Source organism: Flavobacterium proteolyticum, assembly GCF_015223105.1.
Classification (GTDB): domain Bacteria; phylum Bacteroidota; class Bacteroidia; order Flavobacteriales; family Flavobacteriaceae; genus Flavobacterium; species Flavobacterium proteolyticum.
Genome location: NZ_JADFTZ010000005.1, coordinates 1 through 115,343 on the forward strand (window position 1 = coordinate 1; position 115,343 = coordinate 115,343).

Sequence of the window (115,343 nt, forward strand, 5' to 3'; positions counted from 1 at the left end):
AAGGTGGTTATTGCGTCGGGGCTCACCTCTTCCCATTCCGAACAGAGAAGTTAAGCCCGACTGCGCAGATGGTACTGCAGTTATGTGGGAGAGTATGTCGCCGCCTTTCTTTTGAAAACCCTTCATCATCCGATGAGGGGTTTTTTGTTACCAATATATCGTCCCGATGGGACTCTAAATATATAAAACTACCTCTTTTGAGGTGGTTTTGTTGTTTTTAAACTTCATTAAGGGCTAACGCGAGCGTCTCGCTATGAATTTACTTTAATTTTGTGTGCACGAGCGGGACGCTCGCGCTAGCGAAAGGTTTTATGTGTTCCAAAAGACAACGTTAGCTAGCAGGTATATAATTATTATTCTATTGCTAAACCAAATTTTTTATCTACTACCCATTTATTTCTATTTTTTTTAATTAAGTATTGATTTTGAGTTCCATTTTCTTGAATAATAATATAAAAACAGTCTTCATTTTTATTAAATAAAGGCTTTGAAATCATTACATAACAATTATCAATCGTTCTTTTTTCTTCAAAGTTTTGAAATTTAAATTTCAATTTTTTTAAAGAATTTATTTTTAAATTTTTGTTCTCAATTATTTGTTGATTTATAGAGCTTGTATCTTTTACGTTTAAAATTTCGGATACATATTCATTATATGATTCATAATCTTTACCATTATAATACATAGAATGAGGTTTTGTTATTTGAATATTTATGAAATTACACTTTTTAAAAAATAAATTTGGTTTTGTTTTGTCAGAAAAAATTTCTGCTAAAATTTTGATTTTATCTTCATTAGAAAGTTTTTTATCAGTATCACAACTTAATAAAATATAGCTTATAAAAATTATAAGACTAATGTTCTTTATGTTTATTATATTTTTCATAATCTTAACTCCCTTGTATCCTTTCGTTTGTTTTGTCAATGTTAAGCAATTTAAAAATAAATTTTTCAATATAATTCAACTGAAAACAAATTCCGCGTTAGGGATAGGAGCATTTGTTTGAGCTCTTAATTGGTTGCCATCGAGAACCTCAGGCAACCAATTAAAGCGAGTGCGGATAGCCCGACCCCTTGGGAAACGCCCATAAAAAAATCCGACTCTTGTGAAGTCGGATTTGGAATTTTTATTTGTTTAGTACAATAACTATCTTATTAAAGTCGGCAGCCGCGTTGATGACTGCTTTGTACGAATCGAAGTGTTCTAACGGATAATTAATCACATTATAGTATTCTGTATTCTCAATTAGAATTTCGTCGCCCTCTGTCTTGTAATTGCTTACAAAGGTAGCTTCTGTTTTACCATTGATATCGGTTTTATGACTCATGTTGAATTTCTCTAAGTTTTTAACCGTCGCTCCTTTAGGTAAAATAATTTTTATTTTACGGAAGTACGAGTGTGGATAATCGATTTCAACTGGCATCATGCGTTTGTTTTCTTGGTATAATTCCATTTGAGAACCAATTGTTTTTCCTACAGAGAATAAATAATTATCTCCCGCTTTCTGAACTAAATCTTTTCCTTCAAAAGTAACTTTTAAAACGAATGGTTTTTTACCAATGAATTCGGTTCCATCGTTTTCTGTTGTTAATGAAGTGTATTCTTCTTGAATTGTATAGTTTTCTGCAATACTTTTTAAAATTTCTTTGTATTGATCGGCTGGTGCAAAATCTTTAATAGGTTGGAAATTTAAAGCAGAATAACCACCAAAAGTAACTTCGTTTGTAATAGTTGGATTTTCAATATCTTTTGTGAAATCGATTGTGATATCCATAATATCGTGTGTGATTTCTACTCCTGGAATAGGAATGAAGTTGATTTCACCGATTCCCATTTTAACTCCTCCAAATTCTTTTTCTTTAATGAAAAGTCCGTTGTTGTTAGCCAAAGTGTTTGGAATTAAAGGAATTCTATATTCGATTTCTGTTGGTGTCATGAATTTTTTAATTGACGGGAAATAGAATAAAATATCATCTAAGTTTTCATAACTTTCAAATTCAGGATCAAAAGCAATGTCATAACGATTTGAAGCAAATACAATTTGATTTTCAATTTTAAAATGCTTGAAAATAGCCAAATAAAGCGCTAATATTTCGGTTTGATTCGCCTGTTTGGTTTTGATGATATCAGCTACATTTTCTTTGGTATCGAAATAACGATTGTAAGCAATTGTTTTTTTGACTTTGTTTTCAATGTTCCAAATTTGTTCTTGTAAATCGGCTGATTTGGTAATTGTTTTACAAAAATCATCAACTGCTTTTTGGTTTTTTTTATCTAATTCGATATTGAACCTTTCGTATACTTTAGAAGCAAATTCTTTGTAGTTGTAAAGATTTTTTGAACCATTGTATAAGTTAGCATCTAATTTGTAACGGAAATATTTAATATTGGCTTTCCAGTTTGAATATTTTTCGTCGTCTTCTAATTTTGGAACATTTGATTCTTTAACCGAGATTGCTACTTTATCTTTATACGTTTTATCGTCTAAAACTGCTGCCGATAAATTGTTGTATCCTTTGGTTTTGAATACCAAGTGATTTGGATAGATTAACTCGAAGTTGATGTCCATAATTGGTAAATCGTCTTGCATTTTAAATGTTTTACCATTTAATTCTGGCATTTCTTCTAAAACGAATATTTTTTCAATAATGGCTCCTTTTTCTAATCCATTAATGGCGAAATAGTTGTATTTAACCCCACGTTCTTCATCTACTTCTTCTTTAATGTCTTTTTTATCTAAAGTAATGATTTTACCACTTTTCAAAATAACGCGAGCTTCGTTTTTTACTACGTTTTCTTTTAAACTAAATGGTAAATAAATTTTATTGTTTTTCTCGATAGCATCATCCGAGTTGATGAAAATTTTATCGTGTAATAAGTAATATTGTTTAGGTCCGTTTTTATCTGAAATAATTTCAACTTTAATGGTACGGCTTACAACTATTTCGTTTTCATTTTTATATTGTTCTGGAACCGAAAATGCACTCGGTTTTTGTTCCCATTTGTAATTTTTGAAGGTATAATCTTGGGCAACAATAAAATTGACATTGCACAAGAATAAAACAAGAAGGCATTGAGCTATTAGTTTTCTCATTTGTGTTATTTTTCGGTTAGAATTAATGTTTCGCTGTAGTTGTTTTTCATTTTTTTAATGCTATCATCCCATAATTGAAAATCGCTTGGTTCAATTACCAATTTCTTAACTTCAAACGTATATTTTACTAAAATCTTATTGTTGTTCTCAGTAAAAACGGAGTTAACTTTTAGTAGTTCGTTATCTAAAGTAAAGTTTTTAGGTAAGTATTTTACTTTGTAATTGGCAGGAATTTCAAATTCGTATTCGGAATTAAAGAATGAAACAATTTCAAAATCATATCCTGTAACTCTATCTTTTTGAATTGGATTTTTTTCGAAGATTTTGTGTAAATAAGGATTTAGATACAGTTCTTTATCTACTTTGATGATATAATTATCCAATTCGAAATCGTAATTTACATTATAAGGTAAATCGCGATTACCAATATTTTCTTCGGTAAACGTATTTAGTTTAAACTTATTATTCCCTTTTAAGACTAAACTTTTAATCATTTCAAATCGGGTTTTACCTGAAGCGTCACCAATTTGCATTAAGGTCATACTTCGGTTAAAACCATTGAATTCCATTTTTCCTTTTCCAATAAGTTTTCCGTCTTTTATTTGAACTTTTACGATATCATCAACTTGATTATTTTTAGCATCAATAACTGGAACTTTTACAATTTTAAATTCTTTTCCATTATTAATTAAAGCTTCTTTTCCTTGAATAAATGATGTTGGTAATCCGTAACGTGTTTCTCTATCTGTGGCGTCTAAAAAGATATATTGGTCACCTTTTTTATAAGCTGCAATCATGTGATTGTCTACAGCAGGAGTAGCCAATTCTGTATAGGAGTAGGGGATTTCTCTAGTTCCAATCCAACATAAGTTTACATCTTTTATATGGGCATATTCTGCCATTGAAACAATGATATTTGCCATATCTTTACAATCACCAAATTTTCTTTCAAAAACCAAATCGGCTTCTCTTGGAATAAATCCTTCGTAACCGTTTTCAAAGGCTACATATTTAATATTGTCTTTTACCCAATAAAAAATACTTTTGATTTTTTCTTCGTCAGTAGTTTTGTCTTTAGTAATGTCTTCTGTAATCTTTTTTAAATCGATACACTCTTTTTTATTTAGATTGTTTACAAAACCTTGATAGTATTTGTGTAAAAGCGTAACATCATCTAAAACAACTGTTTTTTTATCGTTAATCGTATAATCTTTGATATAAATATCAATATGTGGTGCTGAATGCAATACGCCAGGACTGTTAGATTCAAATTTGAATGCTTTTACATCTTTTAATGTCCAAGTGTAAACGATTTTACCTTTCACTTCTGTTTTTTTGAATTGAATGGTGTTATTTGGGTCATTAAAAATTTTGAACCCAATGTTTACGTTTTTGTCGGTTTTAACTTCAAATGTGGCGTCTTTTATTGGATAACCACCAATAAACATGTATTTGTGAAGTAGAAATGGATCAACAAATTCGCGTTTGTAATTGTATACTTTTTTTGCTCCTTTTTCTAAATGTGGAAAAATTAATTGTCTTTCTTTAATGTCGTCAAAGAACACCGAGCTGCTACTTGAGTTTTTTTCAGCAGATTGAGTTACTTTAATTTTCTTATCTTTTCCATTGGAATTGATAACCGAAAAAGCATCGTATTCCAATAGTTTTACCAATTCTGAATAGGTAAATGATTCTTCGTTGTTGTGAATGCCATTTTCTGAAAGAATCATCGATTCAAAAGATGTATTTTGAATGATTTTTAATTTTTTGTTCTCGATTGAAATATCGTATCCTTGATAATCTAGAAGTACAACCTCGTTGAAATCGGGATATAATTTCTTGTAATCTTCAAAGGTTTGCTGTGCTTGTAAGCCTATCGAAGTAAATCCGATAAGCATACAAGTAACAACTGATTTATTTAATAATTTCGGCCAATTCATCTGAATCGTATTTTTTAGTTAATGATAAAACACCATTAGTGTAAATTAAAAAGTCGCCCTGAAGTTCATCATTTTTATAGTTTGCAGTTAACCATGGTTTTCCGTCTTCTTTAAAATAAGTGTGAACTCCTTCAAAATCTCCGTTTTTCAAATTCTCTTTTTTGTATACTTTTCCGTTAGAATAGTATTCTGTACGTTCACCTTCGAATAAACCATTTTTGTAATTAGCTTCATATTCTGGTTTTCCTTCAATACTGTTAATTACTAATTTACCATTTATGTTTCCTTTTACGAATGTTACTTTCATAGCAACTTTTCCATTTGGATATAAAGAAGTGATTTCGGCATTTTCTGATGGTGTTTTTACATTTTCTGAAAACCCTCCAGTTTTACTTAATGTTGCATAACTTACCAAAGCACTACTTTCAAAATTTACTTTTAAAACTGGTTCTCCTTTTTGGTTGTAATAAATGTATTCACCATCAGTTAAACCATCGATTTCGTTATACTCAAACATTTTTGATTTGTTATGATAGTAACGAATTGTTTTACCATATTCAGTCCCTAATTGGTATTCACTCGTAATTCTTAAATTACCAACTAAATCATATTGTGTATCGGTTCCTGTTATTAAACCACAATAGTAGTTTCTTTCAAACATTAATGTTCCGTATGGACTGTAATATTTGTAGTTGTTGTTAAGTTTTCCGTTTATGTATTGTGATTCAGTAATTTTGTTCCCTAATTTATCTTTTGAGCTATATTTTCCATTATAGTTTCCATTAATCATTTCGAAGTCTTGAGATGTAGCTCCGTTATTTAAACTTAGGTTGAATTTTCCTGATTTGTTTTTGTAATCAAATTCAAATTCTTTTTTACCAGTACTATCGTAACTTTCTGTAAAAACGATTTCGCCTTCTACAAATTTTGAAATTTGAGATAGTTTTCCTGATTGTCTGTAAGTTGATTTAAAGTGATTTACATCTCCGTCCTCTAGAAATCCTTCTGTTTTTAATGTTCCGTCTGCATAGTAGGACATGTATGGACCGTTTTGTTTTCCGTTTGAATAATAAGAAACTTCATTCAAAATACCACTATCATAAATTTCATACACTCCATTTAATTCATCATTTGTATAATGAGAAATGCTTGTTAATTGACCTCTATTATTGTAAGCATGGCATAAACCAGTTTGATTTCCGTTTATATAATTTTCTTTAATTTTTAAATTACCGTTTGTAAAATAATAATTCCATTCACCCGATTTTTTTCCTTTTTCAAAGAAACCACTAATTTGTTTGTTGTTATTTAAACTTGAAATACTGAATGCTTTCTTAGTAAGATTAATTTCAACAGGTTTTGGATTGGTATATGAATATTGTAATCCTGATTTTAATTCACCCCCTTTGTATTTTTCTTCGAAGTATTTTTCTCCTTTAGGATTGAAATAAATGTACGATTCTAGTTCTTCATTTGCATTAAAAATTAATTCAGAAGATTTAGCACCCGTAATGAAATAGTTAGTGGTTTTGGTAATTTTTCCATTGGTAAAAAAACTCTCATATTCTAAATTTTTATTCGAATAGTATTTTTTATAATTGCTTGTTGGCTTTCCATTAATATATTCTCCTTCAGCTTTTATTGTTTTACCATCAAAGTATTGAATGTATTTACCATCTACTTCATCGTTTTTGTAGTTAGTTGATAGCGTAACATCACCAAGTTCATTGTAAAGAGTATAGGCACCATTTAATTTACCTTTTGCATAGGTAATTGTACTACTTTTTGTTCCGTTAGGATAATAACAAGTTAATACACCATCTTGTTCTCCATTAGTAAAATTCAATTCACAGTTTTTACCTCCATTTACATGATATGAGCTGCTTATTCCATGTAGAACATCATCTTTATATATTTCAATAGTGTTTATGTTTCCATTAGGATAGTATTCTTTTTTTTCACCATTTAGTTTTCCAGCAGTATACATTTTTTCCATTTCAAGATTTCCTTTGGAATCAAAATATTTTTGTAAACCATCTAGTTCATCATTTTTTAGAAGTAACTCACCTTCAATATTGCCATGTTCTCCTAAAAGTTTGAATTTACCTTCTTTTTTCTTGTTAACAATTGGACCAATAATAAATGGACTTCCATCTTTTAAATAAATAACAACTTCTTGTTTTTGTCCAAAATGATCTATATTTCTTTTTGCAAATTGATCCCAAAAATCCACCAAGTAATACTTTTCATAAAAGGTAGTAATTGTTTTTTTGTGTTTTGTGATTTCTTTACCTAATTTTTCCTCTAATCCAAGTAACATATAATAACTAAAGCCTTCAAATTGTTTTTTAGCAACAACGTCTTTAATCCATGGTAAGTATGTAGTTTCAAAGAAACCATTGTCCATTTTATGTTCTAAGCTATATTCCATCACGGCTTGCATTTGACGCATGATTACATCATCAATTTCGGTTTTTAATTTATATGCTTTTCTTAATGGAAGTTGATTTCTTAAAATAGTTTCTAATTCTTCAAAGTTATCTCCGCTTGTAGAAAAAACCACTTTTCCTTTAGTTAGATAATTTTCTCCAAATTTATTATTCAATTTCAGAACTGCTTCTTGAGCAAATTTTCCTGTTGGAGCGATTGCTAAATAACTTAGTAAAGCTAAACTTCCTTCTACAATGTTACCGTTTTCAAGTGCAATTGCACCCAAAAAATAATGAGCAGAAGCTAGATTGGGATTAATAGTGACCGCTTTTTTTAATAAATCAGTACTTTTCTGTAGATCTTCTTTTCTTAAATATAAAATTGCTTGATTGTATAAGAAATTAGATGAATTACTTAAATACAAAGCACCTTCGTTAAATATTTTTTCAGCTTTATCATATTGTTTTTCATCACTACAAAAAGAGCCATAAAGAGTGTATAAAGAAGGTTGTTCTTTCATTTTACCTTCATTATAAAGTGTTTCATAATGTTTTAAAAGTTGCTCTTTTTTATCAGCACCATATAATGATAATGAAATTTCATGCTGAGCAACTAAATATTTAGGGTCGGTTTTTGCAATTTTCTGAAATTCGGCAACAGCTTCATTGTATTGCCCTTTTTCATAATGAGAAAAACCCGTTTTTAGAATTGAATCAGTTGAATAAACAAAAGAATAGTCTTTTTTTGTTTGCGCGAATGCATTGGTAAACCCAATGATTAATAGTGATAAGATTACTTTTTTCATGTAGAAATAAAATTTACCAAATATAAATTTTATTTCTATTTTTTGTGCAAAATTTCCTAAAAATGTTAGGTTTTTAACAGAATTAGAATTTAGAAATCTAAAATTATGTTGTAATGTTGATGATGCTTTTTAAATTCAATAACACCTTCTTTGAAAGTTAGATATTTTGCCCCGTTTTTATGGTTGTTTTTACTAATTAAATACATGTAATGAAAATGTCGTGTAAGCTCTTTCCAGCCAAACCATAAGCTGTGTTTTGGGTCATACATATGTGTGGGCTCGCTGATGGCACCGTTGATTTCAACGATTTGGAAATTTTTTCCTTTTGCTAAATCTTCGTAAGATTGATACATAATATCCATTCGACCAAAATGAAAATCTTTAATTTGACTACAAATAGCATTAAAGCTTTCTATCATTTCAGAAGTAATTTCGTGACTAGCATCTACGAATTTTGTTCCGCGGCAATGATTTCCGTAGGGTACAAGGTTAATCGTTTTCCCTTCTTTTAAAACCGTATTTAACAGGTTTTTGTATTCCAATTCAAGAGTTTCTAATTGCAATAAATAACGCTTGTCGCTATGTAATAATTCGCGAAGGGTATTTTTTCCGTTTCCAGTAAGAATCATGAATTCTTTTGATACAATTCCAGTAATTTTTCCTGGTTGGTTTGGTAATTTTACGTAGAAAAGTCCGATTTCATTTTCGTATGGAATCAAATCTTGCAATAAAATGTCAAATTTTGCTTTTTTGAAGTAATTTTCTAATTCTTCAACGTTGTGAATTTTTTTGACTGCTGTTCCTCTTAAACCGATATCGGGTTTTGCAATTAAAGGGAATTGAATATTTTCAGAGTTAATTCTCAGTAAAATAGTTTCTAAATCATCATTTGGTTGAATTAGAATAGTTTTCGGATAATATTGTGGAGGAATCAAATCGTAAATTTCCTTTTTTGATTCCATAAAAAAGCCACCATTTTTTATTGTTGGATTTGAAGCATTAAAATAAAAAAAGGAACGTGTTCTCACTACATAATACAAATACTGAAAGTACACGGGAAGATAAACCACTTGATACGGCCAATATTCCCAATGAATTAGTTTATGTAAAAAGAGATTAAGTTTTGTCATTTTTTATTCGAATAAATCCAAATAGATCATTTCAATTTTATTGTTGGTAACTTTACATTGAGTAATGCTAATAGTTTTTAAAGTGTCATTGCGATTGATTTGCAATCCAAATTCTTTATTTTCAGATTCTGTGAATTGATGAAAATATAAAATTTCTTCTGGTGTTGGATTGTTGTTTTCTTGTATAAAATTGGTAAACCATATTTTTCTTTGTTCGCGAATTTCCTTTGAATAAAGGGTAGAGGAAGACCAAATATGAAATTGGTTTACATCTTTTAGTTCTTCATTTTTTTCCACTTCATTCCATTGCAATTGGATTAGTTTGTTGTTCTCAAATAAGACAATAGTGAAAGGTTCGATATCAGTTAAATCTATTGATTGCCAGTATTTCAGTGAGTTTTCTGTACTTATTAATTCTAAAACCACTAAGCCTCTACTTTTTCGATAACTAGGTTTTTGAAAGTGTTTTTCTTCTGCACCGTTGAGCAGTACGATAATTTTAGTTTCGCTATGTGCTACCCAAGTTCCGCCTGCTTTTGGATCTTTTGGGAAGATGATTTTTTTACCTTCAATATAATATACGGTAGGAGGAAGCGCTCTCTCTCGCGTGATTTTTTCATCACGATTGGAAGTAATTATGCAACCTTCTATCGTTGGAATATAAGTTACTGTGCACATTGTTTGCGGTATTCAAGAGTTGATGGTGCAATTCCGAAAGAATCTGAAATTTTAATGTGCGGTAAGCGATACAATGCTACTTTTATCAAGGCTTGATGGTGAATACTGTGCTCCAAATTGTAAAGCAATTCACGGAAATAGTTGGTTTCAAGCATTTCTTTATCGCTGAAACAATTGTGTGTTAAAGAAAGTGACTTGTTCGGTATATCTAGTTCAGAACGATATTTTTCAAGGATTTTAATCGCTTCTTTGGTATCGGATTGAAGGATGATGTCGCGTTTTCTTTTATCGTAATTGATATAACCACTATCATAATTATCTAATAGCGAACCTAAAAGTTCAATGATATGACGCATGTGTTCGCCAATTGTAGCGTTGCCCAATTCAGGAAACGGCAAAATCATTTCTTCATTTGTTAATTGCTGAAGAATATTGATATTTTCAGTTAAGTTTAGCTTTACAATTTTGACTAGCATATTCTTACTTAGTTTCAGGAACAAATTTGATAGAAACAGAATTCATACAATAACGTTGACCAGTGGTTTCTTTTGGTCCATCATCAAAAATATGACCTAAATGGCCATCACATTTTGCACATAAGACTTCCGTTCTAACCATTCCATAGCTCAAATCTTGTTTGAAGACTACAGAACCTTTTATGGCTTTATCAAATGAAGGCCATCCACAGTGTGAATCAAATTTTGTATCAGAAGTAAATAAGTCATTACCACATGCAGCACAAACGTATTTTCCTTTTTCAAAATGATCCCAATATTCTCCAGTAAAAGCTCTTTCAGTGCCTTTATTTCTTAATACTTCATACTGTTCAGGTGTAAGCTCTGCTTTCCACTCAGCATCTGTTTTTTTTGAATTTGAATTCATGGTTTTTGGTTCTTTAGTTTGTGATTGACACGATTGTAAACTTACAATTGCAATTAATAAAAATAACTTTTTCATAGCTAACATTTTTTCAAATTTAATGGTTAGAATTCAAATAAAGTGTTAACAATGTTACAAAGTATTTGAATTACGTATTGATTTCTAAATCTTTAATATAATCTTCATTTTCATAGAAGAAACGCTCAAAAGCATCCATTTTTTCGGCAAAGAAGTCAAAAATTTCAGGCCAAGTATTTTTGTTATTGATACTTATTCCTGTTTTTTCTACCCAAACACGGCTGATTACTTTTCCCGTTTCTAAATAAAAATTACGTTCAAAAACAACATCGTCTAGATAATCTTCTAAAAGAATGGTTTTTAGCGATTCTACTTTCTCATAATATATCTTACGTTTTTCTTCGTCTTTTGGTTCTATATCGAGTAAAACTTGTGCTTTTTTATTGTCAACATAAAATTTGAAGGTTACATCTTTGATTTTGGTATTGTATAACAGCCACTTACGTGGGTATTCTTCTGCAAAGGCTATCCAAAAATCTTTTTTTATTTGTAGTGCTTCTTCTTTACTGAACATATTATTGAATTAGAAATTTATTTTGTTTGAAAAAAATAGCTACCTTTAAGGTTGCTAAATTGAAAATAGTATGCTTTTTAATGATTTTATAAAATACATTCCAAAGATAGAAAAAGAAACCCTTCTTTCTACAGATGCCCATGCAAAAATGGCACCGTTAGAGCGTATTTCTTATTTAAATGAGGAAAATTACAGGGATAAAAATCCTAGAAAGGCAGCGGTTTTAATGTTGTTTTATCCTAAAAATGAAGTAACGCATTTGGCTTTAATTGTTCGGAATTCGTATCCGGGAGTTCATTCTTCTCAAATAGGTTTTCCAGGAGGAAAAGTAGAAGAATACGACGCTGATTTAGAGGAAACAGCTCTAAGAGAAACTCATGAAGAAGTTGGTATTCATCCTGAAAAAATTCAAATCATAAAGCCTTTCAGCGAAATTTATATCCCACCAAGTAATTTTTTAGTAGCGCCATTTATGGGAATTTCGCATGAAGAATTAACCTTTATTCCTGATTTAGATGAAGTTAAACGGGTTTTAGAATTTTCAATTGCCGACTTTTTAGATGATAAAAGTATCACCAAAGTAAAAATGTCTACTTCTTATGCAACTGATATTGAAGTCCCTGCTTTTATGGTGGATAAATATGTGGTTTGGGGAGCTACTGCTATGATGATGAGCGAGTTAAAGGAAACTATAAAATGTGCTTTGAGTAAATGTAATTTTTAGCGATTTCAAATTATTACCTTATAATGTGATTTTAAGCTCTTTTTCTTTCTAAAATCACCTATTTTACTACTTTTGCGTTCTTGTTTTGTATAAAAATAAAAAATTATGGGATTATTTAAGAGAAATCCTTTCGGACATATATTGTTTTTAAAGACTTGGTTAATACGTATTGCGGGTTTTTTAACACACCGTCGTTATCGCCATTTTAATCAGTTACAAATTGAAGGTTCTGAGATTATTAGGAGTTTACCAGATAAAAATGTATTATTCATTTCTAATCACCAAACCTATTTTGCTGATGTGGTAGCCATGTTTCATGTTTTTAATGCAGCTTTAAAAGGAAGAGAAAATAATATTAAAAACGTAATGTATTTATGGAATCCGAAGTTAAATATGTATTATGTAGCAGCTAAGGAAACCATGCAAGAAGGATTATTACCTAGAATTCTAGCTTATGCTGGTGCTATTACTGTTGAAAGAACCTGGAGAGCAAAAGGAAAAGACGTTACAGAAAAGAAAGAAGTTAATCCAAATGACACTGAAAACATTAAAATTGCTTTAGAAGATGGTTGGGTAATTACGTTTCCACAAGGAACAACACGTTCATTTAAGCCAGTTCGTAAAGGAACAGCTCATATTATTTTACAACATAAACCAATTGTAGTTCCTATCGTAATTGATGGATTCCGTCGTTCTTTTGATAGAAAAGGGTTGATGATTAAGAAAAAAGGAATCTTACAATCGATGGTAATTAAAGAACCTTTAAAAATCGATTATGAAACAGCAACGGTTGACGAAGTAGTTGAAATGATCGAATTTGCAATAGAACAACATCCTTCGCTTTTAAAAGTTATACCTACTGAAGTTCTTGAAGAAAAAAGAAAAGAAGACGAACAACGCAGATGGAGTTACTAAGATAAAAAAAAGGTTCTGAACTTCAGAACCTTTTTTTTATTCGTTTTATTTTACAGCTTCAACTTTGTAACCTTGGTTCCTTAGAAGTTTAATAACCCCGTTTTCTCCTGCTAAATGTGCTGCTCCAACACCAAAGAAAGTAGGTTTTTCATTCATAGCTTTAATGATGACAGGAATCCAATTTATATTTCTATTGTTTAATAACTGGTCTTTATTATCAGCTGTGATTTTATTGTCAGATTCATTCATTAGTTTTAACATTCCTTCAATGTCTTTATTTTTATAAATAGTCATAATTTCATTGAATTCTTTTTTCTCTTTTTCTAAATCCCCTTTTGCCGTTTTTAGTAATTCATCGGCTTGAATTTGATAAGGTATTTCATCAAATACTTTCATTTGATCTTCTACTTTTTCCAAACCAAAAACTTCTTCATTTTGCTCTTTGGTAATTTTCATTAAATTCATTTCTACGGACTCGTATGGGCAATCTATCATTTTTGGTAATAACATAGAGCTCAACATGAAAGGCTTGAAACTATCAAACATTTTGGCTGACATTTTTAAGTTTTTCTTTAAAAAGTCGTCTACGATTTTAAAATCTTCTGAACTCAACAATGTAGATAATTTTACACCATCTTTCATAGGAAGATATTTTATCATTTCCATTTGCATGTTTTTATCGTCCATATCTAATTCCAAAAACAATTGTTGGGTGTTCTCTAATGCTTTCAGCGTATTTTCATCTAAAGAAGCATCACAAGTAGCATGAATGGTTCCAAATAAATAAGAAGGTTGTTCTAATCCATTTCCAGAAATTTTCCAAAGTAAGCTTTTTTCTAACTCTTGGGCATTTGAAAATAAAGAAACAAAAAAAGTAAAAAGTAAAATCAAGTATCGCATTAGTAATCTATTTTTTTAAGTTCATTGTAATTTTTTTCTAATCGTCTCATCAGAATTCCGTAAAGCAATCTGTAAAATAACCAAATTAGCCCAACAAAGATTGCAATGATGACTGCATAAACAACAAACATGATACAATAAAAAGTGTTCGGATCTACATTTTGAGACATTTTTTCTACCATTTTACGAATGTTTGGATCATACATAAATTGGAAAATAAACACTAAAACGAATGAAAAAGCCGTCATTGCTAAATTATACCAAACGTAATATTTAACTGTTTTACGAGTTTTTAAAATACTTTGCATTAATTGCTTTATTGTATCGGTTGTATTGATGGTTCTGTAATTTTTGAAGAACAAATAAATGAAGAATAGAATAACGCCATAATTTATAACAGAGATTGTAGGCATTACAGTATCTAAGTGATACATTTTTAAAGTTTTGAAATATTCTTCATCTGCAGTGAAAAACGAAATACTAGCCCACAAAACAAGCTCTAAAATGCTGATAATAACAATCCACTTCACAATAGAAGACGAACCTTTATGCAGCATTCCATAAATTTCTTTTTCACTTATTTGTTGGAAAGAACCTTCTTGTTTTTTCCAGTCTTTTTTTAATAATTCTAATTCATCCATGGTTACGGATTTAATATTTTTTTTAATTTCCCTTTTACACGATTCATTTTTACTCGTGCATTCACTTCACTAATCCCTAACGTTTCTGAAATTTCGGTATAATCTTTATCTTCTAAATACAAGAAAACTAAGGCTTTTTCAATGTCGTTTAATTCGCTAATTGCGCTGTACAAAAGCTTTAATTTTTCTTCTTCTTCAAAGTTATAATCGTCTTGTGTTACCTTATGAAAAGTACTATCAAACTCAATAGTATCAATCGTTCGCTTCTTTTTTCGGTATAAAGTAATGGCTGTGTTTAATCCTACACGATAAGCCCAAGTAGTAAATTTAGAATCACCTCTAAAGTTTGGGAAAGCTTTCCAAAGCTGAATCGTAATTTCCTGAAACAAATCGTTATGCGCATCCTCATCAGTAGTATATAATCGACAAATTTTGTGGATTATATTCTGATTCTCTTTGAGTTGCTTAACGAAAAGTGCTTCCGATTCTGATTTCATACACGATAAGTAGTCTTTTGAACGAATTTGTTACAAGTTTACAATTTCAAATTTAAAGAATCATTAACTATTTTAAGAAACATTCAATTCTTTTTCTTCTTATCTTTGAAGTGATTAATTTATAATGATAAATGAACATACCTCGTAGTAGTTTTCCAAGAATCGTCATCATTGGTGGTGGTTTTGCCGGAATTTCTTTAGCGAAAAGACTTCGCAATAAAAACGTACAAGTTGTTTTACTAGACAAACACAATTACCATAATTTTCAACCTTTAATGTATCAAGTGGCAACGGGCGGTTTAGAACCTGATTCGATTGCTTATCCAATAAGGAAAATCGTTCAAGAATATAAAGATTTTTATTTCCGATTGGCCGAAGTTCGCGATATTGATGCGGAAAATAATACAATTTACTCCGATATTGGCGAATTAAAGTTTGATTATTTAGTCATTGCTACCGGTTCGAAAACCAATTATTTTGGGAACAAAGAAATCGAACGCAATAGTATGGCGATGAAAACGATTCCACAATCGTTGAATATTCGCAGTTTGATTTTAGAGAATTTTGAACAAGCTTTACTTACCAATGATATCGACGAACGTCATAGTTTGATGAACTTCGTTTTGGTAGGAGGAGGACCAACAGGAGTAGAGCTAGCAGGCGCTTTAGCCGAAATGAAAAAAGCGATTCTCCCAAAAGATTATCCCGATTTAGATGTTCGAAAAATGGAAATCAATCTAATTCAAGGAAGTAATCGTGTTTTAGATTCCATGAGTGAAAATGCTTCCGAAAAAGCAGAAAAATTTCTGTTAGATTTAGGCGTAAGCGTTTGGAAAAACGTTCGTGTAACAGGTTACGATGGAAAAACCGTTACCACTAGTTCCGATTTATCTTTTGATTCTGCAACGGTGATTTGGACAGCTGGCGTACAAGGTGCTTTGCCTCATGGTTTAAAAGCTGATAGTTTTATCAAAAATGTAAATCGAATCAAGGTAAACCAATACAATCAAGTGGAAGGATATGAACATCTTTTTGCAATTGGTGATATTGCGGTTATGTCTTCAGAGAAATTCCCACAAGGACATCCAATGATGGCACAACCAGCAATGCAACAAGGAAGATTATTAGCTGATAATTTGATTAGAATCATTAATAAAAAAACGCCTATACCATTTGAATACAAAGATAAAGGTTCGATGGCAACCATAGGAAGAAATAAAGCGGTTGTTGATTTACCAAAATTCAAATTCAGTGGCGTTTTCGCTTGGTTTGTATGGATGTTTGTGCATTTGTTTTCGTTAATTGGATTCAAAAACAAAGCTGTGGTTTTCTTAAACTGGGTCTATAATTATGTCCGTTTTGATAGAGAAGCACGATTGATTATGCGTCCTTACAAGAAGAGAAATCAAGTGAGTTTTACGAGTGATGAAGTGTAAATATTAAAGCGAAGCTTTTGCAATTTTTATAGATAAAGAATTGGGTAATGGAGAGTTATAATCAAGATAGGCAATATACAACTCATCATTTAAAACAGTTAATCCTCTTAATGAAATAGCATTTAAATTAATAGTTGTTGAAAAATTGGTATAGCTTCCATTTGATGGATCATAAATGCCTATAAAAGCATTACTTTGATTGTTTTGTTTGTTTCCGCCTACAATAATTTTATTGTCATAAACATCAGTAAAAGTTTCGTAAACGTTAAAAGGTAAATTTTGTGATGACCAACTATTTAGGGCATAATTATAAATATTTATTTGATTTGAAATCACCCAATTTTGATTTACATAATTCAAACCTCCAAAAGTAAATAATTTATCATTGATTATTTCAACATCGGCCCTGAGGAAGTAATTGGAATTAGTTGGAAAACTAGGGTAAATGTAATTATCAGTTAAAATATCATAACTAAGGATGTTATTTATTCCTCTAAATATTTCAATTGTATTATTTCTAGAAGTAATTCTAGGAAGATAACTCTCATTATATCTATTATTTGTAGAGATTAAATTTAAATTTAAATCTAATTTAAAAATGTCATTACCAGATAATGAAAATATATTGTTATTTACAATTTCAATTTGTCTGCTTTCAGCAACATCAGGTAAAATAATTTCGTTTGTGTTTAATGTGTTAACGTTTAATTTTAATAAATTTTCATTATATCCATTATCTGCTGAGTAAGAAATATAAATCGAATTTTCTCCAATATTAGAAATCATATCCATTTCTAAAGTATCTGCTTGAATGGTGTAAATATCAGTGAAAGATAAGTTTTGGCGATTAGTTGTATTAGAATCGTCTGAGGAACATGAGAAAACTAAAAGAAGGCCGATAAATAAAATACAATATTTCATAATTTTTTTCTTATAAAACGAATAAGATTTTTCTTTAGTATTTTTAAAATGAAACATTAATAATTTTTTAACTTTTCATTAAAACCAATCGCCAATCCCACAAACTTACTGTAGCCTTCCATACCATCTTTTTGTTGGTTGGCTTTTAGGAAATTATCGTAGAAGTATTCAAAAAAGGTATTGATAGGCGTTTGGTATTTCTTCCAAAAGATTTCGTTTTCTTCAAAGTTTTTTAAAACACCTTTGTTTATTTTTTTCAAATAAGGCTCCGAGCTTCCTTCTTTTATTATCTCTAAATTATGCAATGCATAGCGCAACGCAAAACTGTAGGCTGAGTATTGGAAATACAAATCCTCGTTTTTAGCAGCAGTTACAAATCCGATAAAATTGCATTCGCTTTCGCTGCCAATTCCCGTTTGATGTGCCATTTCGTGGCAAGTGGTTAGAGGTGAAGTGTATTTAGGTTTCAAATAATTGACTTGCGCTTCATTGGTAAACGGATTCAAATACCCACCAAATCCCATATAACTCAGCGGATAACTAAATAAAGACGATTTAATACTTTTTACTTCGTAACGAAATTCTTTTAAATCATTTGGGATGTTTTCATAACCTTTCAAAGCTAAATCATAAATTTCATCATGGGAATACGGAATCACAACGGCAACCGAATCATTTTTAGTGATTTGGAGTTGCAATGCATTGGTTTTTACCATCATTTTTTCAATGAAAGCTACCAATTGTTCTTTCGAATATTCTTTTTCAATCTGCAATTTTTCATGTAATGGAATTCGGTAGTAGTTCATTCCCCAAAGCAAGTGAAAGAAAAAATAAAATACCGAAACCCAACTCAATATTGCTAATCCGTTATTCTTCCATTCTTTGAAAAAACCGATTCGGTATTTCCAAATCCAACGGAATAAAAGTAAAATTAGAATGAAATAGATGACATCGCCAAACGAAAATGGTAACCAACCGAATACTTTTCTCGATACAAAAGCCAATTTCGGATAAAAACCTTTGGTGTACCAATTTTCTACAAAATCAGGAAACAAACCAATCGTTTTTACCACGATGATTTGGATTATTAAAAATAAAGGAAGGACGAATTTTCTTTTCACAGTGTTTTTTAAAACGTAAATATAATCACAAATCAATTTGTAAAGCAATTAAACTTTGTAACTTTGTTATCTTAAACTTGAAACTTTAAACCTGAAACAAATCAATGAGCCAAGAAATAAGAAATTTAGAGCCAAAAGCCCTTTGGAACAAATTTGCCGATTTGAATGCCGTTCCGCGTCCGTCTAAGAAAGAAGAGCGTGTGATTGCGTTCATGATGGAATTCGGACAAAAATTAGGATTGCCAACTGTGAAAGATCATGTGGGGAATGTAATTATCAAAAAACCTGCGACTCCAGGAATGGAAAACCGCAAGACCATTGTAATGCAATCGCATTTGGATATGGTACACCAAAAAAACAACGACACGAATTTCGATTTCGATACACAAGGAATTGAAATGTATGTTGATGGTGATTGGGTTCGTGCTAAAGGAACTACGCTTGGTGCTGATAACGGTTTAGGAGTAGCAACTATCATGGCGATTTTAGAAAGCACTGATATTCCACATCCAGCAATTGAAGCTTTATTTACAATTGACGAAGAAACGGGAATGACAGGGGCAATGGGCTTACAAGGCGGCATGCTTGACGGAGAAATTTTACTGAATTTAGATACTGAAGAAGACGATGAAATCGATATCGGTTGTGCAGGTGGAGTAGATGTAACAGCTACTAGAACTTACAACGAAGAAGAAACGCCAGAAGGTTCTGTTGGTTATACTATTACCGTGAAAGGCTTAAAAGGCGGTCACTCGGGAATGGATATTCATAAAGGATTAGGAAATGCGAACAAAATCATGAACCGTTTATTATTTGACGGATTTGAGAATTTTGGTCTTCAAATTTCTGAAATTTCTGGAGGAAGTTTGCGTAATGCGATTCCGAGAGAAAGCGTTGCAAAAGTAATTATCGCGGCGATTTATGACGAAGCTTTTGTTTTTGATATGCAAGAAGTTATCAATGAAATCAAAGCCGAGTTCAAAACTATGGAGCCGAATTTAACGATTGAGATTGTTAAAAGCGAGTCAACTCCAGCAAAAGTAATGGATTTAGGCGTTCAAGAAGGTTTGTTACGAGCGATTTATGCAGCACACAACGGCGTTTACAGAATGTCAGCTGATATGGCTGATTTAGTAGAAACATCGAATAATATTGCAAGAGTAATCGTAAAAGATGGCGAAATTTCAATTCAGAATTTAACGCGTTCGTCTGTGGAGAGTTCTAAATTTGATTTGGCTAATGCTTTGCGTTCGGCTTACGAATTGTTTGGTTGCGAAGTTGAATTTGCAGGAAGTTACCCAGGTTGGACACCAAATGTAAAATCGGAAATTTTAGATGTATTGACCTCTATTTACGAAAAACAAAACGGTGCAAAACCAAATGTAGTAGCGTGTCACGCTGGATTAGAATGTGGAATTTTAGGAACGAATTATCCAAACATGGACATGATTTCTTTTGGACCAACCATCCACGGAGCACACAGCCCAGATGAAAGAGCGAGTATTTCTTCTGCTCAAAAATATTGGAAATTTGTATTGGAAATTTTAGAGAATATTCCAGTTAAGAAATAAGAAGATAGAAAATAGAATAAAGAGAAAATCCCGAGTGAATGCTTGGGATTTTTTTGTGTTGGCGCGAGCATCTTGCTCGTGACTATTTTTATGATTTGCTTTGTGTGCACGAGCGTGACGCTCGCGCTAGCGGGGAAAATCCAGAAGTAGCCATTGAAGCAAACCGTTGTTAGCAGATGTTATTATTCTCGTTTATAACAATTGCTTTGTATTGTTACAATTTCGATATTTTTTTCGCTATATAATTCTTGATTAATTGTATTTTCAGATGGAATAGATTTATCTTGCTTAATATGAAACTTAAAATTTTTATATCCTAATCCTAAATATTCTGAACAGCCTTCTTTAAACCAATACAAAGAATCTTTATGTTTAATATCTTTTGCTTTTAGAGTTGACAAATCTATGTATTTTCCATCTGTTAAATAACCTTTAAATTCTTTGTTCAGAATGATTTTATAAATTGTGCTATCTGCTAAATGAATTTGAAATATAACGTTTTTGTAAGATGAAAAAGTAAAACCGCTTTTATGTTGATAGCCAGGAATTTTTAAAGGTGTAATTCCATTTGGACATTTATCTAATTCTTTGACTAAAACTGTAGTTAAAGGTTGTCCAAAATCTGAAATTTTAGTTTCACACAATTTAATTTTTGATAAATCAGTTAAATCACTTTGTGATAGGATTGTATGATTTATAAGTATAATTAATAAAAAAGTAAATAGTGATTTCATAGAGTTTTTTATAATATCTGCTAACTCGTTTATATACGAAACTTTCGAACTAGTATCATACCATATTGGCAAGATTGGCGAAAGTTTGGCAAGTTTTTATTTCGCTTATTTTTTTAACGAAATCAAATATAATAAAATATTTACAATTTCTAAAACAAAAAAGGCCCACTTTCGTGAACCTTTTCGTTTATTAACTCAAAATAATTAAAACTAAGATGGGGAAAATAATTCCGGCTACGGCTAGTTTCCAGCCTCGCTTTTTAAAGGTGTTTTTGCCGTGGGTTACCATTAAAGTTCCCGTTATGGCAATTAATATTAAGGAGATTCCAAAAATGTCAGAGTAGTAAATCCACCAGTTAGAAGTGTTTTTGTGCAACTTCATCGTTTGACTGATAATCGGTGTTTTGTTGAAGGCAACAATTTCACCTTTACCTGTTTTCATATCGATTTCTACATCGTGCTTTTCAAACGAAATTTTAAACGTACCTTTCTTTACGTTATGGCGACGCATTTTATCATCGATGCCCAATTGTTTTCCTAAGTTTTCAGCAAATTCTTCTGTAATTTGGCTTTCTTCTGGTAATTGTACTTTGATGTTTTTGGTTTCAATCGTATATTTTTCAGGATGCCAATGCTCTCTGTGGTTCATTAAAATTCCTGAAAAAGCAAACGAAATAATTAATCCTACGTAGAAGTAACCAAAATCGCGGTGAATGTCTCTAACTAATTTTTGTTTCATGTTTTTATTTAATTGAATTCTTAAAATTTGTATCGTAAGGAAGTTAAAATTTGTCTTGGGGCAATAGGGTTTACACTGTAATTTTCATGTAAAGTATAATTCAACTCGTTGGTAATATTAGATAATTTGCAAAGTAATGAAAATTGTTTCCAATTGTAACCTAACGATACATCAATTGTTGTGTAGCCATTAACTGGAATTTCTCTATCCCAAATTCCGTTTGGATAAGCAGGATTTACTTGATTGTTCCAACCTCCAAGTCTGTCACCAATATAGTTTCCAATCGCTCCAACCGATACATTTTTAAGAACTCCAGTTTGTACCGTATAAAAGAAACTTAAGTTAGCTGTATGCTGAGGCGTTCTTACCAAACGATCGCCTTCTATAAAACTTCCTGTGGCACCAGTGGTTTTGGTATAACGCATGTCGTTATAACTATATCCTGATATAATGTTTAAACCATCAATTGGTTTGTAGTTTAAGTCTAATTCAATTCCTTTACTGGTTGTTTCTCCGCTTAATGCTTTTACGTTAGTATTGGTATTGATGTTTCCGTTTGCATCAAATTCAGCTGTTTGTGCTAAATTGCTGTTTACAATTTGATATAAAGTAACGTTTGTTGTTAATTTTCCTTTAAAGAATTCGTTTTTAACACCTACTTCAATTTGGTCAATAATAGAAGGTTTAATCGCTTCATTGTAAATGGTTACTCCCGTATTTGGTGTGAATGAGTTGGAGTAACTAGAAAATAAAGTAGTGTATTTGGTAGGTTGGTAAATCAATCCTACTTTAGGTGAAAAAGCTCTGTCGTTTCGGATGGTTTCTTCTGTAACTGTATTTGCAGCGATATTGTATGTCTCTGGTTTTGCTTCTTGGTATGAATAACGAACGCCTAATAACGCTTTGAATTTGTCAGAAAACGAAATTAAATCTTGTGCATAAACTCCAAAACGTGTAGTTTCTGTTTTTACGATTCTCGTTACTTCAGAAGGTAAAATTGGTCCTTCATTTGAAGCTGCATAAGACGACGGATCAAAAATATTTACGGTATCGTATGTAGTTACGGTTGCTCCTGTTGTTGGATCATAAAATCTGAAAGTGTAAGCATCAGCATAAGAAATTTCAGTATCGATACCCGTAAACAATTGGTGTTTGATTTTACCTGTTTTAAAGTTGCCTTGTAAACTAATCTGGTTAGCAAAAATTTGTTCTACGGCTTTATTTCTTCCGTAAGGACGATTCCAATCGCCATTTGCCGCAGGTTGAATACGTTCTGTACCAATCGATTCTCTATCGTAATCTTGGAAAGAAGAATTAAAATTCAGTTTCCATTTGGGATTGAATTCATGGTTTACTAATATCGAAGCGGTTGCTTGTTTGGTGTTTCCATTTGACCATTTTGCCCCTAAATAAGCGTTTCTTGGTACATCTGCAATTTCTTTTCCAATAGAACCAGTTCCGAAATCTGGTGTCCAATCGTCGCTTAAATAATCGGCTTGAAGCGTGATTTCTGTTTTGTCACTCACTTTAAAAAGTAGAGAAGGATTTACGTAGTAACGTTCTTTAGTAACATAATCTCTAAAACTTTCTGAATTTTCATACGAACCATTAAAGCGATAGGCAATCGAATTATTAAAAGCACCATATACATCAGCTGAAGGTTTGTAGAAATTGTAACTTCCGGCTTGCATTGTAAATTCGCCGCCTGTTTTGAAATTTGGAGATTTAGTTACCATATTCATAATTCCTCCAGGTGCTACATTTCCGTATAAAAGAGCAGCACTTCCTTTTAGAATTTCTACTTTTTCTAATGAAGCCACTTCGGGAATAGAACCACTATTAAAACGGAAACCATTTTTAAACATGTTATTTGCCGACATATCATAACCTCTTGACCAAAACGATTCTTGAGCACCGCCACGAGCCGAACCCACGTAAACACCGTTGGCATTTTTAACCACATCACTTAAACGAATCGATTGTTGTTGTTGGATAATTTCTGAACCAATAACCTGAATAGCTTGAGGTAAATCTTTTTCTTTGATTCCAGCTCGGTTAACTGAAGACTTAGAAGGATTATTTTTTCCGTTAATGACTACTTCGTTTAACGTTTTTACAGTATCGTTTTCTGTAAAATAGTTTTCGCTAACATCGTTTGGGGTTTGTTGGGCCACTGCCTGAAAAGAAGACAGTAGTACTATAGATTTGAAAATGTTTTTATACATCTTATTTAGATTTAATTAAAATAATAATGCAAATTTATAGCGCCAAAATGAATTCACAAAATTTATTTAGACTTAATTTAAATAAAATTTTTAAATAATTGATTTTCAATTGTAAAACTTTTAAAGACAGAAACTTTTATACTTTCAACTAAAATTGTAACTTTGCACTCCAAAATAAATAACAGCCATGTTAGAGAGATTACAATATGTAAAACAACGTTTTGACGAAGTATCCGATTTGATTATTCAACCGGATGTTATTGCGGATCAAAAGCGTTATGTACAATTAAATAAAGAATACAAAGACTTAAAAGAACTTGTTGAAAAACGTGATGAGTATATCAACTTAGTTGGAAATATCAATGAAGCCAAAGAAATCATTGCGGATGGTTCGGATGCCGAAATGGTAGAAATGGCTAAAATGCAATTGGATGAAGCAAATGAGCGTTTACCTCAATTAGAAGAGGAAATTAAGTTCATGTTGATTCCTAAAGATCCAGAAGATGCGAAAAACGTTATGGTGGAAATCCGTGCGGGTACTGGAGGAGATGAGGCTTCTATTTTTGCAGGTGATTTGTATCGTATGTACACGAAATATTGTGAATCAAAAGGCTGGAGAACTTCTTTAGTAGACATGAACGAAGGAACTTCAGGTGGATTTAAAGAGGTAATTTTTGAAGTTACAGGTGAAGATGTTTACGGAACATTGAAATACGAAGCAGGAGTGCACCGTGTACAGCGTGTCCCACAAACGGAAACGCAAGGTCGTGTTCACACTTCAGCAGCAACGGTAATGGTGTTACCAGAAGCGGAAGAATTTGACGTACAAATTGATATGAATGACGTTCGTATCGACTTTTTCTGTTCGTCTGGTCCTGGTGGACAATCGGTAAATACTACGAAATCTGCAGTTCGTATGACGCACATTCCTACAGGATTGGTAGCGCAATGTCAGGACGAGAAATCACAACATAAAAACAAGGATAAGGCGTTAACGGTTTTACGTTCTCGTTTGTATGAAATGGAATTGGCCAAAAAACAAGAAGAAGATGCGAAAAAACGTAATTCTCAGGTAAGTTCGGGTGACCGTTCGGCTAAGATTAGAACGTACAATTATCCGCAAGGACGTGTAACCGATCACCGAATTGGAATGGATATCTTTGATATGGATGGTGTAATGAGTGGAAAAATCCAAAAATTTATCGACGAATTACAATTGGTAGCTAACACCGAAAAATTAAAAGAAAGCGAAGTTTTCTAAATGAAAGAAAACAGAACATAGAAGATAGAGAAAAGATGCTGAACAATATTTTGTTTGGCATTTTTTTTAAAACTTTGCGTCCCGAAACTTCGGGATTGCGAAAAACTTTGCGAACTTTGCGTTTAAATAACAACAACACAATGACTACTGAACAACTCATTTCTCAAATCCGAACTAAAAAATCATTTCTATGTATTGGTTTGGATGTTGATTTAAATAAAATTCCAGAACATTTACTACAAACCGAAGATGCCATTTTCGAATTCAACAAAGCCATTATCGATGCTACACATGATTTATGTGTTTCCTACAAGCCGAATACTGCTTTTTATGAAGCTTACGGCATCAAAGGTTGGCAATCGTTAGAAAAAACGATTAATTATATAAACCAGAAATATCCAGAAATCTTCACCATTGCCGATGCAAAACGTGGTGATATTGGCAATACGTCTTCCATGTATGCCAGAGCCTTTTTCAACGATTTAGATTTCGATTCGGTAACGGTGGCGCCTTATATGGGAAAAGATTCAGTAGAACCTTTCTTATCATTTGAAGATAAACACACGATTATGTTAGCGTTAACTTCAAACGAAGGAGCTTTTGATTTCCAAACGCAAAATGTCGATGGTAAAGAATTGTACAAAGTGGTTTTGGAAACTTCAAAATCTTGGAAAAACGCTCATAATTTAATGTACGTAGTTGGCGCAACTAAAGCCGAATATTTCACTGAAATCCGAAAAATAGTTCCTGATAGTTTCTTGTTAGTTCCCGGTGTTGGCGCTCAAGGCGGAAGTTTAGCTGAGGTTTGCAAATATGGAATGAATGCTAATATTGGCTTGTTAATCAATTCTTCCAGAGGCATTATTTATGCTTCAAACGGAACAGATTTCGCTGAAAAGGCTAGGGAAGAAGCTTTGAAATTACAACAAGAAATGCAACATATTTTAGGGTAAATATTGAACAAAATGCAATTTACAGACCAATTAGGAACCCAACACACTTTCGAAAAAACACCTTTGCGAATCGTTTCGTTAGTGCCTTCGCAAACCGAATTGCTATACGATTTAGGTTTGGAAGATAACATTGTTGGAATCACTAAATTCTGTGTGCATCCTGTTCATTTTAAAGCAACTAAGACGATTGTTGGTGGAACGAAAACCATCAAATTTGATAAAATAAAAGCACTTCAACCCGATATTATCATTTGTAATAAAGAGGAAAATACGAAAGAAATCGTAGAAGAATTATCTCAAATTTGTCCGGTTTGGGTTACGGATATTCTCACAATTGAAGATAATTTACAAATGATTCACGATTTCGGTCAACTTTTCAATAAACGTACAGAAGCTCGAAAATGGATAGACAAAATCAATTTTGCGTATCAAGATTTTCAGCAATTTATCAAGGATAAACCCATAAAGAAAGCGGCTTATTTTATTTGGGCCAATCCTCACATGGTAGCGGGAAATCATACTTTTATCAACGAATTATTGAAATTGAATCATTTCGAGAATATTTACGAAGTAAAAGAAGGCCGTTATCCTGAAGTCGAGTTAAAGAAAATCCGCTTAGAAGGCGATCCTGATTATGTGTTTTTGTCATCCGAACCGTTTCCGTTTAAAGACGAACATGCGTTTGAAATTGGACGATTTACCCATCATGCAAAAACGGTTTTTGTGGATGGCGAAATGTTTTCTTGGTACGGCAGCCGTTTGTTGAAAGCCTTTGATTACTTCAAATTATTACATTCCAAAATTTAGAATTTGTTCAACAATGTAGTTGTTTTAAAAACAGTACATTTGACAAAAATTGAAACATTTGATTTCCTACACAATTTATAAAAACGAAACCAGTACCGAGTGGGTGACTTTTGTTCATGGAGCAGGAGGAAGTTCGTCTATTTGGTTCAAGCAAATTCGTGATTTTCAGAAGCATTTTAATGTTTTGTTATTGGATTTGCGAGGTCATGGGAATTCAAAAGTCCAATTAAAATCGGCACTCAAACAGAAATATACCTTTAAAGCCATTGCGGAAGATATTGTTGAGGTAATTGATTTTTTAAAGATTGAAAGCTCTCATTTTGTTGGGATTTCTTTAGGTTCCATAGTCATTCGTCAATTAGCAGAAATGCATCCCGAACGTGTGAAAAGCATGATTTTAGGTGGTGCAATTTTAAAAATGAATTTCCGTTCGCAAGTCTTAATGCGATTGGGAAATACGTTTAAATATGTGTTGCCGTATTTGGTTTTGTATAAGTTTTTTGCTTTTGTGATTATGCCAAAAAAGAACCACAAACAATCGCGTTTACTTTTTATCAACGAAGCAAAGAAATTGTATCAAAAAGAATTCATCAAATGGTTCAAACTTACCGCAGAAATTAACCCAGTTTTACGCTGGTTCCGTCAAAAAGAATTGAATATTCCCACATTGTACGTCATGGGTGAAGAAGATTATATGTTTTTACCTTCGGTAAAGCAAGTGGTTGCCAATCATGTAAAAACCGCCGAACTTTTCACCATACAAAACTGCGGTCACGTAGTAAATGTGGAACAACCTTTGATTTTTAATGAAGCGGTGATTGGGTATTTGAAGAAAAGGTTTTGATGTTTTTTATTTTAATTACAATTATAATTTTTATAAAAAAAGCATATTTTTTTCTTAAATACTATTTTACCATTGCTTTTTTCTCATATTTATTTTTTTTAATTCAAATTCACGAAAAGTCAAATTTCCAAGCGGGATTTTTACTTTGTTTTTTTTGATTATAATTTTTTCGTCAGTCAAATAAGGAGAATCAAAATCTCTAATAACTATCTCTATGTCATTAAATTTTGGATTGTCAATTATGATAGAATCTTTTATTCCTAAAAAACTATAAGTTACAAAGCGAGGCTGAGTTTTTTCAAAAATAACTATCCCATTTTCGTCTGTTTCTTTTCCATTATTTCCATTAATACTTACGTACATTCCTTCAAAAGGAAAATCTATGTCACGAATTTTAATATGTATTTTATCTGAATTTTCTTTTAAAATTTTGCCATTGTAATATGTTTTTGGATTTTTTGGTTGATCATAAGTGTTTAATTTAATTACACTATCATTTAATTTTTCCCAATTACCTTTTTTAATATGGCCCCCACCAACATCATAAAAAACAAAGTACTCAAAAGTTTGGTTTTTATTTAGTAAAAGTTGGGTACAAGCTAAATATCTTTTTTCACATTTACCATATAAACCAGAAAAATCTTTAACAGAAGTACAGGAATTGTTAAGTATGATTATTATAAATATTATTAGTTTTTTCATTTTTTTATATGTCAATTTGGAATATTTAGATTAAATCAATTAGATGTAAATTATTTGACTTCTTTTACCAAATATAAAAAAATATTTACAAAACGTACCTTACAAAAACAAAAAAACTCCGATTTGCATCGGAGTGATTTTTTCTAAACTAACCCTAACTAAATGAGAAACTTTCTCTTATTACGTTGCAAATATCTTACCTTTTTTTGAAATGTAATGTTAAGGTTATGTTATTCTTATGTTATTGATTACTAAATTTTTACGAAAACGTTTTTTCTGTAAAAAATGAATTACAAAACACTATTTTTTGTCTTGTAAAGCAAATACTCTTTTTAATAAATCGGAACTTCTTGCTGTTAAATTTGTACGAATTTCCTTCTCCTCAACGGCAATCATTTTGAAAACACCTTCCATCGCTTTGTTGGTTGTATAATCCGTTAAATCTGGATTCACTTTGGTTACTAATGGAATAGCATTGTATTTCGTAATAATGTTCGTCCAGACTTTATCAGCACCTACTTTCGCAAACGAATTTTTAATCACAGGATTAAATTTCGCATACAAAGCAGTAGAAGTTGTGTTTTGTAAATAAGTTGTTGCCGAACTTTCATTACCCATTAAAATGTTTTTGGCATCGTTAAAAGTCATTTGTTTTACTGCATCGACAAAAATAGGAGTCGCTTCTTTTACGGCATCTTCAGCAGCGCGATTCAATACTTTTAAACCTTCATCTGCTAATTTACTCATTCCAATTTGACGTAACTTTTTATCTACTACTTGTAATTCTTGTGGTAATAAAATTTTAACGGCTTCATTTTTAAAAAAGCCATCTGTTGCAGTTAATTTTGAAACTTGTTTGGTAATTCCATTATTTAAAGCTTCTTTTAGTCCGTTTCCTATTTCCGCCTGACTCAAAACTCCTGTGCCTTGTGGTAATTGATCTAAAACTTGTTGCATTTCGGCACATCCAACTAAACTAAAAACAAATAAACTTAATACGATTTTTTTCATGATAAATATTTTGTCAACTAATAGACAAAGATAGTGCCAATTTTTATCACAATTAATTCAAAATTTTGAATGAAATAAAATTATTAAATTCGTAAATTGCACCCTTTAAAACGAACAAAAATTACATATGGAACTACAAACTCCTTATATTCCTAAAAATAAAGTAAGAATTGTGACCGCAGCGTCACTTTTTGATGGACACGATGCAGCCATTAATATCATGCGTAGAATTATTCAAGCTACGGGTGTTGAGGTTATTCACCTTGGACATGATAGAAGTGTGGAAGAAGTAGTAAATACTGCAATTCAAGAAGATGCTAATGCTATTGCCATGACGTCTTACCAAGGAGGTCATAACGAATATTTCAAATACATGTACGATTTGCTAAAAGAAAAAGGAGCAGGTCATATCAAAATATTTGGTGGCGGTGGAGGTGTAATTCTTCCTTCTGAAATAGAGGAATTACATGCTTACGGAATAACTAAAATTTATTCTCCAGATGATGGTCGTGCCATGGGATTACAAGGTATGATTAACGACTTGGTTCAAAAAGCCGATTTCCCAGTGGGAGATGTGTTAAACGGAGAAGCCGATCATTTAGAAGAGAAAAACCCGAGAGCGATTGCTCGTGTGATTTCTGCTGCTGAAAATTTCCCTGAAATTGCTAAAGAAACGTTGGATAAAATTCACACAGCAAACGAAACTTCTAAAATCCCAGTTTTAGGAATCACCGGAACTGGTGGTGCTGGAAAATCATCTTTAGTAGACGAATTGGTTAGAAGATTTTTAATCGATTTCCCAGAAAAAACAATCGGATTAATTTCGGTTGACCCATCAAAACGTAAAACAGGCGGTGCTTTGTTGGGTGATAGAATTCGTATGAATGCGATTAACAATTCGCGCGTTTACATGCGTTCGTTGGCTACACGTCAATCTAATTTGGCTTTATCAAAATATGTGGCTGAAGCGATTGAAGTATTGAAAGCAGCTAAATATGATTTAATCATTTTAGAAACTTCAGGAATTGGACAATCAGATACTGAAATCCTTGACCATTCAGACGTTTCTTTATATGTAATGACGCCAGAATTCGGTGCAGCAACGCAATTAGAAAAAATCGACATGTTAGATTTTGCGGATTTAGTAGCATTAAATAAATTCGATAAACGTGGGGCGCTTGATGCGATTCGTGATGTGAAAAAACAATACCAACGCAATCACAATCTTTGGGATGTAGATACGGATAAAATGCCAATTTTCGGAACGATTGCATCACAATTCAACGATCCTGGAATGAATACACTTTACAAATCTATAATGGATAAGATTGTAGAGAAAACAGGAGCGGATTTAAAGTCGACTTTTGAAATTACGCGTGAAATGAGTGAGAAAATCTTCGTAATTCCTCCTCATAGAACTCGTTATTTATCTGAAATTGCGGAAAACAACAGAAAATACGACGAAACTGCTTTAACACAAGTAGAAGTAGCTCAAAAGTTATACGGAATTTTCAAAACCATTGAATCAGTTAACGGAAATTTACCTCAAATTGATAAAGCTGGAATTATTGAAAGTTCTTTAAAAATAAATGATAGCAACAAAGATTTCTTAGGTCTATTATTGAAAGAATTCGACCGAGTAAAAATGAATTTAGACCCATACAATTGGGAAATTTTATTGACTTGGGAAGAAAAAGTAAACAAATACAAAAATCCAGTCTATTCGTTTAAAGTTCGTGATAAAGAAATTAAGATTGAAACGCATACCGAATCTTTATCGCATTCACAAATTCCAAAAGTAGCGTTACCAAAATACCAAGCTTGGGGTGATATCTTAAAATGGAATTTACAAGAAAACGTGCCTGGAGAATTCCCATTTGCATCAGGATTATATCCATTCAAACGTGAAGGGGAAGACCCAACGCGTATGTTTGCAGGAGAAGGAGGTCCAGAAAGAACAAATCGTCGTTTCCATTATGTTTCTTTGGGAATGCCGGCAAAACGTTTATCTACAGCATTCGACTCGGTAACCTTATACGGAAATGACCCAGACCACAGACCCGATATTTATGGTAAAATTGGAAATGCGGGAGTTTCAATTTGTTGTTTAGACGATGCTAAAAAGTTATACTCAGGTTTCGATTTGAGTCACCCAGCGACTTCAGTTTCTATGACAATTAATGGTCCAGCACCAATGTTGTTAGGATTCTTTATGAACGCGGCTATTGATCAAAACTGTGAAAAATACATCAAAGAAAACGGTTTAGAAGCAGAGGTTGAGAAAAAGAAAAAAGAACTTTACGACGATAAAGGCTTAGAAAGATCAAGATACAACGGAGAATTACCAGAAGGAAACGATGGTTTAGGATTGTTGTTATTAGGTGTAACAGGAGACCAAGTGTTACCAGCGGATGTTTACCAAGATATCAAAGTGAAAACGTTAGCACAAGTTCGTGGTACGGTTCAAGCGGATATTTTAAAAGAAGATCAAGCGCAAAATACTTGTATTTTCTCTACGGAATTCGCTTTGCGTTTAATGGGAGACGTTCAAGAATATTTCATCAAACAAAATGTTCGTAATTTCTATTCGGTTTCGATTTCAGGTTATCACATAGCTGAAGCTGGAGCGAATCCAATCACGCAATTAGCTTTTACATTAGCTAATGGTTTCACTTACGTGGAATATTATTTAAGTAGAGGAATGAACATCAACGACTTCGGTCCAAATTTATCGTTCTTCTTCTCAAACGGAATTGACCCTGAATATGCAGTAATTGGTCGTGTGGCACGTAAGATTTGGGCGAAAGCCATGAAAAACAAATACGGAGCTAACGAAAGAGCGCAGATGTTGAAATATCACATTCAAACCTCTGGACGTTCGTTACACGCACAAGAGATTGATTTCAATGATATTCGTACGACTTTACAAGCGTTGTATGCGATTTACGACAACTGTAACTCGTTACACACGAATGCCTACGATGAAGCGATTACAACTCCAACAGAAGAATCAGTGCGTAGAGCAATGGCGATTCAGTTGATTATCAATAAAGAATTAGGATTAGCAAAAAACGAAAATCCAATTCAAGGTTCGTTCATCATCGAAGAATTAACCGATTTGGTGGAAGAAGCAGTTTTAGCTGAATTTGATAGAATCACTGAAAGAGGAGGCGTTCTTGGCGCTATGGAAACTATGTATCAAAGAAGTAAAATTCAAGAAGAATCGTTGTATTACGAAACTTTGAAACACACTGGAGAATTCCCAATCATTGGAGTAAATACCTTCTTGAGTTCAAAAGGTTCTCCGACAGTGATTCCAGCAGAAGTCATTCGTGCAACGGAAGAGGAGAAGCAATACCAAATCCAAACATTAGAGAATTTACATCAAGCAAAAGCGAAAGAAGTTGAAAATCAAATTTCAATTATTCAAGAAGCAGCAATTCAAAACCATAATATTTTTGAAAAATTGATGGATGCGGCTAAGGTGTGTTCGTTAGGTCAAATCACCAGCGCATTATTTGAGGTGGGTGGACAGTACCGAAGAAATATGTAAAATTTCAAAATATTTTAAATCTAAAACCTTCCTTTTTTGGAAGGTTTTTTTATTTTTGAAACATGAAACCAATAATTAAAACCTTTCCAACTACAAAATTCATCGGAATGAATAGTCAATTTTCGTATTCAGATTATCGAATAGGAGAATTGTGGGGAAAATTTATGCCTAGAAGAAATGAAATTCGAAATGCGATAGGCAAAGATTTATTTAACATTCAAATCAATCCTGAAAATTTTGATTTCAATCCACAAACCGAATTTGTTAAATGGGCAGTGGTTCCGGTAACAGATTTTAATTTTATTCCTGATGGAATGCAATCTTTATTAGTGGAAGAAGGATTGTATGCTGTTTTTAATCACGTTGGTGATGCTGTAAAAGCAAGAGAAACTTTTGGTTATATTTTTGGTGTTTGGTTGCCTAATTCGGAATATGAATTAGATAATCGACCTCATTTTGAAATTTTGGGTGAGAAGTATAAAAATAATAGTCCAGATTCTGAAGAGGAAATTTGGATTCCAATTAAGAAAAGAATTTAATATTCTCCATCCACATAAAACCATTTTCCATTTTCAAATTTAAAAGTCGAGTGTTCGTAATGCACTTGAGCCTTTAAATTTTCGTCTAAATAATACGCTTTAAAAGTTACCGTGGTTTCAGTTGAAGCTAAAACTTCTAATTTTAACCATTTATTAGCTTTGCTCCAGGCTAAAATATCTCTTTTGTTGTGGTATTTTCTTTTAGAAATGTGCGTGGTATTTACCAAATAATCAGCAGCTCCTATTGCAAAAGCACTATAACGAGAGCGCATTAATTTTTCTGCTGTTGGAGCATTCGTTATTCCTTTTATATAAGGTTCGCAGCAATCTTGAAAAGGAATGGAATTTCCGCAATAACAATTCGACATAAATTATTGTTTAGATTCGTTGAATTTTCTAGTAATCTCTTTCAATTTTTCAGCACGAGCATTCTTTTTTGCTTTTTCTTTTGCTTGCTCTTTATGTAATTTGTCGTTGTGTGCTTTAATATTTTTTGGATTATTTCTTCCCATTTTACAAGCTTTTTTGAAGTTTCAAAGATACAAAAATAAAGTGTGATAAATTTTTGGCACAACAATTGGTTATAATAAAATAGGAAATAATTTAAAACTTAAAGATTATGAAGAAAATTACTTTATTGATAGCTTTTATCGGGATGATAACACTTCAAAGTTGTACAGTTAATGAAGTTCAAGATAACGTGGATAACGATACTATAAGCGAGGTTTTTGAATACACAAATGTTGATTTAACATCTGGAAACGGATATTCAGCATTATTAACTTTTCCTCATGCTACTTATACATCTGATATGGTTTTGGTTTATCGTTTGGTAGGTTATGGTGCTGATGGAGATGTTTGGAAATTATTACCAGAAACCTATTATTTTAACGATGGAACTCTAGATTTTGGATATAGAAATGATTTTACTCGATATGATGCACAAGTAAGTTTATTTGGATATGATTTACTTGGATTACCCAATGGGAATAGATTAGATCAAGTGTTCAGAGTAGTAGTCATTCCAGCCTATGAGAATAACAAATCATCTTCTGGTAAATTTGACTTTGAAGATTATAATTCAGTAAAAGAACATTTTAATTTAGATTCTGCTAAAGTGACTAAAATTAAAATGTAAATAAACTAAAAAGAGCTATCCATTCCGATAGCTCTTTTTTTATACCGATATTTTATCCAACTTTAAATAACCAATATATTTTTCATCTTCTGAAATTACATTGATTTTTGTAATTTTCAAGCGATAGTGTGATTTGAATTTATCTGAAAGAATTTCTTCAATATTATGTATATCATCTACGTCGACCCCATATTTATCATCAATATGAGATTCTGCCCCTTTGAAACCACAATGTTTATAGAAAGTAGTTTGTTTGGCTTTCTTAATGGCTTCTGCTTTAGTTTTAGCAACAACTAATACTTTATAATGGTATTCTTCAAATTCTCCTTCTTTGTATCCACCCAAATTCAAAAAGAATAATTGTTCATCTTGTTCTAAATTTTCCTCTTTTGAAACTACTTCGATTGCAAATCCATCAACAAAAGTAACTTTTTGCCATGCGTCAATATGAATTCTTCCTTTTGCTTCAGACCAAAAATCTTTCATATCAGGAACCAATTCTTTTAAACTACTTCCAATACCAAAAAAGATATCGTGTTGTTCGGTAAAGCGCCCTTTTGGGGTGCAACCTAGCATAATCATGTATAAATTTAATGTTTTCATAATGTAAAAGTAGTAAAAAATATTTTTACCCCTAAAAAAATAGGGGGTATTTGTAAAAATATTTAAAAAAGTTATATATTTGCATATCTTTTCAAGGGTATAACTTTAAACACACACAACTTATGTCAACATTTCGTTTTCAAGCTTTAAGAAAGGCAACCGACAGAAAACCAGTTCATGTAGAAGAATTGGACAGAAAATCAGCTATTTTTGGTAGTAATGTTTTTGGAGATAAAGCGATGCGACAGTTTTTAACACCAGAGGCTTACAAAGCCGTTAAAGCTGCTGCAGAAGGAGTAAAAATCGACCGAAAAATTGCCGATTATATTGCATTGGGAATGAAAGAGTGGGCCTTATCTAAAGGAGTAACTCATTATACGCACTGGTTCCAACCTTTAACCGGAACCACTGCGGAAAAGCACGATGCTTTCTTTGAAACATTTCCTGATGGAAGTGATCCAGTAGAAAAATTCGGAGGAAGTCAATTAGTACAACAAGAACCAGATGCGTCTTCTTTTCCAAATGGAGGAATTCGTAATACGTTTGAAGCAAGAGGATATACCGCTTGGGATCCAACATCTCCAGCATTTATTTTCGGAACTACTTTATGTATTCCAACGGTTTTCGTATCGTATACTGGAGAAGCTTTAGATAACAAAACGCCTTTATTAAGAGCGTTACAAGCAGTAGATTTGGCAGCTATTGAGGTTGCAAAATACTTCGATAAAAACGTAAAAAGAGTAACACCAACTTTAGGTTGGGAACAAGAATATTTCTTGGTGGATAGCGCTTTAGCATCTTCAAGACCTGATTTGTTAGCAACAGGAAGAACGTTGTTAGGTCACACTGCTGCAAAAGGACAACAATTAGACGACCATTATTTTGGTTCGATTCCTACCAGAGTTTTAACGTATATGCGTGATTTAGAAAACGAATGTATGTTGTTGGGAATTCCAGTTAAAACTCGTCATAATGAGGTTGCGCCAAATCAGTTTGAGTTAGCGCCAATTTTTGAAGAAATCAATTTAGCAGTTGACCACAACTCTTTATTAATGGATGTAATGCAAAAAGTGGCAGAACGTCACGACTTTAAAGTATTATTCCATGAAAAGCCATTCAAGGGAGTTAATGGTTCAGGGAAACACAACAACTGGTCATTAGCTACAGATACTGGAATTAACTTGTTATCTCCAGGAAAAACGCCAATGAGTAACTTACAATTCTTAACGTTTTTCATCAACACGATCAAAGCGGTTCATGATAATGAAGAATTATTAAGAGCGTCAATTGCATCAGCTAGTAACGATCACCGTTTAGGAGCGAATGAAGCGCCACCAGCAATTATTTCGGTTTTCATCGGACAACAATTGACGAAGGTGTTAGCGGAATTAGAAGGGGTTTCTCAAGGGAAATTATCTCCAGAAGAAAAGACAGATTTAAAATTAAACGTAGTTGGAAAATTACCAGACGTTTTATTAGATAATACCGATAGAAATAGAACTTCGCCATTTGCTTTCACAGGAAACAAATTTGAGTTCAGAGCAGTTGGTTCTTCTGCAAACTGTGCAGTTTCTATGACGACTTTAAATACAATCGTTGCAAAACAATTAAAAGATTTCAAAATTGAAGTGGATGCTTTAATTGAGAAAAAAGATTTAAAGAAAGATGAAGCGATTTTTAATGTTTTAAGAGAATATATCAAACAAACAAAAACTATCCTTTTTGAAGGCGATGGTTACAGCGAAGCTTGGGAAAAAGAAGCGAAAAAACGCGGTTTGAGTAATCACAAAACAACACCAAAAGCATTAAAAGCAAAAGTTTCTAAAAAAGCAATTGAGTTGTTTGGAGAAATGGGTGTAATGAATCATGTTGAGGTTGAATCACGTTACGAAATTGAATTGGAAGAATACGTGAAAAAAATCCAAATCGAAGGTCGTGTTTTAGGTGATATTGCTCGTAATCATGTGGTTCCAACAGCAATTAAATATCAAAATGTATTAATTGAAAACGTAAAAGGTTTAAAAGAAATTTTCGGAAAAGACTTTGAGAAAATCGCTAAAGAGCAAATTTCGTTAATCAAAGAAATTTCAGAACACATTGAAGGTATTAATACGAAAGTAGAAAAAATGACCGAAGAACGTAAAAAAGCAAACGCTTTAACTAGCACAGAAAAAATGGCAGACGCTTATTGCGATAAAGTAAAACCATACTTCGAAGAAATTCGTTACCACGCTGACAAATTAGAATTGTTAGTAGACGACGAACTTTGGACATTAACAAAATACAGAGAATTGTTATTTACGAAGTAATTAGAAATAGAAATCCCAATCGAAAGATTGGGATTTTTGCTACACTTAATTCTTAACAGCCATCATTCTTACTCAAATCGCGTTCAAAAAGCACTTTATTGTTGTATTCAATATAGTTGCTTGATAAAATCAAATAAGGATGATTGTTTGAAAAACCAGCGCTTCGGCTTTTGATAATTATTTTGTCGTTAACTTTTAGGCTATTCAATTTCTGAAAATCCTCAGGAATAAATTGCATCATGTAATCTTCGTCATTAATCTTCATAACTAACCACTTTGGACTAGACGGATTTGTAGTTGGAAGTTGAAAAGTTACCGAAGTTACCACAGCTTCCATTTCAGCATAAGCATTTATTTCGTTTTTAATTTTTTCGTAACTTGCTTGTACTTTTTTACCTTCGGGAGAATCTTTCCATTCATTAAATTTTATACCATCGGGTGAAGCTTCCCATTTTTTTCTTTTCTCTAAATTGGATAACGGTTTTGAAGAAATTTTAGTGTCGTTTTTAATTTCACTATTAGCAAAAGTTGAAAAGCTAAATACAAATCCACTTATCACAACCAATGAAAAAATTAGAACATAAATTGTTTTTTTCATAATTTTCACTTTTTTAAATTGATTTCACGAATTTACAGTCATAATTTTTTGTTAGAACAATTGGGATTGTAAATAAAAATGTAAACTTTGTAAATAATTAATTGACACTATGAATAGTAGACAAAAAATCCTTTCTGGAAATACTAAATACATAATTGCATTGCTATTACTGGTGTTAATTTCATTGGTTTTCTTTGTAAATACGAATAGCGATTTTGATCTTTCCAGAAGAGAAGTTTTACTGCGAAGAATAGGTCATGAAATACTTCTACAATCGGGAGATAGTACTTCGAGAGTACTTCCGATAGAAAAGATAGCTGAAAATGAATACCAAATTAGTTTTGAAAAAGAATTTTCATTTGTAACCGATTCATTAGTAGATACTACCCAACGTTTACTAGCCAAAGATTATCACGTTTCCGATTATATTGTAAATGTAATTAATTGTGATAATTCGAGTGTAGCTTATGGATATGCTATTTCCAAAAACAAGAAAGAGGATATTTTAGCTTGTGTGGGAAGAAAACAACCTATTGCTTGTTACAAGATAAATATCAAATTTAAACCTAGTGATGTAATTACTGCAAATTATAAATATTATTTATTAGGATTAGCGTTTTTATTATTTGTTGGATTTATTTTTTGGAAATTAAAACCTAAAAAAGAGTTACCTAAAATTGATAATAATAAGCTTTTTACTTTTGGTTCAGTAGTGTTTGATGCACAAAAGCGTCAATTAGAAATTAATGCTGAAACCATAGATTTAACTGCAACCGAAACACGTTTGTTGCTCATTTTTGCCTCATCGCCAAACGAAACAATAGAAAGAAGCCGACTTCAAAAAGAAATTTGGGAAGACGAAGGTGTTATTGTAGGACGCAGCTTAGATATGTTCATATCAAAACTCAGAAAAAAACTAGAACTTGACCCAAATATTAATATTATAGTGGTTCGTGGAAAAGGGTATAAGCTTGAGGTTAAAGAATAATAATATTGCGTTTTTAGAAAAAGAAATCCCAATCAAATGATTGGGATTTTTTGTTGTACTAACTAGGATAATTTACCCCTAAATTATCAAATTTTAGTACTTTGTTTTTTTGCAATGAATTTTTCATCGTTGCAAAGATTGTTAGTGACATACTTTAACCCCTTAAATTACCACTAACATTTCAAAACTTAAGTAAGGAATGCAGTTTTGAAAGCATTCAAATTTAGATAGATCAAAATTAAGAGGTTTTATTGGAGTGCTTGCTGTAGTTTTTCTGCATATTTTTACTAAAACGCATTTTTTTTGCTACTTTTTTGTAAAAAAAAGTCTAGCAAAAGCTAGACTAGGAAAATATTAAAAAAAGATAATATTATATTTTGCTAATTGCAGTTTCATATTTAGCATTCACTACATTCCAGTCAATTACATTGAAAATAGCGGTTAAATACTCGTTGCGTTTGTTTTGATAATTTAAATAGTAAGCATGTTCCCAAACATCAATAGCTAATATAGGCGTACCTCTAACTTCTGCATTTGGCATTAAAGGATTGTCCTGGTTGGCAGTGCTGGTAACTGCTAATTTTCCGTCACGAGTAACTACTAACCATGCCCAACCACTTCCAAATTGTCCTGCAGCTGCATCAGTAAGTTGTTTTTGTAGGTTGTCAAACGAACCTAGTTCTGCTGTAATAGCTTCGGCTAAAGCACCTTTTGGGGTTCCACCACCTTTTGGGTTTAAAATCTCGAAAAATAAATTATGGTTGTAGTAGCCACCAGCGTTATTTCGGATTTCTTTATTGTTAACGTCTAAGTTTTTTAAAATATCTTCAACGGTTTTTAATTCTAAATCGGTTCCAATTACGGCTTTGTTTAGTTTGTTTGCGTAACCTAAATGATGTTTTGAATAGTGGATTTCCATTGTACGACCATCTATGTGAGGTTGTAAGTCATCGTAGGCATATTTTAATCCACGCATTTGAAAGATTCCACCTTCTGTAACTTTTACATCCGCTGGATTTCCTAAAGCTGAAATTTTTGTTTCAACTTCTGGGTCAGGAATTTTAACTTCTTCTAGTTCGTTTTCTTTTCTACAGCTCGTCATCATAAATGATATACAAGCCAAAATCAATAGTGACTTTTTCATTTGTAATGCAGATTATAGGTTACGTTCTTTCAGTAATTGATTGATGATATTGATGTATTCTGATTTGGCATCATCTGGTTTCAGATGTTTTACTTGCATCCAAGCGTTTAATTTAAAAGCATTTCTTAAATCTTGTGGATTTTGAAATAGTAATGGGTTGGAAGTTTCGGATGTAGCTTGTTTGTACAAACCATACAATACTAATTGCATATCCTGTGGCACTGATTCTTGCGGAATCAATTGTGCGTTAGCAAATGCTTCATCAAATAATGTATTTAAATCCTTTTCGCTCATTCTTTATGCTTTTTTACTAATAACGGTTTTATTTCCGATAGCTTTATCGCCTAATTTTACGTTGATTTCAGTTCCTAATGGTAAGTAAATATCAACTCTTGAACCAAATTTGATAAAACCTGCATCTTTACCTTGAACTACACGCATACCTTCTTGAGCGTAATTTACAATACGTCTTGCTAAAGCACCTGCAATTTGGCGGTATAAAATTTCACCATAAACTCTATTATTAATAACAACAGTAGTTCTTTCATTTTCTTCACTTGCTTTTGGATGCCAAGCTACTAAATATTTTCCTGGATGATATTTGCTATATTTAACGATTCCGTTTACACAATAACGTGTAACATGCACGTTAATAGGTGACATAAAGATAGAAACCATCAAACGTTTGTCTTTGAAATATTCTGGTTCAAATACTTCTTCAATAACTACCACTTTTCCATCTACTGGAGCTAGTATGTGATTGTCGCTATTATCGGCAACTCGAGTTGGGTTTCTAAAGAATTGTAAAACTAAAACTAAAATTACTAATGCAAATAAATATAAAACGGTGCGTAGCCAATTTATAGATACAAATGCATCAGTTATGAATATTATCCCAACAACTAAAAGTAGGGTGATTAAAATGATTTTAGCGCCTTCTTTATGAAACATAGTATAAAATTAAATAAAATAAATTAATAAATGGAATTACAAATATAATACTATCTAGTCGATCTAGAATACCTCCGTGACCAGGCATTATATTTCCAGTGTCTTTTATTCCAGCTACGCGTTTTAATTTCGATTCTATTAAATCGCCTAACGTGCTGAAAATACTAACAATAGCGGCAATGACTATCCAGATAAATAGGGTAGAAGCCATTATGTAATAATTCGCTAATAAAACACCACCAATAATGGTAAAGACCAAACCACCAGCAAAACCTTCAATGGTTTTTTTAGGAGAAACACTTGGGAAAAGTTTGTTCTTTCCGATGTTTTTCCCAACTAAGTAGGCAAAGGTATCGTTAGTCCAAATTAAAACAATGATAGAAATTAGAATTTTAGGATTATAACCTTTAACTCCCATTGCCACATAATTTGTTAAGATGAATGGAAGAATTACATAACCAAACAACAAGAAATATCTTGTATAAATTTTAAAATTAGACTTGTTAGCATTAAATAAATAGAGTAACAATTTGATTGAAATTACAATAGATATTGTGGTTAAAGCGGTATTTAAGTTTAAGTCAGAATTCTTGTTCCATAAGTAATAGTAGGAGCCTGCAGCAATTGGAATACTGATGTAGTAATTTAATCCACACATTTTACAGAATTCGTAAACTCCAATGACTAAAAATGCGCCAAAAAGAATTGCTAAACCCTCCCTAGAATAAGAAATGCAGCCTAAAAGTAATACAACATAAACGGCTCCAGATAATGCTCTTTTTAGCGTTTCATTCATTATTATAAATCTTCTAAAAGAAGTAGGTAAAGATTTTTGTGGCAACTTCCATAATGAAGAAAATCCTGTTCTTTTACTTCTTCAAAATATTTTATAGCAGTAATATTGGAAGGATAATTTTTTTCGTGTGTACTTTTAATTCGTCTCATCCCATCACTTTTGCTATTTACTATTTGACTAGTTGTAGCAAAAACAATCATGTTGGTAGGCAACTCATTTGGTTTAAAATGTTTTAACTGATTTGAAGAGAATAGAATTGAGCCTTCATCAGCAATTAAATTTTCACAAGAAGAAAGAAAAAACACAGGAGTTGATGAATTATCGTAAGTTAATTTATTGTCGTTTAGTAAATAAAGTAATCGGTTGTCAAAACATTGTGTGTTACATTCAAACCAATCATTCTCTGCTAAAATGTTTTCAAAATTCTCTGCAATCTCATCTAAATTCTCACAATAAATAAATTTACCTCCATTTTCTTTGAAATTGAAAGTAAACTGTTCGTCTATTGGTAATGTTGTATCGGGAGTATACGGACTTTTGACTTCTTGTTTTCTGTCATTGTCTTCCTCTTCTGATGATGTACCAAAAAATTTTCTAAAAAGACTCATGTATCTTTAGTAGGTTTTAACTGTGAAAATCAAAGATAAAAAAAATCTTAGTTCTTTACATACAGAACTAAGATTTTTATTAATATTATTTTGTTGATAAGTTACTTATTCTGAAATTGTCTTTTCGTCCGTGTTTTCAGGAGTTGTAGTAACTTCTTTATCAAAAGGTCTTTTTCCGAATATATTTTCTAAATCATCTTTAAAAATAACTTCTTTTTCAATCAGAATATCAGCTAATTGCGTTAACTTTTCTTTGTTTGTTTCTAACAGATGAATCGCTCTGTCGTACTGTTCTTCAATTAATTTTGAAATTTCAGTATCGATAACTTTAGCCGTTTCTTCTGAATAAGGTTTTGAAAAATTATAGTCAGATTGTCCTGTAGAATCGTAATAAGTGATGTTTCCAAGCTTATCATTCAATCCATAAATCGTTACCATTGCTCTTGCTTGACGTGTGACTTTCTCTAAATCGCTCAACGCTCCCGTTGAAATTTTATTAAAAATTACTTTTTCGGCAGCACGACCTCCCATAGTAGCACACATTTCGTCTAACATTTGTTCAGGTCTAACAATTAAACGCTCTTCTGGTAAATACCAAGCAGCACCTAAACTTTGTCCACGAGGAACAATCGTTACTTTAACTAATGGTGCAGCATGTTCTAACATCCAGCTCACAGTAGCATGACCCGCTTCGTGAATCGCAATAGCACGTTTTTCTTCCGGAGTTACGATTTTGTTTTTCTTTTCTAAACCACCAACGATTCTATCAACTGCGTCTAAGAAATCTTGTTTATCTACTGCTTTTTTGTCTTTACGAGCTGCAATTAAAGCCGCTTCGTTACAAACATTTGCAATATCAGCACCTGAGAATCCTGGAGTTTGTTTCGCTAAAAATTCGGTATCTAATTCCTCTGATTTTTTCAAAGGTTTTAAATGTACTTCAAAAATTTCTTTACGTTCTCTAATGTCTGGTAAGTCAACGTAAATTTGTCTGTCAAAACGACCGGCACGTAATAGAGCTTTATCTAAAACATCAGCACGGTTGGTTGCAGCTAAAACGATTACGTTTGAATTGGTGCCAAAACCATCCATTTCAGTTAATAACTGATTCAATGTGTTTTCTCTTTCGTCATTAGCGCCTGTCATGTTGTTTTTTCCACGAGCTCTACCAACAGCGTCAATTTCGTCAATGAAAATGATAGAAGGTGATTTCTCTTTCGCTTGTTTGAATAAATCTCTAACACGAGAAGCTCCAACTCCAACAAACATCTCCACAAAATCAGAACCTGACAATGAGAAGAAAGGTACTTTAGCTTCACCAGCAACGGCTTTTGCTAATAAGGTTTTTCCTGTTCCTGGAGGTCCAACTAATAAAGCTCCTTTTGGAATTTTTCCTCCAATAGAAGTATATTTTTCAGGATTTTTCAGGAATTCTACAATTTCTTGAATTTCTTCTTTAGCTCCTTCTAATCCGGCAACGTTTTCAAATGTTACCCTTGTATCATTCTTTTCGTCAAATAATTTAGCTTTCGATTTTCCGATGCTAAAAATTTGACCTCCGCCACCGCTAGAGCCACCTGACATTCTTCGCATCATGAAAATCCATAAGCCAATTAATATGACGATTGGTAAAAGCATTGAGATAAGTTCGCCCCACATGCTTTCTGGTTCTTTTTCATATTCTGAAAGTTTACCTTCGTTAGATGCTTTTTGTAAATTTTCTTGAAAGGTTTTTAAATCACCAATTTCAAAGAAATAGTGAGGACCTTTGGTGTTTAATTTATTTAAAACATCATTCTTTACTTTGTCATGTGTTTTATCTGTTAAAGCTGTTTTCTTTAAATAAACAGTAGCTTTAGTATTGGTAAACACCACTTTTTGTACCTGATTTTTATCTAAAAATTGGTAGAATTTTGATAATGTTGTAGGCGCAGGATTGCTTAAATCAATTCCTTTGGTAAATAAACTTATCGTAAAAAAAATAGTTAAGACAAGTACAATACTCATCCACGGACTAAACTTAAATCCAGAATTATTATTTTGTGCCATAAAATTTTTTAGTATTTTGATTCAATGGTAGTGATTTTTGCATCACCCCATAAGCTCTCAATTCGGTAGTAGTCGCGAATGTGTCTTTGAAAAACGTGTACCACAATGTTTACGTAATCCATTAAAACCCATTCTCCATTTTCAGCACCTTCTACGTGCCATGGTTTATCTTTTAACTCTTTTGAAACGATTTTTTGAATTGAACCTACAATTGCATTTACCTGTGTATTTGAATTTCCATTACAAATTACAAAGTAATCACAAACCGTGTTGTCAATTTCTCTTAAATCAAGAATATCAATATTTTCTCCTTTTACTTCTTCAATCCCTTTGATGATGTTTGCTAATAAATCATCATTATTAATCTGCTTCTTCGCCATTTATTATTTTTCTATTTATGCAAAGGTATCATTTTTTGTGATTATTTTTGAACCTTAACATAAGATTAAATTTTGTTATTATATTATGAGAATAATCAAACTCGATGCCATAGATTCAACCAACCGTTTTTTAAAAGCACTTTCTACTCGAGAAAGTTGTGAAAATTTTACAGTTGTAAGTACCGAATCGCAAACAGAAGGTAAAGGTCAAAGAGGTTCTGGATGGGTTTCTGAAGCAGGTAAGAATCTAACTTTTAGCGTTTTATATAATCAAAAGGTTGAGGGAATTACGAGTCTTTTTACATTAAATATCATTATAGCTTTAAGTATTGTTGAAGCACTAAAAACCGTTAGTAATTTAAATTTTGTCATCAAATGGCCAAACGACATTTTGTCAGAAAATAAGAAAATTGGTGGCATTTTAATCGAAAATACGTTCAAAAATTCAGGCGAAGTACAATCGATAATCGGAATTGGTTTGAATGTAAATCAATCTCAATTCGAAAATTTACCTCAAGCATCTTCTTTATTTTTGTTGGAAAATAAAATTTTTGATAAAGAAACGATGCTAATTTCTATCGTAAATCAGTTAGAATTCAATTTAAAACAATTGCCAGTTTTAGGCGAAACTCATTTTTGGAACTCCTATCATCAAATTTTGTTTAAGAAAGATGTGGTTTCTGCTTTTGAATCGGTTGCTGGAAATCGCTTTGTTGGTAAAATCCAAGAGGTAACACAAGAAGGAAAATTAGCTGTTTTATTGGAAGATGATTCTATTCAATTTTTTGATGTCAAAGAGGTGAAAATGTTGTATTAAAATGAGAACGTTATAAAATCCTCAAACCTTTGTTAAACTTCGTTAAAAAGTTTTTGTTTTTAAGTACATTTGTGCCAATTAAAAAAAACGTATTCCTATATATCTCATGGAGAAAAAAATACTATCCCTATTATCTTCCACGCGCTTAATGGCTGTTTTGTTTATTCTTTTTGCTCTTGCCATGGCAGCCGGAACATTTATTGAAGATGCTTATAATACTGATACTGCAAGAGTTATTGTTTACAATGCCGTTTGGTTTGAAGTAATTATGGTGTTTTTTATCATCAACTTTTTAGGTAACATCAAACGTTATCAATTACATAAAAAAGAAAATTGGGCAACTTTAATTTTACACCTTTCTTTCATTTTAATTATCGTTGGCGCTTTTGTTACGCGTTATATTAGTTACGAAGGAATGATGCCGATTAGAGAAGGTGAATCAGCCAATATGATTTATTCTGATAAACCTTATTTAACGGTTTTAGTGGATGGAAATCACGAAGGACAAATGCGTCGTAAAACTTTTGAAAAAGGATTGTATTTGGCGCCAGAAGTAAAAGAAGATGGCTTTTTGAATGCTTTTGCCAGTAATCATTTTTCAATGGGAGGCGAGTTTAGTGGAATTCCATTTGAAATAGAACATCAAGAATTCATTATGAACGCTACCGAAACCGTTGTTCCATCTGAAACCGGACAATTGATGATAAAAATGGTAGAGTCGAGTGGAGGAACGCGTCACGAACATTACTTAAAAGAAGGAGAAGTTCAAAACTTACACAACGTACTTTTTGCTTTCAATAAATATACAGAAGGCGCAATCAATATTACTAAAATTGCTGAAGCCTATACGATTCAAACGCCATTTGAAGGTGATTTTATGCGAATGGCTGATAAATTACAAGGTAAAGTGGTAAAAGATTCGGTGCAACCTTTGATGTTACGTTCGTTGTATAATATTGGTGGAGCGCAATTTGTATTTCCAGAACCAGCTATCAAAGGAGAATTGACTTTCAAGTCGAATAACGATTTCAAAGACAAACAAACAGATGACGCTTTGAAAGTAAAAATCAAAACACAAGGAAAAGAAGAAATTCTAACATTAGTTGGTTCAAGAGGTAAGCAAGGTGTTCCGCAAAGTGTTAAGATTGGTGATTTAGAATTTACACTCTTCTTTGGAAGTAAAATTTACAACACACCATTTACTGTTAAACTAGATGATTTTATTGCTGATAAATATCCAGGAACAGAAAATAGTTATTCGGCTTTCAAAAGTAAAATTGAAGTTATTGATACAGAACAAAAGAAAACATTTAAAGATAGTGTTTTCATGAATCATATTTTAGATTACAGAGGTTATAGGTTCTTCCAAGCCGGATTTGACCCAGATGAAAAAGGAACACAATTATCGGTTAGTCACGATTTCTGGGGAACTTGGATTACTTACATTGGTTACTTCTTGTTGTATCTTGGTTTGATGGCTATATTATTTACAAAAAATAGTCGTTTTTCAAGTTTGAAAGAGAAATTAGAAAAAGTGAAAGCTAAGAGAGCAGGTTTGCTAAGTGTGTTTTTGATTTTATTTTCTACTCTAACTTTTGCACAACAACACAATCATCAACCTAGTAAAGAAGAAATTCTAAAGTTGTTAAAAAAATACGAAGTTTCAACTGAACATGCGAATGAATTTGGAAAAATCGTAATTCAAGATGGTGGTCGTATGAAACCTATCAATACGTTTTCATCGGAATTACTTCGTAAAGTATCAAAAAGCGATTCGTATGAAGGGATGAATTCCGATCAAGCGTTTTTATCGATGACGCAATATCCTCAATATTGGTATTCGTTGCCAATTATCTATTTAAAAAGAGGAAACGACAGTATTCGTAAATTAATTGGTGTAGAAAAAGAAGCAAAATATGCGCCTTTAGTAGCCTTCTTTGATGAAACTGGAAGCTATAAATTAGCTAAAGTATTAGAAACGGCTTATAAAGAACCAGTGCCGAATCAATTTCAAAAAGATTTCATTGAAGCCGATAAGAAAGTAAACCTTTTATATTCCGCTTTAAGCGGACAAATATTGAAAGTGTTCCCAGTTCCAGGCGATAAATCGAATAAATGGGTTTCGTTTTTAGAAATTAACCAACCAACAGGAACCGCTTTAGATTCGATTAAAAATGTAATGCCATTTTATTTGAATGCACTTGATAAAGCATCACAAAGTAAAAATTACGAATTACCAAATAGTCTTTTAAAAGGATTAACTGAATACCAAAAGAAATACGGAAAAGCCATAATGCTTTCAGAAGGTAAAATCAGTTCTGAAATTACGTATAATAAATATGATATTTTCAAGAGATTATATTATATGTATATGCTAGCTGGTGTTTTAATGTTGGCTTTCTGTATTGTCCAAATTTTCAAAAATTCCAAAGCCATCCGAACGATTATAAATGTTTTTCATGGATTAATAGGATTGTTTTTCATTTTGCATTTAGCAGGTTTAATTGTGAGATGGTACATTTCAGGTCACGCGCCTTGGAGCGATGCTTATGAAAGTATGATTTATGTGGGTTGGGCAACGATGTTCTTTGGATTAGCTTTCGGGAAAGATTCGAAACTAACGGTTGCTTCAACTGCTTTTGTAACTTCGATGATTTTAATGATTGCACATTGGAATTGGATGGATCCTTCCATTGGAAACTTGCAACCGGTTTTAAATTCGTATTGGTTAATGATTCACGTTGCTGTAATTGTAGCGAGTTATGGACCGTTTACTTTAGCAATGGTTTTAGGTTTAGTTGCTTTATTCTTGATGATTTTCACAAACGAAAAGAACAAAGAAAGAATGAAATTAAGCATCGATGAAATTACGTATATCAATGAAATGGCACTAACAGTAGGTTTGGTTATGTTAACCATAGGAAACTTCCTTGGCGGACAATGGGCTAACGAAAGTTGGGGACGTTATTGGGGTTGGGACCCAAAAGAAACTTGGGCTTTAATCAGTATTATGGTGTATGCATTTGTAATTCATGCACGATTTGTACCTGCATTAAGAGGAAGATGGATTTATAACGTAATGAGTGTTTTAGCTTTTGCTTCAATTTTAATGACGTATTTTGGAGTAAATTTCCACTTAAGCGGTTTACACAGTTACGCTTCAGGAGAGAAACAAAACGTTACGTATTACTTTGTAATTTTAGTAATTGTCCTATTAATATCGGCAATAGCTTATTTCCCGTATAAGAAATATTATAAAAAATAAGAATTTGGTCGCTAATAAGCGGCCATTTTTTTTAAGAAATGTTTATCAAAAATTGCGTTTTAAAACCCTAAATTTGAAATAAAAAAAAGATGAAGAAATTAGTAACCTTGTTTTCAGTAGCAGCATTGCTTTTTAGTTGTCAAAATCAGGCACAAAAAAAGCAACCAACTACCGCAACAGCAACCACAACACCTATGACAAAAGAAACCATTTATCAGTTTAAAGTAGAAGATTTAAGCGGAGATACTTTTGATTTTTCAACACTAAAAGGAAAGAAAATCTTAGTAGTTAACACAGCTTCTGAATGTGGTTTAACACCGCAATACGAACAATTACAAGCGATTTACGAAAAATACAAAGACAAAAATTTCGTAATCGTAGGTTTTCCAGCAAACAACTTTGGAGCACAAGAGCCAGGAACAAATCAAGAGATTGCTACGTTTTGCCAACAAAACTATGGAGTTTCGTTTCCTATGATGGCTAAAATTTCGGTAAAAGGTGGCGATATGCATCCTGTGTACCAATTCTTAACACAAAAAGCTAAAAACGGATTAGAAGATAGTGAAGTACAATGGAATTTCCAAAAATACCTAATCAATGAAAATGGTGAATTAGCAAAAGTAGTGTCTCCAAGAACGTTGCCAACTGATGCTGAAATCGTAAATTGGATTGAAGGAAAATAGTTAGTAATCAGTGTTCAGTAAATAGTGTTCAGTTTATTCATTTTTAGAATACTGAACACTTTTTTTATAGAATTTTCTGAACAAAAACAGAATGTAACCATCGGTTAAACTTAAAGCCTGATTCTTTAATAAAACCAACTTCTTCGAAACCAAATTTTTTATGAAAATCTATGCTGTTGGTATTTTCTGAATCGATAACACCAATCATAGTGTGAAGGTTTTGTTGTTTTGCTCTTTCGATTAATTCAGTCAATAATAATTTTCCAATGCCTTTTCCAATAGAATTCTTATTAGCATAAACCGAATGTTCTACCGTGAATTTATAGGCTTCTCTGAATCGGAATTCGCTATAATAACCAAAACCTACGACTTCATTGTTCATTTCGGCTACAATCACAGGAAAACCTTTCTGAAGCTTTTCTTCAAAAATAGCTTCTTGTGTGGCTAAAGTTCGAACGTTGTAATCGTATAAAGCGGTCGAATTCAAAATAGCATCGTTGATGATGTCTAAAATGGCTGGGCAATCTGTTATTTTATAGTCTCTAATTTTTATCTCCATTTGGCAAAGAAATTACGTAGTAAAAGTACTAAAAACCTTTTCAACTTCGTAACTTTGTAGTTCAGTTATTTTTTAAAAATGATGTATCCAAAAATTCCTTTAGCGCAAAGCATTATCGAAATTTGCCAACAAAAAGGAGTCCAACATATCGTAATTTCACCAGGTTCTCGCAATGCACCTTTGACGATTGGATTTACTAATAATCCGTATTTCAAATGTTACAGTATTGCTGACGAACGTTGTGCCGCATTTTTTGCTTTGGGAATTGCCCAACAAATTCAGAAACCTGTTGCTGTTGTTTGTACTTCGGGTTCTGCAGTGTTGAATTATTATCCTGCGGTGGCGGAAGCTTTTTATAGTCAAATTCCGTTAGTAGTCATTTCTGCGGACAGACCACAAAATAAGATAGATATTGGAGACGGTCAAACGATTCGTCAGGAAAATGTTTTTGCGAATCACAGTTTGTACAATGCTAATTTGCAAGAAAATGTATCAACTGAAAACGATAATAACATTCAAATGGCGTTGCATGTTGCGGTTACCCAAAAAGGGCCAGTTCACATTAATGCACCTTTTGAAGAACCTTTATATGAAAACGTTTCCGAATTACAAGTAAAACCAGAAATTATTGATTTTAATACTGAAAGCAAAACTTTCTCTTTAGGAAATTCAACTGTAGAAACTTGGAATAAAGCGACTAAGAAATTAGTTTTAGTAGGAGAGTTGTTTCCAAATTCGGTAGAGCAAAAGTATTTGGATGCTTTAGCGAATGATCCAAGTGTAGTGGTTTTAACTGAAAAAACATCCAATTTACATCACCCAACCTTCATCGACCAAATTGATACGTTGATTACACCATTTACAGATGAAGATTTTAAAGCGTTTCAACCTGAAATTCTTTTGACTTTCGGTGGAATGGTAGTTTCGAAACGTATCAAAGCCTTTTTGCGAAAATACAAACCAGCACACCATTGGCATGTGGACGAATTACGTGCCTATGATACTTTTGGAGCACTTACAAATCACTTTGAAACGACAACAAATACGTTTTTGAGTCAGTTATTGACTGAAGAAATGATTAAAAGTTCTTATAAATCAAGTATTGCGACTATTTGGAAAGATAGAGTAGCGAGGCATAAAGAATATACTGCGAAAATTCCATTTTCAGATTTTAAAGTGTTTGATTTTATTTGCCAAAATCTGCCAAAAAACAGCCAGTTACAAGTAAGTAATAGTTCGGCGATACGTTATTTGCAGTTGTTTGATTTAGATAAAACCGTGCAAGTTTTTTGTAATCGTGGTACGAGTGGAATAGATGGGAGTACTTCAACCGCTATTGGAGCAGCTTTAGCGTCTGATTTACCAACGATTTTGATTACAGGTGATATCAGCTTTTTATACGACAGCAACGCTTTGTGGAACAATTACATTCCAAAAAACTTCAAAATCATTTTGTTGAATAACAGCGGTGGTGGTATTTTCAGAATTTTACCCGGACATCAAGAAACGGAAACGTTTAACACCTATTTTGAAACTTCTCACCAATTAAACGCTTCCCATTTAGCCAAAATGTACGGTTTTGATTATTTTGAAGCGAATAATGAAACGACTTTACAGCAACAATATTCAGCTTTCCTAAATCAAAATGAAAAACCAAGTATTTTGGAAGTTTTCACTCCAGAAAAAGAGAACAATGGTATTTTATTGGAGTTTTTTAGAGGGTTGAAGTAAAATACATATTTAAATAAAAAACGCTGTCAATTTTTTTTGATAGCGTTTTTTTATTGAATCTTGTAATTAAACTACCAGTCACTTTTTGTTGCGCTAGATTTTGCCATTTCCTTTTTAATATCGCTTTTAATGGTTTCAATTGTAGAATTGATTTCTGCATAATACGCTTTAAGAGTTTCCATTAATTTTGGATTATCCACCGCTTTTTCCGAAGCCAATTTATCAAACATTTTCTCTACAGTTGTTTCAGCACTCGACTTGATAAAGATATTTTTTATTTCGTATTTGTATTTGCCGTCTTTCGACATGATAGAAACAGTGTAAAATAATTTTACTTTTGTCTCACTTCCGTTTGCCTTAATGGTCATGAAAGAATACTGGGTGTCAGTAACTGAATAAGCTTCTTTATCCTGTTTAATCTTATCCTGTGTTTCTTTATAGATATTTACAAAGAACATTTTGGAGTTGTTAAACAAGTCATCTTTGGTTTTTCCTTCTGCAGATACAACTTCCGAGAAGATAATTTGCCCGTTTTCATTCAATGGAAAATCGAATTTTTGTTGGGCACTCATGGTGAATGTAGTCAATACTAATAGTAAAAGGATTTTTTTCATATTTATGGAGCTTGATTTAATAATGGTTAAGTCGAATACAATAATAATATATTTTTTCTAAAATAGAAAAAAACCTTTGAGATAAAATAAACTTTTTTGGACTAAGCTGTAAATATTGAAAAAAAATCCCCAATTACTTGAGGATTCTATTTACTTTTTATTTTTACCAGAATTAAACTTAAAGCGTTCAACTGGGCTTTCTGGCTTTTGCTTTTTTGTAGAAGGCTTGCCTTGTCCAAATGGTTTTTTGTTTGTTGTTGATTTTGGTTGGAATGGTTTTTTGGTTTCGGGTTTTTTGGCGTCTTTTGAGATTGAGGTTTTGTTTTTGGCAATTTGGTCTAAAACTTCTCTTGGATTTTTTGGGTCTTCTTTTGTGCCACGTAAGTAAATCACTAATCCATTAAGGAAATTACGCAATAATTGATCTCCACATTCCATGTAATTGGGATGGTCTTCGCTTCTAAATATATTACCTAATTCGCCTTTAGAAACTCTAAAATTCACTAAGTTTAATATCTCAATAATTTGGTCATCACGTAATTGTAAGGCTACACGTAACTTTTTAAATATATCGTTGTTATTCATTCTGTGTCTTTATTAAATATTCAATTTCTAAATTATTAATTCATTTAGAAGAGCCAAAGGTACGCTTTTCCAAATTCTTTCGCCCATAATTTTTCATTATGTTTACCATTGACAATTACTACTTTTTTGGTTAAATGCATGCAAGTGCATCTTTTATCGTTGACTAAGTCTACCATTTTGTCCATATCGGCTACTGTGGTTTCACCTTCGCTATCGCCACACATGAAATACAATTTGGTTTTGAGATTTTTGGTGTTTTCCGTCAAAGTATAAATGCTATTGTTAAACCAAAAAGAGGGCGAAAAAATTGCTGCTTTTCCAAAGATTTTAGGATATTTTAAAATGGCGTAATAAGAAACGAGTCCACCAAGCGAACTTCCAGCAATTGCTGTGCTTATTTTACCTGTTTTTGTTCTGTAATTGGTGTCGATATGAGGTTTTAAGATAGTTACAATGAAATCCAAATAAGCATCGGCTTTTCCGCCACCATATTTTTCATTTGGATAAGGTGTAAGTTCATCCATTCGTTTTTCGTTGCCGTGTTCAATTCCTACAATGATGACTTCCGCTTTTAAAGAATCTAAAGTTTCATCTACTCTCCATTCGCCTGCGAAAGCCGTTTTATCATCAAATAAATTTTGCCCGTCGTGCATGTAAATTACGGGATATTTCTTTTCTGAAGTTTCATAATTGTGAGGTAAATACAACCAAATTTTCTTTGAAGTCTGTAATTGTGGAGCTTCTATCATAAAAGAAGTAACTTTGCTTTGCGACCATCCCGAAAGAGATGTTAATAAAAAAAAGAACAAAAATGGGAAATACTGCTTTTTCATTTTTATATTTGAATTCATCTAAAACATAAAAATACTATTTTGATGGACAGTTACCAAGAAAAAATAAGTTTATTACAGGAAATGATTGGTTTTGCTTTAATCGATGGCGAATTGCACGATAGAGAGTACGATTTTTTAGAAATGGTAGCCATGGAATTAGAAATTGAGAAAACTGTTTTTCATAAATTATTTGAAAATAGAGGTGAAGTTACCGTAATAAAAGATGAGTTCCACCGAATTTGTCAGTTTTATCGTTTGGCGTTATTGATGCATTGCGATGGCGTTTTACACGATGCTGAACAAATCAAAATCAATGAAATTGGAATTAATATGGGATTAAATCCGTATGCGATGAAACGCGTACTGAATTTAATGAAAAACTCCCCAAACCGAATGGTTGAGGGAGATGTTTTATTGTCCGTTTTTACTGAGCAACATAATTAGTTTGCAAGAACTTCGTCGAAATTTACCATCCAATTGATGCCGAATTTATCGGTAAACATTCCGAAATAAGCTCCCCAGAATGTTTTTTCCATTGGCATAATAATGTTTCCGCCTGCAGAAAGTCCATTGAACAATTTATCTGCTTCTTCTTTACTGTCTGTATTGATAGATACAGAGAAATTGTTTCCAAAAGTAACATCGCCACTAAACGAAGTGCTATCACTTGCCATTAAAATGGTTTCTTTACTAATAGGCAAACTTACATGCATAATGCGATTGCCTTCTTCCTCACTTGGAGGTGGACAATTTTCATCGGCTGGCATATCTTTAAATCTACCCATATAAGTAAATTCGCCTCCAAAAACCGATTTGTAAAAATTAAAAGCTTCTTCTGTATTACCATTAAAGGTAAGATATACATTTACTGTTGCCATACTTTATTGTTTTATGATTGATTACTTAAAAGTATAAATTTTTTTAAGATAGGTATTTTATCAAATAGAAATAAAAAAAAGAGTGAACTAGCACTCTCTTTTTTTTAGTTATAAGTAATACTAAAATTACCTTGGGAAATTGTCATGGTTTGGGAATTTCCTGTTGCTGTAAAATTAAAAGTTCCTACAATTGTATTCCCTGAGTGAGAAGTAATGTTTATAGTTCCTCCTGTTGTTGTGTAGTCAATATTAGAATTATTATTGAAACCAGCATCATAATTATTTCCATCAATTGAATGTGAACCAACAGTTGCATTTTCAGGAATCATGATGGAATAAATACCAAAATCAGCACCAATATTTGTATTGTATCCGTATACCACTATTTTATTAGCTTCGCTAACTTGCTGAATCATTAAATACTTACCATCATTGTTATCTGTATCCATATTGAAAACAGTACCGCTATTTAATTTTAATGACATACTTCCATTAGAATATAATTGTTGACTAATTACTCTAATATTGCTAAATGTACCATTGGTTATTGACATTTGTGTTGGAGAATCAAAGCCGATTAAGGTTCCACTAAAAGTTCCTGAAATTGTTCCGTTGTTACTGTTGTATGAGTTGATTGTTAATGTGAATGTTCCACCCGTTTCATCAGAACTATATGAGTCTTCGATAGTATTGTAACTTAAATTTCCATCTGCATCGAATCCATTATAAGTATAAGTTCCTACTGATAAGTTCTGTAAAGGAATATTAATAGCTAACGATGAAGAATTTGATGCAGTTCCTAAAATTTGAAGTACACTACCATTAATTTCACCAAAATTAATAGATTGAACTGCGGCAACAGCTACATTAGAGCGCCAATTTTGACCATCGATAGTGGCAGTAATTGATCCCGTTAATGATGATTCATCAGAAGAATCGCTTGAACATGAAGTTAGGACTACGAAACATAGGATGAGAGAAATAATTTTTTTCATTTTTTGATTTATATAGTTAATTTGTATAAAAGTAAAATATTAAGATTTATCTTGCAAATTTTATTTTAATTAAGCTCCAAATTGATTTTCGTTGGCTTTAATATAATCTACGATTAATGTTACGATATCTTCTTCAGTTTCGTCTTCGAAAAATAATTCGTCTAAGTCTTCCCAACCTGAAATGATGTTTTCATCCGCTTTTTCAATGAATGCTATTCTTTTTTCCACGTCAGGCGAATAGGCTTTAGCTGGGAATAAACCCAATGCTTTTGAAATTAATTCCGCCGTTTTAAATGCTTTAATTTCTTTATACGATGTGATAACTTCTTCTGCAAAATCACCTGCTTCTGAACTAAAAAAGAATTGAAAACCGCCTTCTCCCATAGCACCTTCAAATAAATCTACAAAAACGAATACTTTCTCTTCATCGGTTAACGATGAGAAATCCTCTGTTTCTTCTTTTTTCTGCCAAATGATTTCTCCAATAGCTTCAATGATTTTGATTTCGTCTTCTAATTTTAGAATGTTTTCAATTTTGCTCATATGTGTTTTTATTTAATTTTCTCTTGTAAAACTTTTATATCGTCACGCAATTTCGCTGCTTGCATGAAGTCTAATTCTTTAGCTGCTTTTTCCATCATTTTGCGTAAATCTCTAATTTTTTTCTCAATTTCGGGTTTACTCAAGTATAAACTTTCTGGTTCGGCCGCTTTTAGAGCTTCTTTTTCATAATAACCTGTAGAAACTGAATTACCACTTAATGCACTTCCTAAACTTTTATTTAAAGCTTTTGGCGCTAATCCGTTTTTGGTATTGTAATCGATTTGTTTTTGTCTTCTGTAATTGGTTTCGTCAATGGTTTTTTGCATCGAAGCGGTAATTTTATCCGCATACATAATCGCTTTTCCATTTACGTTACGCGCAGCACGACCTACAGTTTGTGTTAACGAACGATGACTTCTTAAAAAACCTTCTTTATCCGCATCTAAAATGGCAACTAAAGAAACTTCGGGTAAATCCAAACCTTCACGAAGTAAGTTCACACCAATTAACACATCAAAAATACCTTTTCGTAAATCTTGCATGATTTCTACTCGTTCCAGCGTATCAACATCCGAGTGAATATAACGACAACGAATCGAAACTTTGGTTAAATATTTTGCCAATTCTTCCGCCATACGTTTGGTTAATGTGGTGACTAAAACACGTTCGTCAGCTTCACATCGCACTTGAATTTCTTCAATTAAATCATCAATTTGGTTGGCACTTGGTCGAATTTCAATAATTGGGTCAAGCAAACCTGTTGGACGAATGACTTGTTCTACATAAACACCTTCAGTTTTCTGTAATTCATAATCAGCAGGTGTTGCCGAAACATAAATTACTTGGTTTTGCAAAGCTTCAAATTCGTCAAACTTTAATGGGCGATTGTCCATAGCAGCAGGCAATCTGAAACCATATTCTACCAAGTTTTCTTTACGACTTCTATCGCCACCATACATGGCATGCACTTGCGAAATCGTAACGTGACTTTCGTCGACTACCATCAAGTAATCATCTGGAAAATAATCTAACAAACAGAAAGGTCTGGTTCCAGGTTCTCTTCCGTCAAGATAGCGCGAATAATTTTCAATTCCAGAACAGTAGCCTAATTCGCGAATCATTTCTAAATCGAAATTCGTGCGTTCTTCTAAACGTTTTGCTTCTAAATGTTTGCCAATTTCTTTGAAATAATCCACTTGTTTGACCAAATCTTGTTGGATAGCCCAAATAGCGTTTTGTAACACATCAGGCGAAGTCACAAACATATTCGCTGGATAAATCGTTAGTTTTTCGTATCGTTCTATCACTTTTGCAGTGGTTGGATCAAAAGCTTCAATTTCTTCAATTTCATCTCCAAAAAAGTGGATTCGGAAAGGTTCATCACCATAACTTGGGAAGATTTCCACAATATCGCCTTTGATTCTGAAATTTCCTGCGGCAAATTCGGCTTCCGTTCTCGAATATAAACTTTGAACTAATTGATGTAGTAATTTGGTACGCGAAATTTGCTGACCTGCTTCTAAATTGATTACGTTTTTTTGAAATTCAACCGGATTTCCAATTCCATACAAACAAGAAACAGATGAAATTACAATAATATCTCTTCGACCTGAAAGTAGGGCAGAAGTAGTGCTTAAACGCAGTTTTTCTAATTCATCATTAATCGATAAATCTTTTTCAATATACGTTCCGGTAACGGGAATAAAAGCTTCTGGCTGATAATAATCGTAATAAGAAACGAAATATTGCACCGAATTATTTGGAAAAAACTGCTTGAATTCGGAATATAACTGAGCTGCAAGTGTTTTATTATGCGCTAAAATAAGTGTTGGTCGTTGTACTTCTTGTACTACATTAGCCACGGTAAATGTTTTTCCAGAACCTGTTACCCCTAATAATGTTTGGTATTTTTCACCATTTAAAATGCCTTTTGAAAGTTTTTCAATGGCTTGCGGTTGGTCACCAGTAGGTTTGTATTCAGATACGACTTGGAATTTCATGTAAAGCAAGTATTTTTACAAAAATACTACATATTTTATTTAATGATGTAAGTATAGCCTAAACTTAATTCTGTATAATCAGCTTGTCCTAGATTACTACAGATATAAGCGCCAAGTGATACATTGTGTTTTGGCATGTTTTTAGTATTCCAAGCATAATATTTTAAGCCTAGTTTGCCCGAAATAAAACGTTTTAATTTATAATAACTATCTAATTCACTCGGAACATAATCACCAGTTTCAGGAACATATATTTCACTATTTAATCGATAGTCAATTTTGTAAAATGGTTTATCAATATTAATGCCTAATTGCGCTTCAGCGGCAAAGTGATTCATTAAAAGTTCTCCATTTATAAAAACACCATAAGCGGATGAATTGTAAATTGGGTTTTTCTTTAATTCTGGATAGTCTTCATTTACTAAAAAATTCTCTTCTTTTATGTAATCGTAGTAGTTTTCATAAAAAGTATAAAAGAAACCAATTCCAATTTTATACGTGTTTTTGTAGATTTTACCAAAAGCAAATGAAGTAGAATACACTTCTTTAGTATCGTTATATAATCGATAAATTGATTGTTGCCCTATGCCTGTTTTGATTTGATAAAATTTAACAGGAGTATATTTTGAATCGTTTATAGTAATAGAATCGGTTTTAGCTTTTTGGGGATTGAATTTGAAGTTTAATCCGGCAGAAAATGTATTTAAACCTTGATTAGGCCATTTTATATGTCCGTTAGAATGGTGTGAATACCCTATACTTGCTCGAGTATCTAAATAGGTATTGGAAAATATAGAATAATTTAGGAACAAACGATAAGCCCATGTGAAATCAGTTGAAATAGCTTTGTTTTGCCAGTTTTTACCATCGTCATAATTCTTGTTGAAATAAGAAGCTCCAATAGCAGTGTTTAAAAATAAGCGTTTCGTTTTTGAATGAAATAGAGGAATTTCTAAATATGGCATCAAGCTGTAAGATGATCCAACAAATTCATTATTTCCATAATTACTGTATTGAAATAGTATTCCTGTTTCTGGATTTTGAAGTGATTGTACCCAAGCTTCGTCTGAAAAATGTTTTTTTCCAACAAAGAGACTCAGAGTTTGATTCACTTTTAGTTCTGGGAAAAATTCATTTGCAGGAGATGTTTTGCCTAATACATATTCTACATTAAAAGTAGTTTGTGAAAAAGATTTAGGGATAATTACACTAAATATAAAACTGATAAATAGTAATTTTTTCAAATTCATAGACAAATTTTTAATCCCAACATTCCATTAAAAGTAAATCGCCTTTTTCGTGTGAAATGGAAACAATTCCGTCTTCAGTAACATGATTGCTGCTTCCAGTGCGATAACCAATGGTTAGTTCTTCATTATTTAAAGGGTAAAATAAATTTTTAGTTGTAATTCCGCTAACTGTTCCAATCGGAATTAATGATAACGTAGTATTTGCCGTATACCATTTATCGTATTTGTTGGGTAATAAAAATACTTTAGAATGATCGTCAATAATTACAATTTTCAATTGATTGCGATAGGCTACAATGTTAGTTATATTGGTTATGGTATGATCGGCTCGTTTTCCGGTAGCCCAAATTACGTTTACAGCTTTGTGGCCTTTTTCGATAAGATAATCAAAAGCTTTTTCTAAATCGGTTTTATCTTGATTGGGAGCATAAACAATTTCTAATGGATATTGTTTATCTAAATAATATTCAGGTTTAAAACCTCGGTCAAAATCGCCCAATAAAACATCGACTTTAATGTCTAATTCTAAAACACGTTCAATTGCTGAGTCTAAAACAATCACTAATGGTGACCATTCTAACAATTGCCCCATTAATTCTTTGCTACAGGATGCGCCATTAGCAATGATTAATGCGGGTTCTTGGTCGTCTCGAACAATATGGTGTGATGACATTTTTTAGATTTAATGCCGTAAATATATTGTTAATAAAAATCAAGTGCAAGAACAAACGCAACTTCAACTTTCAATTTTTGATATTGGTTCTTGAAATTGAAATTGTTTTTGAAGAATTATTGCACCAAATAACTTACCGTATCAATTTCACTCAAAAAGAAATAACCCAGCGGATAATTTGAGTTGTTTGTAATGTTACTAATATTTCCTCTAATGGTAGCTGGTGGTGTTGCAAATGGATTTCCAGCATTACCACCGGCAATTGATATTAATTTATTCATGTAGTTATAGTAACTTTTTGAAACGCCTTGAACGCTTAAATCTAACGTAATTCCAGGTTCCGTTTCACTACTACCATAAAAACCAAACATAACGTTTCCTTGAAAAAATTCGTCGCTTACCACACCAAATTCAGGAAATTGTTTGTTTGGATTTTTAACACCTAATAGATAATAATTTTCTTCAGCTCCATTATCTTGATAGAAATATTTAATTTGAATTTCGTCTTCACCACTAATTCCAACTACGGTTTCCTGTTGTACATTAATAATATCAGGAGTAGGATATAAAGCGCTAGAGGCATTATATATTTCTCCATCATATAGAATTTCTAATGTATAAACTTCGCCAATTACAGGTTGAAAGTTATTACAAACATAATCTCCCGTATTTGGAACTTCAATAAAATTGAAAACTACATTGGAACTATTTGTAACGGTAACGGTTGCACCATTAGCAGGAAGAATTTCATTGGTGTAAAAATCATTAGTCAAACTCAATTTTATGGTTTGACTTTCACCAGTTGTTTCTTTCTCCCATTTGATGATGGCATCAATAACCAATTTTGGGTCTGAATTGTCCAATTCAATATCTACTACTTTTTCACAACTACTATTTAACAGTATTGTAACGAGTAAAACGGTATATAGGAAAATATTTTTCATAAAATTAAAATTTAAAATTATAGGAAACAGAAGGAACAATTCCGAAAATAGAAAGTTTTACGGCTTCATTTGCACCGGTTTCTGAATTTTGTCTAAACGATATTGAAGCAGCATTATAGCGGCTATAGATGTTGTAAATTCCAAAAACCCATTCTCCTTTAAATTTACGGTTTTCATATTTTTTAGGAGTCAGCGTTGCCGAAACATCCATACGATGATAAGCTGGTAATCGGTCTTCGTTTCTAGAGTTATAACTTGGAACGGTTACACCTTGAAAAACATATTTTCCTGAAGGATAAGTTACAGGTTGACCTGATTGAAGTGTGAAATTAGCTCCAAAACTCCATTTTTTATTTAATTTATAGCTTCCAGTAACTGCTAAATTATGGGTTTTGTCATACGCAGAACGATACCAATCACCATTGTTGATTCCAATTTCAGTTGGTGTTCTTCCTGGAGTTTGTTGTTCTGAGCGAGATAAAGTATATGAAATCCATCCGTTTAATCGCCCTTCATTTTTTTTAATCATCATTTCTAGACCGTAGGAGCGCATTCTTCCGTTTAATAGAACTTGTTCTATTGCTTCGTTGGCAATTAAATCGGCACCATCAATATAATCGATTCGGTTTTGTACTTTTTTGTAGTAAGTTTCTAATTCTAAAGTGTAATCACCATCTTTAAAGTTTTTAAAATATCCTACAGCAACTTGGTCAGCTAGTTGAGGTTTTATGTAATTATCGCTGGGTGTCCAAACATCTAATGGAGTAGGAGATGCGGTGTTAGAAACCAATTGCATGTATTGCACCATTCGGTTATAACCTGCTTTTATGGATTGATCTTTATCAATTTCATAGGATACCGTAAAACGAGGTTCAAAGTTGGAATAATCTGCTATTTTTTCATTCGAACCAAAATACCTTGTAGAAGTTGGAGTTGCTTTTTCGTAAATTTTCAACTCTTCATCATACAAAACGGGTTGATCGTTATCGTAATAGTTAATGGTGGAAGCTCCAACTCGGTAAAAAGAACTAAAGCGAACTCCTGCCATAATAGCAAGTTTATCAGTTAAATTATATTCGAAATCGACATATAAAGCATTTTCAAAAGCATATTTTTTATCCAATTGACGGTAGTTAATTGAAGATTCTTCATTCAATGGTTTTATGGTGCCGGGATTGATATCAAATTTTGTGACATTAGCTCCAAAATTGAACTTTGTTTTTTCAGTAGCGTAATATTTAAAATCATATTTCAAATTGTAGTTTTGAATTGTAGATTCCCAATTAAATCCTATGAAATCTAAATCTAATCCGTAAAAATAATTGCTGTAAATGAGCGATAAGTTAGAAAATAATTTATCGGAAAATAAGTGATTCCAACGCACATTAAGTGTCGAATTTCCGTAAATATTTCGGAAGGATTCATTTAAATTAAAGATATCGCGCCCGAAATAACCCGATAAATATAAGTTGTTATTTTCGTTAACTTTATAATTCAATTTAGTGTTCAAATCATAAAAGTAAGCGGAGTTTTTATTATCGGTTAATTTCAAGAATAAATGGGCATACGAACCTCTTCCTGCTATAAGAAAAGAGCCTTTGTCTTTTACAATTGGACCTTCAGCTAATAAGCGACTGGAAATTAATCCAATTCCACCATTCATACTGAATTTATTGCTATTTCCGTCTTTTTGATACACATCTAAAACCGAAGAGGCTCTTCCTCCAAAACGGGCTGGAATTCCTCCTTTATATAGTTTTAAATCTTTAATAGCATCTGCATTAAAAACTGAAAATAAACCAAATACATGTGATGTGTTATAAAGCGTAGCTTCATCTAAAAGCACTAAATTTTGATCGGCTCCACCACCACGAACATTAAAACCTGATTGTCCTTCTCCAGCGTTTGTAACACCTGGTAAAAACAAAAGCGATTTAATAATATCGACTTCACCCAATAAAACTGGCATTTGTTTTATTGTGCTAATAGCTAGTTTATTAACGCTCATTTCTGGTTTTTTGATATTGGTTTTATAAGCGTTTTCTGTAATGACAACTTCTTTAAGTTCTTGCTTGCCTTCTTTTAGACTAAAGTTTTTCTTTACATTTTGATTGATTTCTAATTTTTCAGAAAAGGTTTCAAATCCAATATAGCTAACTTGAATTGAATAATTCCCTTTTGGTAATGTAATAGAATAAAAGCCGTATTCATTAGTATAAGTACCAATATTTAATTCGGAAATGTAAACGGAGACACCAATTAAAGTTTCGTTGTTATTAACATCTGAAACAACTCCACTTAGTGTTACTTTTTCTTGACCAAATCCCAAAAGTGAAAAAAAGAATAAAATCCAATAAAGTTTTAATTGTAGCCTCATTTTGGTATAAATTTTGTACAACAAATTTCACAAAAAAAATATGCAATAATTTAAAACAAATGTTAATTTGTAAACAAAAATCAATTATTGTTATAAATTTACCACTTTCAATGCAGTTCAAATGAAAACCAAATTATTTGTTTTACTTTTTCTATTTCAATTTGTGTCGGTTTTGGCTCAAAAAGATTCTCCTTTTAAAACTTCAAAGCTGAAGTTAAATTGGGACGAACCAGCAAAAGTGGATACCGAATCAAATACCACAACGTTACCCTATAAAAGTATTTTTGATAAAGAAGATAGCTACTTAAAGCGTTATTCAATATTGAATCAGAAAAAAGGAGAAGAAAGTGTCATGGTTCAAAAAAGTGAATTTAAGAATCCAGGAGATGAAGTAAAGGATAAATTAAATAAAGAAACGCAACAAGGAAGTTGGGAAAATGTTTTCTTTGGAAAGTTTAAAGTCAATACACATGTCATAAAAATCAAGACAAGAGATCATATGGATCCTGATGGAGATAAGGTTAGAATTCTTTTAAATGAAGTTACAGCTTTTAATGTTATTTATTTAGATTCTGATTTTAAAACGAGTTTGATTGAATTAAGAGAAGGAGATAATAATATTGATATTGTGGCGCTAAATCAAGGATTGGCAGGTCCTAACACAGCTACATTCGCCATTTATGATGAAAATGATAATTTAATAACTACAAATGATTGGAATTTGAATACTGGAGTAGCAGCTAAATTTGTTATTGAATATGTCAAGCCAATAGAAAAGAAATAAAAAAAGCGACTTAAATTTTAAGTCGCTTTTTTTATTGAGTTTAAAAATCTTAGTTCAATTTAGCTAAGATAGTATTTAATGTTTCACTTGGACGCATTGCTTTCTCTGTTAATTCAAAACTTGGATGATAGTAACCACCAATTTTTTGTTCTTTACCTTGAGCTGCAATTAATTCTGCATCAATTTTAGATTCGTTAGCAGTCATTGCCTCAGCAATAGGAGCAAATGTTGCTTTTAATTCAGCATCTTTAGTTTGGTTTGCTAAAGCTTGTGCCCAATAGAAAGCTAAATAGAAATGCGAACCTCTGTTGTCAATTCCACCCACTTTTCTTGCTGGCGATTTGTCTTCTGCTAAGAATTTTGCATTCGCTTCGTCTAAAGTGTCTGCTAAAACTTGTGCTTTTGCATTGTTTTGCGTTTGTGCTAAATGTTCTAAAGAAGCTTGTAATGCTAAGAATTCACCTAATGAATCCCAACGTAAATAACCTTCTTCAATAAATTGTTCTACGTGTTTTGGAGCAGAACCACCAGCACCTGTTTCAAACAATCCACCACCGTTCATTAACGGAACGATTGATAACATTTTAGCCGAAGTTCCTAATTCTAAAATTGGGAATAAATCCGTTAAGTAATCACGCAATACGTTTCCAGAAACTGAAATTACATCTTTTCCTTGACGGATGATTCGTAATGTTTCTTTCATCGCATCTTTAACATCCATAATACGAATGTCTAAGCCTGTTGTATCGTAATCTTTTAAGTATTTCTCAACTTTCTTGATGATTTCTCTATCGTGTGCTCTGTCTTTATCCAACCAGAAAATAGCAGGAGTATCAGATAATCTTGCTCTGTTAACCGCTAATTTTACCCAATCTTGAATAGGAGCATCTTTCGTTTGACACATTCTGAAAATATCACCTGCTTCTACTTTTTGAGATAATAAAACGTTTCCGTTTTCGTCTTCCACGTTAACTGTTCCATTTTCTTTTAATTGGAAAGTTTTATCGTGAGAACCATATTCTTCTGCTTTTTGAGCCATTAATCCAACGTTTGGTACAGAACCAATAGTTTTAGGATCTAAAGCGCCATTTTGCTTCATTTCATCAATACAAGCCGAATAGAAACCAGCGTAAGAACGGTCTGGAATAATTGCAATAGTATCTTCTTCTTTGCCTTCTGCATTCCACATTTTTCCACCACTACGAGCTAAAGCAGCCATAGAAGCATCTACAATTACATCAGAAGAAACGTGGAAATTCGTAATTCCTTTGTCTGAATTTACCATAGCTACACGTGGACCGTTAGCTAAAGCATCAGCAATGGCTTGTTTGATTTCCGCTTCTTGAGGAATTCCAGCAATTTTGTTGTATAAATCTTGTAATCCGTTATTTGGATTGATATCTAGTGATTTGAATACATCAGCATATTTCTTATACACATGAGCAAAGAAAGTTTCTACGATAGCTCCAAAAATAATTGGATCCGAAACTTTCATCATCGTTGCTTTTAAATGCGCAGAAAGCATTACGTTTTTCGCTTTAGCATCCGCAATCGTAGCTGCTGCGAATTGTTTTAAAGCATTTAAGTTCATTACCGAGCTGTCAATAACTTCACCCGCTTTTAGGTTAGCGAAATCTTTTAAAACAGTAGTTACTCCATTATCTGAATTGAAAACAATTCTAAATTTTCCGTCTTTTTCAACTGTAGTAGAATTTTCAGTTCCGTAAAAGTCACCTGAATTCATGTGCGCTACTTCTGTTTTGCTATCTGAAGTCCAAGTTCCCATTCGGTGCGGATTTGCCTTAGCATAGTTTTTAACTGCTTTTGGCGCTCTTCTGTCTGAATTTCCTTCACGTAAGACTGGATTTACAGCTGAACCTAAAACTTTAGCGTATTTAGCTTTGATATCTTTTTCAGTATCGTTTTGTGGCTCTTCTGGATAGTTAGGGATATTGAAACCTTGTGATTGTAATTCAGCAATCGCTTCTTTTAATTGAATTACCGAAGCTGAAATGTTTGGTAATTTGATAATGTTAGCTTCTGGAGTATTGGCTAATTGGCCTAATTCGGTAAGTGCGTCACCAATTTTTTGGTCGTCTTTTAAGAATTCTGGAAAGTTAGCTAAAATTCTTCCTGCTAAAGAAATATCTCTAGTTTCGATCGCGATATTTGCAGGTTTAGTGAAGGCTTTTACAATAGGTAAAAACGAATGTGTTGCCAACATAGGCGCCTCATCCGTAATGGTATACATTATTTTAGATTGATTGGACATGAATGTTATGTGTTTGTTTTGAATATAATTTGTAAAATCTGCCAAATATAGAAAATTTGAAAGAAATAATGGAGCGATTTTGCTTAAATCTTGAATAAAATTCAATAAAAAAAGCCACAACAATGTTGCGGCTTTTTATACTTGAGAAAGTAAAAATTAGTTTTTGTATCTTCTTTCTTTGATTTTTGCTTTTTTACCAGTAAGATCTCTAAAGTAGAAGATACGAGCTCTACGTACTTTACCTCTTTGGTTCACTTCAATTTTTTGTAAAGCTGGCATGTTAACTGGGAAGATACGCTCAACACCAACAGCACCAGACATTTTACGAATTGTAAAAGTTTCAGTAGCTCCAGCTCCTCTTCTTTGTATTACAACTCCTTTGAAGAACTGAGTTCTAGTTTTTTCACCCTCTTTAATTTCGTAGTACACAGTGATAGTATCACCAGCACCAAACTCAGGGAAATCATTTTTCGCAACTAATTCGTTATTTACGAAATCAACTAAATTTGACATAGTTTTAATTATAAATGTTTGATTCAAAGCAACATACACGTCTATCGCCAGAGGTTGGTTTAAAGTGGGTGCAAATTTATGAAATAATTTTAATAATTAACAATTAATAATTGATAATTTTCTTTCAAATGCCAATTTTACTCTTCCAACAAATCTGGTCGTCTGTTTTTAGTATGTTCATACGCCATTTCTTCACGCCATTTTTCTATTTTTCCAAAGTTACCACTCAATAATACTTCAGGAACTTTTAATCCTTTATATTCGGCAGGACGTGTGTAAATAGGAGGTGATAACAAATTGTCTTGAAAACTATCCGTTAAAGCAGAAGTTTCATCACTCAAAACACCTGGAATCAATCGGATTATGGCATCGCAAAAAACGATTGCTCCAATTTCGCCACCGCTTAATACATAATCACCAATCGAAATTTCTCGTGTAATGTGCATATCACGAACGCGTTGGTCAACACCTTTATAATGCCCACATAAAATCATAATGTTTTCGTACATCGAAATGGAATTGGCCATTTTTTGATTTAGCGTTTCACCATCAGGCGTCATGTAAATGATTTCGTCGTACGTTCTTTCGCTTTTTAGTTTCGAAATGCAATCGTCGATAGGTTGTACCATCATTACCATACCAGCACCGCCTCCAAACTGATAATCGTCTACACTTCTTTGTTTATTCGTAGTGTAATCTCTAAGGTTGTGAAAATGGACTTCGACCAATCCTTTCTGAATGGCGCGTTTCATGATGGAAGCCTCAAATGGACTTCGCATTAATTCGGGTAAAACGGTAATAATATCAATTCGCATGCTGCAAAGATAGTAGATTATTTTTTAGTTGCCGATAGCGAATACACCATCGGAATTTTGTTTTCTAAATGTTTGATTCGGAATTTATTCGGTTCAAATTCTTCGGTTTGATTGAAACAATTGTAAGGAGAATAATCGAATTCGTTAAAACAATTAATTTCTAATCTGTTTGAAATCAATGCATTTAAGACTTCTGAAATTGGATGATTCCAAGTAATGGTTTGTGCGGCAATTTCAGCATATCTGTCAGCATATGTGCCTGATTCGTCTTCAACTATAGGTTCAATGTTGAAATAATTGTAAAAAACTTCTTTGAAATCATTGTCAAACATCCAAACCACAGGATGAAATTCGGCAAAGACAAATTTTCCATTTGGTTTTAAGAAATGCGAAACTATTTTTGCCCATTTATCTAAATCGGGAAACCAACCAATTGTGCCATAAGTGGAGAAAACAATATCGAATTTTTCGTCCAAATGATTCGGTAAGTCATAAATATCACAACAAATAAAAGTCGTATCTAAGCCTAATTTTTCATTGATTTCTTTCGCTTTTTCAATTGCCTTGTCGGATAAATCGATTCCAGTTGCTTTAGCTCCCATTCTTGCTAAAGTCATGGTGTCTTGACCAAAATGACATTGTAAATGCAAAACTCTTTTTCCAGAAACATCGCCAAGTAAATCCAATTCAATCGAATTTAATGTAGATTTTCCTTTCAGAAAACCTTCCATGTCATAAAAATCCGAGTTCACGTGAACTTCTACTTTGTTGTTCCAAGTTTGTTTATTGATATTTAAGTAATCATTAGCTTCCATTGTAATCGATATTTGTTTATCAAAACTACCAATTAATTTTGTAATTTTGCACTTTCAAATTTAAAAACAAAAGCATGGAAAACGGAATATACGCTAAATTCAATACTTCAAAAGGTACTATTTTAGTAAAATTAACACACGATTTAACACCAGGAACGGTTGGAAATTTCGTAGGATTAGCAGAAGGACAATTAGAAAATTCGGCTCGTCCAATGGGAAAACCATATTATGACGGATTAAAATTTCACCGTGTAATTCCTGATTTTATGATACAAGGTGGATGTCCACAAGGGCAAGGAACAGGTGGTCCTGGTTACAACTTTGACGATGAGTTTCACCCAACTTTACGTCACGATGGACCTGGAGTTTTATCGATGGCTAATGCTGGACCTGGTACAAATGGTTCTCAATTTTTCATTACACATATTGAAACTGCTTGGTTAGACGGAAAACACACTGTTTTTGGTCACGTTGTTGAAGGACAAGATGTGGTAGATGCAATTGCTCAAGGTGATACAATTGATTCATTAGAAATTGTAAGAGTAGGAGATGAGGCTCAAAAATGGAATGCTGTTGAAGCTTTCAGAACATTTGAAGGTTCAAGAGAGAAAAGAATTGCTGAGCAAAAAAAAATGGCAGAGGAAGCTTTAGAAAAATTAGCCGCTGGTTTTCAAAAGACTGAAAGTGGTTTACGATACCAAATCATTCAAAAAGGAAGCGGAAAACAAGCTGAAAAAGGTAAAAAAGTATCAGTTCATTATCAAGGAGCATTGGAAAATGGACAAGTTTTTGATTCATCATACAAAAGAAAACAACCAATTGACTTCACTTTAGGTATTGGTCAAGTAATCGAAGGGTGGGACGAAGGTATTGCTTTATTAAAAGTGGGAGACAAAGCTCGTTTTGTAATTCCTTCTTATTTAGGATACGGTTCTAGAGGTGCTGGAGGTGTAATTCCACCAGATGCAACTTTGGTATTTGATGTAGAATTAATGGATGTGAAATAATAAAGTCCAAAGGAAAAAGTTTAAAGTAAAAAGTATATTAATAGAAATCCTGAGACTTTGTCTTGGGATTTTTACTTTGGTATCATTTTTGTATTTTTACGTCCAATTCCAATCTATGAAAACCAAATTATCTTTTTTCTTTCTACTATTCTCTTTGTTATCCTTTGGACAAGTGCCTCATTGTGGGTTTGATTTTACATCTTATTTAGTGGTAAAAGCCCATGAGGAAGGTAAATCAGATAATATTCCCGATTTAAAAATTACGTTGGTCAACGAAAAAGGAGAAGAAGTCATCAACGAGAATAATAAATACAGTTGGAAATACGGTAATCAAGCTTTAGTTTTTACTCGAAATCATTTAATAAGTAAACCAAACGAACCCGAAAAATGGTTTTTCCCATATTCAGGTGATACGTATTTGCTTTCGGTAACCAACACATTTCCAGCAGAAGAGTTTTATATCAAAATTCAAGATACTAAAGGAAAATACAAAGAGCAATTAGTGCAATTGCAAGCTTTCAATATGTACATTTTATGTTCGAGTGAAAACGAACGCCAAGCCAGAACTTTCGGACCTAGAAGTAATAATCCGATTGAGGTGATTTTGGAGAGAAAGTGATTAATTTTGAAAACTACATTCTAATTTTAAATCAAACTCTGAGACAAAAATCCTTTCTCGATTTTGTATATTTCTTGTTAGTGTGAATCCTAATTTATCACATATTTTGACCTGACTGAATTGAGAATAAAATTCTTTATTATTCTCAACAATCATTGAAATTTCATTTTCAATGATTGGTCTCCATTTTTTTAAAAGTTGAAAACAATTGTCTTCATTCAATTTTGTTGAATTCGAAATAAAATTAATTGAAATAGGTTCACTTGAATAATTTGATGAGTAAAAATCTATTACTTCTAAATCTTTTGCATAACAAATTTCAAATTCACCTTCATGTGTAATTAGTCGCTTTTTCATAATTAAAATATTTTTATTCAAAATTAATCTAAATAAAAATAATAAAGAAATGATTAAATATAAAGTTATCGACATTTGATTGTCAGTAATTTACTTCCATTTTATATTACACCCAATACTCGGTTTCTGTTCCAGATTAATTAATCGATTCATAACCACACCATCAATAGCGCTTCGTAAATCAGAACCACTTAATGGAATTCCGTTTGCTGGTCGGCTGTCGTCTAATTGTCCTCTGTAAACCAATTTATTTTGATTGTCGAAAAGATAAAAATCAGGTGTACATGCGGCATCATAGGCTTTGGCTACTTCTTGTGTTTCATCATATAAATAAGGAAATTCAAACCCGTTTTCAAAAGCAAATTCAGTCATTAACTCAGGAGCATCTTGAGGATATTTCACTACATCATTACTCGAAATCGCCACAAAACCAATTCCCTGCACGCGATAATCGTTCACCACACGCATTACTTCTTCCATCACATGATGCACAAACGGACAATGATTGCAAATGAACATCACGACCGTTCCTTTTTCCCCTTTGCAATCAGCAAAAGTTTTAAAATCAGTAGCATTAGTATCTCTTAAATTGAAATCAGGAGCAATCGTGCCCAGTGGTAACATGTTAGAAGGAGTTTGAGCCATTTTGAAATCAGAATTTAGAGGTTAGAATTTAGAAATTAGAAGTTTAGTCTTTTCACTTTTTACTTTTTACTTCCCTAATTATACGCACCAAATCTTTTATTGTTACAAAATGCGTCAATACTTTTTTTTGGAATAGCATTTTCTTACTTTTGCAGAACAACACAACACACTATGTACAAAATCTTCATTCGTCCGTTACTTTTCTGTTTTGATCCAGAAAAAGTGCATTATTTTACTTTTTCAGCTATTCGTTTTTTGAATAAAATCCCAGGTTTTTCAGGCTTATTTCAATCGCTTTACGAAGTAAAAGATGCTCGTTTAGAAAGAGAAGTTTTTGGAATTAAATTCAAAAATCCAGTGGGTTTAGCGGCAGGATTTGATAAAGATGCGAAATTATATCAAGAGTTATCAAATTTTGGTTTCGGATTTATTGAAATTGGAACCTTGACGCCTATTGGACAAGAAGGAAATCCTAAAAAACGTTTGTTTCGCTTAAAAGAAGATAATGCGATTATCAACAGAATGGGGTTTAATAATGGTGGCGTTAAAGAAGCGGTGGAACGTTTGAAAAAAAATAAAGGCGTTTTAATCGGTGGAAACATAGGGAAAAATAAAGTCACGCCAAACGAAGAAGCTGTAAAAGATTACGAAATCTGTTTTGAAGCTTTATTTCCGTATGTCGATTATTTTGTGGTGAATGTGAGTTCGCCAAACACGCCAAATCTACGAGAATTACAAGATAAAAAACCTTTAACGGAGTTATTACAAACCCTTCAAGATAAGAATAATACTAAACCAAAACAAAAGCCAATTTTACTAAAAATCGCTCCCGATTTAACCGATGAACAACTTTTAGATATTATTGATATCGTCAACGAAACCAAAATTGCAGGTGTAATTGCTACCAATACGACGATTTCTCGCGAAGGTTTACAATCAGAAAACAAATCAGAAATGGGCGGTTTATCTGGAAAACCATTAACGAAACGTTCTACAGAAGTGATTCGTTTTCTTTCAGAAAAAAGTAATAAGTCGTTCCCAATCATTGGAGTAGGAGGAATTCACACTGCGGAAGATGCCATTGAAAAATTGAATGCTGGTGCCAGTTTGGTACAACTTTATACTGGATTTATTTACGAAGGTCCGGCTTTAGTGAAAGCGATTAATAAAAAGATTTTGGAAAACAGCTAAAATTTCTATCTTTGAAGCTATGAACGAAATCAAAATTATCGAGTGTCCGCGCGATGCCATGCAAGGCATTAAACCGTTTATTCCTACTGAAAAAAAGGTAAAATACATACAATCATTATTACGTGTAGGCTTTGATACTATTGATTTTGGAAGTTTTGTTTCGCCAAAAGCGATTCCGCAAATGCAAGATACGGTTGAGGTTCTAGCACAATTGGATTTATCAGCAACGAATAGTAAATTATTAGCGATTATTGCCAATACACAAGGCGCTCAGAATGCTTCGGTTCATAAAGAAATTCAATATTTAGGTTTTCCATTTTCGATTTCGGAGAACTTTCAAATGCGAAATACGCACAAAACTATTGCGGAAAGTTTAGTGACATTACAAGAGATTTTAGAAATCGCAGATAAATCCAATAAAGAAGTCGTGACTTACATATCAATGGGATTTGGAAATCCGTATGGAGATCCTTGGAATATTGAAATTGTAGGCGAATGGACTGAAAAATTAGCGAATATGGGTGTGAAAATCCTATCGCTTTCGGATACCGTTGGAAGTTCCACTCCTGAAGTTATTGATTATTTGTTTTCCAATTTGATTCCGAAATATCCAAACATTGAATTTGGTGCGCATCTTCACACTACGCCAGACAAATGGTTTGAAAAAATTGATGCGGCTTACAATGCAGGTTGTCGTCGTTATGATGGCGCGATTCAAGGTTTTGGTGGTTGTCCTATGGCAAAAGATGATTTAACAGGAAACATGCCTACGGAGAAATTGTTGTCGTATTTCACTACGAAAAGAGAAAACACGAATACCAGTCCAATGAGCTTTGAAAGTGCTTATAATGAAGCGACAAAGCTATTCGGAGAGTTTCATTAATCTGTCTTTCTTCGTTTAAAGGCTTTGTAAATTTCGACCCAAAGTACCGAAATACTTCCCACTAAAACGCATAATCCTATCTGAGAACCACTTACCATTTCAAATAAGAAGAAGTTCGAAAATGCAGGAATAAACAGTATTAATCCAGTTAATAATATAGTGATTCCTATAATCAATCCTACCAAATTATTTTTGTACTGAATCGTTTTGAAAATCGAATAATAAAACGAACGATTCGCTAACGTTAATACGATATTGGAAGTAATTAAAGTTAAGAAAATCAAGGTTCTAGTTCCGTTTTCTGACATGTTTTCTCCAATAGCGTATTGGTAAATAAATAATAATCCTAACGTAATTATTAGTCCTTGAATGATGCTAATTAACACTTCTTTGAAATTAAAGAAAGTTGTCGTTAGTGGTCTTGGTTTTTGAAGCATCAAATTATCTTCCATAGGTTCGTTTTCGTATATGATGGAGCAGGTTGGTCCCATAATGATTTCTAGGAAAATAATGTGAACCGGAGTGAAAATATTCGGATACATCCAACCCAAAGCTAACGGAATAAACACAATCAATATAATCGGAATATGAATAGAAATGATGTATTGAATTGCTTTTTTTAGGTTGAGGTAGATTTTTCTTCCCATGGCAATTGCATCTGTCATTCGCTCGAAATTATCGTCTACAAGAATTAAGTTGGCAGCTTGTTTGGCAATTTCGGTACCTTTTTTACCCATCGCAATTCCGATGTGTGCCGATTTTAAAGCGGGTCCGTCATTTACGCCATCGCCTGTCATGGCTACGATTTGATTGTTGGCTTTTAAAGCTTTGATGATTCTCAATTTTGCTTCTGGAAACATTCTTGTGAAAATAGCCGTTTCCATTACTTTTTCTTTCAAAGTGGCTTCATCCATTGCCATTAATTCATCGCCATTCAATACTTTATCCGCATTTTTAAACCCAACTTGTTTTGCGATGGTAGAAGTCGTTTCTGCATTATCGCCTGTAACGATTTTTACTTGAATTCCTGCTTTGTAAAACGTTTCAAAAACCGCTTGAATATTATGTTTTGGCGGATCATAAAACGCTACCAATCCTTTAAAATGGAACTTTAATTCTTGTTGGGTTGACGGGTAATCCGTTCCTTCAAAGTCAGAAACACCCACGCCTAAAACTCGGAATCCTTTTTGCATCATGGTTTTCATCGCCTCAAAAATCTGATTTTTTTCCGTTTCAGTTAAATGACTAACAGCAATTAAAGCTTCGGGAGCACCTTTAGCTGCAATGATTTTTTTACCCGATTCGTTTTCAAAAACGTGTGTCATCATTGGAGGTTTTCCGCCTAAAGGATATTCGTGAACCAATTTGAAATATGGTCGTTCGTCTTCGCTTTCAAAATTAGAATAGGCTTCGTGAATGGCAATTTCCATCGCATCAAACGGAATAGGTTCGCTCGACCACATGGCGAAATTCAATACTTCTTCTGCTTCGGGATTTAGTTTTTGAGAAGTTGCAACTATCGAATTGGATTTAAAAAGATACAATTCGGCTAAACTCATTCGGTTTTCGGTAATTGTTCCTGTTTTATCGGTACAAATAACGGTAGCACTTCCAAGAGTTTCAACGGTTTTGGTTTGTTTGGTTATGATTCCCATTTTCATCAAACGCCAAGCACCAAGAGCCATAAAAGTGGTGAAGGCTACCGGAATTTCCTCTGGAATAACGCTCATTGCCAAGGTTAAAGCCTTCAATAAACTGTCTAAAACCAATCTTGAATTATAGTAATTTATCGCCCAAACGACTGCAAAAATCACCAAACCGATAATTGACATTTTGGTAACGAAATTCCCAATTTGAATTTGCAAAGGTGTTTTTTCTTCTTCAATTGCATTTAAGCTGGAACCTATTTTTCCTAATTGCGTTTTATTTCCAATAGCTGTTACTTCACAAATCGCTAAACCAGAAGCTACAATTGTACCTTGAAAAACTTGTTTATTTTCGGATTCATTTGATTTGAATACGGCTAAAGATTCACCCGTTAAAATAGATTCGTTGACCGAAAAATCGTTGGATGAAAGAATAATTCCATCGGCAGGAATAAAAGCGCCTTCTTCTAGCTGAACGCAATCTCCAATAACAATTTCTTCGGTTGGAATTTCAATTAGTTGACTCTTTCTAATGACTTTACATTGTGGTTGGGTTAGTTTTTTTAAGGCTTCAATCGCATTACGACTTCTAGATTCTTGAAAAACCGAAATTGCCATAACAAAAACAATTGCAAAAGCCATGAAAATACCATCGCCGTAATCTCCTGTTATGAAATAAATACTGGTAGCGGTCAATAATAAAAGAAACATGGGTTCTTTTACAATATCTAAAATGGAGTTCAGAAAATGGTTTTTTTTCTGGTGTTCGACAGAATTAGTGCCGAACTTTTTTGCAGATTCTAATACTTCTAAATCGGTTAGGCCTATAATTGTTTTTTTAGAATCGCTCATTGAAGATAAAAAATTAATATGCAAGTTACATAATTTATTCTTAAAAGAAATAGATTATTCGGCTAAGTTTTACTATATTTGCACGCAATTTAACAACAACTACAAATTGCACCATGAAAGCACACACAACTAAAATCGTTGGCGAAGGTCTTACTTACGACGATGTTTTGCTTATTCCAAATTATTCTGAAATTTTACCACGCGAAGTTAGTATTCAATCGAAATTTTCGAGAAATATTACGTTGAATGTTCCTATCGTTTCTGCAGCAATGGATACGGTTACCGAAAGTTCTATGGCAATTGCTATGGCACAAGAAGGTGGAATTGGCGTGTTGCACAAAAACATGACGATTGAGCAACAAGCAGCGAAAGTAAAGAAAGTAAAACGTGCAGAAAGCGGTATGATTATCGATCCAGTAACATTACCTTTAACTGCAACTGTTGGTGATGCGAAAATGGCAATGAAAGAATTTAGTATTGGCGGAATTCCAGTAGTAGATGAAAACGGAATTTTAAAAGGTATTGTTACTAATAGAGATTTACGTTTCGAAAAAGTAAATTCACGTTCGATTTTGGAAGTAATGACTTCTGAAAAATTGGTAACAGCTGCTCAAGGAACAACTTTACAAGAAGCAGAAGGAATTCTTCAAGAAAATAAAATTGAAAAATTACCAGTAGTTGACAACAATAATAAATTAGTAGGTTTAATTACCTTTAGAGATATTACCAAACTAACGCAAAAACCAATTGCCAATAAAGATAAATTTGGTCGTTTGCGTGTTGCTGCGGCTTTAGGAGTTACAGCAGATGCAGTTGAAAGAGCAACAGCTTTAGTAAATGCTGGAGTTGACGCTGTAATCATTGATACGGCTCACGGACATACAAAAGGTGTGGTGGATGTATTAAAAGCAGTAAAAGCTAAATTCCCAGATTTAGATGTAGTTGTGGGTAACATTGCTACTCCAGAAGCAGCATTATATTTAGCTCAAAATGGAGCTGATGCGGTGAAAGTAGGAATTGGTCCAGGTTCTATTTGTACAACGCGAGTTGTGGCAGGTGTTGGATTTCCTCAATTTTCAGCCGTTTTAGAAGTGGCTGCAGCATTAAGAGGAACAGGAGTTCCAGTTATTGCTGATGGTGGAATTCGTTACACAGGTGATATTCCAAAAGCGATTGCTGCGGGAGCTGATTGTGTGATGTTAGGTTCGTTATTAGCAGGAACAAAAGAATCGCCAGGTGAAACGATTATTTTTGAAGGAAGAAAATTCAAATCATACCGAGGAATGGGTTCTGTTGAGGCGATGCAAGAAGGTTCAAAAGACCGTTATTTCCAAGATGTAGAAGATGATGTGAAGAAATTAGTTCCAGAGGGAATTGTAGGTCGTGTTCCTTACAAAGGAGAATTAAACGAAAGCATGCAACAATTTATCGGTGGTTTAAGAGCCGGAATGGGATATTGTGGTGCAAAAGATATTCCAACCTTACAAGAAAATGGACGTTTCATTAGAATTACAGCGAGTGGAATTGGCGAAAGTCACCCACATAACGTAACGATTACGAAAGAAGCTCCGAATTATTCGAGATAGTTTTAATGTTCAGTGATCAGTCACAGTGTTCAGTAAAAACAGAAACCTGATAGTTATAAGCTATCAGGTTTTTTTGTACTTAAAAATGAACACGAATTTCACTAATTTACACCAATTAATTTGTGCTAATTCGTGAAATTTGTGTTTAATTACTTCGCACCAAACAATTGCACGGCATATATTTTCTTGTTTTCCCAATCGATGCTAAAACCGATTTCAGTATAAAAGTATTGATGATCTAAAATATTTTTCAAATGATTGGGTGATTTCTTCCACAGATTGAACATTTTTAAGGCTAAAGTGTCTAAGTCAGCTTCAGTATAAATTTGGTCTTTAATTCCTGTAAATAATAAGTTTTCACCCACTAAAACAAACGAATTTCCGCCATAAAAATACACGCGTTCTTTCGGACTTTGCTTTTTAGCATCAGTCTGTTCGTGCGATAAGGTTTGAGCTTTTGCAATGTATTTAGCATGGTCGTCAGCGGCTTTTTTCAAATAAATATCCAAACCAAGTAATTTTCTGTCGTTATTGGAACGTTCTTCGTTTATTAATTGATATAGTTTAGTTTTTAGTTTTTCTAAATCAATTTTGTTTTGATTTTGACTGAAACTTAAAGTGGAAATTAAGAGTAGGAATAGGGTAATTTGGATTTTCATGTTAGTTTGGATTTTTTATAATAACTCGTTTAAGTTACAGATTATTGCATTTTTTACAGAAATCTGATTTAATTTGTTCATTTCTCAAAAGATTGAAGTTTTCTTTTTGCCATTCGCACCATTCTTTTTTATTCAGTTGATAGACTTTGTTTAAAATTTGTTGATTCGTTTTCACATCGTTTTCATCAAAGAAAAGAGTAACAGTTTGCGCTAATAATAATGCTTCTTCTTTTGAAAATGTAGGCTTATTCATTTCGGCTTTGAGTAAAGCAATACTGTAATTATAAACACTCCAATGATTGACAAACAAAGCCAAATTAATTCTATCTTCTTTGGTTTTTATGTTCGATTTAAAACTCATGTAAACTCTATCGAAATAACGATTGATGTTCTTATAATCGTTTATATGATTGCTATAATAAAGTAAAATGTAATCGAAATTGCATTGAAGTTTTTTATTTTCTTTAAACGTTATGAACTTGGTCTCTATTGATGCTGGCTTACTAACATTGGTAAGTTTAGAAATATTAACATCCCATTTTTCAAGTAATTCACTATTTATTCTGCAATAAAGAATTAGTAAATTCAGTTGCGTGTTTTTTGGTAGGGATTCAAATTTTCCTAACCAAATTTTAAGAAATTGTGTCGTTTTAAAAAAATCTTGTTTAAAATTTTTACATATTACTGCCGTTGCATTTTGAACTAATTTAGGATTTGTTTTTATTTCATTAAAAACCATTTCATCAAAAATACTAGAACTGTATTCCAAAGTATACATTTTTGAAAGTGCTAAATTCGCCTTTTTATAATCCTTATCATAAATAGCAGTTCTTAGATTTAAGTCATATAAAGAGCTTAAATAATCTTCATTTGACAACGAATCTTTATCAATTTTTCCATAATAATTAACAACTAGTTTAGAAACTCTTTGTTCATTTAGATACGTTTCAAACTCTTTGTTTTTTAGATTGATGTACTCTCTAATTTCATTTTTGGGTTTACTTGCTAAATATTCCATGTTTTCCATAGCTAATTGAATGTAGCATTTTTCCCAATTTTCTTCGGCAATGACTAACGAAGGTTTCATTTTTATATTCAAAGTATCTCTTGCGAATTTTTCAATAGCAATTGCTCTATCGTCATGTAATTTTTTGTTCGAAATTTCATTTCCTTCGATTGAACTATAACTATAAATTTGAGTAGAATGAACTTTATCATATAATTTAGAGTAACTACCATTATTTGATTTTACTTTGTTTTTGTCAAATTCAAATAAAATTTCTTCAGTATATATGATTCCTTTACTACTCAAACTTGCATCATTTGTTACTTCAATGATTGGTTCTAAAGGAAATAAATCAATGGTTTTTGATTTTATTTGTAAAGGCACAACATATTCGCAAGCACAATTATCAAAAATCAAAATTACATTAGCGACAATTTCTTTTCCAATAAGATGACTTGGAACTTTTCCAACTTTAGTGATTAACTTGTATTCGTTTTGAGCTGTGTTGTTTTTTAATAATTCTTCTCTATAAATGGGTTCTGACATTACACCATCGTAGATTGGAGAGACGTCAAAAGTGTTAGGTTTATCACATTTCATTTGTTCTTTTTCAACAAAATCAATTGCTATTCCATCTCTTGGTTCAGAAAACATCAATTCAAATTCCTGTTTATCATGATAATACAGAATGACATTTTCACCTTCTATTGCAATATTATTTCCAATATGTAGTTTTGTTCCAAAATCAATCGGTCTACATTTTTTATTCTTTTCTTCAACTCCAAAGGCATTTTCAGATAGTTGATTTGGTATTTGAATTCCTTTTATCCCAAAAACGTGAGTAGCATAGATTCTATTTCTTTTAATATCTATGTAAAAACCTAAATCGGCTGCATCAAAATCTTTGTTAATTATGTTTTTGTAATGAGGTGGCGAATTTTTCCACTGATTGAAAATCGTTTGAGCTAATTTATCTAATTCTTTATCGCTATATTTTTCTTGTTTAATAGAAGTAAATAAAATGTTTTCACCAAATCCACTAAACTTTTTTCCACCATAAAAAATAACTCGATCACTTGGATTCTTCTTTTTTACATCTTTCTGTTCGTGCGATAAAAAACCTAATTTCTTTAAATATAGACTATGATCTTCTGCAGCCTTAAGAAGAAAAGTATCTTTTTCGAATTCTTTTAATTTTAGTGATTTCCTGTGATTGTTTATTAAAATACTCACTTTTGAATTTAACTTTTTAAAGTCAATTTCAACTTCTTGTTGTGAGAAAATTGAAATGGAAAATAGAAAAGATACAAATAGAAAAAATTTACTCATAGATTTTGGTTTGATGTCTAATTAATGCCAACTTTCATGCCAAAAAAAATCCAAGAGATTCCTTCGGAATGACAAAGTTTTTGGATAACTGAATACTGCGACTGCTAACTGAAAACTAGAGAATTATCCCTTCAAAAACTCATTAATCTTTTTTCTATCACCAGCAATCCACAAAATATCATCAGATTCTAAAATCCAATGCGATTCAGGGTTTAGAATACGTTTTCCGTTGCGTTCGATGCCTACGATGATGCCGTGCGTTTTTTCTCTAATTTGTGATTCTCGGATGCTTTTTCCGATGCAAACACGGTTTTTAAGTTCTAATTGTTGTAATATGATGTCTTCTTTTTCTGTGGTTTCTGGAGCATCTATTTCGTGTTTATCTAGGTAATTCTTAAATAATTTTACTTGTTCGTCTGTACCAATAACGTTGATTTCATCACCTGGAAATAATCGTTCGGTTCTAATCGGAATATTAATTGTGATTTCGCCTCGTTTAATAGAAGCAATATTGATTCCAAATTGCTCTCTAATTTTTAATTCTTCTAAGGTTTTTCCGGCTAAATTGGAGGCTGTAGCAATTTCAAAATCTGCCATGTGACCATCCCAAGGCGATAGCACATTCTGACGTTTGTTGGCTTGTTTTGTAATTTCTCTATCGTTGAAGTTTCTCAAGAAATGACCTTCAATTTTGTTGTAAAACGCATGCAATCGTTTTGGGAATAAAATATAGGAAACGATTCCAATAACCAACGCAATAATAGCGATTACAGGAGAGAAAAATTCATTCAATACAAATCCCATATAAAAAAGCGAAAGTGCAATTCTAAAGAAAACTAATACGATAATCGGACCTTGATATTTTCTGACTTGCATTAATTCTTGCACTTGTTCTACTGCTACTCTTCGCAATGATAATGCCCATAAAAATGGTGATAATATTACAACTGTTATTAATGCTGCAATAGCATTTCCAAAACGGGAATCTTCTACTAATGGCAGAATATATTTGGATGAAAGTAGAATAATCGCCACAATAATAATCGAGTGAATAATCACCTGAGTTAAGTAAGCACGAAGTACAATTTGCCAAGTACTAACTGATTTAATAGCTTCGGTATTAGCACTATAGCGCTCGATTTTTTTAACCCAACGTCTTGGTAGTTTTTTCTCTAAATAAGACGAAAATGGTGTTGAAAATTTCACCATAAATGGAGTTGTAAATGTGGTGATAGCAGAAACGGCTACCACAATTGGATATAAGAAATCGCTTGTTACATTCAACGTCATTCCTAAAGTTGCGATAATGAACGAAAACTCTCCAATTTGCGATAAACTCATTCCAGTTTGTATGGATTGTTTCAATGGTTGCCCCGAAAGTAAAGCTCCAATTGTTGAAGAAAGTGATTGGCCTAGAATTACAACCAACGTTAAAATGGCTACAGGAAATCCATATTTTATCAACATCTCAGGATCAATTAACATTCCGACTGATACGAAGAAAACCGCACCAAATAAATCTTTTACAGGTTTTACCAAGTGTTCAATGTGTTCCGCCTGCGTGGTTTCGGCAATAATTGAACCCATGATAAAGGCACCAAGAGCAGGAGAGAAGCCTACATTAGCTGCAAATAAAACCATCAATAAACACAAAGCCAATGAAACAATTAGCAACATTTCGTCGGTTAATAAGTGCTTAGCTTTTTTAAGGAATGTTGGGATAAAGAAAATTCCTGCTACAAACCAAATGGTTAAAAAGAACACCAATTTCAAAACCGATTGTAATAATTCAGTTCCCGAAAATTGTTGACTTACAGCAACCGTTGATAATAAAACCATCATTAAAATGGCTAAAATATCTTGTACAATCAACGCTCCAATTACATTTCCGGCGAATTTTTGTGTTTTTACGCCTAATTCGTCAAAGGTTTTTAAGATAATGGTTGTAGAAGATATGGATAAAATAACGCCTAAAAATAAGCTATTCATTTTGCCCCAATCCATCAATTGTCCTACGAAATAACCCAAAGCGACCATTGAGATGATTTGGGTCAACGCTGTTATAGAAGCAGTTCCACCGACTTTCATTAGTTTTTTGAAACTAAATTCGAGACCAAGACTAAACAAGAGGAAAATAACTCCAATTTCTGCCCAAACTTTTACACTGTTCATGTCTTTTACCGTTGGGAAGAAATCGAATTCACTTCCTGCTAAAAATCCTGCTACTAAATAACCTAAAACGAGCGGTTGTTTTAATAGTCTAAATATTAATACTGCGATTGCAGCAGTTACAAGAATTAGCCCTAAATCGCTAATTAAATTGGGTAAATGAACAGTAGAAGTAGAAAGTAATATTGGCATAGAATTGAATTTTTACTAAAATAGTAAAAAGTGATTGGTTTTCAAAATTTCAATTCTTTATGCGCTTAATTTTATTGTTTTTTTAACGAATTTAGCTCTTGAAGTGTATAAAATTTCATTTGGTTTGAAACCGCAAATTGACAAATCATTTCTAATGTTTTCAGTTCTACTTCATATTCTTTTGTTGCCTTGCCAACTGGTTTGTGTCCGTAAAAAACGACTATTTTGTTGTGTTTTTTAGCGTAATTTAAAACTTTAGTTAGGTAGTTTAAATTGAAATGTTCGTAATTACTATCAATTCCAATTCCGTTTGCAAGTCGAGTACCGTTGTAGAAATTGGCGTTATCGGCTACTTTTTTGCCACCTTTTGCTGTTCCTCTTATGATTTCGAAGTGTTTTTTAAGTTCGTAATCTAACGTTTGTGTTTTAGCTCCAAAAGGATAAGCGAAGGATTTAATTTCAATGCCTTCTTTTTTAAACGCTTCGATTAAAGGAAAAATTTCAACTATTAAGTATTGTTGTTTGTTGTTTTTCTTAGTGAATTCTTTTGCATTGAGATGACGAAATCCGTGACCTGCTATTTCGTGCCCTTTGTTTTGAAGTTCTTTTAGGTTAGAAATATCAGTAGCCGAAAGTTTTTCAAAATTGCTTACACAAAAAGTGGCTTTCCATTTGTATTTTGCGAGTTGAACATCCGCTTCCTTCCATTCGTTTACAAAGTAATCGTCAAAAGTAATGACAACGCCGGCTTTTGAATTTGTAGTTGGGGTTTTAGAAGACGAACAAGAATAAAAGAAAAAACCTATCAGTAAACTAATGGAAATTAATTTTATACTGATAGGTTTTGGCATATTTTAACTTAAGATTTGAAAATTATGTTTAGAAAATAATTTATGAAAGAATAATTCTTCTTTAGAAAAAAACCAAAATGTTATTTCTCTGGAATAATGAAAATAAAAACAAAATTTATCATTTTCATCACAAATCAAAATATATTCTGGCACTCCGGCACCAATAGTATCAATTTGATTTAAAATTTCTAAAAAATCGATTAATTCATTTTTACAAATTTTTATAGCTTCGTTATAACTTCCAAGTTTTAATTTGTTTTCCAATTTTGAATAAACTTTTCTAAATCTCTTATTTTTATATTGAGATTTCATAGCATGGAAAAAGTCTTGTTTCAAATGAGAAATTATATAAAAATTTTCAGTTTTAGTTTCTGAGAGTAAATTATCTAATTGATTAGCAATACATTTAAAATATTTAGAGTAGCTATAATTTATATTAGACCTAACTTTTATTAATTCAAAATCATAATCTAATACATTTTTTATTTCTAAATGATCAGATTCAGATTGAAGTTCAAATAATTGATTTTTAGTTAGAGGAAAACCAGTTTCAGTAAAACAATCTTCATACATTGATTTTTGTATAAGATGAATTTCGTTTCCTATTTTAGGAAGCTTTTCAAATACTGATTTTCTTGAAACTAATTCTATCATTAAATCCCCAAATAATTACTAGGTGTAATTTGCATTAACTCCGCTCTCACTTCTTCAGAAACGTTTAAAGTTCCAATAAAATTATGAATGGCTTCTTTGTTAATTACAGTATTTGTTCTAGTTAAGTCTTTCAAAGCTTCGTATGGATTTGGATAACCTTCACGACGTAAAATGGTTTGAATTGCTTCAGCAACTACTGCCCAGTTTTTCTCTAAATCTTCTGCGAATTTGTCTTCGTTTAACAACAATTTGTTTAAGCCTTTCAAAGTCGCTTCAAATGCGATTAAGGTGTGTCCCATTGGAACGCCAATATTACGTAAAACCGTACTGTCAGTTAAATCACGTTGTAATCTTGAAACGGGTAATTTTGCTGAAAGATGTTCGAAAATCGCATTGGCAATCCCTAAATTTCCTTCTGAATTTTCAAAATCGATTGGATTTACTTTATGTGGCATTGCCGAAGAACCAATTTCGCCTGCTTTGATTTTTTGTTTGAAATAATCCATTGAAACATACGTCCAAATATCTCTATCTAAATCGATTAAAATCGTGTTGATACGTTTTAAAGCATCGAAAAAGGCAGCAAAATGGTCGTAATGTTCAATTTGTGTCGTTGGAAATGAATGGTGTAATCCCAAACTATTCTCTACGAAATCGGTTCCGAATTTTCTCCAATCGGTGTTTGGATAAGCTACTTTGTGAGCGTTGTAATTTCCTGTTGCACCACCAAATTTAGCTGCAAAAGGGACGTTGAATAATAAACGCATTTGTTCTTCTAAACGTTCTACGAACACTAAAATTTCTTTTCCTAAACGAGTAGGAGAAGCTGGTTGACCGTGTGTTCTGGCTAACATTGGAACGTTTTGCCATTCCATTGCTAATTCTTTCAATTTTGCAATTACGCTTACTAAACTTGGTAAATATACATTTTCAAATGCTTCTTTAGTTGAAAGTGGAATTGCTGTATTGTTGATATCTTGAGAAGTCAACCCGAAATGGATGAACTCTTTATATTCTTGTAATCCTAAACCATCGAATTTCGATTTGATGAAATATTCCACCGCTTTAACATCGTGATTCGTTGTTTTTTCGGTTTCTTTAATCCAAAGTGCATCTTCAGTAGAAAAGTTCTTGTAAATCGCTCTTAAAGAATCGTAAATCGATTTGTCAATTTTGGCTAATTGAGGTATATCAGCTTCGCGCAAAGCAATAAAATATTCAACCTCTACCAAAACGCGGTATTTAATTAAGGCTTCTTCAGAAAAATAAGGAGATAATGAAATAGTTTTGCTTCTATAACGACCATCAATTGGCGAAATAGCATTTAATTCTGTTAATTGCATTTTGTAGTGTGTTGTTTAAAGAAGTGCAAATATAGTAAGAAGTTAGAAGTTAGAAGTTAGAAGTCAGAAGTTTTTTGAATAGAATTTGCCAATTCCTCTTTCACAATTTTCATTCCTTCAACGGCGGTAAGTGGTAATACTTTCAACTCGTTTGGTAAATCATATATCGTGGCTGGATTAGGATCTATGTAGTACACAGGAACATTTTGGTCTACATAATTCATCAAACCAGCAGCAGGATATACTTGTAATGAAGTTCCGATGATGATTAAAATATCAGCCGTTTCTACAACATCAATAGCATGTTCAATCATAGGAACATCTTCGCCAAACCAAACAATGTGTGGTCGCAATTGATTACCTTCTAAGTCTAAATCGCCTAAAATTAAATCGTGTTTCCAATCGATTACGAAGTTTTCGTTTGAAATGCTTCGTACTTTTAACAATTCACCATGTAAATGAATGACTTTGTTGCTTCCGGCTCTTTCGTGTAAATCGTCAACGTTTTGTGTTATGATGTGAATGTCGAAATGTTCTTCTAATTCTGATAATATTTCGTGTGCTTTGTTGGGTTTGACGGTTAAAAGTTGGGCTCTTCTTTTGTTATAAAAGTCTAATACTAATTCTGGATTTTTTTTCCAACCAATAGGTGAAGCCACTTCCATGATATCATGACCTTCCCATAAACCGTCAGCATCTCGGAATGTTTTAATTCCGCTTTCAGCACTGATTCCAGCGCCTGTTAATACTACAATTTTTTTCATTTTCTTTTCTTTTGCAATTTTTATAAAAGTAAAATGCGTCCATAAAGACGCATTTTGATTATACTTTTCCTAAGGTGTAGAGTTGTTCTAAAGTTGGACTAGCGCTACCACCAGCCGGTTCTAGAGTAATTCCGAATGCTTGTGGAGATTCTGCATTTTCTACTTTTATAACCTTGGTTGAACTTGTCGCATATGAGTCAAGTATACCAATACTTGTTGGTGTTAAAACAGGTTCTAACTGCAACGACCATACTTGATATACCATTCCTTTTGGAGGTTCTGGTAACCCCGATGCATCGATGAAAACTGTTTTAGTAGTTTTGTTGTAATAGGCTTTAGCAAAAGCTTCTGGAGCTACTTGCTGACCCGCTAAGGCAACAGCTACATTACTTGTATCTCTTAAAATAGCTAAAACTTCTTCAGATTCTTTCTTTTTCAATTCCAAATCAACAACCGATTCTTGTAATAAGTCTTTCTGATTAGAAACGTTATTTAAGGTTTCGTTAGTCTGGTTTAATTTGTAAAATTGAAGCCCGAAACCAACTACTAACACAGCAGCTGCAACCCATCCTGTGTATTGCGACCAATTTGTTTTAGGTTTCATTTCGATTACTTTACTTCTTCCTAATAATTCAGCTCTGATTTTTTCAAAATTCGTTGCCGATAAATGAGGTGCTACACTGTGTGATAAATTAATGACTGCTGATTCAATAGCCTTAATTTCCTCTCTCACTTCAGGATATTGTGTTGCCATTTGGTTGACTTCCGCAATTTCTTCTTCGGAAAGTTTTCCAAAAACATACAATTCTAAAATACCTGATTCTATATATTCTCTACTATTCATTGATCATTAGTCTTAATTCATTCATACAATTTCTATTCTGCGTTTTCACGGTTCCTAAAGGAATCTCTAATTCATCAGATGCTTCTTGTTGGGTATACCCTTTAAAAAACAACAAATCAATTAGTTGGATGCACTTTGGTTTCAATTTCTTGATAAACTCTTTAATTCCAATCGCGTCTATTTTGTTGATGGTCTTCGAGTTATCGTCAAGTATATGTACGAAATTATCGGTAGACAGGTTTTTCTGATTGTTGTTAAAGTTTTTAGAACGTAATTTATCGATAGAAGAATTACGGGCAATGTTCAACATCCATGTGTATAACCTACCTTTCGAAGTGTTATAAGTATCGATATTTTTCCAAATTTTAACAAAAACCTCTTGCAGTACATCTTCTGCTTCTTCTTTGTCTTTGATTAAATTGAAAATAATTCCATAAAGACTCTTGGCATAATTGTCATAAAGCAATGTAAATGACCTATCGTCTTTTTTAAGTAATAGAGGTAAAAGTTCTTCTTGTGTCATGCAGTTTTCTTTTTTTGTCTAAAATAATAAAAAAAGTAGTATTATTTTTGCCTTATGGAAAAATTTAATCAAGAGTTGTTAACATATTTAGAAAGTTTTTTAACAGAAAATAGAAAAGAAGGCTTTCTTAGAGTTTTAAAAAATAGAACAAAACACTTTACCATTGCCATGGAAGATGTGTATCAGCTTCATAATACAAGTGCTGTAATGCGTAGTTGTGAAGTGTTTGGAATTCAAGAATTGAATGTCATTGAACAGAAATTTGGGAAGCGAATTGACACTGAAATTGCAATGGGCGCTCAAAAATGGGTAGACGTGAATCGATTTAATACCGTTCAAAGTTGTATTGATGAAATGCGAGCAAAAGGTTATCAAATCATTGCCACAACTCCACATGATGATTCCTGTATGCTTCATGAGTTTGATATTTCGAAGCCATCAGCTTTGTTTTTTGGAACCGAGCGAAATGGATTATCGGAAGAAGTAATTCAACAAGCGGATGGGTTTCTAAAAATTCCGATGGTGGGTTACACCGAAAGTTTGAATATTTCGGTTTCTGCAGCCATTATTATACAAGATATTACGAACCGATTAAGACAATCTAATATCGATTGGCAATTATCGGAAGAAGAAATTTTAGAAAAACGTTTAGATTGGACTCGAAAATCGATAAAAGATATTGAGTTTATTGAACGCAAGTTTCACGAATTAAAAGAAAACGTTTCGGAATAAATTATTTATTCTTTTTTAAGATTTTATAATCTTCATAACAAGCGCTGATGGCATCTAATATTTGCAAGTCGTTTGCAGTTTGGATAAAATATTCAGAATAATTACAGTTTTGAAGGATTAAAGGAATGTCATCTTTACTAATTTCTAACAAAGCAGCTAACGTTTCTCTGTCAAATTTAGTAGCTAAAAGATTTCTAACGGTATCGTCTTTCTTCATTTCTTTCAGCTTTTTCATTTCTTTTGGTCGTTTTCCAAATACATTGTATAGGAAATCTGCTGGATTTGAAATGGAACCTAAAACCTTTGCAATTGCTCCAGGTTTGTATTCACCACCTTCGTAACCTGCTTTTAATCCAGAAATACTGTAACGATAAGCGTCATCGGATACGGGTATTAATTTTGTATCCACTTCTACATAACCTGTTAAATTGTATTTTGCTACAACTACTTCGTCTAAGACGTAGGCTTTTTCACTCAAGTAGATTTTTGTTGGGTTTTCTTTAATCCAGTCGTTGGTTACTTTAACTTTAACAGTTTCGTAACCTAAATACGTAAACAATATAGTGTCGTTTACTTTTGCGCCAATTTCAAATGTTCCACTAGGACTGGTTACAGTACCTTTTACACGTGACGTATTGATAACGTGAACATTGCCCATAGGAAGCTTTGTTCCGTTGTGAATAACAGTGCCTTTAATGTTTCTCACAATCGAATCGTTTTGTGAAAAACAAAAATTAGAAATCAAGGCAAAAAGAAAAACTACAAAATATCTCATCCTTTAAATTATTGATTCAAAAATACGAATCAAAAGGGGATATTTTGTAGTTTTCTATAAAATTATAAGAAAATTAACGAAAATCGTTAGCTTCTTCTTGGTCTTCTTGGTCTTGATGAATCTCCAGCACTTTCAGCACGTCTTGGAGCTCTGTCAGAAAATCCGCCTTCTCTTCTTGGAGCCGAACTGCTTCTTTCATTGTTTCTTTCACCTCTGAAACCACCATCTCTTCCGCCTTCTCTTCTTGGAGCTGAACCTCTATCGCTTCTGAAACCACCGTCTCTTCTTGGAGCCGAACCGCTTCTTTCACCTCTAAATCCGCCTTCACGTCTTCCGCCACCAGAATTTCTTCCGTTGTGATCGCGTCTTCCTCCACCGTCGTTTTTAGAAATTTCAACATTGATTCTTCTTCCGTTCATGTCATATCCGTTAAGAACGGACATTACTTTGTCAGTATGTTCACCATCAGTATTAAAGAAAGAGAAACCTTCTTTTACGTCTACTTTAAATACGTCATCACGACCTAAATCTAAAGTTTCTTTGATGAAATCTTTTAATTGCATCCAATCGAAATCGTCTCTTGCTCCAATGTTAATGAAATAACGAACTGGATCACCCGCTCTAATTTCTCTTGGTTCAGAACTTCTTTCTCTATCACTTCCTCTTTCACCTGTTAAATCACGTTTCGATTTGTAATAGTTGATGAATCTATTAAATTCAACAGAAACCATTTTCTTAATTAATTCTTCTTTAGATAAACCATCTAAAACTTCATTAATTGCAGGTAAATAGGTGTCAATATCATGATCAACTTCTGTATCTTTAATTTTATTCGCTAAATGTAATAACTGAATTTCGCAGATTTCAATTCCAGATGGGATTGTTTTTTCTTGGAATTTTTGTTGGATAATACGCTCGATAGAATGAATTTTTCTCAATTCACTTTTCGTAACAATTACAATTGAAGTTCCTAATTTTCCAGCTCTACCAGTTCTTCCTGAACGGTGATTGTAGGTTTCAATTTCGTCTGGTAACTGGTAATTTACTACGTGAGTTACGTTATCAACATCAATTCCACGAGCTGCAACGTCTGTAGCAACCAACATTTGAATTTGACGACCACGGAATGATTTCATTACGCCATCACGTTGTGCTTGCGATAAATCTCCATGTAAAGCTGCTGCATTGTAGCCATCTTCGATTAATTTTTCAGCAACTGCTTGTGTATCACGTTTTGTTCTACAAAAAACTACTGAAAAAATGTCTGGATTAGCATCAGCTAAACGTTTTAAAGCTTCGTAACGGTCTCTTGCGTTTACTACGTAGTATTCGTGAGAAACGGTAGCAGAACCTGAATTTTTGTGTCCAACCGTAATTTCTTCTGGGCTCGACATGAATTGTTTTGCAATACGCGCTACTTCAGCAGGCATTGTTGCAGAGAATAACCAAGTGTTTTTCTCGTCTGGTGTGTCCGATAAAATGGAACAAATGTCTTCGTAGAATCCCATGTTTAACATCTCATCTGCCTCGTCTAAGATACAAAAATCGATGTTTTTAATGTTTACAAGCCCTCTGTTAATCATGTCTTGCATTCTACCTGGTGTAGCCACAATAATTTGTGCACCACGTTTCACTTCTCTAGCTTGTTCTGTAATGCTTGCACCACCATAAACAGCCACAGTATGCAACCCCTTTATGTACTTTGAGTATAATTTAATCTCGTTGGTGATTTGTAAGCATAATTCACGTGTTGGCGATAAAATTAAGGCTTGAGTATTTTTGTTCTCAGCATCAATTTTTTGAATTAGCGGGAAACCAAAAGCTGCGGTTTTCCCTGTACCTGTTTGCGCTAGGGCAACTAAATCTGTGTTTTGTTCCAATAGTACTGGAATCGCTTTTTCTTGGACTTCTGACGGATTCTCAAATCCTAGATCTTTAATCGCCCGCAGTAGCGACTCATTCAATCCTAATTGTTCAAATTTATTCATATATTATTTTAAATTGGGTGCAAAGGTACGCTTTATAAATCAGATTAACTAATTTGTTACTAATTGATTTTCAATTTGTTATGTTTTTAGTCTTTTTCACAGATTTTATAAAAAATGTTTTATAGTTAAATTTGGGATAAAAAAATTGCAAAATGAAGTACTTTTGTAAGAAATGATATAAGATGTTTGAACTGTTAGATATTATCGGAACTTTAGTATTTGCTATTTCGGGTGCATTGACTGCTATTTACAAGAAATTAGATTTGTTTGGTGTGTATTGTATTGCTTTTGTAACGGCTTTAGGAGGCGGAACAGTTCGCGATGTCATGATAGGAAGAACTCCAGTAGGATGGATGTTAGATATCGATTATGTTTACATTATTACCCTTGGATTTTTTCTTTCAGTTGTTTTCAATCGCTATTTAGAGCATTTGCGTATCTCGATGTTCTTATTTGATACGATTGGATTAGGGGTTTTTACCTTAATTGGATTAGAAAAAGGTATTGAATACGGATTAAGTTCAGTTATTTGTGTGATTTTAGGAACTTTAACGGCTACTTTTGGAGGTGTAATTCGCGATATTTTATGTAATGAAATTCCGGTTTTATTTCGTAAGGAAATTTATGCAACGCTTTGTATTGCAGGAGGTATTTTGTTTTTTATACTACAAGAATTACAAATGCAAGGTGAAGTTATTTCACTAACAGTTGCCATTTTCATCATTACATTCCGATTAATTGCTTTTAAATACAATTGGAGTTTACCTATCGGTTCTGTTTTTGTAAAAAAAGAATAAGTTCTTTTACGGCAATTCCTCTGTGGCTAATGGTTGATTTTTCTTCCATGCTTAATTCAGCAAAGGTTTTGTTATAGCCATCAGCAACAAAAATAGGGTCGTAGCCAAAACCGTTTGTACCTATTTTTTCATCGATGATTTTTCCGTTGATGATTCCTGTGAATAAGTTTTGTTTTCCGTTTAGATTTAACGCGATTACTGTTTTAAAATTAGCTTTTCGATTCGATTTATCTTTTAATTCATCTAAAAGTTTATCCATATTATCGTTGGCATCTTTTTGTTCGCCTGCATAACGAGCAGAATACACTCCAGGAGCACCATTTAAAGCATAAACTTCTAAACCAGTGTCATCTGCAAAACAATCGTAACCATATTTCTCGGTAACGTAATTTGCTTTTAAAATAGCATTTCCTTCAATGGTATCAGCGGTTTCTGGAATATCTTCTGTACATCCAATTTCTTCTAAACTAAGAATTTGAATAGAATTTGAAACTAAAGCCTGAATTTCCTGAATTTTATTTTTGTTGTTGGATGCGAATACGAGTTTCATGAAAAATGATTTAAAAAAACAAAGATACGAAATGTATAAAAAGCAAAAAGTCGAGGTGGAGCCCCCGACTTTTAAGGTGAACGTGTAACCACATTTCTGTGTCGTTCGGTGCAAAGGTAATTGCATTTATTGATTTACCAAGCTTATTTGAATTTTTATTTTATCAGTGAATTTTTTTAGGCTTAAAATTTATAATAAAAACTTTTTTCTTTATACTTTTGCTTCGTTTTTAACACCTATTATATATCATGGTAAAAGATTTATTCGAAAGAATTCAAAACAATAAAGGTCCGTTAGGAAAATGGGCTTCACAAGCAGAAGGATATTATGTATTTCCTAAATTAGAAGGAGAATTGGGTCCAAGAATGAAATTTCATGGAAAAGATATTTTAAATTGGAGTTTGAATGATTATTTAGGTTTAGCAAATCATCCAGAAGTTCGTAAAGCAGATGCTGATGCGGCAGTTCAATATGGAGCAGCTTACCCAATGGGAGCTCGTATGATGAGTGGTCATACTAAATATCACGAACAATTAGAAAATGAATTAGCTGCTTTTGTAATGAAAGAATCAGCTTATTTATTAAACTTTGGTTACCAAGGAATGGTGTCTATTATTGATGCTTTAGTAACTAAAAACGATATCATTGTATACGATGTAGATTCTCATGCTTGTATTATTGATGGTGTACGTTTACACATGGGAAAACGTTTCACTTACAAGCACAATGATTTAGAAAGTATGGAGAAAAACCTGCAACGTGCTACTAAAATGGCTACAGAAACAGGAGGTGGAATCTTATTCATTACTGAAGGTGTTTTCGGAATGCGAGGACAACAAGGTAAATTGAAAGAAATTGTAGCAATGAAAGAAAAATACAATTTCCGTTTGTTAGTTGACGATGCACATGGTTTTGGTACATTAGGAAAAACAGGCGCTGGAGCAGGAGAAGAGCAAGGTTGTCAAGATGGAATTGATGTGTATTTTTCAACTTTTGCAAAATCAATGGCTAACATTGGGGCATTCGTTGCAGCAGATAAAGATGTTATCGATTATTTAAAATACAACTTACGTTCTCAAATGTTTGCTAAAGCATTACCAATGATTCAAACTATTGGTTCTTTAAAACGTTTAGAGTTATTGCGTAATTCATCTTCTATTAAAGATAAATTATGGGTAAACGTAAATGCATTACAAAACGGATTAAAAGAAAGAGGATTCAATATTGGTGATACAAATACTTGTATTACACCAGTATATTTAGAAGGTTCTATTCCAGAAGCGATGGTTATGGTAAATGACTTACGTGAAAACTACGGAATTTTCCTTTCTATTGTTGTATATCCTGTAATTCCAAAAGGGATTATCTTATTAAGAATGATTCCTACTGCTTCACATACTTTAGAAGATATTGCTGAAACTTTAGCAGCTTTTGAAGCTATTCGTGAAAAATTAGTAAACGGAACGTATGCTAAAATTGCAGAAGCAAACGTTCAAAATGTAGAGTAAGCTTTTATAAATACATATAAAAAAAGGGATTCAATTTGAATCCCTTTTTTGTTTTATAATAATTCCTTTTTATATGTTCTTCTTCTCTTATTGATTTTAGAATTAAAATGTTTCCATAAATTATGAATGGCATGATTTTCTTCTAATTCGGGAGTTCTGATGCAAGTTTCAATGCCTTTTGCATGACACACTTTATAATATTCATCAAAAACAATAGCGGTAACACCTTTACTTTGGTATTCAGGTGTAACTCCAATTAAATAGAAAACAACTTCTTTTGAATTTTTACGCGCTTGTAACAAATGATAAAAACCAAAAGGGAAAAGTTTTCCGTTTGCTTTTTTAAGTGCTTGAGCAAATCCAGGCATTACAATTGCAAATGCAACCATATTGTCATCCTTATCCATTATGAATTTAATAAATTCGGGATTGATGAAACCAATATATTTCTTTTTGAAATATTCTTTTTGGATATCATTGATTGGTACAAATGATTGCAGTTTAGAATAAGTTTCGTTAAACAAATCAAACATTTTATCCACATAAGGCATAATGTCTTTTGTTTTTGTGAAATTTAAGCAACGTAATTCATATCTTTTTTTAATTAATTCGCTGGCTTTTTGAAAAGGTTCAGGATTAATACCTTTGAAAGAAAAGTCACTTTCAATGTACTCCTTTTCTTTAACCAATCCGAGTTGTTCAAAGTGAGTTATATAATATGGTAAACTATACCAAGTAATCATGTTTCCCAATTGGTCAAAACCTTCAGATAATATACCAACTTTATCTAGGTTAGAGAAACCCATTGGACCTTCCATGTGATCCATATTGTGTTTTCTGCCTAATTCTTCTACTTTATTTAAAAGCACTTTCGTTACTTCGATATCATCAATAACATCAAACCAACCAAAACGAACTTTTCTTTTTTCTAATAAATTTACTTCTTCCCAATTAATTATGGCTGCAATTTTACCTACAATTTTATTGTCTTTATAAGCCAAATAAAAATGAGCTTCAGCGGTTTTTAAAGCTGGATTTTTTGTCTTATCAAAAGTTTCTAATTCTTCAGCAATAATTGGTGGAATCCAATAAGGGTTGTTTTTATATAATTCGAAAGAAAACATAACGTAATCTTTCATTTCTTTTTTGGTAAGGGCTTCTTTAATTGTTATCATTTTATTCTACTGCATCTTTTCTTTTCTTCGCTTCTTTTTCACCTTTTTTCTTCATTTTTTTGTCGGTTTTAGTTTCTGTGCCAGGTTTTGCCATTTGAACTTCTTCATACTGATCTGCAAAACGCCATGAAAAACCAATTCCAGCATTTAAAAGTCCTGGAGTATCCTTAAGGTTTTTACCAATTGAAGCGTCCACTTGCATGTGTTTGTCAAACAAAAAGGCAGCTCCAATTCTGAAAACACCATCGCTGTAATAATCACCCATATAGCCTTGATTTTCAATAAATCCCGACCATTGAGCATTAAATCCTCTAGTTAATGTAAGGATATAGTTAATACTAGCGAAATCAGTTCCTATTTTATCGTAAGTTAAGTTTGTCACCAAAACCCATCTTCCTCCAAAATGATTTTGAGCAATTGCTGTTACTTTTGGACTAAAGCTAGGCTCTTTTATATCTGCCGGAGCATAATTAAAAGGAGTATCACCCACATTGAAATTTGCTCCAGCATACATTGAAAAAGCCGGAATAAATTGTCTCCATTTGAATTTTTTGTTGGCTTTCCAACTGTAGATGTTCTCTTTTTCTACATAATTTTTAAAGGGATCGTAAATTAAATATTTCGCTCCTAATGTCAATTGTTTGAAACCATTTCTTTTCTCTTCAAAATTACCAACGGTAAGTTTGTCGTTTTGATATTGAATATCTGCAATAACCTCTAATTCTTCTTTCCAAACACCATAGCGAATGGCTAATTCTCCGATAAATCCTTTTGCTTGATATCCTAAAAGATCGTGATCTTCTGAAACATAAGTTACGCCCGTTTCGGTTTGAATGATTTTTTTACCAACAGCATAAGCCATCATCGATTTTCCTGGACGATTAGAATTAATTTCATCCGTAAATTGGCCAAATGTAATTTGTGAAGTAATCCCGAAGATTAAAATAAAAAGTGCTTGAATTGATTTCATAAAAAAAGATTTATCTCCAAAAATAGTTATTTTATCATAATTTTATGAAACAATTTTGAAGTTTTCCCAACCAATATCTGTATTTTTGAATTTTAAATTTTATTAGCATGGAAATGGCTTCTCTTACAGGAACAATAAAGGTTATATTTTATATTATACTCTTTTATTATTTGTTTAAGTTTTTAATGCGAATTTTTGCTCCAATTTTAATGCAAAAGGCAGTAAATAAAATGCAAGAACAAATGCAGGAACAGTACAGACAACAACAAGAACAACAAAATAGAACTTCTCAAGCAAGTGCTCCAGCCCCAAAACCAAAAAAAGAAGTGGGTGAATACATTGATTACGAAGAAGTGAAATAATTGTTAGTTTAACAAGATTACTCCCAAGGATATTTTAACAATATCCTTTTTTTAATTACTTTAGCGCCTTATATTCATTATTTACTACACATGAAAAATATCAAAGCATTATATCCTCATTTATTGGTTTTAGTAGGGTTTATTTTGGTTTCCCTAATTTATTTTTATCCAGTTTTACAAGGAAATAAAATTTTTCAATCCGATATCGTGCAATATACCGGAATGGCCAAAGAACAAAATGACTTTAGAAATGAAACAGGAGAAGAACCTTATTGGACGAATAGTGCTTTTGGAGGAATGCCAACGTATCAATTAGGTGCTAAATATCCAAATGATGTTATTGGAATGGTAGATGATGGGTTACGATTTTTACCTCGTCCAGCGGATTATTTATTTCTATATTTCTTAGGGTTTTACGTGTTGTTGATGGTGTTAAAGGTAGACCCATTAAAAGCATTTTTCGGAGCGTTAGCCTTTGGATTTTCAACGTATTTGATTATTATTTTAGGAGTTGGACACAATGCTAAAGCACACGCCATCGCTTATATGCCAATGGTAGTTGCAGGAGTTTTATTGGTTTTCCAACGAAAATATATAATTGGAGGTTTGCTTACTATGGTCGCAGCAGCATTAGAAATTAATGCGAATCACTTCCAAATGACGTATTACTTATTACTCTTATTAGCGATAATTGGAGTGTATTATGTAGTAATTGCAATTAAGAATAAGGAATTTAAAGAATTAGGAAAAATTATTGGAGTATTTGCCATTGCTGGGATTTTAGCTATCGGAGCCAATGCTACTAATTTAATGGCAACTTCAGAATATGCAAATCACAGTATCCGTGGGAAAAGCGAATTAACTTTTAACGCCGATGGTTCCAAAAACACCGAAGATTCATCCATGAAGTATGAATACATAACAGAATATAGTTATGGTGTTACTGAAAGTTTTAACTTAATTGCACCACGTCTTTTTGGAGGAGGAAATGGTGAAGAATTAGATGAAAAATCTGCATTATACGAGTTTCTTTTAAATTATGGTGCTACACCACCAGAAGCCTTACAAACGGTTCAATATTACGGGAAAACATATTGGGGAGAACAACCTATTGTAGAAGCACCAGCTTACATTGGAGCAATTGTATTCTTCTTAGCGGTTTTAGGATTGTATCACGATAAGCGAAAAGTAAAATATTTATTCTTAGCTGGAGCCATTCTTTCTTTATTGCTTTCATGGGGTAAAAATTTTGATGCTTTGACGAGATTTTTTGTTGATTTCGTGCCTTTGTATGATAAATTCCGTGCGGTTTCTTCTATTCAGGTAGTGTTGGAGTTATGTTTTCCAGTATTAGCCATTATGGGACTTCAATCTTTTTTTACTTCGGAAAAAGAAGCACAATGGACAAGTTTATGGAAAGCTGCTGCTACTAGTTTAGGATTAGTAGTTGTATTATACTTAGCAAAAGGATTCTTTAATTTCTCGGCTCCAATTGACCAACAATTGATGCAAATGTTTGGTGAAAGTCAAGATAAATCATTCGGAATCAATTTTATAAACGCTTTAAAAGAAGATAGAATGAATTTCTATACTAGCGATTTAATGCGTTCAGGTTTATTCATGTTAGCAGTAGCGGTTATTTTATGGTTGTATATCCAAAACAAATTGGCACAAACTACTGCTGTTGTATTGGTTGGATTCTTTATGGTTTCTGATTTATTTATGGTCGATAAACGTTATTTAAATAACAATCCAAGTCAATTTAGAAGCGCACGCGAAGTAGATATGCCTTTTGAACCAACAGATGCAGATAAACATATTTTACAAGATACATCAAATTACAGAGTGTACGAAATTCAAGGAAGATTACAAGGAAGAACGTCATATTTCCATAAAGCCGTTGGTGGTTACAGTGCGGTTCGTCCAAGAAGAGTCGACCAACTATTTGAGTACAACATTGAGAAAAATATTTCACAATTAGCAAGTTCAATAGATATGCAAACCTATAGTTTTACAAAGAGCAATCCCGTTTTGGATATGTTAAATGTGAAATATGTTATTGTACCAACAGGTAATGGCGACGTTCCTGTAGTTAATCCTTTTGCTAATGGAGATGCTTGGTTTGTAGAAAAGATTAAGTTTGTAAGTTCTGCTGACGAAGAAATGAAAGCTTTGGATATTTTAGATGCCAAAAATGAAGTAGTAATAGTTAATAATGATAAAGGTTTAGTATCCTTACCACTAAATTTCACCAAAGATTCATTAGCTTCAATTCAATTAACTTCTTATAAACCAAATCATTTGAAATACGTTTCAAATAACAGCAATGAAGGCTTCGCAGTTTTCTCTGAAATGTATTATAAGAATGGATGGAAAGCAACGATAGATGGAAAAGAATCTAAAATACATAATGTAAACTACGTTTTAAGAGGGTTAGAAGTCCCAGCAGGTAAACATACCATTGAATTCAAATTTGAACCAGAAGTGGTAAAAACAGGAAGTACAATTGCTTTAATCAGTTCGATAGCAATGCTTTTATTGATAGGAGCAGGAGTTTATTTTGAGAATAAGAAAAAGCATAATTAGTTTGGAACGTGGAAAACACAGATTTTCTCTGTTTACTATGTTAAGTGAAACGCTTTTCTATAAATTATTAAAGTAGACCTATGTGTCTATGTGTTTAAAAAATATAAAGTTGCAACCAACCAAAAAAATACTCATTATATCGTATTACTGGCCACCAGCAGGAGGTCCAGGAGTACAGCGTTGGTTGAAATTTGTCAAATATTTACCCGATTTTAAAATCGAACCTCACGTTTATATTCCCGAAAATCCAACGTATCCTTTGATTGATGAGAAATTAATGCGTGAAGTTTCAGATAAAGCCATTATCATCAAAAAACCGATTTTTGAACCTTATGGATTGGCTTCGGTTTTTTCAAAAAATAAGACAAAAAAAATCAGTTCCGGAATTATTCCGAATCAAAAAAAGCAGTCATTTGTAGAAAAAGCAATGCTTTGGATTCGTGGCAACGTTTTTATTCCAGATGCACGAGTATTTTGGGTGAAACCTTCGGTTAAATTCTTGAAACAATATCTTCAAGAAAATCAAATCGATACGATAATTACAACGGGTCCACCACATAGTTTGCATTTGATTGGATTACAATTAAAAAAAGAACTTAACATTACTTGGTTGGCCGATTTTCGTGATCCATGGACAACTATTGGCTATCACAAACAACTAAAATTAAGTTCTTGGGCAGCCAAAAAACATAAAGATTTGGAAAAGGAAGTCATGAATACTTGTGATCAGCTTTTAGTGACTTCTCCTACCACAAAAACCGAATTTGAAGCGATTACTTCAAAACCAATCGAAGTGATTACAAATGGTTATGATGTGGAAAAAGTGAATAAAAAACCTTTGGATAAAAAATTTACTTTGGCGCACATTGGTTCGTTTTTATCGGCTAGAAACCCAAGAATTTTGTGGAAAGCTTTAAAAGAATTAACCAAAGAAAATCCCGAATTCAAAAAACAATTCCAATTAAAATTGATAGGTGCGGTGAGTGCTGAGGTGTTTCAAGCGCTAAAAGAATTTAAGCTGGAGAAATATGTGAATCATTTGGGTTATTTGCCACATGATGAAGCGATAATCGAACAAAGAAGTTCACAAGTGTTATTGCTTATTGAAATCGATTCAGAAGAAACCAAGTGTATTATTCCTGGAAAATTATTCGAATATATGGTTTCAGAGCGACCAATCATCGCCATCGGACCAGAACATGCAGATTTTGCCCAAATCATCAAAGAAACAAATACCGGAACATTTTTCAAATACGATGAATTGGAAGCTTTAAAAGTACAAATTCTGAACTATTTCGAGCAATATCAACAAAATAATTTAAAAGTATATCCAGTTGGTTTGCAACAGTACAGTAGAAAGTCATTGACAGAAAAATTAGCCAAACTTCTGAATTCTAAATTCTAAATTCTAAATTCAAACTTCAAACATGGGAATTGTCACCAAACAATCGATTAAAAACACCATCATTACCTACATTGGTTTTGGAATTGGTGCGATTAATACATTGTTTATGTACGGACAATTTTTAGGTGATACCTTTTATGGTTTGGTCGGATTTATTTTGTCGGCAGCTAATATTATGATGCCTTTGATGGCGTTTGGTGTGCATAATACGTTGGTGAAATTCTACAACGAATATGAAACCGAAGAGAAAAAAGCGCAATTTCTAACGTTTGTTTTGGTTTTGCCTTTGTTAATCGTACTTCCCATAAGTTTAATTGGTTATTTAGGTTATCATCAAATAGCGGAATTATTATCGGAAAAGAATCCAATTGTTTACGAATATGTGTGGCAAATTCCGGTAATCGGACTTTGTATGGGTTATTTTGAGATTTTTTATGCTTGGGTAAAAGTACATTTGCAATCGGTTTACGGTAGTTTTGTGAAAGAAGTTTTGCTTCGTATTTTAATATCAATCTTCTTATTCGCAGTTTATTTTGATGTGATTTCGCCGCAACAATTCGTTTTTGCCTTGATGGGAATTTACTTTTTATCGCTTTTAACCATGTTTTTTTACGCGATGAAAGTGAAATTACCTCATTTTAAATTGGTTTTTCCTGATAATTATAAAGCAATTTTAACGTATTGTTTCTTCATTATTTTGTCGGGAAGTGTGGCAAACATGTTGTTAGATGTCGATAAATTCATGCTGAATTTTTACATCAACATTGATAATATCGCTTTTTATTCGGTTGCTATTTTCATTGCGACAGTGATTGCGGTTCCAAGTCGTGCCATGCATCAAATTACATATCCCATTACAGCAAAATTAATGAGTGAAAATAAACACGACGAACTGAATGAACTATATAAAAAGTCTTCAATTACGCTACAAGTTATTGGTGGTCTGATTTTAATTGGAATTTTGGTCAATATCAATGAATTATATAGTGTTTTACCAGTTGGGTATAAAGAAGGAATTGAAGTTGTTTTCCTAATTGGTATTTCTAAGTATTTCGATTTGATTTTAGGAAATAATAATTCGATTATTTTTAATTCGAAATACTATCGAGCAGTCTTGTTTTTAGGTTTATTCTTAGTTTTTCTAACGGTTTCGCTTAACATGATATTCATTCCGCTTTATGGCTTGAATGGCGCTGCAATAGCAACGTTAATTTCAATTACGTTATATAGTTTAGCAAAGTTACTTTTTGTTGTGCTTAAAATGAGGTTATTTCCGTTTACTAAAAACACGATGGTAGCTTTAGTATTAGCAGTGGTGAGTTTTGGCGTTTTCTATTACTGGGATTTCAACTTTCACCCTTTCGTAAACATTGTCTTAAAATCGATTTTAGTAACCATTTTCTACTTAGGATTGAGTTATTATTTAAAAATTTCTTCTGATATCAATTTTGTGATGAACTCTGTTTTCAAGAGAATTCTGAAGAAATAATAAAGATTTTTTTAATTTCTTTGATTAATTCAATCTGTGTTCCAAATAAAATTTTTTAAAATTTAAAAACAAAAAATCCTGCTTCATCTTCCCAGAATCCGCAGGATTTAAAAACAAACTAACCAACCAATTATTATTTATCTTTTTTCATTTCTAAAGTTTCTCTTTTGATTTCTTTTACGTCATCTTCAGACATTTTGGCTTTAGAGCCATCTTTTCTATAGTAGTAAAAGTCATCATCACTTTCGTAATCATCATCATAATCGTCATCGTAGCCATAACCACCATTTCCTCCAGAATAATGCTCTCCTCTTGGGTTGTAAACATATCCGCTGTTTGCATAGTTGATAAAGCCATATACATCTACAATTCTTCCTCTTCTGTCGTACATAATTCGCATATTTCCAACTCTAGTTATTGCAAAACTATTATAGCTCATGTAGATAGTTCCAATGCGTTTTACTCTTCCAAAAGCGTCGTAGTTAATGTAAACATTCCCTACACGTCTTACTCTACCAAAGTTATCATGCTCAACTCGAATTCCTCTTTCAGAAGTTCCGTAATAACCTCTTGTGCCAGGAGCTCCATTTGTACCGTTTACTGCATATCTTGGTCCTGATGGTCTTGTGTTGAAGTCGAATTCTCCATTTGGAAACAACATAAACTCAATTCCGCGCTCTCTGAAGATAATAGGCTCTGCATCTCTATAATCGATGTAATATCCTCTTCTGTTTGTGTTGTCAGAAAAAACAGGATTTTCTGACGCTAAAGCCATGTTCCCTACCAGAAGGATACTGGCTACTACTAAAAGTGTAATTTTTTTCATGATACAACAATTTAAAAATTTAGCAACTCAATTTTAAAACTCGTTTCTAAAACTTGTTGCTTGATTAGGTATTTCCAATTGCTGTGCCAAACTCAAAAAAAGTGTTGTGAACGATTTGTTAATGAGTTGTTATTAATTTTTAACGCGTTAATAATTTTAAATTTTAATAGGACTTTTTTATTAAAAATGAGCTTGACTTTTTTTGTTGACTTTTAAAAGACTACTTTTGAAAATTGTATTTTAAAGAAAAAATTATGAAGCAATTTTTATACATTTTGATGTTTGCTGCAGTTGGAATTTTTGCCATGATTGAGCAATCAAAACCAGCTCCAAATCGATTTATCATGATAGGAGCAATGGCTGTTTTTATGTTTGGATTATTTAGATTGATGAAGAAAATTCCATCTAAAAATGATGGAGAAAACGAAGAAGAAAATGACACAGAAATTTGAAATAGGAGATAAGGTCGCAGTTTTAGACGACGACATTTCTGGAGTAGTAATTAAGGTTCAAAACAATGAAATTTCGGTGGAAACTACTGATAATTTTTCGATGACATTTTTTGTCAACGAGTTGGTTAACATTAATAATTCCAACGAGTTAAGTGGTTTTTTTTCTACTCAAAGTTTAGGTTCGGTTTTAAAGGATAAAGAAGAGCCAAAAAAGCGCAATTTTGTCAAAGAAAAGCGTTCTCGTAAGGATGAATTTGTCTTAGAAGTTGATTTGCATATCGAAAAATTAGTGCCTTCAAAACGCGGAATGAGCAACTATGATATTCTGACTTTCCAAATGGAAACTGCAAAAAGACAACTCGATTTTGCAATCAAAAATCGAATGCCAAAAGTGGTTTTTATACATGGTGTTGGTGAGGGTGTTTTGAAAGCCGAATTAGATTTTATGTTGGGACGTTATGACAACATTTCATTCCAAGATGCGAACTATCAAAAATATGGTTTGGGAGCAACTGAAGTTTACATTAAACAAAATGTGAAGTAAAGTTTTGAATTAAAATTTCACTTCTAGAAATAAAAAAAGGACTACTCAAAATTGAATAGTCCTTTGCTTTTTTAGTTGAAAATTTTATAAATCGGTTTCGTAGTTTCCAAAATTATATTCCGTAAAACTAAAAGAATTTGAACTTCCAGAAAAGTTCACATTCACAAATTTAATGTTGTGTGTATATCCAGTTATTGTCACCCCATCTGAAGCGTAAAGTGAATCTGTTATAATTTCAATTGTTCCTCCAGTAGCGTTCCATTCTTTTTTTACAACAGGAGTAGCTGGTGGAATAGTTGCACAGATATTATTAGAACTTACATTATCTGAATAAATTCTATAAATAATCTGATTCGATGTACTTACATTTATTATTCTTGGACTTCCATCAGGAGTTTCAACATTAGCAAAACTCGATTCTGGAATATTGATTAATAATAACTCATCATTATTAATTTTAAAAATCAAATTATTATCTGTGCATTCTTGAATGGTTACAGAATCAAAATTGAAAGATTCTAGCGTAATATCGCCGTCATCACAGGCTTGTAGCATAAAAACTGAGGCTACTAAAACTATAAGTTTTTTCATTTATTCATCGAATTTATGCAACAAAAATAAAGGTTTTAATTTATTAATTTGCTAAAGTTTGTTAATTTCAGCACGAATTGAATTTAAGACTTCCAAAATAAAATGATTTGTATCTTTGCCGTATGAGAAAAGTGTATTTAGATAACGCCGCAACCACGCCTATTCATCCAGAAGTTATTACTGCAATGATGAACGTACTTCAAAATGATTTCGGGAATCCATCTTCAACACATAGTTTTGGGAGAAGTGCCAAGACTTTGTTAGAATCTTCACGAAAATCCATTGCTAAACTACTAAATGCACAAGCTTCAGAAATTATTTTTACGTCAAGTGCCACTGAAGCTACAAATTGGATTTTAACGAGCGCTGTGAAAGATTTGGGAATTAAACGCATTATTACGACTAAAATCGAGCATCACGCTACGTTACATACAGTTGAACATTTAGCAAAGGAATTCGGAATTCAAGTCGAATACATTACCATTTTGCCAAGCGGAAATATCGATTATCAAGATTTAGCGGCTAAATTACATTCAGATGTTCCAACATTAGTATCATTAATCCACGTAAATAACGAAATAGGAACGATTTTAGACATCAAACGTGTTTCGGACTTATGCAAGTATGCGAAAGCACTTTTTCATTGCGATACGGTGCAATCTATCGGAAAAACGAATTTAGATGTACAAGAGTTGGGAATCGACTTTTTAGTAGCTTCTGCGCATAAATTTCATGGTCCAAAAGGAATTGGGTTTGCCTACATAAAAAAGAATTCCATGCTACAACCGATGATTTTTGGTGGCGAACAAGAAAAAGGCATGCGAGCCGGAACTGAAGCCGTACATCAAGTCGTTGGTATGGCAAAAGCACTAGAATTAGCTTGCGCGAATTTAGAAAACGATGAACAATATATTTCCGATTTAAAAGAGTATTGCATTTCAGAATTGAAAAAAGTATTTCCAGATGTTAAAATCAATGGAGAAAACACGTTTTATAATCTTTTGAATGTTCAATTACCTTTATCTGAAGAAAAGACTTCTATGTTGTTATTCACATTAGATATGAAAGGAATAGCGGTTTCTCGCGGAAGTGCTTGTCAAAGTGGAAGTATTAAACCATCTCACGTTTTAGCCGAGTTTTTATCACCAGAAGAAGCTAAAAAACCTAGTTTACGAATTTCTTTTAGCCATTTCAATACTAAAGAAGATATCGATTTGTTGATTGAAGCGTTAAAAACTGCATAAAAAAAAGTCCGTTTTAAAACGGACTTTCATTTTTATTTAAATCTGGAAATTACAATTTCCCCATATTCTGAGCTAATGTCTCAATAAATTTCGTGATTGGTCCTTTGATCATCATGGCCATCATTGGATTGAAATCACCTTCAAAAGCTAATTGTACTTCTGTATTGTCAGCATCAATTGCGTTTAAGTTTCCAGTTAAGGTAAAAGGTAATTTGCTTGAAGCCGCTCCTAAAACAATTTGTGAATTTGGAGTTCCACCTTTTTTAACCAATTTAATTTCTGGCATACCTTTTAATCCGAATTCAAAGCAATTCTCGTCGATTACTTCGAATTTTGCAATATTTTCAGGCATTAATTTTTCGAAATTCTTAACGTCGTTCAAAGCGTTGAATAAATATTCAGCCGATTTTGCTACGTTTACTTTTGGACTTTCTAAGTTCATATTTTTTTGTTTATTGTTGATAGTTTATTGTTTGTGATTTAAACTTCTACATTCCATTCTGCTGGATTTGCGTTCCATGCACTCAATGTTTCCAATTCATTTTCTGAAACATATTGTTTGTCAACCGCTTTTTGCAATAAGTTTTCGTAATTACTTAACGTGAAAACATCCAAATTCGCTGCTTCAAAGCGTTCTTTTGAAATTGGGAAGCCATAGGTGAAAATCGCCGCCATTCCTTTTACATTAGCACCTTCGTTGCGTAAAGCTTCAACAGCTAACAAACTGCTTCCGCCAGTCGAAATCAAATCTTCTACGACAACTACGTTTTGTCCTTTTTGCAAAAAACCTTCTACTTGGTTTTGTCTTCCGTGTTTTTTTGGTTCTGGACGAACGTATACAAAAGGTAATCCCATGGTTTCGGCAACTAGAATTCCGATACCAATAGCACCTGTTGCAACGCCTGCAATCACATCTGGTTTGCCAAATTTTTCTTCAATATGTTTGGCAAATTCATCGCGAATATAATTTCTAACCGCTGGAAATGAAAGGATTATGCGGTTGTCGCAATAAATCGGTGACTTCCAGCCTGAAGCCCACGTAAAAGGATTTTTAGAATTTAATTTAATTGCGTTTATTTGTAAAAGCAATTCGGCTGTTTGTTGTGCTGTGTTGTTATTAAAAATCATATTGCAAATGTATAAAGTTTTTGTGAACGATAAGCCACTTTTTTTGACAAATCAGGTTCAAAAAGAAACCGATTTCAAACTTTTTTTATTGGAAAGTGTTGATATCAAAAAGTTAATCGTTAAAATTTTTCAGAATAAAATTCAGAAAGCTTTTCTGTATCATCCCGATGAAAAATTGATAATGAAAACGCTTCGTGCGAAATTACCCGTTGAAAAAGCAGGTGGTGGATTGGTTTACAACAAAGACGGCGATGTGCTTTTTATTTTTAGAAACGGCAAATGGGATTTACCAAAAGGCGGTACCGAAAAAAACGAAACCATTGAAGAAACCGCTATCCGAGAAGTAGAGGAAGAAACTGGCGTTACCGGATTAGCCATCACCGAAAAACTACAAAGGACTTACCATATTTTCAAACGTAACGGTCGCTACAAACTAAAAATTACCCAATGGTTTGAAATGCGCACCAAATACGAAGGCACACCTCAAGGCCAAGCCGATGAAGGTATTGAACGTGTTGAATGGGTGAATCCAAAGGATATTAAGTTTTTATTGGAGAACTCGTACGAGAATATTAAGTTGTTGTTTGAGGAAGAAAAATCAAATGTGTCAATGTGATAATTAGCCAATATGCCAATTATCAATTTTGTCTCATTGACACATTGACACTTTCTAATTCACTCTATAAACTGGATACTGCAAATGCGCTTTCTCGTAATAAGGCGATTGTCTGTACACCCAATCCAATTGTGCTGCACCATTTTCAGCGAAAGCTTTGTCGTTTTGTTTCTTTTGTTCTAATTCGGCTTTGATTTTTGGGTTTTTATCTAAGAATTCTTTGGCTAAATCTTCAAAAACATAACTCGAAAAATATTCTTTTTGTTGTAAAATAGGATCAAAGAAGTTCCAATTGAAATAACTGTCCACAGCTTCTGGTTCTAGGGTTTCAACTAAATATTTCACGCCAGGTTGATTCGTGTAAAACACATAATCGCCATAATAAAACTTCACTTTTTGAGTCGATTTGGAAACTTTTGTATTGTAATGTGCGTAATGTCCTTCGTAAGGCGATTTTGAGGTTTGATAACTTTCAATTTTATACGATTCTACTTCAATAATGGTGTCATTTTGAATACGATGCGCATTGATATTGTTCAATTTCAAAATATCCAACACTTGCCATTGCGATTGCGGAATAATATATGCTTTCGGAATGTTTACAAATTTCGTAGGTTTATAATTGCCATAAAACGGAATTTTCTTGGTAAACGGTTTGCTTTTATCGTAAAACAATCGATCTTTTCCTGAAATATCGCTTGGTTTGTATCCGCCTTGATAGCCTTTAAAATCAATATAAGATACTTTGGTTGAATCAATTGCCCAATCCAACGGATATTCCATTCCAGCTTGATATTCGTTCAATGCGTCTTTTCGCATTTGCTTGATTTTTTGCCAATTTGTATCGGCGAAATTAATCGTGCTGACCATAAATTCGTAAGTCACTTTCACTCGTTCTTTATATACTTTCAACATGTGAGTTTCTGGAACAAATCCTAAAGTATGAAACAAAGTTGAATAACCTGTCGCATATCTTGGTGTATCGGTAAATTGCTCAAAACCTTTGTCAGGCGTGGTGCTGTGCACATTCACATACGGAACCACATCGATTTTCTTTTTATTCATGTCTTTCACCACTGAAGGATACAATTCGTTGATGAAATAATTCCCTAATTTGTTTCCCAAACGTTCGTGTTGGGTTGCAATACAAGTAAACGTATATTGATAATCCGCGCCATTAGAAACGTGATTATCTAAGAAAATATCAGGATTTAACTCGGTAAACAACTTTTGAAAACTTCTCGAATTTTTAGTGTCCGATTTAATAAAATCGCGATTCAAATCGTAATTTCGAGCATTTCCTCTAAAACCATATTCTTCTGGACCGTTTTGATTGGCTCTCGAATGCGAATTTCGGTTCAACATTCCACCAACACTATACACCGGAATAGCTGCAATTAAAGTGTTTTTAGCCGTTTTGATTTTTCCCATGGCTAAATCTCGCATTAACATCATGGTAGCGTCAATTCCGTCAGGTTCGCCTGCGTGAATGCCGTTATTGATTAAAATTACAGCTTTATTTTTAGTAAAATATTCGTCAAAATCAAATTTGCCTTCGCTTGAAAAAAGCACCAAATGCAATGGTTTTCCGCTATCGGTGGTGCCTTTTTGAATCATTTGGATGTTAGCAAAACTTTCATCTAATTTTTCATAAAATGCAATACATTCCTCATAAGTAGTGGATTGATTGCCATTGCCACGTTCAAATGGTGTGGTGAAATTGTTTTGTGAAAACACAGAAATCGAAATGAAAAGCAAACTTATTTTTAAAAAACGCATAGCAGAATTGTATTTGATTTTCAAAAATAAAGTTTTTTACTTGAAACACATAGAAACATAGGTTAATTGTTGAAAGAGTTGAGTCGTTACACTCTTTACATAGTTTATACAGACTATTTTAACCCAAATTTTGTGCTATCCAATTCTTTTTTCCTATGTTTCTATGTGGTTCAAAATTTTTTTATTTTGTTTTATTTGATTGGGTTAATCTCGTTAATTTACGAATCGATAAGTATCAATCAACATTCATCACTATCTTTGCCACATGAGTCAAAATCCATATTCCAACAATGTACTATTGAATCTTGGTATTCAAAGTTTAAACAAAATGCAAGAAGCAGCCCAAACGGCTATTTTGAATGAAGATACTATTTTATTGCTTTCTCCAACGGGTTCGGGAAAAACTTTAGCGTTTTTATTGCCAATTTTTCAATTATTAGAGGAAGATGTAAAAGGCGTGCAGTGCTTGGTTTTAGTACCTTCGCGCGAATTAGGTTTGCAAATTGAACAAGTTTGGAAAAAAATGGGCACGCATTTCAAAGTAAATACCTGTTATGGAGGTCACTCGATAGAAACGGAATTCAAAAACTTAAGTAATCCGCCTGCTTTGTTAATTGGAACACCAGGAAGAATTGCCGATCATTTAGACCGAGGAAGTTTTGCTACCGAAAATGTAAAAACCTATGTTCTAGACGAATTTGACAAATCGTTACAATTGGGTTTCCATGAGGAAATGTCGTATATCATTGGAAAAATCACGAGAGTCAACAAGCGAATTTTAGTTTCTGCGACTTCAGGTGTGGAAATTCCGAAATATACCAAAGTAATTGATCCAAAAGTAATTGATTTTATTCCGAACCAAAAGCAGAACGATAATTTAGATGTTCGTATCGTATTTTCAAAATCTAAAGATAAAATTGATTCGTTATTTCAGTTGATTTGTTCTTTGAATTCAGAAGCTGCGATTATTTTTTGCAATCATAGAGAAGCGGTAGAGCGCATTCATGATATGTTGACTCAAAAAGGCATTATTTCTACGTATTATCATGGCGGATTAGACCAAGACGAGCGTGAACGTGCTTTGATTCAGTTCAGAAACGGAAGTGTTTCGTATTTGATTACGACCGATTTAGGCGCACGAGGTTTGGATATTCCCGAAATGAAACACGTAATTCATTACCATTTACCTGCAAAAGAAGACGAATTCACACACCGAAACGGCAGAACCGCACGAATGTTGGCATCCGGAACCGCTTATGTGCTAATTCACGAAACTGAAAAGAAAGCCGATTATTTTGATTACGGAAAATGCCGTTTAGATGTTTCTAATGCGAAATCATTACCAAAAGCGCCTTTATATCAAACGCTTTACATCAGCGGAGGAAAGAAAAATAAGTTGAATAAAATTGATATCGTTGGTTTCTTTTCGCAAAAAGGAAAACTGGAAAAAGATGATATTGGATTAATCGAAGTTAAAGATTTTATTTCGTTTGTAGCGGTGAAATATCCAAAAGTAAAATCCTTATTGCAAAACATCAAAGACGAAAAAATGAAAGGGAAGAAATATAAAATTGAAGTAGCGAGAAAGGTTATTAAGAAAGAGGAGGAGTAAATTGGTTGGTCTATGAAATATTTGATTTTAATTCTAACATTTAGTTTGTTTTCATGTAAATCTGATGATAAAAAATTAGAAGGTTTTCAGGAAAAAGCAGTAGAAATGAATCAGGAAAATTCTACTGTTTCAATTGATACGACTTCTTTTATGGAATTTTTTGAAAGTTTTATTTTTGATAAAAGACTTCAAAACAGCAATAAAGACAATTCTATTGATTATAATTTTTTCTCATCAAAAGATTTTGTCGCTTACTTGAACTCGGATTCATTATCTGTTTTTGAAGAAAAAAAACTTTCAGATAAACAAGATTTGATAATTCTTGATTTAAAAAAAGGTAAAAATTTAAAGTACAAGTTTGAAAAGATAGATAATAAATGGACGTTTTCAGGTACTAAAGCTATTTCCATTAATAATTTGTCCGAAAAAAAGTTTGTTATTTTTTTAATAAAATTCTCTAAAGATAGTATTTATCAAAAATCACACATTTTATTTCCCTTAGAAGACTATTCTCTTGATGATGAATATGAGATCATTTCACAGAAAATAGAAAAAGAAAAATGGAATCATATTAACCTTGTTGAAGAAATAGAAAGTTTGCTTTTTTTAGCTAATATTGATTCAAATAATAATTTTAGAAATATTTATTACAGAGGAAACGATAATGGAATTTTAGTAAAACTAACTTTTAAAAGAGTTAATAATGACTGGTTTTTGGTTAAAACAGAAGATTATTCAACATAATCCATAATTTTGATTTATGACTTCTCCAACTTGTCCATTATGTAATTCCACATCAACGCTTTTTTGCGAAAAGCCTAAACATTTGTTCTATAAATGCACAAATTGCGAAGGCATTTTTAGGCCAAAAGATACTTTCTTAACCGCTGAAGCCGAGAAAGAACACTACGAAAAACACAATAATGATGTTTTTGATGAACGCTATCAAAACTTTGTTTCACCAATCGTAAATGCAATTTTACAAGATTTTACTCCGGAAGCTAAAGGTTTAGATTTCGGTTCAGGAACGGGTCCAGTGATTGCGAAAATGTTGACAGATAAAGGTTATCAAGTTCAGAATTACGATTTGTTTTTTGCGAATGAACCATCACTTTTACAAGAAAAATACGATTACGTTTCGTGTTGTGAGGTAATGGAGCATTTTCATAAACCTTACAAAGAATTTGAGTTACTGAAGAATTTACTACTTCCAAAAGGTAAGTTGTATTGCAAAACAGAAGTTTATAACAACCAAAAACCTTTTGAAAATTGGTATTACAAAGATGATTTTACCCACGTTTTTATTTACCAACCCAAAACTTTGGAATGGATACAAAAAAACCTCCGATTTTCGAAGGTTTCTGTTTATGCTAAACTAATAGTATTTGAAAATTAAAAATTATTCTTTAACTAATTTGAGGGTAGCTTTTGAATTATCTTCATTTTTAAGTTTTACAAAGTAAACACCAGTTGATAAATTTACTACTTCATTAATAAGATTTACATCATTATACTTTTTATTGAAAATAGATTTTCCAGAGATATCAAAAATTTCTAAATCTATATTTTGATAACGTTCAGCTAATCTAATATTTAAAGCATCTTTAATAGGGTTTTCCAATAATTTGATATTGTTTTGAAAAGCAAAATCACTTGTGCTTAAAGTTTCATTTAAAGTGCGTGTAGTAGCAGCTGTAGGGGTATCTCCACCGGTTCCTCCAGTTCCATTTACTGCATTTCCTATAAAATAGAATGTAATTGGCCCATTTCCTGCAGCTGGAGCAGTCCATTTTGAAGTAAAAGTAGGGCTAGTACTTCTTATATTGTGCTCAAAATAACTTCTACCACTTACTGGAATTATTTGTGCATTTGATGAAGGTGTTGAAAAAGTTCCTGCTGCTGCGTTACTTGCTAATAGAGCAGTCGCTTGCATACCATAACCACCAGGTGTTCCAATTGAATTATTTACAGTAAATGTCAAATTATATTGAACACCAGGGACATAACTAGTTACAGGATTACCTAAATTATCAGATATGTTTAGAGTTATCGAAGGAGAATATGAACCTCCAGCGTGGCAGTTTGTACATGTGCCTCCAGAAACTGGACTGCCTGTAAGGTCTCCTAGACCATTTGCTGCAGGACCAGTAGATCTTAACATAATATTACCATGATAGTCTTTAGGGATAAAATAATCAGATGTTTTTTCAGAATATTTGAAACTTTGAAAAAGTAAAAACAACATTAATAATGCTGAGATAGAAAGTAATTTTTTTTTCATAATTTTTTGTTTTATTTGCTAATGTTATAAAGATATAACATTTTAAGTTAATGAAAATGAAAAAGTTATGAAAAAATATATTTTGTTTTAAAAAAATGATTGTATGAGTAAACTTATTTATTTCTTATTCAAAACCGATTCTGGAACCAATTGCGAAATATCGCCACCGTTTCTTAATACATCACGAACAATACTTGAAGAAATAAACGAAGTTCGAGCTGCCGTCAACAAGAATACAGTTTCAATTTTCGACATGACACGATTGGTATGCGCAATGGCTTTTTCAAACTCAAAGTCGGCCGGATTTCTTAGTCCACGTAAGATGAAATCTGCTTTTTCTTTTTTGCACAAATCAATCGTTAAACCAGAGTAAGTAATGACTTTTACTTTTGGTTCGTCTTTAAAAGCTTCTTCTATGAAACGTTTTCTGTCTTCTAAGGAAAACATGTATTTTTTTTCGGCATTAACACCAATCGCTACAATGACTTCATCAAATAAAGAAACACCTCTTTTAATAATATCGAAATGTCCGTTGGTAATTGGGTCAAACGAACCTGGAAATATTGCTTTTTTCATAGTTTAGTTCACATTTTTTAATAACAAAGTAACATCATCTGTTGAGAATTCTCCAGATTTGAATGAATATCTTCCATCACTATTTATTGCAATAACACCATAACAATTGTCATTTGGATTAAAAAAGTTGTTAAGAAAATAATTTTCAAAATCTTCAAAAAATCTATTATTATCTATAATTTTCTTCGCTGCTAATTTATCTGAATAGACAAAAATATTTTTTGTGTTTGAAAGATTAATTGTTTTGTAAATGTTATTATCAAACCATTGACTACCATTTTTTAAATTTTCATATTGATTGTAATGACATTTATTTTTTGGCAAATAAAAATTAACAATTAATATTTTTTCATCATTCCATTTGTAAAGAAGTTTTAGTGTTTCAAGTTTTACTTTTGAAATTCTATTTTCTTGGCTAAATGTAAAGTTAGCAAGGAATAAAAGTAAAAAAAAGATAAATATTTTTTTCATAGTTTACTTTTTTAAAGCCAATTCAATAGCGTTTTCAAACAATTCTGGTAACGAAATTCCTGCTTCTCTTGCTTGTTGAGGTAGAATACTTTCGGTAGTTAAACCTGGAATGGTGTTCATTTCTAACATGTGCGGTTCATTGTTTACGATAATGAATTCACTTCTTGAAAAACCTTTCATTTTCAATACTTCGTAAGCTCTTTTGGCAACCGTTTCGATTTTTACTTTCAATTCTTCTGAAATTCTGGCAGGTGTAATTTCCTTTGATTTGCCTAAATATTTCGCTTCGTAGTCGAAAAAGTCGTTTTCGGATACGATTTCGGTAATTGGTAAAACCGTAACCGTTCCTTTATAATTAATTACACCAACAGAAACTTCTGTTCCGTCCAAGAAACTTTCAATGATGATTTCGTCGTCTTCTTTGTAAGCGTTTTCAATAGCTGGAAGAAATTCTTCTTTAGTTTTTACTTTCGAAATTCCGAAACTTGAACCTGATTTATTTGGTTTTACAAAACAAGGTAAGCCCACTTTCGCTAAAATAGCATCTACTTTAATTTCATCGCCTAAATTCAAATAATACGATTCCGCCGTTTTGATTCCATAAGGTTTTAA

Annotated in this window: 110 protein-coding genes and 1 rRNA gene (1 of these 111 running past the window's edge); 39 read left to right on the forward strand and 72 right to left on the reverse strand. The window is 32.6% G+C overall.

The features are described 5' to 3' along the window. Positions 1 to 109, forward strand: a 5S ribosomal RNA gene (gene rrf / locus IM755_RS10030). 244 nt (positions 110 to 353) lie between these two features. Here the strand turns inward: rrf and IM755_RS10035 are convergent. From IM755_RS10035 to IM755_RS10075, 9 genes are all read right to left on the reverse strand, one after another. Then, positions 354 to 926, reverse strand: a complete 573-nt coding sequence (locus IM755_RS10035; RefSeq protein WP_194096398.1) for a hypothetical protein — start codon at positions 924 to 926, stop codon at positions 354 to 356. A 202-nt stretch (positions 927 to 1,128) separates the two neighbouring features. Then, the gene (locus IM755_RS10040; RefSeq protein WP_194096400.1) at positions 1,129 to 3,096 is read right to left on the reverse strand and encodes a DUF3857 domain-containing protein; all 1,968 of its coding nucleotides are present in this window, start codon (positions 3,094 to 3,096) and stop codon (positions 1,129 to 1,131) included. A 5-nt stretch (positions 3,097 to 3,101) separates the two neighbouring features. After that, the gene (locus tag IM755_RS10045) at positions 3,102 to 5,036 is read right to left on the reverse strand and encodes a DUF3857 domain-containing protein (RefSeq protein ID WP_194096402.1); all 1,935 of its coding nucleotides are present in this window, start codon (positions 5,034 to 5,036) and stop codon (positions 3,102 to 3,104) included. After that, positions 5,011 to 8,271 (reverse strand): toxin-antitoxin system YwqK family antitoxin, encoded by a 3,261-nt coding sequence (locus tag IM755_RS10050; protein ID WP_194096404.1) that lies wholly within the window; start codon positions 8,269 to 8,271, stop codon positions 5,011 to 5,013. Before IM755_RS10050 ends, IM755_RS10045 begins: the two co-directional genes overlap by 26 nt. Before the next feature lie 89 nt (positions 8,272 to 8,360). Further along, positions 8,361 to 9,401, reverse strand: coding sequence for an ATP-grasp domain-containing protein (locus IM755_RS10055; RefSeq protein WP_194096406.1), 1,041 nt, complete (start codon positions 9,399 to 9,401; stop codon positions 8,361 to 8,363). A 3-nt stretch (positions 9,402 to 9,404) separates the two neighbouring features. Further along, positions 9,405 to 10,079 carry an NRDE family protein gene (locus IM755_RS10060; protein WP_194096408.1) on the reverse strand — a complete coding sequence of 225 codons (675 nt, stop codon included), beginning with the start codon at positions 10,077 to 10,079 and terminating at the stop codon, positions 9,405 to 9,407. Beyond that, positions 10,067 to 10,555 carry a DinB family protein gene (locus IM755_RS10065; RefSeq protein ID WP_194096411.1) on the reverse strand — a complete coding sequence of 163 codons (489 nt, stop codon included), beginning with the start codon at positions 10,553 to 10,555 and terminating at the stop codon, positions 10,067 to 10,069. The genes IM755_RS10060 and IM755_RS10065 overlap by 13 nt, the downstream gene beginning before the upstream one ends. 4 nt (positions 10,556 to 10,559) lie before the next feature. After that, a complete protein-coding gene (gene msrB / locus IM755_RS10070; protein ID WP_194096413.1) occupies positions 10,560 to 11,036 on the reverse strand; it encodes a peptide-methionine (R)-S-oxide reductase MsrB in 477 nt (158 codons plus the stop codon). Positions 11,037 to 11,106: 70 nt separating this feature from the next. Next, a complete protein-coding gene (locus IM755_RS10075; protein WP_194096415.1) occupies positions 11,107 to 11,550 on the reverse strand; it encodes a DUF4268 domain-containing protein in 444 nt (147 codons plus the stop codon). Positions 11,551 to 11,620: 70 nt separating this feature from the next. Between IM755_RS10075 and IM755_RS10080 the strand changes: the two genes are divergently transcribed. Further along, complete coding sequence (locus tag IM755_RS10080) at positions 11,621 to 12,274, forward strand: NUDIX hydrolase (RefSeq protein WP_194096417.1); 654 nt, start codon at positions 11,621 to 11,623, stop codon at positions 12,272 to 12,274. A gap of 105 nt (positions 12,275 to 12,379) precedes the next feature. After that, entirely contained in the window at positions 12,380 to 13,189 is an 810-nt protein-coding gene (locus tag IM755_RS10085) for a lysophospholipid acyltransferase family protein (protein WP_194096419.1), read from the forward strand. A gap of 45 nt (positions 13,190 to 13,234) precedes the next feature. Here IM755_RS10085 and IM755_RS10090 read toward each other — a convergent pair whose 3' ends face one another. Genes IM755_RS10090 through IM755_RS10100 form a run of 3 tightly spaced genes read right to left on the reverse strand, consistent with a single transcriptional unit; the run spans position 13,235 to position 15,227 of the window. Further along, positions 13,235 to 14,089: a TraB/GumN family protein gene (locus tag IM755_RS10090; protein WP_194096421.1), complete on the reverse strand. Its 855-nt coding sequence runs from the start codon at positions 14,087 to 14,089 to the stop codon at positions 13,235 to 13,237. Further along, on the reverse strand, positions 14,089 to 14,730 hold the full coding sequence (locus tag IM755_RS10095) for a hypothetical protein (protein WP_194096423.1): 642 nt from the start codon (positions 14,728 to 14,730) through the stop codon (positions 14,089 to 14,091). Before IM755_RS10095 ends, IM755_RS10090 begins: the two co-directional genes overlap by 1 nt. Before the next feature lie 2 nt (positions 14,731 to 14,732). Next, positions 14,733 to 15,227 (reverse strand): RNA polymerase sigma factor, encoded by a 495-nt coding sequence (locus IM755_RS10100; RefSeq protein WP_194096425.1) that lies wholly within the window; start codon positions 15,225 to 15,227, stop codon positions 14,733 to 14,735. A gap of 131 nt (positions 15,228 to 15,358) precedes the next feature. On the opposite strand from IM755_RS10100, the gene IM755_RS10105 reads away from it, so the two are divergent. Further along, positions 15,359 to 16,663 (forward strand): NAD(P)/FAD-dependent oxidoreductase, encoded by a 1,305-nt coding sequence (locus IM755_RS10105; protein ID WP_194096428.1) that lies wholly within the window; start codon positions 15,359 to 15,361, stop codon positions 16,661 to 16,663. A 3-nt stretch (positions 16,664 to 16,666) separates the two neighbouring features. On the opposite strand, the gene IM755_RS10110 is transcribed toward IM755_RS10105, so the two are convergent. Both IM755_RS10110 and IM755_RS10115 read right to left on the reverse strand, forming a co-directional pair. After that, positions 16,667 to 17,641, reverse strand: coding sequence for a Kelch repeat-containing protein (locus IM755_RS10110; RefSeq protein WP_194096430.1), 975 nt, complete (start codon positions 17,639 to 17,641; stop codon positions 16,667 to 16,669). After that, complete coding sequence (locus tag IM755_RS10115; RefSeq protein WP_194096431.1) at positions 17,641 to 18,705, reverse strand: DUF3810 domain-containing protein; 1,065 nt, start codon at positions 18,703 to 18,705, stop codon at positions 17,641 to 17,643. The genes IM755_RS10110 and IM755_RS10115 overlap by 1 nt, the downstream gene beginning before the upstream one ends. A gap of 104 nt (positions 18,706 to 18,809) precedes the next feature. On the opposite strand from IM755_RS10115, the gene IM755_RS10120 reads away from it, so the two are divergent. Continuing rightward, positions 18,810 to 20,276 carry an aminoacyl-histidine dipeptidase gene (locus IM755_RS10120; protein WP_194096434.1) on the forward strand — a complete coding sequence of 489 codons (1,467 nt, stop codon included), beginning with the start codon at positions 18,810 to 18,812 and terminating at the stop codon, positions 20,274 to 20,276. A gap of 182 nt (positions 20,277 to 20,458) precedes the next feature. On the opposite strand, the gene IM755_RS10125 is transcribed toward IM755_RS10120, so the two are convergent. From IM755_RS10125 to IM755_RS10135, 3 genes are all read right to left on the reverse strand, one after another. Then, positions 20,459 to 21,010 carry a hypothetical protein gene (locus tag IM755_RS10125; protein WP_194096436.1) on the reverse strand — a complete coding sequence of 184 codons (552 nt, stop codon included), beginning with the start codon at positions 21,008 to 21,010 and terminating at the stop codon, positions 20,459 to 20,461. A 190-nt stretch (positions 21,011 to 21,200) separates the two neighbouring features. After that, entirely contained in the window at positions 21,201 to 21,749 is a 549-nt protein-coding gene (locus tag IM755_RS10130) for a PepSY-associated TM helix domain-containing protein (RefSeq protein ID WP_194096438.1), read from the reverse strand. Positions 21,750 to 21,769: 20 nt separating this feature from the next. Further along, a complete protein-coding gene (locus tag IM755_RS10135) occupies positions 21,770 to 23,974 on the reverse strand; it encodes a TonB-dependent siderophore receptor (RefSeq protein WP_194096440.1) in 2,205 nt (734 codons plus the stop codon). Positions 23,975 to 24,161: 187 nt separating this feature from the next. Here IM755_RS10135 and prfA point away from each other — a divergent pair, with 187 nt between their 5' ends. The 4 genes from prfA (at position 24,162) to IM755_RS10155 (ending at position 27,839) form a co-directional block, all read left to right on the forward strand. Beyond that, positions 24,162 to 25,235, forward strand: a complete 1,074-nt coding sequence (gene prfA / locus IM755_RS10140; protein ID WP_194096442.1) for a peptide chain release factor 1 — start codon at positions 24,162 to 24,164, stop codon at positions 25,233 to 25,235. A 140-nt stretch (positions 25,236 to 25,375) separates the two neighbouring features. Further along, the gene (gene pyrF / locus IM755_RS10145; RefSeq protein WP_194096444.1) at positions 25,376 to 26,188 is read left to right on the forward strand and encodes an orotidine-5'-phosphate decarboxylase; all 813 of its coding nucleotides are present in this window, start codon (positions 25,376 to 25,378) and stop codon (positions 26,186 to 26,188) included. 12 nt (positions 26,189 to 26,200) lie between these two features. Next, a complete protein-coding gene (locus IM755_RS10150; RefSeq protein WP_194096446.1) occupies positions 26,201 to 26,995 on the forward strand; it encodes an ABC transporter substrate-binding protein in 795 nt (264 codons plus the stop codon). Between the two features lie 58 nt (positions 26,996 to 27,053). Continuing rightward, the gene (locus IM755_RS10155) at positions 27,054 to 27,839 is read left to right on the forward strand and encodes an alpha/beta fold hydrolase (RefSeq protein WP_194096802.1); all 786 of its coding nucleotides are present in this window, start codon (positions 27,054 to 27,056) and stop codon (positions 27,837 to 27,839) included. A 66-nt stretch (positions 27,840 to 27,905) separates the two neighbouring features. On the opposite strand, the gene IM755_RS10160 is transcribed toward IM755_RS10155, so the two are convergent. Together IM755_RS10160 and IM755_RS10165 are read right to left on the reverse strand one after the other, a co-directional pair. Then, complete coding sequence (locus tag IM755_RS10160; protein WP_194096448.1) at positions 27,906 to 28,541, reverse strand: hypothetical protein; 636 nt, start codon at positions 28,539 to 28,541, stop codon at positions 27,906 to 27,908. A gap of 300 nt (positions 28,542 to 28,841) precedes the next feature. Then, positions 28,842 to 29,552 (reverse strand): DUF4197 domain-containing protein, encoded by a 711-nt coding sequence (locus tag IM755_RS10165; protein WP_194096450.1) that lies wholly within the window; start codon positions 29,550 to 29,552, stop codon positions 28,842 to 28,844. A 127-nt stretch (positions 29,553 to 29,679) separates the two neighbouring features. Here IM755_RS10165 and IM755_RS10170 point away from each other — a divergent pair, with 127 nt between their 5' ends. Together IM755_RS10170 and IM755_RS10175 are read left to right on the forward strand one after the other, a co-directional pair. Then, positions 29,680 to 33,105 carry a methylmalonyl-CoA mutase family protein gene (locus IM755_RS10170; RefSeq protein WP_194096451.1) on the forward strand — a complete coding sequence of 1,142 codons (3,426 nt, stop codon included), beginning with the start codon at positions 29,680 to 29,682 and terminating at the stop codon, positions 33,103 to 33,105. 62 nt (positions 33,106 to 33,167) lie between these two features. Beyond that, positions 33,168 to 33,644: a GyrI-like domain-containing protein gene (locus tag IM755_RS10175; RefSeq protein WP_194096453.1), complete on the forward strand. Its 477-nt coding sequence runs from the start codon at positions 33,168 to 33,170 to the stop codon at positions 33,642 to 33,644. Here the strand turns inward: IM755_RS10175 and IM755_RS10180 are convergent. Both IM755_RS10180 and IM755_RS10185 read right to left on the reverse strand, forming a co-directional pair. Beyond that, on the reverse strand, positions 33,641 to 34,012 hold the full coding sequence (locus IM755_RS10180; RefSeq protein WP_194096455.1) for a YchJ family protein: 372 nt from the start codon (positions 34,010 to 34,012) through the stop codon (positions 33,641 to 33,643). The two genes, IM755_RS10175 and IM755_RS10180, sit on opposite strands and share 4 nt — an antisense overlap. 3 nt (positions 34,013 to 34,015) lie before the next feature. Beyond that, on the reverse strand, positions 34,016 to 34,156 hold the full coding sequence (locus IM755_RS10185; RefSeq protein WP_162833735.1) for a hypothetical protein: 141 nt from the start codon (positions 34,154 to 34,156) through the stop codon (positions 34,016 to 34,018). 107 nt (positions 34,157 to 34,263) lie between these two features. Between IM755_RS10185 and IM755_RS10190 the strand changes: the two genes are divergently transcribed. Next, positions 34,264 to 34,782, forward strand: a complete 519-nt coding sequence (locus IM755_RS10190) for a hypothetical protein (protein ID WP_194096457.1) — start codon at positions 34,264 to 34,266, stop codon at positions 34,780 to 34,782. Between the two features lie 39 nt (positions 34,783 to 34,821). On the opposite strand, the gene IM755_RS10195 is transcribed toward IM755_RS10190, so the two are convergent. Next, on the reverse strand, positions 34,822 to 35,385 hold the full coding sequence (locus IM755_RS10195; RefSeq protein WP_194096459.1) for a DUF1543 domain-containing protein: 564 nt from the start codon (positions 35,383 to 35,385) through the stop codon (positions 34,822 to 34,824). A gap of 122 nt (positions 35,386 to 35,507) precedes the next feature. On the opposite strand from IM755_RS10195, the gene IM755_RS10200 reads away from it, so the two are divergent. Further along, positions 35,508 to 37,694, forward strand: coding sequence for a glutamine synthetase III family protein (locus IM755_RS10200; RefSeq protein WP_194096461.1), 2,187 nt, complete (start codon positions 35,508 to 35,510; stop codon positions 37,692 to 37,694). Positions 37,695 to 37,746: 52 nt separating this feature from the next. Here the strand turns inward: IM755_RS10200 and IM755_RS10205 are convergent, their stop codons facing one another. Further along, positions 37,747 to 38,292, reverse strand: coding sequence for a hypothetical protein (locus IM755_RS10205; RefSeq protein ID WP_194096463.1), 546 nt, complete (start codon positions 38,290 to 38,292; stop codon positions 37,747 to 37,749). A gap of 109 nt (positions 38,293 to 38,401) precedes the next feature. On the opposite strand from IM755_RS10205, the gene IM755_RS10210 reads away from it, so the two are divergent. Next, entirely contained in the window at positions 38,402 to 39,280 is an 879-nt protein-coding gene (locus IM755_RS10210; protein ID WP_194096465.1) for a winged helix-turn-helix domain-containing protein, read from the forward strand. A 370-nt stretch (positions 39,281 to 39,650) separates the two neighbouring features. On the opposite strand, the gene IM755_RS10215 is transcribed toward IM755_RS10210, so the two are convergent. The 7 genes from IM755_RS10215 to rsfS form a co-directional block, all read right to left on the reverse strand. Further along, positions 39,651 to 40,424 (reverse strand): superoxide dismutase, encoded by a 774-nt coding sequence (locus IM755_RS10215; protein WP_317172447.1) that lies wholly within the window; start codon positions 40,422 to 40,424, stop codon positions 39,651 to 39,653. 12 nt (positions 40,425 to 40,436) lie between these two features. Beyond that, a complete protein-coding gene (locus tag IM755_RS10220; RefSeq protein WP_194096467.1) occupies positions 40,437 to 40,718 on the reverse strand; it encodes an acyl-CoA-binding protein in 282 nt (93 codons plus the stop codon). 3 nt (positions 40,719 to 40,721) lie between these two features. Continuing rightward, complete coding sequence (locus IM755_RS10225; protein WP_194096469.1) at positions 40,722 to 41,375, reverse strand: phosphatidylserine decarboxylase family protein; 654 nt, start codon at positions 41,373 to 41,375, stop codon at positions 40,722 to 40,724. Further along, positions 41,365 to 42,171 carry a phosphatidate cytidylyltransferase gene (locus tag IM755_RS10230; protein ID WP_194096471.1) on the reverse strand — a complete coding sequence of 269 codons (807 nt, stop codon included), beginning with the start codon at positions 42,169 to 42,171 and terminating at the stop codon, positions 41,365 to 41,367. Before IM755_RS10230 ends, IM755_RS10225 begins: the two co-directional genes overlap by 11 nt. 2 nt (positions 42,172 to 42,173) lie before the next feature. Next, positions 42,174 to 42,779, reverse strand: a complete 606-nt coding sequence (locus IM755_RS10235; protein WP_194096473.1) for an LUD domain-containing protein — start codon at positions 42,777 to 42,779, stop codon at positions 42,174 to 42,176. Between the two features lie 105 nt (positions 42,780 to 42,884). Then, positions 42,885 to 44,828 carry an ATP-dependent zinc metalloprotease FtsH gene (ftsH, locus tag IM755_RS10240; RefSeq protein ID WP_194096475.1) on the reverse strand — a complete coding sequence of 648 codons (1,944 nt, stop codon included), beginning with the start codon at positions 44,826 to 44,828 and terminating at the stop codon, positions 42,885 to 42,887. An 8-nt stretch (positions 44,829 to 44,836) separates the two neighbouring features. Then, entirely contained in the window at positions 44,837 to 45,208 is a 372-nt protein-coding gene (rsfS, locus tag IM755_RS10245; RefSeq protein ID WP_111567754.1) for a ribosome silencing factor, read from the reverse strand. Positions 45,209 to 45,293: 85 nt separating this feature from the next. Here rsfS and IM755_RS10250 point away from each other — a divergent pair, with 85 nt between their 5' ends. The 3 genes from IM755_RS10250 to IM755_RS10260 all read left to right on the forward strand — a co-directional run bounded on the left by IM755_RS10250 (position 45,294) and on the right by IM755_RS10260 (position 49,973). After that, on the forward strand, positions 45,294 to 46,025 hold the full coding sequence (locus IM755_RS10250; protein ID WP_194096478.1) for a biotin--[acetyl-CoA-carboxylase] ligase: 732 nt from the start codon (positions 45,294 to 45,296) through the stop codon (positions 46,023 to 46,025). A gap of 106 nt (positions 46,026 to 46,131) precedes the next feature. Continuing rightward, a complete protein-coding gene (ccsA, locus tag IM755_RS10255) occupies positions 46,132 to 49,290 on the forward strand; it encodes a cytochrome c biogenesis protein CcsA (protein WP_194096487.1) in 3,159 nt (1,052 codons plus the stop codon). A gap of 89 nt (positions 49,291 to 49,379) precedes the next feature. Then, complete coding sequence (locus tag IM755_RS10260; RefSeq protein WP_194096489.1) at positions 49,380 to 49,973, forward strand: glutathione peroxidase; 594 nt, start codon at positions 49,380 to 49,382, stop codon at positions 49,971 to 49,973. Positions 49,974 to 50,037: 64 nt separating this feature from the next. Here IM755_RS10260 and IM755_RS10265 read toward each other — a convergent pair whose 3' ends face one another. Next, a complete protein-coding gene (locus IM755_RS10265; protein ID WP_194096491.1) occupies positions 50,038 to 50,532 on the reverse strand; it encodes a GNAT family N-acetyltransferase in 495 nt (164 codons plus the stop codon). A 78-nt stretch (positions 50,533 to 50,610) separates the two neighbouring features. Between IM755_RS10265 and menD the strand changes: the two genes are divergently transcribed. Further along, a complete protein-coding gene (gene menD, locus IM755_RS10270; protein ID WP_194096493.1) occupies positions 50,611 to 52,263 on the forward strand; it encodes a 2-succinyl-5-enolpyruvyl-6-hydroxy-3-cyclohexene-1-carboxylic-acid synthase in 1,653 nt (550 codons plus the stop codon). A 71-nt stretch (positions 52,264 to 52,334) separates the two neighbouring features. Here menD and IM755_RS10275 read toward each other — a convergent pair whose 3' ends face one another. From IM755_RS10275 to IM755_RS10285, 3 genes are all read right to left on the reverse strand, one after another. Then, on the reverse strand, positions 52,335 to 52,877 hold the full coding sequence (locus IM755_RS10275) for a DUF4468 domain-containing protein (RefSeq protein WP_194096495.1): 543 nt from the start codon (positions 52,875 to 52,877) through the stop codon (positions 52,335 to 52,337). Positions 52,878 to 53,027: 150 nt separating this feature from the next. Beyond that, entirely contained in the window at positions 53,028 to 53,462 is a 435-nt protein-coding gene (locus IM755_RS10280) for a DUF1456 family protein (RefSeq protein WP_194096497.1), read from the reverse strand. Positions 53,463 to 53,506: 44 nt separating this feature from the next. Then, positions 53,507 to 54,295: an alpha/beta hydrolase gene (locus IM755_RS10285; protein WP_194096499.1), complete on the reverse strand. Its 789-nt coding sequence runs from the start codon at positions 54,293 to 54,295 to the stop codon at positions 53,507 to 53,509. Positions 54,296 to 54,337: 42 nt separating this feature from the next. Here IM755_RS10285 and IM755_RS10290 point away from each other — a divergent pair, with 42 nt between their 5' ends. Further along, positions 54,338 to 54,739: a hypothetical protein gene (locus tag IM755_RS10290; RefSeq protein WP_026725073.1), complete on the forward strand. Its 402-nt coding sequence runs from the start codon at positions 54,338 to 54,340 to the stop codon at positions 54,737 to 54,739. Here the strand turns inward: IM755_RS10290 and IM755_RS10295 are convergent. The 8 genes from IM755_RS10295 to IM755_RS10330 form a co-directional block, all read right to left on the reverse strand. Then, on the reverse strand, positions 54,736 to 55,173 hold the full coding sequence (locus IM755_RS10295) for a VOC family protein (RefSeq protein ID WP_194096503.1): 438 nt from the start codon (positions 55,171 to 55,173) through the stop codon (positions 54,736 to 54,738). The two genes, IM755_RS10290 and IM755_RS10295, sit on opposite strands and share 4 nt — an antisense overlap. A 104-nt stretch (positions 55,174 to 55,277) precedes the next feature. After that, entirely contained in the window at positions 55,278 to 56,168 is an 891-nt protein-coding gene (locus IM755_RS10300; RefSeq protein ID WP_194096505.1) for a DUF6252 family protein, read from the reverse strand. 69 nt (positions 56,169 to 56,237) lie between these two features. Then, entirely contained in the window at positions 56,238 to 56,711 is a 474-nt protein-coding gene (locus IM755_RS10305) for a DMP19 family protein (protein ID WP_194096507.1), read from the reverse strand. Positions 56,712 to 56,719: 8 nt separating this feature from the next. Further along, positions 56,720 to 58,711 (reverse strand): excinuclease ABC subunit UvrB, encoded by a 1,992-nt coding sequence (uvrB, locus tag IM755_RS10310; protein WP_194096509.1) that lies wholly within the window; start codon positions 58,709 to 58,711, stop codon positions 56,720 to 56,722. 35 nt (positions 58,712 to 58,746) lie between these two features. After that, positions 58,747 to 59,961 (reverse strand): acyloxyacyl hydrolase, encoded by a 1,215-nt coding sequence (locus IM755_RS10315; RefSeq protein ID WP_194096511.1) that lies wholly within the window; start codon positions 59,959 to 59,961, stop codon positions 58,747 to 58,749. Between the two features lie 10 nt (positions 59,962 to 59,971). Then, positions 59,972 to 60,634 carry a thiamine diphosphokinase gene (locus tag IM755_RS10320; RefSeq protein ID WP_194096513.1) on the reverse strand — a complete coding sequence of 221 codons (663 nt, stop codon included), beginning with the start codon at positions 60,632 to 60,634 and terminating at the stop codon, positions 59,972 to 59,974. A 116-nt stretch (positions 60,635 to 60,750) separates the two neighbouring features. Further along, on the reverse strand, positions 60,751 to 61,578 hold the full coding sequence (locus IM755_RS10325; RefSeq protein ID WP_194096515.1) for a DUF4249 family protein: 828 nt from the start codon (positions 61,576 to 61,578) through the stop codon (positions 60,751 to 60,753). Between the two features lie 4 nt (positions 61,579 to 61,582). After that, positions 61,583 to 63,955: a TonB-dependent receptor gene (locus tag IM755_RS10330; RefSeq protein WP_194096517.1), complete on the reverse strand. Its 2,373-nt coding sequence runs from the start codon at positions 63,953 to 63,955 to the stop codon at positions 61,583 to 61,585. 121 nt (positions 63,956 to 64,076) lie between these two features. Between IM755_RS10330 and IM755_RS10335 the strand changes: the two genes are divergently transcribed. Beyond that, positions 64,077 to 64,739, forward strand: coding sequence for a hypothetical protein (locus IM755_RS10335; protein WP_194096519.1), 663 nt, complete (start codon positions 64,077 to 64,079; stop codon positions 64,737 to 64,739). 49 nt (positions 64,740 to 64,788) lie between these two features. On the opposite strand, the gene IM755_RS10340 is transcribed toward IM755_RS10335, so the two are convergent. The 4 genes from IM755_RS10340 to IM755_RS10355 form a co-directional block, all read right to left on the reverse strand. Continuing rightward, the gene (locus tag IM755_RS10340; RefSeq protein WP_194096806.1) at positions 64,789 to 67,011 is read right to left on the reverse strand and encodes an NADP-dependent isocitrate dehydrogenase; all 2,223 of its coding nucleotides are present in this window, start codon (positions 67,009 to 67,011) and stop codon (positions 64,789 to 64,791) included. A gap of 156 nt (positions 67,012 to 67,167) precedes the next feature. Next, positions 67,168 to 67,524 (reverse strand): 50S ribosomal protein L19, encoded by a 357-nt coding sequence (rplS, locus tag IM755_RS10345; protein WP_026725064.1) that lies wholly within the window; start codon positions 67,522 to 67,524, stop codon positions 67,168 to 67,170. Positions 67,525 to 67,661: 137 nt separating this feature from the next. After that, positions 67,662 to 68,339, reverse strand: a complete 678-nt coding sequence (trmD, locus tag IM755_RS10350) for a tRNA (guanosine(37)-N1)-methyltransferase TrmD (RefSeq protein WP_194096522.1) — start codon at positions 68,337 to 68,339, stop codon at positions 67,662 to 67,664. A 17-nt stretch (positions 68,340 to 68,356) separates the two neighbouring features. Next, the gene (locus IM755_RS10355; protein WP_194096524.1) at positions 68,357 to 69,154 is read right to left on the reverse strand and encodes a class I SAM-dependent methyltransferase; all 798 of its coding nucleotides are present in this window, start codon (positions 69,152 to 69,154) and stop codon (positions 68,357 to 68,359) included. Between the two features lie 74 nt (positions 69,155 to 69,228). Between IM755_RS10355 and IM755_RS10360 the strand changes: the two genes are divergently transcribed. Next, positions 69,229 to 70,161: a peptidylprolyl isomerase gene (locus tag IM755_RS10360; RefSeq protein WP_194096526.1), complete on the forward strand. Its 933-nt coding sequence runs from the start codon at positions 69,229 to 69,231 to the stop codon at positions 70,159 to 70,161. A gap of 115 nt (positions 70,162 to 70,276) precedes the next feature. Next, complete coding sequence (locus IM755_RS10365) at positions 70,277 to 70,780, forward strand: hypothetical protein (protein ID WP_194096528.1); 504 nt, start codon at positions 70,277 to 70,279, stop codon at positions 70,778 to 70,780. Here the strand turns inward: IM755_RS10365 and IM755_RS10370 are convergent, their stop codons facing one another. Together IM755_RS10370 and IM755_RS10375 are read right to left on the reverse strand one after the other, a co-directional pair. Then, a complete protein-coding gene (locus tag IM755_RS10370; RefSeq protein WP_194096531.1) occupies positions 70,781 to 71,137 on the reverse strand; it encodes a hypothetical protein in 357 nt (118 codons plus the stop codon). Between the two features lie 90 nt (positions 71,138 to 71,227). Next, a complete protein-coding gene (locus tag IM755_RS10375) occupies positions 71,228 to 71,782 on the reverse strand; it encodes a thioredoxin family protein (protein ID WP_194096533.1) in 555 nt (184 codons plus the stop codon). Positions 71,783 to 71,953: 171 nt separating this feature from the next. Between IM755_RS10375 and IM755_RS10380 the strand changes: the two genes are divergently transcribed. After that, the gene (locus IM755_RS10380) at positions 71,954 to 72,973 is read left to right on the forward strand and encodes a quinone-dependent dihydroorotate dehydrogenase (protein WP_194096535.1); all 1,020 of its coding nucleotides are present in this window, start codon (positions 71,954 to 71,956) and stop codon (positions 72,971 to 72,973) included. 19 nt (positions 72,974 to 72,992) lie between these two features. Beyond that, positions 72,993 to 73,856, forward strand: a complete 864-nt coding sequence (locus tag IM755_RS10385) for a hydroxymethylglutaryl-CoA lyase (protein ID WP_194096538.1) — start codon at positions 72,993 to 72,995, stop codon at positions 73,854 to 73,856. Here the strand turns inward: IM755_RS10385 and IM755_RS10390 are convergent. Next, positions 73,853 to 76,354 carry a cation-translocating P-type ATPase gene (locus tag IM755_RS10390; RefSeq protein WP_194096540.1) on the reverse strand — a complete coding sequence of 834 codons (2,502 nt, stop codon included), beginning with the start codon at positions 76,352 to 76,354 and terminating at the stop codon, positions 73,853 to 73,855. The two genes, IM755_RS10385 and IM755_RS10390, sit on opposite strands and share 4 nt — an antisense overlap. Positions 76,355 to 76,467: 113 nt before the next feature. Between IM755_RS10390 and guaB the strand changes: the two genes are divergently transcribed. Next, the gene (gene guaB, locus IM755_RS10395) at positions 76,468 to 77,940 is read left to right on the forward strand and encodes an IMP dehydrogenase (protein ID WP_194096543.1); all 1,473 of its coding nucleotides are present in this window, start codon (positions 76,468 to 76,470) and stop codon (positions 77,938 to 77,940) included. Between the two features lie 149 nt (positions 77,941 to 78,089). Here guaB and IM755_RS10400 read toward each other — a convergent pair whose 3' ends face one another. From IM755_RS10400 to IM755_RS10440, 9 genes are all read right to left on the reverse strand, one after another. Beyond that, positions 78,090 to 78,599, reverse strand: coding sequence for a CAP domain-containing protein (locus IM755_RS10400; RefSeq protein ID WP_194096546.1), 510 nt, complete (start codon positions 78,597 to 78,599; stop codon positions 78,090 to 78,092). A 34-nt stretch (positions 78,600 to 78,633) separates the two neighbouring features. After that, on the reverse strand, positions 78,634 to 80,934 hold the full coding sequence (locus tag IM755_RS10405) for a CAP domain-containing protein (protein WP_194096548.1): 2,301 nt from the start codon (positions 80,932 to 80,934) through the stop codon (positions 78,634 to 78,636). 123 nt (positions 80,935 to 81,057) lie between these two features. After that, positions 81,058 to 83,295, reverse strand: coding sequence for a cation:proton antiporter domain-containing protein (locus tag IM755_RS10410; RefSeq protein WP_194096550.1), 2,238 nt, complete (start codon positions 83,293 to 83,295; stop codon positions 81,058 to 81,060). 71 nt (positions 83,296 to 83,366) lie between these two features. Then, positions 83,367 to 84,146, reverse strand: coding sequence for a polysaccharide deacetylase family protein (locus IM755_RS10415; protein WP_194096552.1), 780 nt, complete (start codon positions 84,144 to 84,146; stop codon positions 83,367 to 83,369). A 3-nt stretch (positions 84,147 to 84,149) separates the two neighbouring features. Further along, positions 84,150 to 84,800, reverse strand: coding sequence for a hypothetical protein (locus tag IM755_RS10420; protein WP_194096555.1), 651 nt, complete (start codon positions 84,798 to 84,800; stop codon positions 84,150 to 84,152). Then, on the reverse strand, positions 84,800 to 86,143 hold the full coding sequence (gene purB / locus IM755_RS10425) for an adenylosuccinate lyase (protein ID WP_194096557.1): 1,344 nt from the start codon (positions 86,141 to 86,143) through the stop codon (positions 84,800 to 84,802). The genes IM755_RS10420 and purB overlap by 1 nt, the downstream gene beginning before the upstream one ends. Positions 86,144 to 86,199: 56 nt before the next feature. Next, positions 86,200 to 86,907: an SIR2 family NAD-dependent protein deacylase gene (locus tag IM755_RS10430; RefSeq protein WP_194096559.1), complete on the reverse strand. Its 708-nt coding sequence runs from the start codon at positions 86,905 to 86,907 to the stop codon at positions 86,200 to 86,202. Positions 86,908 to 86,965: 58 nt separating this feature from the next. Continuing rightward, positions 86,966 to 87,751: an anti-sigma factor gene (locus IM755_RS10435; protein ID WP_194096560.1), complete on the reverse strand. Its 786-nt coding sequence runs from the start codon at positions 87,749 to 87,751 to the stop codon at positions 86,966 to 86,968. Continuing rightward, entirely contained in the window at positions 87,744 to 88,274 is a 531-nt protein-coding gene (locus IM755_RS10440) for an RNA polymerase sigma factor (RefSeq protein ID WP_026725045.1), read from the reverse strand. The genes IM755_RS10435 and IM755_RS10440 overlap by 8 nt, the downstream gene beginning before the upstream one ends. A 54-nt stretch (positions 88,275 to 88,328) precedes the next feature. Here IM755_RS10440 and IM755_RS10445 point away from each other — a divergent pair, with 54 nt between their 5' ends. Further along, complete coding sequence (locus IM755_RS10445) at positions 88,329 to 89,006, forward strand: TrmH family RNA methyltransferase (RefSeq protein WP_194096562.1); 678 nt, start codon at positions 88,329 to 88,331, stop codon at positions 89,004 to 89,006. A gap of 1 nt (position 89,007) precedes the next feature. Here the strand turns inward: IM755_RS10445 and IM755_RS10450 are convergent, their stop codons facing one another. After that, positions 89,008 to 89,781, reverse strand: coding sequence for a carboxypeptidase-like regulatory domain-containing protein (locus IM755_RS10450; RefSeq protein WP_194096564.1), 774 nt, complete (start codon positions 89,779 to 89,781; stop codon positions 89,008 to 89,010). Positions 89,782 to 89,867: 86 nt separating this feature from the next. After that, positions 89,868 to 91,769 carry a DEAD/DEAH box helicase gene (locus IM755_RS10455; protein ID WP_194096566.1) on the reverse strand — a complete coding sequence of 634 codons (1,902 nt, stop codon included), beginning with the start codon at positions 91,767 to 91,769 and terminating at the stop codon, positions 89,868 to 89,870. Positions 91,770 to 91,951: 182 nt separating this feature from the next. On the opposite strand from IM755_RS10455, the gene IM755_RS10460 reads away from it, so the two are divergent. After that, positions 91,952 to 92,566: a trimeric intracellular cation channel family protein gene (locus IM755_RS10460; RefSeq protein ID WP_194096569.1), complete on the forward strand. Its 615-nt coding sequence runs from the start codon at positions 91,952 to 91,954 to the stop codon at positions 92,564 to 92,566. Here the strand turns inward: IM755_RS10460 and IM755_RS10465 are convergent. After that, positions 92,535 to 93,116, reverse strand: a complete 582-nt coding sequence (locus IM755_RS10465; protein ID WP_194096570.1) for a non-canonical purine NTP diphosphatase — start codon at positions 93,114 to 93,116, stop codon at positions 92,535 to 92,537. The two genes, IM755_RS10460 and IM755_RS10465, sit on opposite strands and share 32 nt — an antisense overlap. A 248-nt stretch (positions 93,117 to 93,364) precedes the next feature. Here IM755_RS10465 and IM755_RS10470 point away from each other — a divergent pair, with 248 nt between their 5' ends. Beyond that, positions 93,365 to 94,624, forward strand: a complete 1,260-nt coding sequence (locus IM755_RS10470; protein WP_194096572.1) for an aminotransferase class I/II-fold pyridoxal phosphate-dependent enzyme — start codon at positions 93,365 to 93,367, stop codon at positions 94,622 to 94,624. 53 nt (positions 94,625 to 94,677) lie between these two features. Here IM755_RS10470 and IM755_RS10475 read toward each other — a convergent pair whose 3' ends face one another. Together IM755_RS10475 and IM755_RS10480 are read right to left on the reverse strand one after the other, a co-directional pair. Beyond that, positions 94,678 to 95,799 (reverse strand): GTP cyclohydrolase, encoded by a 1,122-nt coding sequence (locus IM755_RS10475; RefSeq protein ID WP_194096574.1) that lies wholly within the window; start codon positions 95,797 to 95,799, stop codon positions 94,678 to 94,680. Position 95,800: 1 nt separating this feature from the next. Next, entirely contained in the window at positions 95,801 to 96,769 is a 969-nt protein-coding gene (locus IM755_RS10480; protein WP_194096576.1) for a transporter, read from the reverse strand. 209 nt (positions 96,770 to 96,978) lie between these two features. On the opposite strand from IM755_RS10480, the gene IM755_RS12815 reads away from it, so the two are divergent. The 4 genes from IM755_RS12815 to IM755_RS10500 all read left to right on the forward strand — a co-directional run bounded on the left by IM755_RS12815 (position 96,979) and on the right by IM755_RS10500 (position 102,611). Beyond that, a complete protein-coding gene (locus tag IM755_RS12815) occupies positions 96,979 to 97,131 on the forward strand; it encodes a DUF4834 family protein (RefSeq protein ID WP_228063935.1) in 153 nt (50 codons plus the stop codon). A 90-nt stretch (positions 97,132 to 97,221) separates the two neighbouring features. Then, positions 97,222 to 99,717, forward strand: a complete 2,496-nt coding sequence (locus IM755_RS10490; protein WP_194096579.1) for a YfhO family protein — start codon at positions 97,222 to 97,224, stop codon at positions 99,715 to 99,717. A gap of 109 nt (positions 99,718 to 99,826) precedes the next feature. Beyond that, positions 99,827 to 101,122, forward strand: a complete 1,296-nt coding sequence (locus IM755_RS10495; protein ID WP_228063936.1) for a glycosyltransferase family 4 protein — start codon at positions 99,827 to 99,829, stop codon at positions 101,120 to 101,122. A 22-nt stretch (positions 101,123 to 101,144) separates the two neighbouring features. Beyond that, positions 101,145 to 102,611: an oligosaccharide flippase family protein gene (locus IM755_RS10500; RefSeq protein WP_194096582.1), complete on the forward strand. Its 1,467-nt coding sequence runs from the start codon at positions 101,145 to 101,147 to the stop codon at positions 102,609 to 102,611. Between the two features lie 133 nt (positions 102,612 to 102,744). Here IM755_RS10500 and IM755_RS10505 read toward each other — a convergent pair whose 3' ends face one another. Beyond that, positions 102,745 to 103,437, reverse strand: coding sequence for a hypothetical protein (locus tag IM755_RS10505; protein ID WP_194096584.1), 693 nt, complete (start codon positions 103,435 to 103,437; stop codon positions 102,745 to 102,747). Positions 103,438 to 103,691: 254 nt separating this feature from the next. Between IM755_RS10505 and IM755_RS10510 the strand changes: the two genes are divergently transcribed. Together IM755_RS10510 and IM755_RS10515 are read left to right on the forward strand one after the other, a co-directional pair. Further along, positions 103,692 to 103,889 (forward strand): hypothetical protein, encoded by a 198-nt coding sequence (locus IM755_RS10510; protein WP_026725031.1) that lies wholly within the window; start codon positions 103,692 to 103,694, stop codon positions 103,887 to 103,889. Further along, positions 103,873 to 104,433, forward strand: coding sequence for a Smr/MutS family protein (locus IM755_RS10515; protein ID WP_194096586.1), 561 nt, complete (start codon positions 103,873 to 103,875; stop codon positions 104,431 to 104,433). Before IM755_RS10510 ends, IM755_RS10515 begins: the two co-directional genes overlap by 17 nt. A gap of 84 nt (positions 104,434 to 104,517) precedes the next feature. Here IM755_RS10515 and IM755_RS10520 read toward each other — a convergent pair whose 3' ends face one another. Next, the gene (locus IM755_RS10520) at positions 104,518 to 105,024 is read right to left on the reverse strand and encodes a hypothetical protein (RefSeq protein WP_194096588.1); all 507 of its coding nucleotides are present in this window, start codon (positions 105,022 to 105,024) and stop codon (positions 104,518 to 104,520) included. Positions 105,025 to 105,146: 122 nt separating this feature from the next. Between IM755_RS10520 and IM755_RS10525 the strand changes: the two genes are divergently transcribed. Continuing rightward, entirely contained in the window at positions 105,147 to 106,268 is a 1,122-nt protein-coding gene (locus tag IM755_RS10525) for a cysteine desulfurase family protein (RefSeq protein ID WP_194096590.1), read from the forward strand. A 49-nt stretch (positions 106,269 to 106,317) separates the two neighbouring features. On the opposite strand, the gene IM755_RS10530 is transcribed toward IM755_RS10525, so the two are convergent. Continuing rightward, positions 106,318 to 106,710 carry a hypothetical protein gene (locus IM755_RS10530; protein WP_026725027.1) on the reverse strand — a complete coding sequence of 131 codons (393 nt, stop codon included), beginning with the start codon at positions 106,708 to 106,710 and terminating at the stop codon, positions 106,318 to 106,320. Positions 106,711 to 106,748: 38 nt separating this feature from the next. Further along, positions 106,749 to 107,396 carry an orotate phosphoribosyltransferase gene (gene pyrE / locus IM755_RS10535; protein ID WP_194096592.1) on the reverse strand — a complete coding sequence of 216 codons (648 nt, stop codon included), beginning with the start codon at positions 107,394 to 107,396 and terminating at the stop codon, positions 106,749 to 106,751. 7 nt (positions 107,397 to 107,403) lie between these two features. Between pyrE and IM755_RS10540 the strand changes: the two genes are divergently transcribed. After that, a complete protein-coding gene (locus tag IM755_RS10540) occupies positions 107,404 to 108,012 on the forward strand; it encodes an NUDIX hydrolase (RefSeq protein ID WP_194096595.1) in 609 nt (202 codons plus the stop codon). Between the two features lie 54 nt (positions 108,013 to 108,066). Here the strand turns inward: IM755_RS10540 and IM755_RS10545 are convergent, their stop codons facing one another. Next, on the reverse strand, positions 108,067 to 109,791 hold the full coding sequence (locus IM755_RS10545) for a M14 family zinc carboxypeptidase (RefSeq protein WP_194096808.1): 1,725 nt from the start codon (positions 109,789 to 109,791) through the stop codon (positions 108,067 to 108,069). 265 nt (positions 109,792 to 110,056) lie between these two features. Here IM755_RS10545 and IM755_RS10550 point away from each other — a divergent pair, with 265 nt between their 5' ends. From IM755_RS10550 to IM755_RS10560, 3 genes are all read left to right on the forward strand, one after another. Next, positions 110,057 to 111,403 carry a DEAD/DEAH box helicase gene (locus IM755_RS10550; protein WP_194096597.1) on the forward strand — a complete coding sequence of 449 codons (1,347 nt, stop codon included), beginning with the start codon at positions 110,057 to 110,059 and terminating at the stop codon, positions 111,401 to 111,403. A 105-nt stretch (positions 111,404 to 111,508) separates the two neighbouring features. After that, on the forward strand, positions 111,509 to 112,147 hold the full coding sequence (locus IM755_RS10555) for a DUF4348 domain-containing protein (RefSeq protein ID WP_194096599.1): 639 nt from the start codon (positions 111,509 to 111,511) through the stop codon (positions 112,145 to 112,147). A gap of 16 nt (positions 112,148 to 112,163) precedes the next feature. Continuing rightward, positions 112,164 to 112,799 (forward strand): class I SAM-dependent methyltransferase, encoded by a 636-nt coding sequence (locus IM755_RS10560; protein ID WP_194096601.1) that lies wholly within the window; start codon positions 112,164 to 112,166, stop codon positions 112,797 to 112,799. Positions 112,800 to 112,802: 3 nt separating this feature from the next. Here IM755_RS10560 and IM755_RS10565 read toward each other — a convergent pair whose 3' ends face one another. From IM755_RS10565 to IM755_RS10580, 4 genes are all read right to left on the reverse strand, one after another. Beyond that, positions 112,803 to 113,684 carry a choice-of-anchor V domain-containing protein gene (locus tag IM755_RS10565; protein WP_194096603.1) on the reverse strand — a complete coding sequence of 294 codons (882 nt, stop codon included), beginning with the start codon at positions 113,682 to 113,684 and terminating at the stop codon, positions 112,803 to 112,805. A 117-nt stretch (positions 113,685 to 113,801) separates the two neighbouring features. Beyond that, positions 113,802 to 114,260 (reverse strand): pantetheine-phosphate adenylyltransferase, encoded by a 459-nt coding sequence (gene coaD / locus IM755_RS10570; protein WP_194096605.1) that lies wholly within the window; start codon positions 114,258 to 114,260, stop codon positions 113,802 to 113,804. Between the two features lie 3 nt (positions 114,261 to 114,263). Further along, the gene (locus IM755_RS10575; protein ID WP_194096607.1) at positions 114,264 to 114,731 is read right to left on the reverse strand and encodes a hypothetical protein; all 468 of its coding nucleotides are present in this window, start codon (positions 114,729 to 114,731) and stop codon (positions 114,264 to 114,266) included. Between the two features lie 3 nt (positions 114,732 to 114,734). Further along, positions 114,735 to 115,343 carry the 3' portion of a D-alanine--D-alanine ligase gene (locus IM755_RS10580; RefSeq protein WP_194096609.1) on the reverse strand. 366 nt of this gene lie beyond the right edge of the window, so 609 of the gene's 975 nt are visible here — the last part of the coding sequence; its start codon lies off the right edge, out of view; it ends in the stop codon at positions 114,735 to 114,737.

Bases quoted from the DNA above. Each gene is read 5' to 3' on its own strand.
- IM755_RS10225 (WP_194096469.1), bottom strand. From the start codon at position 41,375: ATGTTTCATAAAGAAGGCGCTAAAATCATTTTAATCACCCTACTTTTA.
- uvrB (WP_194096509.1), bottom strand. From the start codon at position 58,711: ATGAAATTCCAAGTCGTATCTGAATACAAACCTACTGGTGACCAACCG.
- IM755_RS10055 (WP_194096406.1), bottom strand. From the start codon at position 9,401: ATGACAAAACTTAATCTCTTTTTACATAAACTAATTCATTGGGAATAT.
- IM755_RS10190 (WP_194096457.1), top strand. From the start codon at position 34,264: ATGAAGAAAATTACTTTATTGATAGCTTTTATCGGGATGATAACACTT.
- IM755_RS10040 (WP_194096400.1), bottom strand. From the start codon at position 3,096: ATGAGAAAACTAATAGCTCAATGCCTTCTTGTTTTATTCTTGTGCAAT.
- IM755_RS10090 (WP_194096421.1), bottom strand. From the start codon at position 14,089: ATGCGATACTTGATTTTACTTTTTACTTTTTTTGTTTCTTTATTTTCA.
- IM755_RS10520 (WP_194096588.1), bottom strand. From the start codon at position 105,024: ATGAAAAAACTTATAGTTTTAGTAGCCTCAGTTTTTATGCTACAAGCC.
- IM755_RS10330 (WP_194096517.1), bottom strand. From the start codon at position 63,955: ATGAGGCTACAATTAAAACTTTATTGGATTTTATTCTTTTTTTCACTT.
- IM755_RS10545 (WP_194096808.1), bottom strand. From the start codon at position 109,791: ATGCGTTTTTTAAAAATAAGTTTGCTTTTCATTTCGATTTCTGTGTTT.
- IM755_RS10315 (WP_194096511.1), bottom strand. From the start codon at position 59,961: ATGAATTTGAAAAAATTACTATTTATCAGTTTTATATTTAGTGTAATT.
- IM755_RS10075 (WP_194096415.1), bottom strand. From the start codon at position 11,550: ATGTTCAGTAAAGAAGAAGCACTACAAATAAAAAAAGATTTTTGGATA.
- IM755_RS10280 (WP_194096497.1), bottom strand. From the start codon at position 53,462: ATGAATAACAACGATATATTTAAAAAGTTACGTGTAGCCTTACAATTA.
- IM755_RS10515 (WP_194096586.1), top strand. From the start codon at position 103,873: ATGACACAGAAATTTGAAATAGGAGATAAGGTCGCAGTTTTAGACGAC.
- IM755_RS10060 (WP_194096408.1), bottom strand. From the start codon at position 10,079: ATGTGCACAGTAACTTATATTCCAACGATAGAAGGTTGCATAATTACT.
- IM755_RS10385 (WP_194096538.1), top strand. From the start codon at position 72,993: ATGAACGAAATCAAAATTATCGAGTGTCCGCGCGATGCCATGCAAGGC.
- rplS (WP_026725064.1), bottom strand. From the start codon at position 67,524: ATGTCAAATTTAGTTGATTTCGTAAATAACGAATTAGTTGCGAAAAAT.
- IM755_RS10370 (WP_194096531.1), bottom strand. From the start codon at position 71,137: ATGAAAAAGCGACTAATTACACATGAAGGTGAATTTGAAATTTGTTAT.
- prfA (WP_194096442.1), top strand. From the start codon at position 24,162: ATGTTAGAGAGATTACAATATGTAAAACAACGTTTTGACGAAGTATCC.
- IM755_RS10490 (WP_194096579.1), top strand. From the start codon at position 97,222: ATGAAAAATATCAAAGCATTATATCCTCATTTATTGGTTTTAGTAGGG.
- IM755_RS10355 (WP_194096524.1), bottom strand. From the start codon at position 69,154: ATGGAAGCTAATGATTACTTAAATATCAATAAACAAACTTGGAACAAC.
- IM755_RS10120 (WP_194096434.1), top strand. From the start codon at position 18,810: ATGAGCCAAGAAATAAGAAATTTAGAGCCAAAAGCCCTTTGGAACAAA.
- ftsH (WP_194096475.1), bottom strand. From the start codon at position 44,828: ATGGCACAAAATAATAATTCTGGATTTAAGTTTAGTCCGTGGATGAGT.
- IM755_RS10390 (WP_194096540.1), bottom strand. From the start codon at position 76,354: ATGAGCGATTCTAAAAAAACAATTATAGGCCTAACCGATTTAGAAGTA.
- IM755_RS10475 (WP_194096574.1), bottom strand. From the start codon at position 95,799: ATGATAACAATTAAAGAAGCCCTTACCAAAAAAGAAATGAAAGATTAC.
- IM755_RS10065 (WP_194096411.1), bottom strand. From the start codon at position 10,555: ATGCTAGTCAAAATTGTAAAGCTAAACTTAACTGAAAATATCAATATT.
- IM755_RS10235 (WP_194096473.1), bottom strand. From the start codon at position 42,779: ATGAGTCTTTTTAGAAAATTTTTTGGTACATCATCAGAAGAGGAAGAC.
- IM755_RS10335 (WP_194096519.1), top strand. From the start codon at position 64,077: ATGAAAACCAAATTATTTGTTTTACTTTTTCTATTTCAATTTGTGTCG.
- IM755_RS12815 (WP_228063935.1), top strand. From the start codon at position 96,979: ATGCAAAAGGCAGTAAATAAAATGCAAGAACAAATGCAGGAACAGTAC.
- IM755_RS10170 (WP_194096451.1), top strand. From the start codon at position 29,680: ATGGAACTACAAACTCCTTATATTCCTAAAAATAAAGTAAGAATTGTG.
- IM755_RS10125 (WP_194096436.1), bottom strand. From the start codon at position 21,010: ATGAAATCACTATTTACTTTTTTATTAATTATACTTATAAATCATACA.
- IM755_RS10095 (WP_194096423.1), bottom strand. From the start codon at position 14,730: ATGGATGAATTAGAATTATTAAAAAAAGACTGGAAAAAACAAGAAGGT.
- IM755_RS10230 (WP_194096471.1), bottom strand. From the start codon at position 42,171: ATGAATGAAACGCTAAAAAGAGCATTATCTGGAGCCGTTTATGTTGTA.
- purB (WP_194096557.1), bottom strand. From the start codon at position 86,143: ATGCAATTAACAGAATTAAATGCTATTTCGCCAATTGATGGTCGTTAT.
- IM755_RS10150 (WP_194096446.1), top strand. From the start codon at position 26,201: ATGCAATTTACAGACCAATTAGGAACCCAACACACTTTCGAAAAAACA.
- msrB (WP_194096413.1), bottom strand. From the start codon at position 11,036: ATGAAAAAGTTATTTTTATTAATTGCAATTGTAAGTTTACAATCGTGT.
- IM755_RS10100 (WP_194096425.1), bottom strand. From the start codon at position 15,227: ATGAAATCAGAATCGGAAGCACTTTTCGTTAAGCAACTCAAAGAGAAT.
- IM755_RS10105 (WP_194096428.1), top strand. From the start codon at position 15,359: ATGAACATACCTCGTAGTAGTTTTCCAAGAATCGTCATCATTGGTGGT.
- IM755_RS10300 (WP_194096505.1), bottom strand. From the start codon at position 56,168: ATGAAAAAAATTATTTCTCTCATCCTATGTTTCGTAGTCCTAACTTCA.
- IM755_RS10160 (WP_194096448.1), bottom strand. From the start codon at position 28,541: ATGAAAAAACTAATAATATTTATAATAATCATACTTAACAATTCCTGT.
- IM755_RS10265 (WP_194096491.1), bottom strand. From the start codon at position 50,532: ATGGAGATAAAAATTAGAGACTATAAAATAACAGATTGCCCAGCCATT.
- pyrF (WP_194096444.1), top strand. From the start codon at position 25,376: ATGACTACTGAACAACTCATTTCTCAAATCCGAACTAAAAAATCATTT.
- IM755_RS10285 (WP_194096499.1), bottom strand. From the start codon at position 54,295: ATGAAAAAGCAGTATTTCCCATTTTTGTTCTTTTTTTTATTAACATCT.
- IM755_RS10400 (WP_194096546.1), bottom strand. From the start codon at position 78,599: ATGAAAATCCAAATTACCCTATTCCTACTCTTAATTTCCACTTTAAGT.
- IM755_RS10290 (WP_026725073.1), top strand. From the start codon at position 54,338: ATGGACAGTTACCAAGAAAAAATAAGTTTATTACAGGAAATGATTGGT.
- guaB (WP_194096543.1), top strand. From the start codon at position 76,468: ATGAAAGCACACACAACTAAAATCGTTGGCGAAGGTCTTACTTACGAC.
- IM755_RS10445 (WP_194096562.1), top strand. From the start codon at position 88,329: ATGGAAAAATTTAATCAAGAGTTGTTAACATATTTAGAAAGTTTTTTA.
- IM755_RS10325 (WP_194096515.1), bottom strand. From the start codon at position 61,578: ATGAAAAATATTTTCCTATATACCGTTTTACTCGTTACAATACTGTTA.
- IM755_RS10185 (WP_162833735.1), bottom strand. From the start codon at position 34,156: ATGGGAAGAAATAATCCAAAAAATATTAAAGCACACAACGACAAATTA.
- IM755_RS10405 (WP_194096548.1), bottom strand. From the start codon at position 80,934: ATGAGTAAATTTTTTCTATTTGTATCTTTTCTATTTTCCATTTCAATT.
- IM755_RS10560 (WP_194096601.1), top strand. From the start codon at position 112,164: ATGACTTCTCCAACTTGTCCATTATGTAATTCCACATCAACGCTTTTT.
- IM755_RS10500 (WP_194096582.1), top strand. From the start codon at position 101,145: ATGGGAATTGTCACCAAACAATCGATTAAAAACACCATCATTACCTAC.
- ccsA (WP_194096487.1), top strand. From the start codon at position 46,132: ATGGAGAAAAAAATACTATCCCTATTATCTTCCACGCGCTTAATGGCT.
- IM755_RS10525 (WP_194096590.1), top strand. From the start codon at position 105,147: ATGAGAAAAGTGTATTTAGATAACGCCGCAACCACGCCTATTCATCCA.
- IM755_RS10215 (WP_317172447.1), bottom strand. From the start codon at position 40,424: ATGAAAAAGTCACTATTGATTTTGGCTTGTATATCATTTATGATGACG.
- IM755_RS10260 (WP_194096489.1), top strand. From the start codon at position 49,380: ATGAAGAAATTAGTAACCTTGTTTTCAGTAGCAGCATTGCTTTTTAGT.
- IM755_RS10505 (WP_194096584.1), bottom strand. From the start codon at position 103,437: ATGAAAAAAATTACACTTTTAGTAGTAGCCAGTATCCTTCTGGTAGGG.
- IM755_RS10470 (WP_194096572.1), top strand. From the start codon at position 93,365: ATGGTAAAAGATTTATTCGAAAGAATTCAAAACAATAAAGGTCCGTTA.
- IM755_RS10460 (WP_194096569.1), top strand. From the start codon at position 91,952: ATGTTTGAACTGTTAGATATTATCGGAACTTTAGTATTTGCTATTTCG.
- IM755_RS10180 (WP_194096455.1), bottom strand. From the start codon at position 34,012: ATGTCGAATTGTTATTGCGGAAATTCCATTCCTTTTCAAGATTGCTGC.
- rsfS (WP_111567754.1), bottom strand. From the start codon at position 45,208: ATGGCGAAGAAGCAGATTAATAATGATGATTTATTAGCAAACATCATC.
- IM755_RS10295 (WP_194096503.1), bottom strand. From the start codon at position 55,173: ATGGCAACAGTAAATGTATATCTTACCTTTAATGGTAATACAGAAGAA.
- IM755_RS10320 (WP_194096513.1), bottom strand. From the start codon at position 60,634: ATGTCATCACACCATATTGTTCGAGACGACCAAGAACCCGCATTAATC.
- IM755_RS10220 (WP_194096467.1), bottom strand. From the start codon at position 40,718: ATGAGCGAAAAGGATTTAAATACATTATTTGATGAAGCATTTGCTAAC.
- IM755_RS10250 (WP_194096478.1), top strand. From the start codon at position 45,294: ATGAGAATAATCAAACTCGATGCCATAGATTCAACCAACCGTTTTTTA.
- IM755_RS10415 (WP_194096552.1), bottom strand. From the start codon at position 84,146: ATGCCAAAACCTATCAGTATAAAATTAATTTCCATTAGTTTACTGATA.
- IM755_RS10540 (WP_194096595.1), top strand. From the start codon at position 107,404: ATGTATAAAGTTTTTGTGAACGATAAGCCACTTTTTTTGACAAATCAG.
- IM755_RS10195 (WP_194096459.1), bottom strand. From the start codon at position 35,385: ATGAAAACATTAAATTTATACATGATTATGCTAGGTTGCACCCCAAAA.
- IM755_RS10380 (WP_194096535.1), top strand. From the start codon at position 71,954: ATGTACAAAATCTTCATTCGTCCGTTACTTTTCTGTTTTGATCCAGAA.
- IM755_RS10175 (WP_194096453.1), top strand. From the start codon at position 33,168: ATGAAACCAATAATTAAAACCTTTCCAACTACAAAATTCATCGGAATG.
- IM755_RS10465 (WP_194096570.1), bottom strand. From the start codon at position 93,116: ATGAAACTCGTATTCGCATCCAACAACAAAAATAAAATTCAGGAAATT.
- IM755_RS10365 (WP_194096528.1), top strand. From the start codon at position 70,277: ATGAAAACCAAATTATCTTTTTTCTTTCTACTATTCTCTTTGTTATCC.
- IM755_RS10110 (WP_194096430.1), bottom strand. From the start codon at position 17,641: ATGTTTCATTTTAAAAATACTAAAGAAAAATCTTATTCGTTTTATAAG.
- IM755_RS10480 (WP_194096576.1), bottom strand. From the start codon at position 96,769: ATGAAATCAATTCAAGCACTTTTTATTTTAATCTTCGGGATTACTTCA.
- pyrE (WP_194096592.1), bottom strand. From the start codon at position 107,396: ATGATTTTTAATAACAACACAGCACAACAAACAGCCGAATTGCTTTTA.
- IM755_RS10130 (WP_194096438.1), bottom strand. From the start codon at position 21,749: ATGAAACAAAAATTAGTTAGAGACATTCACCGCGATTTTGGTTACTTC.
- IM755_RS10305 (WP_194096507.1), bottom strand. From the start codon at position 56,711: ATGAGCAAAATTGAAAACATTCTAAAATTAGAAGACGAAATCAAAATC.
- IM755_RS10575 (WP_194096607.1), bottom strand. From the start codon at position 114,731: ATGAAAAAAATATTTATCTTTTTTTTACTTTTATTCCTTGCTAACTTT.
- IM755_RS10565 (WP_194096603.1), bottom strand. From the start codon at position 113,684: ATGAAAAAAAAATTACTTTCTATCTCAGCATTATTAATGTTGTTTTTA.
- IM755_RS10555 (WP_194096599.1), top strand. From the start codon at position 111,509: ATGAATCAGGAAAATTCTACTGTTTCAATTGATACGACTTCTTTTATG.
- IM755_RS10340 (WP_194096806.1), bottom strand. From the start codon at position 67,011: ATGTCCAATCAATCTAAAATAATGTATACCATTACGGATGAGGCGCCT.
- IM755_RS10085 (WP_194096419.1), top strand. From the start codon at position 12,380: ATGGGATTATTTAAGAGAAATCCTTTCGGACATATATTGTTTTTAAAG.
- coaD (WP_194096605.1), bottom strand. From the start codon at position 114,260: ATGAAAAAAGCAATATTTCCAGGTTCGTTTGACCCAATTACCAACGGA.
- IM755_RS10430 (WP_194096559.1), bottom strand. From the start codon at position 86,907: ATGAAAAAAATTGTAGTATTAACAGGCGCTGGAATCAGTGCTGAAAGC.
- IM755_RS10205 (WP_194096463.1), bottom strand. From the start codon at position 38,292: ATGAAAAAAACAATTTATGTTCTAATTTTTTCATTGGTTGTGATAAGT.
- IM755_RS10360 (WP_194096526.1), top strand. From the start codon at position 69,229: ATGGAAAACGGAATATACGCTAAATTCAATACTTCAAAAGGTACTATT.
- IM755_RS10045 (WP_194096402.1), bottom strand. From the start codon at position 5,036: ATGAATTGGCCGAAATTATTAAATAAATCAGTTGTTACTTGTATGCTT.
- IM755_RS10420 (WP_194096555.1), bottom strand. From the start codon at position 84,800: ATGATAGAATTAGTTTCAAGAAAATCAGTATTTGAAAAGCTTCCTAAA.
- IM755_RS10410 (WP_194096550.1), bottom strand. From the start codon at position 83,295: ATGCCAATATTACTTTCTACTTCTACTGTTCATTTACCCAATTTAATT.
- IM755_RS10550 (WP_194096597.1), top strand. From the start codon at position 110,057: ATGAGTCAAAATCCATATTCCAACAATGTACTATTGAATCTTGGTATT.
- IM755_RS10165 (WP_194096450.1), bottom strand. From the start codon at position 29,552: ATGAAAAAAATCGTATTAAGTTTATTTGTTTTTAGTTTAGTTGGATGT.
- IM755_RS10510 (WP_026725031.1), top strand. From the start codon at position 103,692: ATGAAGCAATTTTTATACATTTTGATGTTTGCTGCAGTTGGAATTTTT.
- IM755_RS10135 (WP_194096440.1), bottom strand. From the start codon at position 23,974: ATGTATAAAAACATTTTCAAATCTATAGTACTACTGTCTTCTTTTCAG.
- IM755_RS10455 (WP_194096566.1), bottom strand. From the start codon at position 91,769: ATGAATAAATTTGAACAATTAGGATTGAATGAGTCGCTACTGCGGGCG.
- IM755_RS10050 (WP_194096404.1), bottom strand. From the start codon at position 8,271: ATGAAAAAAGTAATCTTATCACTATTAATCATTGGGTTTACCAATGCA.
- IM755_RS10200 (WP_194096461.1), top strand. From the start codon at position 35,508: ATGTCAACATTTCGTTTTCAAGCTTTAAGAAAGGCAACCGACAGAAAA.
- IM755_RS10210 (WP_194096465.1), top strand. From the start codon at position 38,402: ATGAATAGTAGACAAAAAATCCTTTCTGGAAATACTAAATACATAATT.
- IM755_RS10275 (WP_194096495.1), bottom strand. From the start codon at position 52,877: ATGAAAAAAATCCTTTTACTATTAGTATTGACTACATTCACCATGAGT.
- IM755_RS10080 (WP_194096417.1), top strand. From the start codon at position 11,621: ATGCTTTTTAATGATTTTATAAAATACATTCCAAAGATAGAAAAAGAA.
- IM755_RS10435 (WP_194096560.1), bottom strand. From the start codon at position 87,751: ATGAATAGTAGAGAATATATAGAATCAGGTATTTTAGAATTGTATGTT.
- IM755_RS10440 (WP_026725045.1), bottom strand. From the start codon at position 88,274: ATGACACAAGAAGAACTTTTACCTCTATTACTTAAAAAAGACGATAGG.
- trmD (WP_194096522.1), bottom strand. From the start codon at position 68,339: ATGCGAATTGATATTATTACCGTTTTACCCGAATTAATGCGAAGTCCA.
- menD (WP_194096493.1), top strand. From the start codon at position 50,611: ATGATGTATCCAAAAATTCCTTTAGCGCAAAGCATTATCGAAATTTGC.
- IM755_RS10450 (WP_194096564.1), bottom strand. From the start codon at position 89,781: ATGAGATATTTTGTAGTTTTTCTTTTTGCCTTGATTTCTAATTTTTGT.
- IM755_RS10375 (WP_194096533.1), bottom strand. From the start codon at position 71,782: ATGGCTCAAACTCCTTCTAACATGTTACCACTGGGCACGATTGCTCCT.
- IM755_RS10530 (WP_026725027.1), bottom strand. From the start codon at position 106,710: ATGAACTTAGAAAGTCCAAAAGTAAACGTAGCAAAATCGGCTGAATAT.